The sequence below is a fragment of the Methylibium sp. Root1272 genome, from assembly GCF_001425905.1.
Classification (GTDB): domain Bacteria; phylum Pseudomonadota; class Gammaproteobacteria; order Burkholderiales; family Burkholderiaceae_C; genus Methylibium.
In genome coordinates, this window is sequence record NZ_LMDY01000012.1 from 56,050 (window position 1) to 166,650 (window position 110,601).

Below are 110,601 nucleotides of genomic sequence, written 5' to 3' on the forward strand. Positions count from 1 at the left end.
ATTTCTGGCTGTTCCAGATGGACATCGCCGAGCGCTGGGTGGCCGCGAACGACCTGGCCTTCCTCGAGCAGCTGTGGCGCGACTGGTCCCCGGGCCACGAACCGGCGGCGGAGATGGCGCACGTGAAGGCCTGCCTGCGCGACCCGGCCCACCTGCACGCCGCCCTGGGCTACTACCGCGACTTCTTCGCGCCGCAGCGCTTCGGCACGCCGGCCTGGGCCGACGAGCACGCCGCGGTGCTGGGCCGGCCGGTGCCGCAGCCCACGCTCTACCTGCACGGCAACGACGACGGCTGCATCGCGCTCGACGCGGCGGCGGCCGAGGCCATGCTCAGCCAACTGGGCCCGGGCTCCGAGGTGGACCGGATCGACGGCGTGGGCCACTTCTTCTGGGTCGAGCGGCCCGACGCGATCAATGAGCGCGTGCTGCGATTCCTGCAGACCCATTGACGGACTCGGCCACCGCGAACTCCATGATCCCGTCACCCGCTTTCCATGCCGGACCGACGCCCGATGCCGCCGAGGAGGTGCTGCGCTTCTGGTTCGGTCCCGAAGACGTCGACCGTCCCGAGTGGTTCCGCAAGAGCGCCGCCTTCGACGCCGAGGTTGACCTCCGCTTCGGCCTGGAGGTCGAGGCCGCGCTGCGCGGCCGGCTGGACGCCTGGCGCCGTACGCTCGACGGCAGCCTGGCGCTGGTGATCCTGCTCGACCAGTTCACCCGCAACATCCGTCGCGGCACACCCGAGGCCTTTGCCGGCGATGCGCAGGCGCTGGCGATCGCGCGCGAGCTCGTCGGACAGGGGCACGACATCGGCCTGCCACCGCTGCGCCGCAGCTTCCTCTACCTGCCGTTCGAGCACGCCGAGGATCGGGCCGCGCAGGAAGAGAGCGTGCGGCTCTACACGGCGCTGGCCGCCGAGGCCGTCGGGCCGCAGGCCCGAACGCTGGCCGAGACGCTGGACTACGCCGTGCGCCACCGCGAGATCGTCGCGCGCTTCGGTCGTTTCCCGCACCGCAACGAGGTGCTGGGGCGGGCGAGCACGGCCGAGGAGATCGAATTCCTGAAGCAGCCGGGATCGAGGTTCTGACCTATCGTCCCCGATCTGGAGGAGACCGCACATGGCCCCTGCCGCCACCATCGAGCTGCTCAAGCTACTGGGCACGGAGCTGCCGATCATCCAGGCGCCGATGGCCGGCGTGCAGGTCGGCGCGATGACCGTCGCCGTCAGCAATGCCGGCGGGCTGGGTTCGTTGCCGGGCGCGATGCTGGGCCCAGAGGCGCTGCGCAGCGAGCTGGCATCGATCCGCGCGCAGACCTCGTGCCCCTTCAACGTCAACTTCTTCTGCCATGCGCCGCCCGCGCCCAGCAGCGAGCGCGAGGCGGGCTGGCGGGCCACGTTGGCACCGTACTACCGCGAGTTCGGCATCGATGCTTCGACCATCCCGCCGGGTCCGGGGCGTCGCGCCTTCGGTGTCGAGGAGGCGGAACTGCTGGCCGAGTTCGAGCCGCCGGTGGTGAGCTTCCATTTCGGGCTGCCGTCGCCCGAGCTGCTGGCGCGCGTGCGGCGCTGGGGTGCGAAGCTGCTGTCGTCGGCCACCACGGTCGACGAGGCGCGCTGGCTCGAGGACCAGGGGGTCGACGCTGTCATCGCGCAGGGCCTGGAGGCCGGTGGCCACCGCGGCCATTTCCTGTCCGATGACCTGAGCGCCCAGCTTGGGACCTTCGCGCTGCTGCCGCAGGTGGTGAAGGCGGTGCGCGTGCCGGTGATCGCCGCCGGCGGCATTGCCGATGCGCATGGCGTGGCCGCGGCCCTGGCCCTGGGCGCGGCCGGCGTGCAGGTGGGCACGGCCTACCTGCTGTGTCCGGAGGCGACCACCAGCGCGCTGCACCGCGCCGCGCTGCAGAGCGACGCCGCGCGCCACACGGCACTCACGCGCCTGTTCACCGGCCGGCCCGCGCGCGGCATCGTCAACCGCGTGATGCGCGAACTGGGGCCGATGAACCCGGCCGCGCCTGCGTTCCCGCTCGCCACCGCGGCGATTGCGCCGCTTCGCGCGCACGCCGAGAAGCAGGGCAGCGGCGACTTCTCGCCGCTGTGGTCGGGGCAGAACGCGAGCGGTTGCCGCGCGCTGCCGGCGGCCGAGGTGACGCGTTCGCTGGCGGCAGGCCTCCTGTAGCGATGCGCCGCCGCGGGCCGTTCAGCCGGCGGTGCCGGGTCGCGGCGCGGCCTCGGCGCGGTCGGCCGCCAGCAGCGTCTCCAGGCACTGCGCCTCGATGCCGTAGTAGGCCTTCAGCGCGCGCACCTGCTCGCGCAGCGGCTCGGCGGGCTTGGGCTGCTCGCGCTTGACGGCGAGGATCATCTTGTTCTTCTGGGTGTGCTCGAGCGAGGTGAACTCGAACACCTGGGTGTCGTAGCCCTCGGCCTCCAGCAGCAGCGCGCGCAGGCCGTCGGTCAGCATCTCGGCCTCCTGGCCGAGGTGGATGCCGTGGCGCAGCAGCGGCAGCAGCAGCGTGGGGCTGCGCAGCTGCGGGCGCAGCTGCTTGTGGCAGCAGGGCGAGCACATGATGATGCGGGCGCCCGAGCGGATGCCCATGTGCATCGCATGATCGGTGGCGATGTCGCAGGCGTGCAGCGCGATCATGATGTCCACCGGGCGGGCCGCGTAGCTGCGCACGTCGCCCAGTTCGAAGGCCAGGCCGTCCAGGCCGAACTGCTGCGCGGTGGCGTTGCCGAGCGCGACCATGTCGTCCTTCAGGTCGACGCCGGTCACTCGGACTGGCCGGTGCAGCGTGCGGCACAGGTGGTCGTGCACTGCGAAGGTGAGGTAGCCCTTGCCGGCACCGAAGTCCAGCACCTGCAGCGGCCGATCGCCCTGAGCTTGCGCGAGCGACGGGGCCGACGCCAGCGCGTGGGCCAGTACCTCGATGAACTTGTTGATCTGCTTCCACTTGCGCGCCATGGCCGGCACCAGCCGGTGCTGCGCGTCGGTGATGCCCAGGGCCACGAGGAAGGGCTGCTGCGGGTCGACGTAGCGGTGCTTCGCGCGGTCGTGCGAAGGCGGTGCGGCCGCCGGCACGGCGGCTGCGTCGGAGCCGTCGTCCGCCGGGGCAGCGACCTGGTCCGGGTTCTCGATGGCGTCGGTGGACGCGGCAGGCTTGCGGCTGCGCCGCAACGTCGCCTTGCCCTTGCGGCTGATGGCGAGCTGCAGCTCGCCGTCGGTCGTCAGCAGATGCAGGTTGTCGAAGGCGCTGTCGATCAGCGCGGCCACCGTCGCCAGGCCCTCGTCGACCGGCAGGTTCTTCGTCACGTCCTTGGTGCGGTGGTTGTAGGTCAGCGACAGGCAGGCGCGGCCCTTCAGCGTGAGCGGCCGCACCAGCACGCGCTGCAGGTCGGGCCGGGGCCCGCGCGGGCCGGCCAGCACCAGCTTCACGACGCGCTGGTCGGCGAGGGCGGCGCGAGCCTCGTCGAAGAACTGCGTGCGCGGCTCCGTCGCGGGCGGTCGGGCCGCGGCGGCGGGAGGGATCGGGGTCGTGGGCACGGTGGGGCGGCGCGGAGCCAGGTTCGAGGTCGCCTCATTGTCGGCTGGCGGCACGCGAGGGGTCGATAATCCCGTCACCATGAAGCTGCGGTTCACCAAGATGCAAGGCGCGGGCAACGACTTCGTCGTGCTCGACGCCACCCGCGAGCCGCTGGCGCTGAGCCCGGCGCAGTACCGCTATCTGGCCGACCGGCGCTTCGGCGTCGGTGCGGACCAGGTCCTGATCGTCGGCGCCAGCGATGAGCCCGGCATCGACTTCACCTACCGCATCGTCAATGCCGACGGCAGCGAGGTCGAGCAGTGCGGCAACGGTGCGCGCTGCTTCGTGCGCTACGTGCGCGAGGCCGGCCTCACGAAGAAGAGCGCGATCCGCGTGCGCACCGCCGGCGGCGTGATCGAGCCGCGCTGGCTGGTGGACGGCCGCGTCACCGTGGACATGGGCGCGCCGGTGTTCGAGCCCGCCCGGGTGCCGTTCGACGCCGCCGGCCTGCAGCCGCGCGAGCTGAACGGCTTTGCGCTGTGGCCGCTGGACGTGGCAGGCCGCACGGTGGAGGCCGCGGTGGTGTCGATGGGCAACCCGCACGCGGTGATGAACGTGGCGCAGTTCGGCGGAGGCGGTCTCGACGAGGCGCCGGTGGCCGAGCTGGGCCCGCGGATCGAGCGCCACGCGCGCTTCCCGCAGCGCGTGAATGCCGGCTTCCTGCAGGTGCTGAGCGACACCCATGTGAAGCTGCGCGTGTACGAGCGCGGCGCCGGCGAGACGCTGGCCTGCGGCACCGGCGCCTGCGCCGCGGTGGTGGCGGGCATCCGCCTGGGCTGGCTGCGCGCCGGCACGCCGGTCGACGTGGACACGCGCGGCGGCGAACTGACGATCGAATGGGCCGGCCGCGACGATGCGCCGGTGTGGATGACCGGCCCCGCCGAGAGCGTGTTCGTCGGCGAGATCGATTTACCGGAACAGGGAGACTGACCCAGATGAGCACGCAAGGCATTACCGAGGACGACATCGCGAATTTCCTGCAGCAGACGCCCGGCTTCTTCGAGCGCCACGCCGACACGCTGGCCAGCGTGCAGCTCACCAGCCCGCACGGCAACCGCGCCGTCTCGCTGCAGGAGCGCCAGATGGAGATGCTGCGCGAGAAGATCCGCGGCCTCGAGATGCGGCTGGTGGAGATGATCCGCCACGGTCAGGAGAACGTGACGATCGCCGACAAGCTGCACCGCTGGACGCGCTCGATCATGCTCACCACCAGTGCCAGCGACCTGCCGACCGTGCTGGTGGAGCAACTGAAGCACGAGTTCCTGATCCCGCAGGCCGGGATCCGCGTGTGGGGCGCGGCCGATGCCTTCGAGTCGCTGTCCTTCGCCCGTGCGGTGAGCGACGAGGTGAAGAGTTTCGCCACCAGCCTGACGCAGCCCTATTGCGGCGTGAATTCGGGCTTCGAGGCCGCGGGCTGGTTCGACGAGCCGGGCGCGGTGGTGTCGCTCGCGATGGTGCCGCTGCGCAACGGCACGGCCGCGCCGGCCTTCGGCATGCTGGTGCTGGGATCGCCCGACCCGACGCGCTACACCGCCGACATGGGCACCGAGTTCCTGGTGCGCATCGGCGAACTGGCGAGCGCCGGCCTGCACCGGCTGCTGCCGGTGCACTGACGAGGCCCGCCGTGCCGCTGGCGCCCGCGGCCGCCCGACGCCGGAGCGGCGCCGCCGCCGCCCGCCGCGCGCCGCCCGGCGACACGCCGGATGAGCCGACCGCGCCGCCGCCGCTCGACGCCGATGTCGTCGAGCACCTGCAGCACCTGCGCGTCGAGCGCCGGCTGTCGGCCAAGACCCTGCTCAACTACGAGGACGCCTTTCGCCGTCTCGGCGAGGCAGCGCAGCGTGACGGCGTGGCCTTGCGCGCCGCGCAGCCGCACCATGTGCGCCACTGGATGGCGCGGCTGCATGCCGGCGGGCTGGCGCCGCGCAGCATCGCGATCGCGCTGTCGGCCTGGCGCGGGCTGTACCGCTGGCTCGGGCACGAAGGGCGGGTGGCGCTGAACCCGGTCGAAGGGCTGCGTGCGCCGCGCGCGGCCAAGCCGCTGCCGAAGGCGCTGTCGGTCGACCATGCCGTCGCGCTGGCCGATCACCGGCAGGTCGACGGCGATGCACGGCTCGAGGCGCGCGACCGCTGCCTGGTGGAACTGCTCTACGGCTGCGGTCTGCGCGTGGCCGAACTGGTGGGATTGGACGTGACGGCCGCCGGTGGTGCGCTGGGCTGGATCGACCGCGCCGACGCCGAGGCGCACGTGCTCGGCAAGGGCAGCAAGCGGCGCAGCGTGCCGGTCGGCAAGGCGGCGCTGGCGGCGCTGGACGACTGGCTGGCGCAGCGCGGCAGCGTGGCGCCAGCCGACGAGCCGGCGTTGTTCGTGAGCCGCCACGGCCGGCGGCTGACGGCCTCGCAGGTGCGCACGCGGCTGAAGGAGCGGGCCATCCAGGCCGGCCTGCCGACCCATGTGCACCCGCACATGCTGCGGCACAGCTACGCCTCGCACCTGCTGCAGTCCAGCGGCGACCTACGTGCGGTGCAGGAACTGCTGGGGCACGCCAACATCACGACCACGCAGGTCTACACCAAGCTCGACTTCCAGCACTTGGCCAAGGCCTACGACGCGGCCCACCCGCGGGCACGCAAGAAGTCGTGATGCGGCGTTGACGGAGGCGCGGCGCGCAGCGCCACGCGACAATCCGGCCATGAAATCGATCCGTCTGCGCGCCGGCAAGGAGCGCTCGCTGCTGCGCCGCCATCCCTGGGTGTTCGAGGGCAGCATCGCCTCCGGCAAGGCCGATCCGGGCGAGACCGTGCGGATCGATGCCCACGACGGCAGTTTCCTGGCCTGGGGCGCCTACAGCCCGACGTCGCAGATCCGCGTGCGGGCCTGGAGTTTCGACGCGGCCGAGCGCGTCGATGCGAGCCTGTTCGCGCGGCGCATCGAGCGCGCGGTCGCCCTGCGCGCACGGCTGGCGATCGACAGCGACGCGCAGCGCCTGGTGCATGGCGAGGCCGATGGCCTGCCGGGGCTGATCGTCGACCGCTACGGCGACACGCTGAGCGCGCAGTTCCTCGGCGCCGGCGTCGAGCGCTGGAAGCCGGCCATCGCCGATGCCCTGCTGGCGGCCACCGGCTGCGTGCGGCTGTACGAGCGTTCCGACGCCAGCGTGCGCGAGCTGGAGGGCCTGCCGAGCGCGACCGGCTGGCTGCGCCGGCCCGATGCCGATGACGACGGCGCGACCGAAAGAACGATCCGCGAGCACGGCTGGCAACTGAAGGTCGATGTGGCGGAGGGGCACAAGACCGGCTACTACCTCGACCAGCGCGACAACCGGCTGCGTTTCATGCAACTGGTGCGGCAGTTCGGCTGCCAGCGCGTGCTGAACTGCTACAGCTACACCGGCGGCTTCTCGGTCGCCGCGCTGGCCGGCGGCGCGCAGCAGGTCACCAGCGTCGATTCGTCCGGCCCGGCGCTGGCGCGGGCGAGCGAGCACGTGCGGCTGAACGGCTTCGATGCCGCGCGGCACGAGGCGCTGGACGCCGACGTGAACGGCACGCTGCGGCGCCATCTCGAACTCGGCGAGAGCTTCGATGCCATCGTGCTCGACCCGCCGAAGTTCGCGCCGACGGCGGCGCACGCCGAGCGCGCGTCACGCGCCTACAAGGACATCAACCGCCTCGCGCTGAAGCTGCTGGTGCCCGGCGGCCTGCTGTTCACCTTCTCGTGCTCGGGCGGCGTCGACGCCGCCTTGTTCCACAAGATCGTTGCCGGTGCCGGGCTCGACGCCGGGGTCGACGGCTACCTGCTCGAACGGCTGGAAGCGGCGCCCGACCACCCGACGACGGTGAACTTCCCCGAGGGCGAGTACCTGAAGGGGCTGGCGATCCTGAAGCAGTGAGTGTGGCGCGACGGCTTGAGTCCTCTCCCTCTCAGCGCTCGCGCCGCCGCCAGAAACGCTCCATCTCCAGGTACAGGAAGGACGCGGACCAGCCGATCAGCAGCAGACCGTTGAGCGCCTCGACGCCGGCCAGCAGCCGCACCGGGCCGGCCGGCACCACGTCGCCGAAGCCCAGCGAGGTGTAGGTCTCGGCCGAGAAGTAGAGCGCGCTGCCGAGGTCGGGCGTGGCGGTGCCGCCCAGCGAGCCGTGGCCGGCGCTGATGATCAGCAGCCAGTAGCCGGCGCCGTAGAGCAGGATCTCCGCGCCGTGGCCGATGAAGCAGCCGAGCACGGCGACGATGAGCTTGGCCCGGCCCGGCCAGTACAGCCGGTCGAGCAGGCGGGTCAGCAAGTTCAGCACCTCGTAATGCGTCAGCGTCGTGGCGACGATCAGCAGCACGCAGCTGAGGACGACGAGGGCCATGGCCGAGGAGACCGCGCTCAGGCGTAGGGATCGGCGTAGCCGAGTGCGAGCAGCACTTCGGTCTCGCGCGCTTCCATCGCCTGCGCCTCGGCCTCGATCTCGTGGTCGTGGCCCTGGGCGTGCAGGGTGCCGTGCACCAGCAGGTGGGCGTAGTGGGCTTCCAGCGAGCGGCCCTCGTCGCGTGCCTCGCGCTCGACCACCGGGGCACACAGGATCAGGTCGGCCACCACCACCGGCTCGGCCTCGTAGTCGAAGGTCAGCACGTTGGTGGCGTAGTCCTTCTGCCGGTAGTCGCGGTTCAGCGTGCGGCCTTCCTCGGCCCCGACGATGCGCACCGTGATCTCGGCCGGCACGTCCAGCGCGGCACGGACCCAGCGCAGCACCTTGTGTCGCGGCAGCTGGGCACGATGGCTCGCATCGGCGAACTGCAGCGACAGGTTCAGCACCGGGCGGGCCGGGTGTTTCATCCTAGGGCTCCGGCTTCGCCGCGGCCGCCTCGTAGGCCTCGACGATGCGCGCCACCAGCGGGTGGCGAACCACGTCCGCGGAGGTGAAGCGCGTCATCGCGATGCCCTTGACGCGCCGGAGCACGCGCTCGGCCTCGATCAGGCCGCTCTCCACGCCCTTGGGCAGGTCGATCTGGCTCACGTCGCCGGTGACGACGGCCTTGCTGCCGAAGCCGATGCGGGTGAGGAACATCTTCATCTGCTCGGTGGTGGTGTTCTGCGCCTCGTCGAGGATCACGAAGGCGTGGTTCAGCGTGCGCCCGCGCATGAAGGCCAGCGGCGCGATCTCGATCGTGCCCTTCTCGAAGGCCTTGGTGACGCGCTCGAAGCCCATTAGGTCGTAGAGCGCGTCGTACAGCGGGCGCAGGTAGGGGTCGACCTTCTGCGCCAGGTCGCCGGGCAGGAAGCCCAGGCGCTCGCCGGCCTCGACCGCCGGGCGGGTGAGCACGATGCGCTGTACCGCGCTGCGCTCCAGCGCATCGATTGCGCAGGCCACCGCGAGGAAGGTCTTGCCGGTGCCGGCCGGGCCGATGCCGAAGGCGATGTCGTGGTCGAGGATGTGGCGCAGGTACTGGGTCTGGTTGCCGGTGCGGCCGGCCAGGTCGGCATGGCGGGTGCGCAGCGTGATGGCGCCGTCGCCGGGGATCGCGTCGCGAACGCCGCTGCCGCCGCCCTGGGCGGCCTCGACCAGCGCGAGCTGGAAGCTCTCGGGGGCGATGGGCTTCTTGGCGCGGTCGTAGAGCGACTGCAGCAGCGCCGTCGCTCGCTCGGCCTGCACCTTGGCCCCTTCGATGCGGAAGGACTCGTTGCGGCGCGTGATGCCGACGTTGAAGGCCGCCTCGATGGCACGCAGGTGCTCGTCGAGCGTGCCGCACAGGTGCGCGAGGCGGATGTTGTCGAGCGGGATGAAGGCGTGGCGCAGGATCACGGGCAGGGCGGTCGCGTGGGGAGCCTGATTGTGGCGCGGTCGGGCGCCGGCGACAGGCACGCCCCGCGCACCATCCTGCACAATCGCCGCCCATGCTTCGCCACCTCTCCGCGCCCGGGCGCCTGTTTCTGCTGCTGTTGTGGCTGGGCCTGTGCGGCGGCCTGCCGAGCGCCGGTTCGGCGCGAGCCCAGGCGGCCGACGTGCTGACGTTGCGCAGCGCGCAGGTCGCCAGTGTTCCGTCGCTGACGTTGGCGCCCCCGGTCGGCGGGGGCTTCGAGACCCTGGCGCTGCCGGACGACTGGGCGCAGCCGGCGCCGGCCGGCGAACAGGTCCAGTGGTACCGGCTGCGCTTCGACCCGCCGCAACAGGTGGCGGGCGCGCTGCTCGCCGCCTACATCCCTCGCGTGTGCTCCAACGTCGAGATCTACCTCAACGGCCAGTTGCTCTACCGTGGCGGCAGCCTGCGCGAGCCGGTGACGCGCAACTGCTACCAATCGCAGCTGGTCAGCCTGCCCGCCGGTCTGCTGCTGGCCACCGGAAACGAGCTGGAGCTTCAGGTGGTGGGCTACCCGCTGCCACGCGTGGCCGGCCGCCAGCGCGCCGGCGGCCTGTCGGAGGTGCTGATCGGGCCGTATCCGCAACTGCGCGAGCTGCACGAGCGCCAGCGCTTCTGGAACGTGAGCTTCGCGCAGATCGTGGCGGCGACGCTGGTGATGATCGGTGTGGTGATGCTGGCGCTGGGCTGGGTGCGGCGCGTGTCGCACCTGAAGTACTTCGGCGTGGTGTCGCTGGGCTGGGCGCTGCTGAGCGCGCGCATCTGGTGGCGCGACATCCCGCTGCCGAACGGCACGCTGGAACTGCTGAGCTGCATCGCCTTCGTTCCGCTGTCGGTGTGCGCGGTGCTGTTCCTGCTGCGCTACTGCGGCATGAAGTGGCGGGCCGTCGACATCGCGCTGTGGACCCAGTGCCTGGTGATGCCGGCGGGCCTGTTGCTGGCCGGGCCGGAGCGGCTGTTCTCCGGGGCGGTGCTGTGCTATTCCGTGCTGGCGCTGGAGGTGTTCGCGGCGATCGGCTTCTGCCTCGCGCACGTGTGGCGCACGCGGCGAGGCGAGTTCTGGCTGCTGGGTTCGATCCTCGCGCTGGTGGTGGTGGTGATCGGCATCGAGGTCGGCGTGCAGGACAGCTTCCTCAAGCTGCCCAACGTGCACGTCATCCATTTCGCGATCCCGCTGCTGTTCTGCGTGCTGGCGTTCCGGCTGGTGCAGACCTTCGCGAACGCGCTGACCGCGGCCGAGACCGCGCGCCAGCAACTCGAGCAGCGCGTCTACGAGATCTCGGCCGAGATCGAGCGCAATTTCTCGCATCTGGCCGAGGTGCGGGTGGAACAGGTGGCCGAGAAGGAGCGCAAGCGCATCGCTGCCGACCTGCACGACGACCTGGGCGCCAAGCTGCTGACCATCGTGCACACCAGCACCGACGAGCGCATCTCGACGCTGGCCCGCGAGGCGCTCGAGGAGATGCGGCTGTCGGTGCGCGGCATCGCTGGCAAGCCGGTGCAGCTGACCGATGCGCTGGCCGACTGGCGTGCCGAGACGGTGTCGCGGCTGGGCGACGCCGGCATCGAGATCGAATGGCACAGCACCGAGCCGACCACGCCGCGCACGCTGGCGGCTCGCTCCTACGTGCAGACGACGCGCGTGCTGCGCGAGGCCACCAGCAATCTGATCAAGCACAGCGGCGCCTCGAGGGCGACTGTCACCTGCCGCATCGGCGACGAGTTCCAGCTGGTGATCCGTGACAACGGGCGCGGCATCCCGCTCGAGCTCGACGGTCGGCTCGACCGCGGCCACGGCATGGCCAGCATGAAGCAGCGCGCCAAGCAGATGCAGGGCCAGTGCCTGATCGAGTCGGGCCCGGGCTACGGAACCGTGATCCGGCTCACGCTTCCGCTGTGAGCGGCGCCCGGGCGCTTGCGGCCCTTGCTGTCAGCGCTCAGACTGTTACCATGAAACGGTGAGTGACATGACCCACATCCTGCTGCTGGAAGATCTGCCCGAGATCCGTGTTTGGCTGAAGGCGCTTGCGTTGCAGGTGTTTCCACAGGCGCAGATCACCGAGGCCGCCCGCGTGCACGACGCGCGCGAGCACATCAGCGCCCAGCGCTTCGACCTGGCGCTGGTCGACCTGGGCCTGCCCGACGGCTCGGGCGTGGAGGTGGTGGCGGCGCTGCGCGAGGCCCAGCCCGAGGCGCAGTCGGTGGTCGTCACGATCCACGACGACGACGATCACCTGTTCCCCGCACTGCAGGCCGGCGCCTTCGGCTACCTGCTGAAAGAACAGTCGCGCGAGCAGCTGGCCGAACAGCTGCGACGCATCAGCGCTGGCGAGCCACCGCTGTCGCCGTCGATCGCGCGCCGCGTGATCCAGTATTTCGCGGCCCAGCAGCGCAGCCAGTTCCGCGAGAAGACGCCGCTGATGCCGGGCGTGACGCTGACCGAGCGTGAGAACGAAGTCCTGCTGCGCGTGGCCAAGGGCTTCACGCTGCCGGAGATCGGCGTGCAGCTGAACCTGTCGCGCCACACCATCGCCGACTACGTGAAGCAGATCTACCGCAAGCTCAACGTGAGCTCGCGCGCCGAGGTGGCGCTGGAGGCCCAGCGGCTCGGGCTGTTCCGGCGTTGAGTCCGGTGACCCTGCGCGCCGCGATCGGGGCGGCGGCCTAGGATGCTCGGTCGCCTCACCGGCCTGCTGGCCGAGAAATCCCCTCCCCAGGTGCTGATCGACGTCGGCGGTGTCGGCTACGAGGTCGACGTGCCGATGAGCAGCTTCTTCAACCTGCCCGCCCTGGGTGAACGGGTCACGCTGCTGACGCACTTCGTCGTGCGCGAGGACGCGCAGGTGCTGTTCGGTTTTCTCACGGCCCCGGAACGCGAGACCTTCCGGATGCTGATCAAGATCTCGGGCGTCGGGCCGCGTACCGCGCTGTCCATCCTGTCCGGCCTGACGGTGGGCGATCTGGCGCAGGCGGTGACGGCGCAGGATGCGAGCCGTCTCGTCAAGGTGCCGGGCATCGGCAAGAAGACTGCCGAACGGCTGCTGCTGGAACTGAAAGGCAAGCTCGGTGCCGACCTGGGCCCAGCGATCGGCGGCAAGCCGGCCAGCGACGCGCAAGCCGACATCCTGCAGGCGCTGATCGCGCTGGGCTACAGCGAGCGTGAGGCCCAGGCGGCGGTCAAGGCGCTGCCGGCCGAGGTGGGCGTCAGCGAGGGCATCAAGCTCGCGCTGAAGGCGCTGGCGCGTTAGTCAGCGCGCCAGCAGCTTCTTCAGCGGCGCCGGCAGCCCGACGGCGTCGAGCGCGTCCAGCGCGACCCAGCGGCCGGGGCCCAGTGCGGCCTCGACCCCCTCCGGGCTTTCCAGCACCGCGCGCCACGGATGCAGCGTCCAGTCGAAGTGGGTCAGCGCGTGCTCGATCACGGGCTGCGGCTCCACCGGCACCGGCCAGCGCTGCATCACCGCATCGAGCGCGGCCTCGTCGTCCAGCAGCGGCAGGCTCCACAGCCCGGCCCACACGCCGGTCGCCGGGCGCCGTTGCAGCCACACTGCGCCGGCGTGCTCCAGCCACAGCCACCAGTGCTCGCGGCTCGTGCGCTTGAGCTTGCGCGTCTTCAGCGGATAGGCCTCGGGCCGGTCCTCGCGTTGCGCCACGCAGTCGCCCTGCAGCGGGCACAGCAGGCAGTTCGGCTTGCGGGCCAGGCAGACGGTGGCGCCCAGGTCCATCAGCCCCTGGGTGTAGGCGGGCATGTCGGCCGACGCCGGCGGCAGCAGCTCGCAGGCTCGCGCCCACAGATCGCGCTCGTGGCGGGCGATGGCCAGATCGGCGCCGAAGCCCAGCACGCGCGTCAGCACGCGCTTGACGTTGCCGTCGAGGATCGCGGCACGCTCGCCGAAGCAGAACGCGGCGATGGCGGCGGCGGTCGAGCGGCCGATGCCGGGCAGCGTGGCGAGCTGCTCGGCGCTGGCCGGGAAGCGGCCGCCGTGTTCCGCCATCACCGCCTGGGCGCAGCGGTGCAGATTGCGCGCGCGGCTGTAGTAGCCCAGGCCTGCCCAGGCGGCCAGCACGTCGTCGAGCGGCGCCCGCGCCAGCGTGGCCACGTCGGGAAAGCGCTCCAGGAAGCGCGCGTAGTAAGACAGCACCGTGCTGACCTGGGTCTGCTGCAGCATGATCTCCGACAGCCACACGCGGTAGGGATCGTGTTCGCGCTGCCAGGGCAGCCCGTGGCGGCCCTGCGTGCGTTGCCACGCAACGACGCGCTCGGAGAGACTCGTCGCGGTGTCATCCGCGGGCGGGGAGGGGTGCGTTCGGCCGCGCCGGGCCGGCGGCCGGGACACGGCGGCGCTCAAGCGCGGGCCGGATCGATCTCGAAGTCGAGCAGCAGGTCGATCGAGTCGTCGAGGGACTCGCCGGTGCTGACGGTGTCTCGCTCGGACAGGTCGCCGCGCGGGTCGGCGTGCAGGCGGGTGCCTTGCGCCAGCTCGGTGACGCGCTGTTGCAACTGCTGCAGGCGCGCGTCCTGGCTCTCGAGTTCGCTCAGGCGCGACTCCAGTTCGCCAGCAGCGGCCTGAATGCGCTCGAGCGCCTCGCGCCTGCGCTTGAAACCCCGCCGGCGGTCGCGCAACTGGGTGTCGATCTGCGCGGATGCGGTCTTGTTCCACAACTCGAGCTCGCCGCTGGCGCTCTCGAAGACGACGCGCAGCCGCGACACCAGCATGCGGCGGAACTGCTCGAGAAAGCGCTCCTGCGTGAGCTTCAGCGCCTGCGTCAGCCCGAGGTACTGCACGTAGTTGCGCTCGATCAGGTCGAGGTCGCCGACGAAGCGGCCGAGCTCGGGCGTCGGCGCGACCAGCAGGCTGAAGCCGAACTCGGTGTTCAGCATCTCGAACGAGGCTTCGAGCATCGAATGGATCTCTTCGCTGCGCGACTGCGCGCGCTTCATGCGCTCGCGCAGCTTGCCGCACAGCGTCATGAAGGCCTTCTTCGCGCCGAGCTGCAACAGCGAGCTGCGGATGCCTTCCTGCATCTCGCCCACGTGCTCGCGCAGCCGGTCGCTCGACAGGTCGAGCAGCGCGTCCTTCAGCATGCGCGTGTGCACGACGCGCATCGCCTGCAGGCGCGAGATGCATTGCTCGAACTCCGCCGCCTCGGCGTCGACGCGCGTCAGCATCAGCTTCACCTTGGTGGCGTTCTTACCGCGCAGACCGCGCAGCTCGAGCAGTTGCTCGGCGATCTGACGGCGCCGGTCGGTCAGACGCCGGCCGACCTGTTGCTCGACGATCGCGATGCCTTCGATGCCGATCTGCGCCAGCATCTGCTGGCGTTGCGGCAGCAACCGCTCGCTCAGTGCCTCCTCGAGCGCGGGAAGGCGGCTGGCGGCGAGATCGGCCTCCTCGCCGGCCACGCGCGCTGTCAGGGCCAGCTTGGCCGACAGCGGGAACACGCGCTCGCGCGGCATGTTGAGTGTGTGGGCCACGTCGTTGCACTGGCGTTCGATCTGCGCCTCGGTTTGCTCGGGTGTGCTGAGTGGGTCGACCAGCGTGTCGATCTTGTTGAGCACGACATAGCGGCTCACGCCCTGCACGCCGAGGTGGTCGCGCCAGATGGCCAGATCGGACTTGGTAACGCCAGTGTCGGCACTCAGTACGAAGACCGTGGCGTGCGCCGACGGCAGCAGGCCGACGGTGAGTTCGGGCTCGGCACCGATGGCGTTGAGGCCCGGCGTGTCCAGCACGACCAAGCCGCGCTTGAGCAGCGGATGCGGCAGGTTGATGAGCGCATGGCGCCAGGCGGGGACTTCGACACAGCCCTGCTCGTCGAGCGGCGGGTTGTCGTCAGGCGTGTCATCGTTCCAGAACCCGAGATCGCGCGCCATCGCGACGCTGACCGGCTTGGTCTGCGTCACCTGGGTCAGCGCCTGCGCGAGGCCTTCGGTGTCGTCCAGGTCCAGCGGCGTCAGCTGCCAGACGCGGGGCTGGCGGCGCAGGTCGGCGAGCGACGGGCTCTGCAGGCGGGTGTCGATCGGCAGCAGCGCGAGGCCGGGCGGCTCGTCGGCTTCGTAGCCGATCTCGACCGGGCACATCGTGGTGCGGCCAGGTGTGGCCGGCAGGATGCGGCGGCCGGTGTCGGCGAAGAAGATGGCGTTGATCAGCTCGGACTTGCCGCGCGAGAACTCGGCGACGAAGGCCACGATGAGCTTTTCGCCCGCGAGCCGCTGACGCAGGGACTCGAGCAGGTCGGAGGCCGGCTCGTCGAGCAGCTCGTGCTCGCGCAGGAAACGGGCAAGCTCTCGCACCCTGGATTCCAGCGCGCTGCGCCAGTGACCAAGGGCGTCGACACTGTGGGCGAACGAGACGGACGGGTGGCTTTCCAACGCGGGCTCTCTGTGCCGATGATGGTAGCTCAGCCCCCCTCGCGGCGGCATGCCGCCGTCGTCAGCACGTCACGTCCTCGCGTCCCAAGACGTGTGCATTTGTGACAGCAGGCGCGCCCCCAGCGGCTCGTCAGCGGCGCTGGCAATGCGGGCAGAAGTAGGTCGAGCGCTGACCCTGGACGATGCGGCGTACCACGCCGCCGCAGGCCGTGCAGGGCTCGCCCTCGCGGTCGTAGACCCGGGCCTCGTTCTGGAAGGCGCCGCCCATGCCGTGGGCGTCGCGGAAGTCGCGCAGCGTCGAGCCGCCCAGCGCTACTGCGCGGGACAACACCGTGCGCACGGCATCGACGAGGCGAACGCAGCGCGCCAGGCTGATGCGATCGCCCGGCGTGCGCGGATCGATGCCCGCCAGGAACAGCGCCTCGGAGGCGTAGATGTTGCCGACGCCGACCACGATGTCGCCCGCCAGCAGCGCCTGCTTGACGGCGACGCGCCGGCCGCGCAGGCCCGCATGCAGCAGCGAGGCGGTGAACCCGGCCTCGAGAGGTTCGACGCCCAGGCCCGCCAGCAGCTTGCCGGCCGCGCCGCCGTCGCGCGAGGGAGACCACACCGCCGCACCGAAGCGGCGCGGATCGGTCAGGCGCAGCAGGCCGCGGGTGGTCGTCAGGTCGAAGTGATCCCAGGGACCGGGTGGCGAGGCCTGCGCCGACAGGTTCAGCGAGCCCGACATGCCGAGGTGCAGCAGCAACCCACCACCGTCGGCGACGATACCGGGCCGGTCGCCCAGCGCGAACCACAGGTACTTGCCGCGGCGGGTCACGTCGAGCAGGCGCCGTCCGACCAGCGACGACGGTTCGCAGCCGAGCGGCCAGCGCAGCGGCTTGCCCAGCCGCACGTCACCGATCTCGGCGCCGCGCAGTCGATCGACCAGGCTCAGGCGCGTGACTTCCACTTCGGGCAACTCGGGCATAGGGCCATTATCTGGGGGTGCATAGAATGAAATTCGACTTTGGAGTGCCTATGGCCGCTTTCCGCTTCGCTGTCCTGGCCTTCGCGGCCTCCAGCGTTCTTGCCGCGACGGCGTGGGCGCAGCCCGCGCCCGTGGAAGCGTCGGCGTCCGCGCCGGGCGCTGCGGTGCCCGTGGAGAACTCGGCTCTCGATGCGCCGCTGTTCTACCAGTTGCTGATCGGCGAGATGGAGCTGGGCCAGGGCGATGCCGGTACCAGCTATCAGGTTCTCCTGGACGCGGCCCGCAAGACCCGCGACGAGCGTCTGTTCCGGCGCGCCACCGAGGTCGCGTTGCAGGCCCAGGCCGGTGAGCAGGCGCTGGATGCGGCGCGTGCCTGGCGCCAGGCCGTGCCGGGGTCGATCGATGCCCACCGCTTCGAGGTTCAACTGCTGGTCGCGTTGAATCGCACCGCCGAAACCGTGGCGCCGCTGCGTGCCACGCTGGCGCTGGTGCCGCCGGCACAGCGGCCTGCGGCGATCGCATCGTTGCCCGGCTATTTCTCGCGCACGACCGATCGCAAGGCGACCACCGCGGTGCTCGAACAGGTGCTGCTGCCGTATGCCGAGCAGCGCTCCGCCGGCGAGCCGCAGGCCACTGCGGTGTCCGCCTGGGTGGCGCTGGGCCGCAGCCGACTGGCCGCTGGCGACTCGGCGCGCGCGCTGGATGCCGCGCGTCGCGGCCAGGCGCTGGGCCCGCAGTCCGAGGCCGTGGCGCTGCTCGCCATCGAGCTGATGCCGACCGAGAAGCAGGCCGAGTCGCTGGTCACGGCCTTCCTCGAGGCCCAGCCACCGGCGCCGGCCGCCACCCGCAGCGCCGTGCGGCTGGTGTACGCCCGCACGCTGGCCGTCGCCCAGCGCTATGCAGACGCCGCACCGCAACTCGAAGCCGTGACCCGCGACGCGCCGCAGTTCGTCGACGCCTGGCTGACGCTGGGCGCCTTGCGGCTGGAACTGAAGCAGCCGGTCGAGGCCGAAGCCGCCTTGCGCGAGTACCTGGCGCGTGTGGAGGCCAGTACCGATGCGGCCGCCAACGACCCGGCCGACACCCCACAGGACGAGGACGCCGCCACGCCCACGCAGCGCCTGACGCAGGCCTACCTGCTGCTCGCCCAGGCCGCCGAGCAGCGGCGCGACTTCAAGGCGGCCGAGGCCTGGCTCGCCAAGGTCGACAGCTCCCAGGCACTGACGGTGCAGTCGCGGCGCGCGTCGCTGCTGGCGCAGCAGGGCAAGCTCGCCGAGGCGCGCAGCCTGATCCGCACGCTGCCGGAGCGGCAACCGGAGGACGCGCGCGCCAAGCTGCTGGTCGAGGCGCAGCTGCTGCGCGACCAGAAGCAGTGGTCGGAGGCGCTCGGAGTGTTGGCCGAGGCCAACGATCGCTACCGCGACGACACCGACCTGCTGTACGAGCAGGCCATGATGGCCGAGAAGCTCGACCGCATGGCCGACATGGAGCAGTTGCTGCGTCGGGTGATCGCGCTGAAGCCGCAGCAGCCGCAGGCCTACAACGCGCTGGGCTACTCGCTGGCCGATCGCAACCAGCGGCTGCCCGAAGCCCGCCAGCTGATCGCCAAGGCGCTGGAGCTGTCGCCCGGCGACCCGTTCCTGGTCGACAGTCTCGGCTGGGTCGAGTACCGGCTCGGCAACCACGACGAGGCGATCCGCTGGCTGCGGCAGGCCCACGGCGCACGGCCCGACACCGAGATCGCCGCGCACCTGGGCGAGGTGCTGTGGGTCAGCGGCCGGCGCGACGAGGCGCGCCGGATCTGGGCCGAGGCCCGTGCCCGCGACGCCACGAACGACGTGCTGAAGGAAACCCTGGCGCGGCTCAAGGTCGACCTGTGAGGTGTGGCCGCCGCGCGCTGCTCGTTGCCGCGGCCTGCGCCGCGGCCGTGTGGCTGGCGGGATGCGCGGGCATCGGTCCGTCGGCGCTCCAGGGCGAGCGGCTTTCGGGACGGTTGTCGGTGCGTGTCGAGGGCGATGCGGCGCGGAACTTCAACGCCGCCTTCGAACTGGAAGGTTCGTCCGAATCGGGCCAGCTTTCGTTGACGACGCCGCTCGGCATCCAGCTCGCCCGTGCCGACTGGTCGCCGCGGCAGGTGCGGCTGCGCTCCAGCGACGGCGAGCGCCTCTACCCCGATCTGGAGAGTCTGGCGGCCGACGCGCTGGGCGAGCGCGTGCCGCTCGCCGCGCTGTTCGATTGGCTGCATGCGCGGCCCTGGCCGGGCGCACCGAGCGTTGGCCAGCCGCTGGGATTTTCTCAGCTCGGCTGGGTGATCGACGTGTCGCGCCGGGCCGAAGGCTGGGTCGAGGCACGCCGCGCCGCACTCCCCGTGGTGAGCGTGCGCGCCAAGCTCGACGACGCTCCCTGAGAAGCCCGCCGATGAGCCTGCAAGCCCTCTACGACGTTCCCGCGCCGGCCAAGCTGAATCTGTTCCTGCATGTGACGGGCCGGCGCGACGACGGCTACCACCTGCTGCAGTCGGTGTTCGCGTTGATCGACTGGGCCGACACCCTGCATTTCGAGCGCCGCCCGGACGGCCGGCTGGTCCGCCACGACCTGGCCGTCACGCTGCCCGAGGACGACCTGTGCCTGCGTGCTGCGCGCCTGCTGCAGCGAGAGAGCGCCTGCCCGTTCGGTGTCGACATCTCGATCGACAAGCAGGTGCCTTGGGGCGCCGGCCTCGGTGGCGGCAGCTCCGACGCCGCCAGCACCCTGCTGGCGCTGAACCGCCTGTGGGACCTGCACTGGCCACGCGAGCGGCTGCTGTCGCTGGGGCTGCAACTCGGCGCCGACGTGCCCTTCTTCCTGGGCGGCCGCAACGCCTGGGTCGAGGGCATCGGCGAGCGGCTGACGCCCATCGAGCTGACGCCGTGCTGGTGGGCCGTGCTGAAGCCCGCCGTAGCGGTGCCCACCGCGGTGATCTTCGGCAGTCCGCTGTTGGTGAGAAACACCGCTGCTGCTACAATCTCGGACTTCTCTGCAAACGCAGTCGAGTTCGGCCACAACGACCTGCAAACGCCTGCAACGGCGTACAGCGACGAGGTGGCTCAGGCTCTGGCGCTGCTGCAATCCCGCTACGGCGCAAGCCGCATGTCGGGGTCCGGCAGTGCGGTGTTTGCGGAGGCCGGCACCGGCGAGACACCGACGGTTGCGATGATGGAAGCGGCGTCGCTTCCTCCGTCGTGGGTGGGGCGCATGTGCCGCGGCTTGACAGTGCATCCGCTGGCGCTCTGGGCCGGCTGATCATCGTCAGGCGACGGTTTCGGGCGTGGCTCGGGCGCAAGCCGGAGCGGTGTCCTGTGTAGGGGAGTCGCCAAGTTGGTTAAGGCATCGGATTTTGATTCCGACATGCGAAGGTTCGAATCCTTCTTCCCCTGCCAAAGCTTTACCCAGGAAGCATGGCGCCCGCGTTCCGGGCGCCATGTTTTTTGATCGGACAGGTTTTTTCCAACGAACGACCGCCTCGGAGGCGTGATGCTCTCCTCCAACACCGTGATCTTCACCGGCAATGCGAATCCGGCGCTGGCGCAGGAGATCGCCACCTCGCTCGGCATCGAACTGGGCCGCGCGGCCGTCGGGCGCTTCTCGGACAGCGAGGTCACGGTCGAGATTCAGCAGAACGTGCGTGCGCGCGACATCTTCGTCGTGCAGCCCACCTGCACGCCGACGAACGAGCACCTGATGGAGCTCTTCATCATGGTCGACGCGCTCAAGCGCGCCTCGGCCGGGCGCATCACCGCGGTGATCCCGTACTACGGCTATGCGCGCCAGGACCGCCGCCCGCGCTCGACGCGCGTGCCGATCAGCGCCAAGGTGGTGGCCAACATGCTCGAAGCCGTGGGCGTGAACCGCGTGCTCACGATGGACCTGCACGCCGATCAGATCCAGGGCTTCTTCGACATCCCGGTCGACAACATCTACGCCTCGCCGGTGCTGCTTTCGGACCTGAAGAGCCGCCGCTACGACGACCTGATCGTGGTCTCGCCCGACGTCGGCGGCGTGGTGCGCGCCCGCGCGCTGGCCAAGCAGCTCAACTGCGACCTCGCCATCATCGACAAGCGCCGCCCCGCGGCCAATGTGTCGGAAGTCATGCACGTGATCGGCGAGATCGACGGCCGCAACTGCGTGATCATGGACGACATGATCGACACCGCCGGCACCCTGGTGAAGGCTGCCGAGGTGCTGAAGGAACGCGGCGCGAAGAGCGTGTTCGCGTACTGCACGCATCCCGTGTTCTCCGGCCCGGCGATCGAGCGCATCAAGAACTCGCAGATCGACGAGGTGGTGATCACCAACACCATCCCGCTCAACGCCGCCGCCAAGGCCACCACCAAGATCCGCCAGCTGTCGGTGGCCTTCCTGTTTGCCGAGACCATCCGCCGCATCTCGGACGGCGAGTCGGTCACTTCCCTCTTCTCGGAGCAGAACAACAACTTCTGAGCCGGGTTCTGCCCGCGCGCATGGGGCGCACGGGTTCACACAGGGTGCCTGGTCGCGGGCACCTTCCTTTTGGAGAAAATTCATGAAATTCGTCGCTTATCCGCGCGAACTGCAGGGGACCGGAGCGAGCCGCCGCCTGCGTATTTCCGGCAAGGTGCCGGGCATCGTCTACGGCGCCGGCGAGCCGCTGAAGATCGAACTCGATCACAACGCGCTGTTCCACGCGCTCAAGAAGGAAGCCTTCCACGCCTCGTTGCTCGACATGGAGTTCGACGGCAAGAGCCAGCAGGTGCTGCTGCGCGACGTGCAGATGCACGCCTACCGCCCGCAGGTGCTGCACGTCGACTTCCAGCGCGTCGACGCCACCACGCGCGTCACGAAGAAGGTGCCGCTGCACTTCGTCAACGAAGAGAACGCTCCGGGCGTCAAGCTCGACAAGGGCCTGATCTCGCACGTGGTCACGGAGCTCGAAGTGGAGTGCCTGGCCTCGCAGCTGCCCGAGTACCTGACGGTCGACCTGGGCGAGCTGGCCAAGGGTCAATCGCTGCACGTGAATGACCTGAAGCTGCCCCCGAGCGTGAAGGTGGTGCTGCGCGGCAAGAAGAACCCGGTGATCGCCACCGTGGTGATGCAGGCCGCCGAGGAAGCCCCGGCCGAGGTCGCGGCCCCGACCGCCGCCGCCGCGCCCGCCGCCAAGGGCAAGAAGAGCGAGAAGCAGAACAAGAAGTAAGTCTCGGGCGCAAGCCCTTGCTTCGAGCCCCGCCGCGGCGGGGCTTTTTCTTGCCTGCGTCGCGATAATCCGTTCCATGATTCGACTGATGGTGGGCCTCGGCAACCCGGGGCCGGAGTACGAGGCCACTCGCCACAACGCCGGCTTCTGGTGGGTGGACGCCGTCGCGCGTCAGCTGAAGGCCACGCTGCACGCGGAACGCGCGTACCACGGGCTGTTGGCTCGCGTGAACACGTCCGCCGGCCCGGTGTGGCTGCTCGAGCCGCAGACCTACATGAACGTGTCGGGCAAGTCGGTGGCGGCGCTGGCGCGTTTCTACAAGATCGCGCCGGAGGAGATCCTGGTCGCCCATGACGAGCTCGACCTGCCGCCGGGCGAGATGAAGCTCAAGCAGGGCGGTGGCCACGCCGGCCACAACGGCCTGCGCGACATCCATGCGCAGCTCGGCTCCACCGATTACTGGCGCTTGCGGCTGGGCATTGGCCATCCCGGTGTCAAGGCCGAGGTGGCCGACTATGTGCTGGGCAAGCCGATGCGCGAGCACCGTGAGGCCATCGAAGCCTGCATCGTGCGCTCGCTGACCGCCGTCGATGCCCTGCTGGCCGGTGACATGAGCAAGGCCACGCTGCGTCTGCATACCAGCAAGCCGCCCCGGCCGAAGCCGCCCCGGCCGGTGCCGGACGTGGGGTCTGCTGCTGGTGATGCTTCAAGGGCACCCGATGTCGCCAGCGGTCCGCCGCCCACCACCTCCGGTGAGACTCCGTGAAGCACGGGGTGTTGCCGCTGCTGGTGCTGGGCTCGTTTGCCGCCGCAGCACCGCAGGCCGCCAGCGCCCAGGGCGCCGCGATCTACCGCTGCGGCGCTGACGGGCGCAGTTATTCGCAGCAGCCTTGTGCGGATGGGCGTCCACTCCGCGTCGATGATGACGCGCGCACGCCGGCCCAGCGCCAGCAGGCCGTGGAATCGGCGCGGCGCGATGCCCGTCTGGCCGATGGGCTCGCGCACGAGCGCCGCCAAGTCGAGGCGGTGAGCGTGAGGGCGGCTTCGTTGAGCGCGCCACCGCCGAAGGATGCAGCGGCGCGCGCGAGCGCCGGCAAGCCGAACCAGAAGAAGCGGCGGCACGCCAAGAGCCAAGCCAGCCACGGAGACGATGGCTCCGGGGAGTTCAAGGCGACGGCGCCTGCGCCGCCACGTGCCAAGAAGAAATCTCGCGCCGGAACGGCAGCCCCGTCAACTCGTTGAACACCGAACGGCGGCTCAGCCCGCAGCGGTGGTGGAAGGCGGCGGGGACGACGCGTCCTTCGACGCTGGTTCACCACCGACCAGGACCTTGAACTTGGCCCACAACTGCGGCGCACTCTCGACGTGCGCCGGATTCACCGGGATGCAGGCGACCGGGCAGACCTGCACGCACTGCGGCTCGTCGAAGTGCCCGACGCACTCGGTGCACTTGGCGGGGTCGATGACGTAGATCTCGGGCCCGAGCGAGATGGCCTGGTTGGGGCACTCTGGCTCGCACACGTCGCAGTTGATGCAGTCGTCCGTGATCATCAGGGCCATGGCGCGCTCCGTCGCTTCAGCGTCAAGCCGCCGACGCCGCTGCGATTGCCGCGGCTGACGCTGTCGATAGAGACGAACACCCGGTGTGTCATGTGGCCTGGCTGACGCGCTGTTTCAGACGATCGAGCACGGAGGGTGCCACGAACTTCGAAACATCACCGCCAAGGGTGGCAATTTCGCGCACGAAAGTGCCGCTGATGAACTGGTACTGGTCGCTCGGCGTCAGGAACACGGTTTCCACGTTCGGCATCAGCTGGCGGTTCATGCCGGCCATCTGGAACTCGTACTCGAAGTCGCTCACGGCGCGCAGCCCTCGCACCACCACCTTGCCGCCGTGCTCGACGACGAAGTCGCGCAGCAGCCCGCGAAACGCGATGACTTCGACATTGCGATGCGAGGCCAGCAGTTCCTGCGCGATCTCCAGCCGTTCGGCGATGGTGAACATGGTGCGCTTGTGGTGGCCTGCGGCCACCGCGACGATCAGACGGGGGAACAGCGCGCTGGCGCGACGCACCAGATCCTGGTGCCCGAGCGTCATCGGGTCGAAGGTGCCTGGGTAGACGGCGCTCAGGCCGGGGTTGAAGGGCACGGTGTTTCCTTCGCGGAGCGGGCAGGGTGGCGAAGTTTATGCCTCAGCGTCGCGGGCCGCGGGGCTGAGCAGGTGCGCATGCACCTGTCCGGCGCGGGTGTGCCGGACGAGCGCGAAGCCGAGCGGGCCCAATGTCGCGGTGTCGAACGCCCGGTCGGCTTCGAGGTAGACGCGACCGGTGGGCGCCAGCACGCACTGCGCGGAGCGCAGCGCCGGCTCGAACAGGCCGCTGTCGAAGGGCGGATCCAGCAGCACCAGGTCGAACGGCTCGCCGGCGTAACGCGTCATCCACGCCAGCGCGTCGGCGGTTTCGATGCACACCGCGCGGGCATCCAACCGCGCCTGCACCGCGCGGAGTCCGCGCACCAGGGCGGTGTCGCGCTCGAGCAGCACCACATCGCTGGCGCCGCGCGAGGCCGCCTCGAAGCCGAGTGCACCGCTGCCGGCGAAGGCGTCGAGGCAGCGCCAGCCGCTCAGATCCTGACCGAGCCAGTTGAACAGCGTCTCACGCACGCGGTCGGGCGTGGGGCGCAGCCCCGGGGCCACGGGCACCGGCAGCTTGCTGCGTTTCCATTGCCCGCCGATCAGTCGGACCTCGCCTGGTTTGGCCAGCGTGGTGGCGGGGCGGGCGGCAGCGGGGGCGCGGGGCATCGGTCGATTCTAGGCAGCCGCTTCTCTGGGACGCCGGCGCGGACCGCGAACTCGCCGGACTCCCTCTGGTGTGTGTGAAGCTGCATTCCAGGAGGGCCACAGCAGCCTGTCCCTAGAATCTCGCCTACATGTTCAGTTTCTTCAAGAAGAAGGCGCCGGTCGTGGCGTCACCGCCGACCGGCCCCGAGGCACCAGCGGCGTCCACGCCGTCCCCCGAGCCCGCGGCTGAAGTCGACGTTGCTGCTTCGGCGCCTGGCGAACAGCGCCGCCCCTGGCTCGACCGGCTCAAGAGCGGTCTGCGGCGCACCGGATCCGGCATCACGCAGGTGTTCACCGGCACGCGCATCGACGAGGCGCTGTACGAGGAACTCGAGGCGGCGCTGCTGATGGCCGACGCCGGCATGCCCGCCACGCAGCACCTGCTCGCCGACCTGAAGCGGCGCGTCAAGGAGCACAAGGCCTCTGATCCGGCCGCGGTAAAGGCGCTGCTGGTCGACGCGCTGGCCGAACTGCTCGCGCCCTTGCAGCGGCCGCTGGTGCTGGGCGAAACGCGGCCGACGGTGATCATGGTCGCGGGCGTCAACGGCGCCGGCAAGACCACCAGCATCGGCAAGCTCACGCGCCACCTCGCCGACGGCGGCCTGAAGGTGCTGCTGGCGGCGGCCGACACCTTCCGCGCAGCAGCGAAGGAGCAGCTGGCCGTGTGGGCGGACCGCAACCGCGTCGAGATCGTCAGCCAGGAGGGCGGCGACCCGGCCGCAGTGAGTTTCGATGCGGTGAAGGCCGGCCAGGCGCGCGGCTGCGACGTCGTCATCGCCGATACCGCCGGCCGCCTGCCGACGCAGGCGCATCTGATGGAAGAGCTGCGCAAGATCAAGCGAACCATCGGCAAGGCCATGGACGGTGCGCCGCACGAGGTGCTGCTGGTGGTGGATGGCAACACCGGGCAGAACGCGCTCGCCCAGGTCAAGGCCTTCGATGCGGTGCTGGGCTTGACCGGGCTGGTCGTCACCAAGCTCGACGGCACCGCCAAGGGCGGCGTGCTGGCGGCGATCGCGCTGTGGTCACGCGAGCGCGATGGCGCCTTGCCGGTGCCGGTCTACTTCATCGGTGTCGGCGAGAAGCTCGAGGATCTGGAGACCTTCGACGCGCGCGAGTTCTCGCAGGCGCTGCTGACCTGAGCGGAACGCACCGGGGTCAGCGGGTCGGTGCGTCGAGCGGCATCGACGCGGAGGACAGATCGTCGAACCAGGTCGACTGGGCGGGCTCCGCCAGCGTGGCGCCGTCGGCCGCCTCGCGGTCCAGATCCTCCAGCACGTCCTGCAAGGTCACCACCGTCGGCCGCACGGCCGGGGCGGCGCTGCCGGCCACCTCGGTCACGAGCACGCCCGGCATGACCGCCGCCGGGCGGGTCCGCACGCGGCCGCCGCCGTCCCCGGTGCGCAGGGCTTGCGACGTGTTCACCACCTGGTCGCGCACCAGCGAGACGTTTGGCAGCGCGTCCTCGTTCCAGACGATCACGCGGATGCCGGCCTGCTGCAGTACGCGGTCCATGCGCTCGTGGCGGCGCACGGTGCGTTCACCGTCCTTGCCATGTGGGCGGCGCACCTCGACGACGGCGATCACCTGCGAGACGGTGTCGCAGACCACCAGGTCGGCGCAGATCTGGCCCACGCGGCGCATCCACTCATGGTATGAATTGCGGGTCGGCACACGGATGAAGCGGGCCAGCGGCACCTGCGCCAGCACGGTGTATTCGGGTAGCGCCTGCTGCAGCACCAGCTGCGCCTTGCGCTCCTTGAGCGTCAGCACGCGAGTGGCTTCAGGCGGCCACGCGGCCACGGTGTCTAGCGCCTCGACGCGCTTGTCGCGCTGCTTGTCACGGCCCGGATTTTCCGGCCGTTCACGGCCACCGCGGCGCCGTGCCAGCGCCACCAGCATCAGGCCCGCCAGCAGCACCGCCAGCGCCTGCAGAACGATCGGTTCGCCCATCTTCGTCACCCTCCGAAACCCCGGGGATGAACGTAAGTGGGGGCCCGAAGAGCGTCAAGAGAACAACGCACGCTTTCGGACTAGCGAACAAATCCTTTCATTCCACCACCGCCCATGCGCTTCATCATCTTCATCATGCCGCCGCCCTTCATCTTCTTCATCATCCCCTGCATCTGCTCGAACTGGTTCAGCAGGCGGTTGACCTCCTGCACCTGAACCCCAGCGCCGGCGGCGATGCGGCGCTTGCGGCTGGCCTTGAGCAGCTCGGGCTTGCGCCGCTCCAGCGGCGTCATCGAGCGGATGATCCCTTCCATGCGGCGCACGTCGCGCTCGGCGCGGTCCATGTCGGCGGCGCCGAGCTGCGGTGTCTTGCCGCCGGTCATCTGTGCGGGCAGCTTGTCGATCAGGCCCGACAGGCCGCCCATGTTCTTCATCTGCGAGATCTGCGAGAGGAAGTCCTCGAGATCGAATCCCGAGCCCGACTTCACCTTGTCGGCGAGCTTCTGCGCCGCCTGCAGGTCCACGCCCTGCTGCACCTGCTCGACCAGCGCCAGGATGTCGCCCATGCCGAGCACCCGCCCGGCGTGGCGCTCGGCATCGAACAACTCCAGGCCGTCGATCTTCTCGGACACGCCCGCGAACTTGATCGGCGCGCCGGTGACCTGGCGTACGCTCAGCGCAGCGCCGCCGCGCGAGTCGCCGTCCAGCTTGGTCAGCACGATGCCGGTCAGCGGCAGCGCCTCCTTGAAGGCCTTGGCGACGTTGATCGCATCCTGGCCCTGCATCGCGTCGACGACGAACAGCGTCTCGATCGGGTTCAGCGCCGCGTGCAGCGCACGGATCTCGTCCATCATGGCCTCGTCGATCGCCAGGCGACCGGCGGTGTCGACCAGCAGCACGTCGAAGTAGTGCTTCTTCGCGTAGTCCACTGCGGCCAGCGCGATGTCCACCGGCTTGTCGCTGGCCTGCGACGGAAACCACTCCGCACCCGCCTGCCGGGTCACGGTCTTCAACTGCTCGATCGCGGCCGGCCGGTAGACGTCACCCGAGACCGTGAGCACCTTCTTCTTGCGCCCGATCAGGTGCTTGGCGAGCTTGGCCGTCGTCGTGGTCTTGCCGGCACCCTGCAGGCCGGCCATCAGGATCACCGCCGGCGGTTGTGTCGCGAGGTTCAGCTCGGCCACGCCGCTGGCGCCCATGGTCGCGGCCAGCTCCTTGTGCACCACGCCCACCAGCGCCTGCCCCGGCGACAGCGAGCCGACGACCTCCTGGCCCAGCGCCTTTTCCTTTACGCGGGCGATGAAGTCGCGCACCACCGGCAGCGCGACGTCGGCCTCCAGCAGCGCCATGCGCACCTCGCGCAGCATGTCCTGCACGTTGTCTTCGGTGATGCGGGCCTGGCCGCGCATGGTCTTGACCAGGCGGCTCAGGCGTTCGGAAAGGGCGGATGCCATGGGAGGAGGTCTCGGGTTGGTGCTGGGCTGGGGCGCAGCGCGCAGCGGAGCCGGCCGTTCGGCGCGCAGCCCCGTGTAGCCAGGGCGCGAACGTACACTGCGCAGCATGATTTTATCGCCCGGCCTCTCCGCTGCGAGCCTGCTGCCGCTGGCCGCGACGAGCATCGTGGCGCTGCTAGCCTACCTTGTCGCTGCTTTCCGGCGCGAAGCCAGGTGGCTGGGTGTTGCGCTGGCGGTCGGCTGGATCGGTCATGGCCTGGCCATTGGTCTCCACGCGGCCGGCATCGGCGAGGCGCAGCCTGGCGCTCGCTTCGGTTTCGCGCCCGCGCTGTCGGTGACGCTGTGGCTGGTGCTGGCGGTGTATGCGATCGAAAGCCGCTTCGTGCCGCTGGCCGGCGTGCGGCGAACGCTCGCCTTGCTGGGGGCTGCCGCCGTCGTGCTGACCCTCGTGTTTCCCGGCGAACTGCGACCGCACGCCGGTTCGCCGTGGGCGCCCCTGCACTGGATCCTCGGCATTGCGTCGTATGGCCTGTTCGGCACCGCGTTGCTGCACGCCGCCCTGCTGCGACGTGCGGAGCAGCGCCTGCGCAGCAAGCCGACGGCAGGGGAGGCTCCGCGCGCGTCACCGCCCGGGCTGCCGCTGCTGCGGCTGGAGAAACTGACCTTCCGCTTCGTGGCGGCCGGCTTCGTGGTGCTGTCGGCCACGCTGCTGCTCGGCTGGTGGTTCTCCTCGCCCTGGCGCTGGGATCACAAGAGCGTGTTCTCCGTGCTGGCCTGGGGCGTGTTCGCGGCCCTGCTGGCCGGGCGCCGTGCCTTCGGGTGGCGGGGTCGGCTGGCGACGCGCTGGCTCTATGTCGGGGCCGGGTTGCTGCTGCTCGCCTACGTCGGTTCGCGCTTCGTGCTGGAGGTCGTCCTCCACCGGACGGCCTGATGGCGGCGGACCACGGCATTTTCCGGTCCTCCTCGGTATCGACGCGCACATGAAGTACCTGGTCCTGCTGCTGGTGATCGTGGCCGTGCTGTGGCTGGCGCGTTCACGGCCGCGCGCGGCACGCCCCGACCCGGCAGCCGGACCGGATCGCAACGCGCCGCAGGCCATGATCGAGTGCGCCCATTGCGGTGTGCACCTGCCGCGTGCCGAGGCCGTGACCGGTCTGCAGGGCCTCTACTGCAGCGACGCCCACCGGCTCGCCCACGGCGACTCGCACTGATGGCGGGCACGACCGGATCGGGCCGCCGCCGAGCCCCTGCGGATGGCGGGGCGTCGTGGTTCGGATCGATCGAGCTCGGCCTGCCCGGCGACGACGATGCCGCGCAGTCGCGCTTCGACCGCGGCGAGTGGCGCGAGACCGACGCCGCCGATTCGCGTTTCCTGTCGCGCCAGGCGCGGCGCATCGCCGGATCGGGGCAGAGCGCGGTGTACCGGCTCTACCGTGCTTTCGTCGCCTCTCGGGCGGTGCTCGGGCTCGCGTTGCTCGCCACCGAGGTGGCCATCACGTGGCTGAGTCCACGGCCGCAGCGCGAACTGGTGCTCTCGCTGTGCTCGCTGTACGCGATGGTCGCGCTCTTGTTGTGGGTGCTGCCCAACCTGATGGGTCCGATGCAGCCGGCGCTGCAATCGCGCCTGCGACGCCGCCACTGGATGGCGACGATCGGCGTCGACATGCTGAGCTTCGGCGCTCTGCATCTGCTGGCCGGCGGCGGCGCACTGAACTACTCGGCCCTGCTCGTGCTGCCGGTGCTGATGGCCGGCGTGCTGACGCCCCGTCTGCAGGCGCTCGGCGTGGCCGCCGGGTGCACCTTGATCTTGCTCGCCGCCGCGGGGCTCAACGTGGACGTGACCGGCGAGGCGACGCTGCAGCTCACGCAGGCCGGCCTCGCCGGCGTTGGCCTGTTCGTGGTCGGCCTGATGGCGGGCGAGCTGTCGGGCCGGCTGGCGCGCGAGGAGCTGACGGCGCGCGGCAGCCTCGAGCTGGCGCGGCAGCAGGCGCAACTCAACCGCCTGGTGCTCGAGGAGATGCAGGATGGCGTGATGGTCGTCGACCGCCGCGGCCGGGTGCGTGCCGCCAACCCGGCCGCGCGCCACCTGCTCGACGAGCCACTGATCAGTGCGGCCGACAGCTTCTCGCTGACCGGCGTGCCGGCCTGGCAGCCGTTGGTGAGAGCGGTGGACCGGGCCTTCGGCGAAGGCCACTGGCCCGAGGGGGGGCGCGACGTGGTGTTGCCCCGGGTGGCCTCCAGCGACACGGGCCCGCGCCAGCTGCGCCTGCGCGTGCGCTTCACACGGCGTCGCGAGACCGGGGCACCGGAGGACTACTGCGTGCTCTTCCTCGAGGACCTGCGCACGGTGCAGGCTCGCGTCCGCCAGGAAAAGCTGGCGGCGATGGGTCGCGTATCGGCCGGGATCGCGCACGAGATCCGCAACCCGCTGGCGGCGATCATGCAGGCCAACGCGCTGCTGGCCGAAGACGCCAGCACTGCGCAACAGGTGCAGCTCACGCGCATGGTGGGCGAGAACGCCGAACGCCTCAAGCGCATCGTCGACGACGTGATGGAGGTCGCGCCGGGCCTGCTGCCCGAGCCGGTGCCGCTCGACGCGAGCCTGCAGGTCGCCACCATCTGCGGCGAATGGGCGCGCACCGCGGGCCTGGCGATCGGGGCCGACAGCGTGCTGCGGGTCGACCTGCCGAGCGAGCCGCTCGGCGTGGTGTTCGATGGCGAGCACCTGCGCCGCGTGCTGGTGAACCTGCTCGACAACGCGCTGCGGCACGGGAGCCGCACGGCCGGGGCGGTGCTGCTGCGTCTGGCCGTGACGAGCGACAGCCGGGTCCTTCTCACGGTGGCGAGCGACGGCGAGCAGATCGCGCCGGAGGTCGAGCGCTACCTGTTCGAGCCCTTCTTCTCGACGCGCAGCCGCGGCACCGGACTGGGACTGTATATTTGTCGCGAGCTGTGCGAGCGCTACGGCGCCAGCATCGAGTACGGCTCGCGCGGCGCGCCGGAGCGCCACCGCAACGTGTTCTCCGTCGCCATGCGGCGCACGCTGCTTCCGGACAGCGACTCCCGGCTTCACTTCAGCGCATGAGACCTTCAGTGCCCAGCGATTCCAGCCCTTCGGCGGGATGTGACCGGCCGGTGCGGCGGTGCCCCGCAGCAAGAGTGAAACCATGAGTCCGGCCTCCCATTTCAGCCTGCTGGTGGTCGACGATGAGCCGGACCTGCGCACGCTCTACGAGCTGACGCTGCTGCGCGAGGGCTACGAGATCGAGACCGCGGCCTGTGTCGAGGACGCCTGGGCCCAGCTCGCCGACCGCACGTTCAGCGCGGTGATCACCGACATGCGCCTGCCCGACGGCAGCGGCCTCGACCTGCTGCACCGGCTGGAGGAAGCCGGGCGTCGCGAGAAGACCATCGTCATCACCGCTTACGGCTCGGCGGAAAGCGCCGTCCAGGCCCTCAAGGCCGGCGCCTACGACTACCTGACCAAGCCGGTCGACCTGAAGCTGTTCCGCAGTGTCGTGGCGTCCGCCCTCGGTCGGGCCGCGGCCAGCGGTCCGACCGTGCAACCCGATCAGTTGCCGTCGGAGACGGGTGCAGCGCGGCCGTCGCGCGCCGGCGTCGCGGTTCGCCCGGTGCCGACGATCGTGATCGGCCCGGTCGCCGCGGCAGCGCCGCCGGCCGGCGCACTGGCGCGGATGGCCGGCAATTCGGCCCCGATGCAGCAGGTGCGTTCGTTGATCGAGAAGGTCTCGCGCAGCATGGCTCCGGTGCTGGTGCATGGCGAGTCCGGCACCGGCAAGGAACTGGTCGCACGGGCGATCCACGACAGCGGCGTGCGCCGGGGCCAGGCCTTCATCGCGGTGAACTGCGGGGCGATCCCCGAACAGTTGCTGGAGGCCGAGTTCTTCGGCTACCGCCGCGGCGCCTTCACGGGTGCGAACGAGGACCGCGACGGGTTCTTCCAGGCCGCGCGCGGCGGCACGCTGTTCCTCGACGAGATCGGCGATCTGCCGCTGTCGATGCAGAGCAAGCTGCTGCGCTCGATCCAGGAGCGCTCCGTGCGGCCGGTGGGCGCGACGACGGAGACGCCGCTGGACGTGCGCATCGTCAGCGCGACGCACAAGAACCTGGCGGCCGACGTGCAGGCGGGCCGCTTCCGCCAGGACCTGTACTACCGGCTCAACGTCATCCAGATCCGCGTGCCGCCGCTGCGCGAGCGGCTGGAGGACCTCCCCGCAATCTGCGAGCGCGTGCTCGAGCGCATCGCCGCCGATGCCGGGGTCAGTCCGCCGCCGCGGCTCACGCGCGACGCACTGGCCTACCTGCTGCGCTACCCGTTCGGCGGCAATGTGCGCGAACTCGAGAACCTGCTGCACCGTGCCGTCGCGCTGTGCGATGGTGACGTGATCGACGTCGGCGACCTCGACCTGCCCGAGGCAGCGTTCAGCGACAGCGGCCGCGCCGAACTGGCGGCGCTGCAAGCGGACGCGCTGCCGCAGAGCGCTGCTGCCGAGGTGCCGGCAAGCGCGCTGCCGGCGCCGTTGCCGGACGATCTCGCGGCCTATCTCGACGGCGTCGAGCGCGACATCCTCGTGCGCGCGCTCGAGCGCTACCGTTTCAATCGCACCGCGGCGGGCGCAAGCCTCGGCCTCTCGCTGCGACAGATGCGCTATCGCATGGCGCGGCTGGGGGTCATGGTGGCCGAGCACGGTGTGGCGATCGGGCCGGGAGCCGACGACCCGGACGACGAGCTGCCGCCTGCCGGGTCGGGGCGGGCGTGAGCCTGCAGGCGGCACACTGGCAGGACGGTTGGTGGTCGGCCGCGCGCCGCGTCGATTCCCCCAACCACGGGCCGCGACCGGAGGGCACCGAGGTCACGCTGGCGCTGATCCATTCGATCAGCCTGCCGCCGGGCAGCTATGGCGGCGACGCGATCGAGCGGCTGTTCACCAACACGCTCGACTGGGACGCGCACCCCTACTTCCAGCAGATCCGTGGCCTCGAGGTCTCATCGCATTTCGTCGTGCGGCGCGACGGCGAACTGCTGCAGTTCGTGCCGACCGCGCGGCGCGCCTGGCACGCCGGCCGCTCGGCGTGGCGCGGCCGCGAGAACTGCAACGACTATTCGATCGGCATCGAGCTCGAAGGCCTGGAAGGCGAGCGCTTCGAGCCGCCGCAGTACGAGCGCCTGGCCGAACTGCTGCGTGCGCTCGCGCAGCAGCACCCGCTGCGCGACGTGGCCGGGCACGAGCATGTCGCGCCCGGACGCAAGCTCGATCCTGGCGCCGGCTTCGAGTGGGCGCGACTGCAGTCGCTGACGGCATGGCCGGATCGGTACTTTCCCAAGGGTGTGCTGGCCGCGCGCTGAGCAGGTTCAGGCATCTCGCCGGGCGAAGGCAGATTCCATGCGGCCTCGCAGCCGCTTTTCATGGTGAAGGCACGTCGCGCGCGGCCCCGGTCGCGGCGCGCGAGCGCTGATGCGGCCTGCCTCGGAGATGCCTGGACGGACCATCACGTTTCAAGTCGTGACACGCTAGATATAGTGCTTGTAGAGGCGGCAAGCGCTAGATATAGTGTGCTGATGCCTTCCCGTCTTGCCTGAGCCGAGCACGTCCGGGGTCGCTTTCGCGTGAACATCGACCTCGTCGCCGCCCCGTCCGGGTGGCGTTGCACAGCCCGGCGCTGCGTCTGCTCCGATCGTCCCGCTGTCACGACGGCGATCGGCAGTTCATGGCGCACCGTGTCCCGTACACGTTGGCACCTCGAAGGCTGAACCCAGGCGATCACCCGCAGTCGAACCCCTTGCGCCGGCCCGTCGCAAACACCGTCATCTCATAAGAACCGAAAGGGACCTCATGCAATCCATCAGCTCCAGCGTTCCGGCCGCCGCTCTTGCCGGCGGTGCGCTCGCCGCCACCGCAGTTTCGCGGGCGGCTCCCGGCAGCTCGGCCTATGCCGGCTACCAGATCATCCGGCGCAACGGAGCGGTGGTGGCGTTCGAGCCGAACAAGATCGCCGTGGCCTTGATGAAGGCCTTCCTGGCCGTGCACGGCACCCAGGGCGCGGCCTCGGCCAGCGTGCGCGAGATGGTCGATGGCCTGACCGAATCGGTGGTGCGCGCGCTGCTGCGTTCGCGCCCGGGCGGCGGCACCTTCCACATCGAGGACATCCAGGACGCGGTGGAACTCGGGCTGATGCGCGGCGGGCACCACGAGATCGCCCGCGCCTATGTGCTGTACCGCGAGCGCCGCGCTCAGGAGCGTGCGAAGCAGGGCGCCGCGCCTACAGCGCCGGCCGTCGCGCTGCACGTGATCGATCGCGGCCAGCGCGTGCCGCTCGACACCGGTCGACTGCAGGCCCTGGTGGAATCGGCCTGCGCCAACCTCGGCAGCGAGGTGCAGGCTGCGCCGATCCTCGCCGAGACCCAGCGCAACCTGTACGACGGCGTGCCGATCGACGAGGTCTACAAGGCCGCGATCCTGGCCGCCCGCACGCTGATCGAGAAGGACCCGGCCTACACGCGGGCGACCGCGCGGTTGCTGCTACACACCATCCGCCGCGAGATCCTCGGCGGCGAGGTGCTGCACGAGGAGATGCAGCAGCGCTATGCCGACTACTTCCCGGGCTTCATCAAGCAGGGCGTCGAGGCTGAACTGCTCGACGAGCGGCTGATGCAGTACGACCTGCGCCGTCTGGGTGAGGCGCTCAAGGCCGACCGCGATCTGCAGTTCGACTACCTCGGCCTGCAGACGCTGTACGACCGCTACTTCCTGCACGTTCGCAAGGCGCGCATCGAGCTGCCGCAGGCCTTCTTCATGCGCGTGGCCATGGGCCTGGCGCTGAACGAGGTGGACCGCGAGGCGCGGGCGATCGAGTTCTACGAGGTGCTGTCGAGCTTCGACTTCATGTCGAGCACGCCGACGCTGTTCAACAGCGGCACGCGCCGCTCGCAGCTGTCGAGCTGCTACCTCACGACCGTGGCCGACGACCTGGACGGCATCTACGAGGCGATCAAGGAGAACGCGCTGCTCTCCAAGTTCGCCGGCGGCCTCGGCAACGACTGGACGCCGGTGCGTGCGCTCGGTAGCCACATCAAGGGCACCAACGGCGAGTCGCAGGGTGTCGTGCCTTTCCTGAAGGTGGTCAACGACACTGCGGTGGCGGTCAACCAGGGCGGCAAGCGCAAGGGGGCGGTCTGCGCCTACCTGGAAACCTGGCACCTCGACATCGAGGAGTTCCTGGAACTGCGCAAGAACACCGGCGACGACCGTCGTCGCACGCACGACATGAACACCGCGAACTGGATTCCCGATCTGTTCATGCGGCGCGTCATTGAAGGCGGCGACTGGACGCTGTTCTCGCCGTCCACCTGCCCGGACCTGCACGACAAGTTCGGCATCGCCTTCGAGCAGGCCTACACCGCCTACGAACAGAAGGCCGATCGGGGCGAGCTCAAGCTCTACAAGCGCGTGCAGGCCAGGGACCTGTGGCGCAAGATGCTGTCGATGCTGTTCGAGACCGGGCATCCCTGGATCACGTTCAAGGATGCCTGCAACGTCCGCTCGCCACAGCAGCACGTCGGCGTGGTGCACTCGTCCAACCTGTGCACCGAGATCACGCTCAACACCAACGGCAGCGAGATCGCGGTCTGCAACCTCGGCTCGGTCAACCTCGCCCAGCATCTGGTGCACGGCGCCGATGGCCTGGAGATCGACCACGCCAAGCTGAGGAAGACGGTGTCGACGGCGATGCGCATGCTCGACAACGTGATCGACATCAACTACTACGCGGTCAAGAAGGCGCGCGACTCCAACCTGCGCCACCGTCCGGTCGGCCTGGGCGTGATGGGCTTCCAGGACAGCCTCTACCAGCTGCGCATTGCCTACGCTTCGCAGCAGGCGGTCGAGTACGCTGACCGTTCGATGGAGGCGGTCTGCTTCCACGCCTACTGGGCTTCGACCGAGCTGGCCGAGGAGCGCGGTCGCTACTCCAGCTACAAGGGTTCGCTGTGGGATCGCGGCATCCTTCCGATCGACAGCCTGGATCTGCTGGCCGAGCAACGTGGTGGTTACGTCGACGTCGACCGTTCCACTTCGCTCGACTGGGACGCGCTGCGCGCGCGCATGCAGCAGCACGGCATGCGCAACTCCAACTGCGTGGCGATCGCACCGACCGCGACCATCTCCAACATCATCGGCGTGGACGCATCGATCGAGCCGTCGTTCAGCAACCTGTCGGTCAAGTCCAACCTGTCGGGCGAGTTCACCGTCATCAACGAATACCTGGTGCGCGACCTGAAGAAGCTCGGCCTGTGGGACGACGTGATGGTGATGGACCTCAAGCACTTCGACGGTTCGCTGCGTCGCATCGACCGCGTGCCCGAGGAACTGAAGTCGCTCTACGCCACGGCCTTCGAGGTCGAACCGACCTGGCTGGTCGAGGCGGCGGCGCGCCGCCAGAAGTGGATCGACCAGGCGCAGAGCCTCAACATCTACATGGCAGGCGCATCCGGCAAGAAGCTCGACGACACCTACAAGCTCGCGTGGCAGCGTGGCCTGAAGACCACCTACTACCTGCGCACGGTGGGTGCGACGCACGCCGAGAAATCGACGGTGAAGGCGGGTCACATGAACGCCGTGTCGAGCGGCAGCAGCGGTGTCGATGCTGTTGCGGCCGCTGCACAAGCGCAGTTCGATGCCGCGAGCAACGTGCCCGCCACCGACATGAAGTTCTGCGCGATCGACGACCCGACGTGCGAGGCCTGTCAGTGATTCGCTAGTGCGTGTCGTGCGGTCGTGGTCGCTCGCAAGCGATGCACGACCGCAACAACTTCAGCGCTTCGATGTCAACAAGTGCTTGGTGTTTGAACACAACACTCCGATAATTCAGTTCATAGGAAGTACACCATGCTGGTTTGGGAAGACGACGCTCGTTCCGCCTCCACTGCGACGCATCACACCCCGCCCTCATCGCTGCGCGATGCACGGGCCACAGACTCGTCATCCCCGATTTCCTCATCATCTGCTTCGCAAACGGCTGCGTTGTTCGACGCGCCACCGGCCGCGGTCGATGCAGTGAAGCCCGCGGCAGCTGGTACGCGCCGCGTCAACGTGGCCGACAAGCGCATCATCAACGGCCAGACCGACGTCAACCAACTGGTGCCGTTCAAGTACAAGTGGGCGTGGGAGAAGTACCTCGCCACCTGCGCGAACCACTGGATGCCGCAAGAGGTCAACATGTCGCGCGACATCGCGACCTGGAAGGATCCGAACGGCTTGTCGGAAGACGAGCGCCGCATCATCAAGCGCAATCTCGGCTTCTTCGTGACCGCCGATTCGCTGGCCGCCAACAACATCGTGCTGGGCACCTACCGGCACATCACCGCGCCCGAGTGCCGGCAGTTCCTGTTGCGTCAGGCCTTCGAAGAGGCGATCCACACGCACGCCTACCAGTACATCGTGGAGTCGCTGGGCCTGGACGAGAGCGAGATCTTCAACGCCTACAACGAGGTGAAGTCGATCCGCGACAAGGACGAGTTCCTGATCCCCTTCATCGGCGCGATCATGGACCCGAACTTCCACACCGGTACGCTCGAGAACGATCGCACGTTGCTGAAGTCGCTGATCGTCTTCGCCTGCCTGATGGAAGGCCTGTTCTTCTACGTCGGCTTCACGCAGATCCTTGCGCTCGGCCGGCAGAACAAGATGACGGGCGCCGCCGAGCAGTACCAGTACATCCTGCGCGACGAGTCGATGCACTGCAACTTCGGCATCGACCTGATCAACCAGATCAAGCTCGAGAACCCGCAGCTGTGGACCGCCGAGTTCAAGGCCGAGATCAAGGCCCTGTTCATGAAGGCCGTCGAGCTGGAGTACCGCTACGCCGAAGACACCATGCCGCGCGGCGTGCTGGGTCTCAACGCGTCCATGTTCAAGGGCTATCTGCGTTACATCGCGAACCGGCGCGCGACGCAGATCGGCCTGGAGGAGCTCTTCCCGAACGAGGAAAACCCGTTCCCGTGGATGAGTGAAATGATCGACCTGAAGAAGGAGCGCAATTTCTTCGAGACCCGCGTCATCGAATACCAGTCCGGTGGCGCGCTCTCCTGGGATTGAAGCACCTCGTGCGCACCGCGCTCGGGCCCTGAAGAAGAAGGAAGACAACGAATCAAGATCTGTGGGTGAGACGTTAGCGACGCAGAAGCGCAACGCATTGCCCACGACCCCATTCACTGCACCGGAGCGTCTCTCCAAGGCAGCCCCATGGGCAGTGAATCGCTGTGCCGTATCGAGCGGCACAGTGCTCTTTGCAACTTGATCAAGGAGAATCGTGATGGCAACTGCGAAGAAACCGGCCGCTAAGAAGGCCCCTGCGAAGAAGGCTGCGGCCAAGAAGGCCCCGGCGAAGAAGGTCGCGGCCAAGAAGGCCCCGGCGAAGAAGGCTGCAGTCAAGAAGGCTCCGGCCAAGAAGGCGGCAGCGAAGAAGGCTCCGGCCAAGAAGGCGGCGGCGAAGAAGGCTCCGGCCAAGAAGGCGGCGGCGAAGAAGGCTCCGGCCAAGAAGGCAGCGGCGAAGAAGGCCCCTGCGAAGAAGGCCGCGGCAAAGAAGCCTGCCGCGAAGAAGGCCGCCAAGAAGCCGGCTGCGAAGAAAGCCGCGAAAAAGCCGGCTGCGAAGAAGGCCCCTGCTGCCCCTGCTGCGCCTGCAGCCCCGGCAGCGAAGACCACGCTCAGCCCGCAAGCGGCCTGGCCTTTCCCGACGGGCACCAAGCCCTGACAGATCGGCTCGACAACTTGAAAGCCCGGCTTCGGCCGGGCTTTTTCATGGGCGGCCGCACCAGCGGCAGCGCGCGAGCGACCTACAGGGGTTGGGTGTCTGCGAACCCGTTGGCAGGCAGTGCCGTCACGAGTCGGCCGCGGTCCAGGTTCGCTGCAAGTTCCTGCTTGCGAGCGGCGGCGTCGGCGGCCTTGTCGCGGGCTTCACGCTGAACTGCGCTCAGCGCCGGGCGTTCCGCCAGTTCCTTCTGCAACTGCGCGATCTGGCGCTTGGCCTGGGTGGCGTTCTGGCCCGCCACGGCGCGTGCCTTCTCGAGGCGTTGCAGCACGGCGCCCAACTGGCGTCGGTACCACCAGGCGCACATCAGCCACGAAAGCGCGGCCAGCGCGAGCGCAGCGCCAATCAGCAGCAGCCAGTTCGTGAGAGTCATCGCACACTCCTTCTGCAGCCGCACGTTCGCCGGCCACTCAGCATGATGCGAAAGATAGCCCCTCGGCCGCCACTGCGTCCGTGAATCCATCTCGCGCACTGCCGCCTCGGAAGTGCGCGGCCGCGTCGGGACCGTGCACTACGACACGCTCGACGCCGATTCAGAGTTCGAGCGCGGCCCGATCGATGCGGTGGTTCTGCGGGCCGGCACTGGCGATCTTCAGCGCACCGACGCGGTTTCCCAGTTCGGCGCAGCGCGCCAGCGACCAGCCGCGCTCGAGGCCGTAGAGCAGTGCGCCGCGGAAGGCGTCGCCGCAACCGGTCGGATCGACGACCGCTGTGGCGGCCACGCCGGGAACGCGTTGCACCTGCCCCTGCTCCCACACTTCGCAGCCGTCGGCACCCAAGGTGACGAACAGGCCGCGCAAGTGGGAGCGCGACAGCTGCTCGAGGCTCAGGCCGGTGCGATCGCACAGCATCCTGGCCTCGTAGTCGTTCACCGCGACCCAACTCGCCTGCTCGACGAAGCGGCGCAGTTCGGGGCCGTCGAACATCGGCAGGCCCTGACCCGGATCGAAGATGAACGGGACGCCGGCATCGTGCAGTTGCTGGGCGTGCTCGATCATCGCTTCGCGGCCGTCCGGCGCCACGATGGCGAGGGCGAGATCGCCGCGCGGAGGCACCGCCGTACGCTGCGCGAACTGCATCGCGCCGGGGTGGAACGCGGTGATCTGATTGTTGTCCTGGTCGGTGATGATGATCGCTTGCGCGGTGTAGCTTTCGTCGATGCGCTTGACCAGCGTGGTGCTCACACCCCAATCGCGCAGACGCTGCAGGTAGTCGTCACCGTCGGCGCCGAGCGTCGCCATCACCACCGGCGTGCCGCCCAGTTGCTGATGGGTGTAGGCGATGTTGCCGGCGCAACCGCCGAATTCGCGCTTCAGCGTGGGGACCAGGAAGGACACGTTGAGGATGTGAATCTGCTCCGGGAGGATCTGCTGCGCGAAGCGGCCGGGGAACGTGGTGATGGTGTCGAACGCGAGCGAACCGCAGATCAAGGCCGGCATGGCAACTCCGAGAAGAGAAAGAAGAAGGAAGGCGGTCGGGCGGCCAGCGGTGGACAAGCGGCTCAGGGATAGAACAGCTCGACCGTGTAGCCGCTGATGCGCGCGCCGCGCGCCGTCATCAGCGCTTGCAACTGGCTTTCCGATCCAGGAGCGAGTGCCACGCCGGGCACCGCTCCGCCCGTGGCGGTGCGGAAATCGGCCGGCGCCAGCGCCCGCCGCGAGATCAGGGTGCCGCTGTTGTCGGTGACGGTGAGGTCGATCGACGGCAGAGCGATATCCACCTGGCCCCGGTTGTGCAGCGTCAGGCTCAACCGATAGGCGTCGCTGCCCTCGACCTGCGTCAGTCCACTCGATTCGACGGTGATGGCCGCAAGGCGCCGCAACGGTTCGATGCGGCAGTCCAACACCTCGCACAGCGTCTCCAGCGTCGGACGAGCCTGCGGCCACTGTGCCGCAAAAGCGTCGCGGTACTGCACCGCGATCTGCGTGAGCAGCGTGCCGACCAACATCGCCGTGGCCACGACGAGCGAGGCGCGCACCCGTGGGCGACGCCAGCGGGCTGCATCCTCGGCTTGGCGGAGGAAGCCGGGTGTGCCGGCGATCGCGGGCGCTGCGGGCGGAGGAGGCGTCGCCGCTTCGTCGCCGATCGGAGCCTCCAGCAGCGAGCTCATCGCAGCCGCCTGCCGCGCAGCACGGCTGTCGCGCCAGCGTTGCAGCAACGGTGCGGACGGCTTTGCGCTCTTCGTGTCGGCAGGCGGTGGCGGCGACACGTCGGTGTCGCCCTCTGCCGCTTCCTGGTCCGGTGCCGCAGCGTCGTTCGGGAATTCGCTCGGAAAGCGGGCGTCGGCGAAATCAGGGTACTCGTCCGAACGGCTGTCGACGGCTTGCGGCGCGAAGAAGCGCGACTCGATCGCATCGTGCTCCTGGGTGGCCGGGACGGCCGCCAGCGCACCGTGCTCGCTGCTGCCCGGGTGATGGCTCGCGACGAATTCAGCCATGCCTTCGACGACCGACTGCGTGGCGCTGGCCTTCGGCGTGCGCTGTGGCGGGGCCTCGCGCTCCAGATCGAACAGGCCCTCGAGCGCGTTGAAGGTTTCTTCGCAGCGCCCGCAGCGCACCCAGCCTTCGGAGACCTTGAGCTGGTCCTGCACGACACGGAAGATCGTGCCGCAGGCGGTGCAGCGGGTGGCCAGGCTCATGCTGCGAATGATGCCATCGCGCAGGCCCCTCTCAGGCGGCGCGGCGGGCCGTCATCAGGATCCAGCCGTCTTCACCATCGCTGACCTCGAGCTGCAGCCACGGCGCATAGGCCGCCTGCAACTCTGCGGCCTGGCGCTCCAGGATGCCGGCCAGCACGAGGTGGCCGCTCGCAGAGACATGGGCGCTGAGCAGCGGCGCCAGCAGCTTCAGCGGCGTGGCGAGGATGTTGGCCAGCACCAGCGGATAGGCCGCCGCCGGGCTGCCGGCCCTTTCGGGCAATCCGGCGTCGAGCGTCACACCATTGGCCCGTGCGTTGTCCCGGGTCGACTGGATCGCCGCAGGGTCGATATCGACCGCGTCGATCGGCGTCGCTCCGAACAGCGCGGCACCGATGGCGAGGATGCCCGAGCCGCAGCCGTAGTCGAGCACGCGTCGGCCGCGCACCGCAGCCTCGTGCGTGGCGATCCAACGCAGGCACATGCGCGTCGTCGGGTGCGTGCCGGTCCCGAAGGCGAGACCGGGATCGAGCCGGATCACCTGCGTCGCCGCGGCCGGCGCCTCGTGCCACGACGGCACGATCCAGAAGCTCGGCGTGATCTCGACCGGCGCGAACTGCGACTGCGTCAGCCGTACCCAGTCCTGCTGGGGCACCGGCTGCAGCGAGTGCACCTGCAGATCGGCGACCCACTCCTGGGCCATCAGCAGCGTCGCGGCTTCGGTCGCGGTCGACTCGTCCGGGAACAGGGCACGCAGTGTGGAGCGCTGCCAACCGGCTTTCGGTGCCGGCATGTCGGGTTCACCGAACAAGGCCTGCTCGGCCGGCGTGTCGGCGTCCGCGTCTTCGACCGAGACGCTCAGCGCCTCCAGTTCCATCAGTGCGTCCGACACCGACTCGACCTGCTCCTCGCGGGCGAGCAGCACCAGCTCGAACATGCTCGTGTCCGCCACGTCAGCGCTTGCGCTGGGCCATCCAGCCTTCGAGGTAGTGGATGCAGGTGCCGCCCTCGACGAACTTCGCGTCCACCACCAGTTCGCGGTGCAGCGGCGTGTTGGTCTGGATGCCCTCGATCACCGTCTCCAGCAGCGCCGTGCGCATGCGCGCCAGCGCCTGCTCGCGGGTGTCGCCGTGGGTGATGATCTTGCCGATCATCGAGTCGTAGTTCGGCGGCACGAAGTAGTTGGTGTAGGCATGCGAATCGACCCGCACACCGGGGCCGCCCGGCGGATGCCACATCGTGATGCGGCCCGGTGACGGCGTGAACTTGTACGGATCCTCGGCGTTGATGCGGCACTCGATCGCGTGGCCCCGCATCTCGATCTGGCGTTGCGTGAACGGCAGCTTCTCGCCGGCGGCGATCTTGATCTGCATCTGCACGATATCGATGCCGGTCACGAGTTCGGTCACCGGGTGCTCGACCTGCACGCGGGTGTTCATCTCGATGAAATAGAACTCGCCGTTCTCGTACAGGAACTCGAAGGTGCCGGCGCCGCGGTAGCCGATCTTCTTGCAGGCGGCCACGCAACGCTCGCCGATGCGCTCGATCACGCGTCGCGGGATGCCGGGCGCGGGGGCTTCCTCGATGATCTTCTGGTGGCGTCGCTGCATCGAGCAGTCGCGTTCGCCCAGCCACACCGCGTTGCGGTGGCTATCGGCCAGCACCTGGATCTCGATGTGGCGCGGGTTCTCGAGGAACTTCTCCATGTAGACGGTCGGGTTGCCGAAGGCCGCGCCGGCCTCGGCCCGCGTCGTCTGCACCGCATGGATCAGCGCCGCCTCGGTGTGCACCACCCGCATGCCGCGTCCGCCGCCGCCGCCGGCCGCCTTGATGATGACCGGATAGCCGACCGCGCGCGCCTGGCGGATGATCTCCTTCGGGTCGTCCGGCAGCGCGCCTTCGGCGCCCGGCACCGTGGGCACGCCCGACTTGATCATGGCCTGCTTGGCGGCCACCTTGTCGCCCATCACGCGGATCGACTCCGGCGTCGGCCCGATGAAGGTGAAGCCGCTCTGCTGCACGCGCTCGGCGAAGTCGGCGTTCTCGCTGAGGAAACCGTAGCCGGGGTGGATGGCCTCGGCGTCCGTCACCTCGGCGGCGGCGATGATGGCCGGCATGTTCAGGTAGCTCTGCGCCGAGGCCGGCGGGCCGATGCAGACCGCCTCGTCGGCGAGCTTCACGTACTTGGCGTCGCGGTCGGCCTCCGAATAGACGATCACGGCGCGGACGCCGAGTTCGCGGCAGGCTCTCTGGATGCGGAGGGCGATCTCGCCTCGGTTGGCGATGAGAATCTTCTTAAACATGGTGCTCGGCTCGCTCGCAGCGCGCTGCGCACGCAGTGCAATCTGGTTCCAGCATCACGTGCGTTGCACGCCCATGAGCCTCCACCGCAACGCCTGCGGCGTCGTCGCCCCGGTTCGCGATCAGTATCTTCTTGAACATCGAGTGCTCTGCCTCACTCGATGATGAACAGCGGCTGCCCGAACTCGACCGCCTGGCCGTTCTCGCAGAGGATCTTCGTGACCGTGCCCGACTTGTCGGCCTCGATCTCGTTCATGATCTTCATCGCCTCGATGATGCAGATCGGCTCACCTTCCTTGATCTCCTGGCCGACCTCGACGAAGGCCTTGGACCCCGGGCTCGACGAGCGGTAGAAGGTGCCGACCATCGGCGACTTCACGGGGTGTCCCACCGGTGCGGCGGGCTCCGGTGCAGCCACCGCCGGTGCCGGCGCGGCGGCGACGGCCGCGACCGGTTGAGCGGCGACGGGCGCTGCGACCGGCGCGGCCACCACGGCGGCCACCGGCGCGCTCTTGACGATGCGCACCTTGCCGTCGGCCTCGGTGATTTCCAGTTCGGAGACGTTGGACTCCGACACCAGGTCGATCAGCGTCTTCAGTTTGCGCAGGTCCATGGGCTTCTCTCTCCAACGAATGTCGTTATGGTTTCAAACTGGGCCTGCGCGGCGAGCGCCGCTGCAGGGCCGTCGCTCAGCCGCGCGGGCTGCTGCCGAGCCGTTCGAGCGCGAATTCCAGCGCCAGGCGGTAGCCGCTGGCGCCCAGGCCGACGATCACGCCTTCGGCCAGTTCCGAGAAATAGGAATGGTGGCGGAAGGCCTCGCGGCGGTGCACGTTCGACAGGTGCACCTCGACGAAGGGAAGGGCCACCGCGGCGAGCGCGTCGCGCAGTGCGACGCTGGTGTGCGTGAAGGCAGCCGGGTTGATCAGGATGAAGCGCGTGCCGTCGTCGCGTGCCGCCTGCACCCGATCGACCAGCGCCCCCTCGTGGTTGCTCTGGAAGCTCGCCAGCCCGAACCCTGCCTCGCCCGCACGGCGCAGCAGGGCCGCGTCGATCTCGGCCAGCGTCGTGGCGCCGTAGACCGCCGTTTCGCGGCTGCCGAGCAGGTTGAGGTTGGGTCCGTGAAGGACGAGTATTTCCATCAGATGCGAGTTCGATGCCGGCAGATTCCCCGGCGAAGCCGCGACTTTACGCGCAAACCGAGGTCGGGTCGATCGCGATGCGAGACAGATCAGCCCAGTGCTCGGGCCCAGGCGGCCAGGTCTTCGTAACTCGTCTCACCCAGCTTGCGCTGCACCGGCCGGCCGCTCGCATCGAAGGCCACGGAAAAGGGCAGACCACCCTGCTCGTTGCCGAGCTGCCGCGACAGCTCACTGCCCTCGAAGCCCGCCAGCCCGATCGGAAAACCGAGCGTCATCCTGGCAAGGAACTCGCGGACCGGCGTAGGCCCGTCGACGGCCAATCCGACAACTTGCCAGCCTTTTGGCAGGAAATCGCGATGAAAGCGATCTATTTGCGGCAATTCTCGAACGCAGGGGGCACACCAGGTCGCCCAGAAGTTGATCAGTAGCGGCTTGCCGCGCAGGCTTTGCATCACCAGCGTGCCGCCTTCGGGCCGCTCGAAGCTCGATGACCACAGTGCCGCGACGGCCGGATCAAGCGGCGGCGGTTCGTGCCGCAGCGCCAGCCAGGCGCCGGCGGCCACGCCGGCCCCCGCGCCGAGGCCGAAGACCAGGTGGCGGCGGCGTGTCGAAGCCGGAGCGGGCGGATTCATCAGGCGTCCTTCATCATCAATTGGCGTAGTGCCGCGGCGTCGCCGCGGGCGCTGCGGCCCTGGGCGTCGCGCTTCAGCGCGCCGCGGAGATCGTCGTGGTCCAGGATGCTGAGGTGCACCGTGATCGATTCGTTCAGCCCGGCGCAGGGCTGGGCAAGGCTCAGCACGTCGACGGTGCGTCCATTCGCGCTTCGGGTGCTGCCGACGTCGTAGCCGATGCCGGCATTCAGCAAGGCGATCTCGGCCGCCTTCGAATCGTCGCAGTAGAGCTGCAGGTGAACATCGTTCAGCCGGGTGGCGGTTCCGCGCCAGACAGCGCCGGTCAGATGCGGGCGGAACTCCGCCAGCCGCTCCATCCACAGCAGTGCCACCTCGCGGAGCGCCGCCAGTTCGACCGGCTGGGTGTCGGCACAGAACAGATCGAGGTAAGCGCGGACTTCGGATTCCAGCAGGTCGTTGTCTGGAAGATCACGTGCTGGCAGGCCACGTTTGCCCAGCAGTTTCAGTGCCCGCTGCTTGGCCGGACCGTACTCGAGGCCTTCCTCGACGACGAGGCGGGCCGCGGTCGCGGCGATCTCGGTGCTGATGGCGGAAGGGGTGGAAGACGACATGGCGCTTGGATCCGCGACGCGGGGCGCCGGTTCAGGGCAACTCGACCGAGCCCATGCGGCTCACGATGGTCGCGGCGCGGCCGCTGACGTAGGCGGAGCCCGGGCGCTTCTCGAAGCGCTTGGGCGCCGGCAGCATCACCGCCAGGCGGGCGGCCTGCATCGCGCCCAGCTGGTCGGCGTCGACGCGAAAATAGTGGCGCGCCGCAGCCTGCGCGCCGAACACGCCTTCGCCCCATTCGACGTTGTTCAGGTAGATCGCCAGGATGCGCTCCTTGTCGAGCAGCGCTTCGAGCATGAAGGTGATCGCGAACTCCTGCCCCTTGCGGGCCAGGCTGCGCTCGCCCGACAGGAACAGGTTCTTCGCGAGCTGCTGGCTGATGGTGGAGCCGCCGACGATCTTGGCCACCGGGGCCGCACGGGGCGGGGCCGGCCGGGCGCTGGCCGCCCGTCGCTGCTGCTGGGTCTCGAGCTGCGCCTGCAGCTTCTCGGCCCGCGCCTCGGCGCGCTGGTTGCGTTCCCAAGCCTTCTCGATCGCTTCCCAGTCGACGCCGCCGTGGTCGGTGAAGCTGGCGTCCTCCGACGCGATCACCGCGCGCTTGAGGGTCGCAGCGATGCGGTCATAGGACCGCCAGCGCTGCGACCAGAGCACCTCGTGGCGCTCGGTCGCCAGGCGCCAGAACTCGCTGCGCTGGAAGGTGGTGGATTCGGGATCGACGAAACGCATCAACCCGATCCGCAGCACGAACACCCCTTGCAAGGCGATGGCGCTGAGCACCAGCAGCACCAGCCAGCGGCCCAGACGCCTCATGTGCTTTCTCCGGCAACGGCGGCACGCAACTCGGCCAGCACCGCGTCCGTCGGCGGGCGCATGCCGCGCCAGAACCGGAACGACTCGGCCGCCTGCTCGACCAGCATGCCCAGACCGTCGCGGCCGTGCGCGCCATGCGCCGCGGCCCAATGCAGGAAGCCCTGCGCCGCGGGCCCGTACATCATGTCCAGCGCCAGTGCGCCAGGGTGCAGCACGCGGCCGCTGACCGGCACCGCAGCACCGGCGAGGCTGGCCGCGGTGGCGTTGACGACGATGTCGAAACCGTCGCCGCAGGCGTCCAACGGCGCTGCATGGAGCGCCACGCCGTGCTGCGCCGCCAGCGCTGCATGGCGATCGACCAGCGTGCGGGCCTTGTCGGGCGATCGGTTGGCCAGCACCAGCCGTTGCGGCCCGGCCTCGAGGAGCGGCCCCAGCACACCGGACGCCGCGCCGCCTGCGCCGACCAGCAGCAGCCTGGCGCCCTGCAGCGCGACGCCGGCGTGGACCGTGATGTCGCGCACCAGCCCGGCGCCGTCGGTGTTGTCGGCCTGCCAGCCCTCGGCATCGAAACGCAAGGTGTTGGCCGCCTGGGCCAGCGCGGCGCGCGGGGTCAGGCCCGCGGCCAGCGTCACCGCCTCGAACTTGAAGGGGACCGTGACATTGCAGCCGCGCGCCGGCCCGAGCCCGGCGCCAGTCGATGCGGCGAAAGCGCGCACGGTCGCCGCGAAACCATCGAGCGGGCAGGGCAGCCGGCCGTAGTCGACCGGCTCGCCGGTCAGGGCGGCGAAGCGCGCGTGGATGGAGGGCGAGCGGCTGTGCTCGACCGGGTGGCCGGCGACCGCGTAGCGATCGCGGGCCGGTGCATCCGCGCGGTCCTTCATTGCGGCGACGACTGCAGCAGCCGCGTCTCGAAACCCTCGTCGCGCGTGAAGCGGAAGCGCGACACGACGACGATCTGGTCGGCCTGCTTGCGCATCGCGTCGGTGAAGGGGCCGAACGGCGATGCGGCTCGCACGATGGCCTGGGCCCGGCGGTCGAGCGCACGCTGGCCCGAGCTCTGCACGATCTCGGTGTCGAGCACCTGGCCCAGCGCGTCGACGGTGACGATCATCGTCAGCTCGCCGTAGAGCTTGCGGCCCTTGTCCTCGGGGAAGTTCTGGGTGCCACGTTCCTCGATCTTGCGGCGCAGCACGTCGTAGTAGACGGCATACACCGCCTCGCTGGTCGACGGGCTCACGTAGCGCTTCTTCGGACGCGCATTGGCCTCGTTGATGCGCTTCTCGATCTCGGCCAGCATCTGCAGCATCTGCTGGCGCTGCTCGGCCTGGGCGCGCGCGTCGGGGCTGCCCTCGTCCCGTTGCGGGTCGGGCGGCGGCAGGCGCGCAAGCTCGCGGCGGATCTGCGCCAGCAACTGCATCTGCTGCTCCTGCAGCGTCTGGATCTGCTGGCGCGCGTCTTCCAGGGAATCGCCGACCTCCGTCAGTGCCGATGGCGGCAGCGGCGATGTGGCGCGACCGGCCTGGGCCTCGCCGCCGCCGGCCAGCGCGGCCTGCGCGATCGCCTGGGCCTTCAGCGGCGGTTCGCTGGAACGCGCGTTGACGAGGATCACCTCCAGCGGCGTGTCCTTGAACACGCGGTTGAAGCCTTCCGGGTCGACGAAACGGACCGTCAGCAGGACGGCGTGCACGCCGAAGGAAATGAGCAGTGCGACGTGCAGTGCGGTGAGTCGCCGGAGGCGCTCTGCCCAGCGTTGCGGAATCAGCTTCATGCGTCGGGCATCTCAGGCGGCGCCGGAGGGGGCCGGCTCGGCGGCATTGTCGCCATCCTGCAGGTCGATCGCCAGCGCGAGCGGGGCGGCGGCCTCGGCCGCTTCGTCGGCCTCCTCGGCATCGACCGGCGCATCGTCGGCCGGCGTTGCCGGATCGTCGAGCCGAGCGACGAGGCTGGCGTGCAGGTCCAGCGTGAGCAGGTCAGCCCCGGTGATGCGCACCCGCACCCGGGCTCCGCGCGGCAGCGACTCGCAGCCGAGGGCCCGGAACACCAACGGCAGCGTGTCGGCGCGGACCAGCCCGTCCTTCATCACCGCAGCGTCCAGCTCGGTCAGGCCTGCCTGCTCGAGGTGGCGCATCGTCCAGTAGCGCTCCAGCCCGTTCTGGAACTGGTTGTAGGCCGTGTACGCGGCGTCGAAGCCCGAGATGACCGAGAACAGCTCGGCGTCCTTGGGCTTGAACGGTGCGGCCAGCGCCGCGGTGCGTCCGTGTCGCGCGCAGGCGATGATCTGCCACTGGTTGACCAGGTCCACGTAGCGCCGCAGCGGCGAGGTGGCCCAGGTGTACTGCTTGACGCCCATGCCGGCGTGCGGCGCCGGCTTGGTGCCCATGCGCACCTTGATGCCCGGTGCCATGCTGGCCTGGCTGCGGTAGATGCCGGGCACGCCGCACTCGGCGATCCAGCCACCCCAGTGGCTGTTGGCGAGGATCATCGCCTCGGCGACGATCAGGTCCAGCGGCGAGCCGCGCTTGCGCTCGGTGATGACGACGGTCTCGCTGCCGTCGGGCTCGCTTGCGGCGTCGGCCCTGTCGAGCTTGAAGTTGTAGTCCGGCCGGTTGAAGTTCTCGGGCTTGCCGCGCACCACCTCGCGCTGGGCCTTCAGGTGCCTCGCCAACCGGAAGGCGAAGGCGAGCTCGGGCGCGAACGCGTAGTCGGCCGGCGCGTCGCCGGTCAGCGTGGGTTCGGTGACCACGGCGTCGAGCTGGTCGTGGCGCAGGTTGGCGGCGATCGTCACCTGCTCCAGTTTCGTTTCCACCGCCTTCACGGCCAGCGACGCCGCGTCGAGGCTGAAGTACACCGACACCGCAGGGCAGTCACGCCCCTCGAGCAGCGTGTAGCTCTGCACCACCTCGTCGGGCAGCATGGTCAGCTTGTGGCCCGGCATGTAGACGGTGGACCAGCGCGTGCGCGCCACCTGGTCGACGGCCGAACCGGGCTGGACGGCCAGGCCGGGTGCGGCGATGTGCACGCCGAACACGATGGTGTCGCTGCCCAGTCCCTGCACCGACAGTGCGTCGTCGATCTCGGTCGTGCTCGAGTCGTCGATCGAGAAGGCCTGCACCGTGGCCAGCGGCAGGTCGTTCTTGACCGGCGGCGCCTGCAGCGGCGGGAAGGCCGTGCCCTTGGGGAAGAACTCGAACAGGAAGCGCTTCCAGTGGAACTGGTAAGGGCTGGTGATGGCGCCGGCGTCCTTCAACAGGTCGAGCGGCGCCTTGTGCGAACGCTTCGCGGCCTCGACGACGGCCTTGTACTCGGGGCCGTTCTTGTCGGGCTTGAACAGGATGCGGTAGAGCTGTTCGGCGATCGGCGCCGGGCAATGGCCACCGGCCAGCTCGATCGCCCAGGCCTCGATCTGCGCGGCCTGCTGTGCCTTGCGCTCGATCGCCACCAGCGCCTGCTTCAGGATGTCTTCCGGTGCCTTGCGGAAGCGCCCCTTGCCGCGGCGGTGGAAGTAATGCGGTGCGTCGAACAGCCGCAGCAGCGTGGCCGCGCGCTGCGGCGCGTCGGGATGGGCGTTGAAGTACTCGCGAGCGATGTCGTCGAAGCCGAACTCCTCGTCCGGCGCGACCTCCCAGATCAGGTCGAGGTCGATCTCGCCCGACAGGCTGTGTGCCTGCGCCAGCAGCTCGGCCGGCGCCGGCTTTGCGAAACGCAGCAGCGCGTTGGCGCTCTTGACCTTGACGCGCTTGCCGGAATCGAGCTCCACCTGCAGCGAGCTCTCGGCCTCGGACATCACACGACCGGCGAGGAACTTGCCGGCTTCTTCGAACAGGGCGTAGGTATCGGACATATCGGAGCGGATTGTCCCATCCGCCACGACGCGTTCAGCCCAGGTCGAGAAAGCGCAGCAGATCCGGGAGGTGGTCGTCGAAGTCGCTCAGCGCGTGGTCGCCGCCTTCCAGAAGCTTGATGCGGGCGCCGGCGTAGCGGGCCGTCATTGCGCGCCAGTCGAGCACCTCGTCGCCCTTCGCGATGACGGCGAGGTAACGCGACGGATCGCGCAGGCGTTCCGGCCGCATCGCCCGAAGTTCCTCGACGTGGGCTGCGGTGAACTCGAAGCGCAGCGCCGGGTCGTGCCAGGCGGTCTGCTCGCCGATCTGCCCGGCCAGCGTGTCGGCCGGGTCGACGGCGGGATTGAGCACGACCGCGCGGCAACCGCGTTGTTCGGCCAGCACCGTGGCGTAGAAGCCACCCAGGGAACTGCCGATCACCGCCATGCGCTCGGACGGCCAGTCATGAGTCAGCGAATCGATCAGCGCCTGGGCACCGGCCGGCGATGGCGGGAGTTGGGGGCAGCACCACACCAGGGCGTGGCCCGCGTCCTGCAGCCGGGCCACCTCGGCCGCCACGCGCTGCGCCTTGGCCGAACCGGGGGAGGAGCGGAAGCCGTGCAGGTAGAGCAGGTGCGAGGGCGGCTTCATCGCGCCAGCGCGGCGAGCAGCTTGTCGTGGATGCCGCCGAAGCTGCCGTTGCTCATGCACAGCACATGGTCGCCGCTGCGCGCCGCCTGAGCCACGCGCCTGACCAGCGCATCGATCGAATCGCCGACGACCGCGCGGTCGCCCAGCGGCGCCAGCGCCTCGCCGGCGTTCCAGCCCAGGCCGCCGCTGTGGCAGAAGGCCAGATCGGCCTCCTCCAGTGCCCACGGCAGCTGGGCCTTCATCGCACCGAGCTTCATCGTGTTGGACCGCGGCTCGAACACAGCCAGGATGCGCTGCTCGCCGATCCGGCGGCGCAGGCCGTCGATGGTGGTGCGCATGGCGGTCGGGTGGTGGGCGAAATCGTCGTAGACCTTGATGCCGCGGACTTCACCGCGCAGCTCGAGCCGGCGCTTCACGTTCGCGAAGCCGGCCAGTGCGCGGGCCGCGTCGGCCGGCGCGACGCCGACGTGCTCCGCTGCGGCGATCGCGGCCAGCGCGTTGAGCTGGTTGTGCTCACCCAGCAGCGCCCACTCCACGCGACCGACCTGCACGCCGGACTTCAGCACGTCGAAGCTGTGCGGCTCGCCGCGGGCCCGGAAGCCGGGCACGTCGCCGCGCACGCCGAAGCGCTGAACGTCGCTCCAGCAACCGCGCTCGAGCACGCGCGCCAGGCTCTCCTCGCGGGCGTTGACGATCACGCGACCGCCGGCCGGCACGGTGCGCAGCAGATGGTGAAACTGGGTCTCGATGGCCGCCAGGTCCGCAAAGATGTCGGCGTGGTCGAACTCCAGGTTGTTCAGCACCGCGGTGCGTGGCCGGTAGTGCACGAACTTGCTGCGCTTGTCGAAGAAGGCGGTGTCGTACTCGTCGGCCTCGATCACGAAGGGCTGGCCCTCGCCCAACCGCGCGCTGACCTCGAAGTTCTGCGGCACGCCGCCGACCAGGAAGCCGGGCCGGCGCGCGTTGGCCTCCAGGATCCAGGCCAGCATCGAGGTCGTGGTGGTCTTGCCGTGCGTGCCGGCGACCGCCAGCACGTGACGGCCCTGCAGCACGTGCTCGGCCAGCCACTGCGGCCCGCTGGTGTAGGGCAGGCCGGCGTCGAGGATCGCCTCCATCAGCGCATTGCCGCGCGAGACCACGTTGCCGATCACGTACAGGTCGGGCTTCAGCGCGAGCTGCTGCACGTCCCAGCCCTCGATCAGCTCGATGCCCAGCGCGCGGAGCTGGTCGCTCATCGGCGGGTAGACGTTGGCATCGCAGCCGGTGACCCGGTGCCCGGCCTCGCGAGCCAGTGCGGCCAGGCCGCCCATGAAGGTGCCGCAGATGCCGAGGATGTGAATGTGCATGGCCAAGCATTCTAGGGACGCGGGTTGCCGCGGCGACCGCCGAGGCTGCTACCTTCTGCAATATGGAAGCACAAGCCGTTCCACTCGGGCTGCCGGCCTGGACCTGGCTGGCTCAGCATCCCTGGTTGTACCCGGCGCTCGAGGCCGTGCACGTGTGCGGCATCGCGCTGCTGCTCGGCAGCCTGGTGCTGGTCGAGCTGCGCGTATGGGGCGCGGCGCCGACCCTGAGCGTGCCGGCGCTGGCGCGGCTCGCGCTGCCGGTCACGCTGGCGGGCTTCGGCGTGGCGGCCGCGTCGGGCGTGCTGATGTTCAGCAGCCAGCCCGGCGACCTGCTGGCGAACCGCTACTTCGCGCTGAAGATGGCGCTGCTGCTCGCCGCCGGCAGCAACGCCGCGATCTTCCACGCCCGCGGCGGCCTGCGCCGGCTCGACGCCTGGGCGCGCGCGCAGACCGCGCTGTCGCTGGGGCTATGGATCGCCGTCATCATCTGCGGTCGCTGGATCGCCTACGCCTGAGGCCGGAAAGGAGAAGCCGATGAAACGTCGCCATCTGATGCTCGCCGCGTGTGCCGGAGCGGTGCTGCCGCTGCGGGGGCAGGCCCATCACGGCTGGAGCAGCTTCGACCAGGGGCGCCCGATCTATCTCGAGGGGCGCGCGGTCCGGGTCGCCTGGCGCAACCCGCACGTGGAACTCGACCTGGAGGTGGCGTCCGATCTGCGCCTGCCTGCCGACCTGGCGAAGCGCCCGCTGCCCGCGCAGAGTGCCCAGGTCGACGGAGCCGGGTTGCTGGCCGCGGCGGTGCTGCCGACGCGCAAGGACCGGCTGTGGCACGTGGAACTCGCACCGCTGACGCGCATGGACGCCTGGAAGGTCGCTGAAATCCGGCCCGGCACGTCGCTGGCCCTGCTGGGCTTCACCTTCGGTGGCGAACAGGGCGAGGCGGTGCTGCGGGCCGAGTACCTGTTCGTGGCCGGGCAGGCCTACGGCCTGCGCTCTTCGCCGGCCTGAGCGCGGGCCGACTCAGGCCTGCAGGGTCTGTCGCGCGAACCACTCCTGGCCCGCAGCCAGCAGCACCGGGCGGCCGATGCAGCCGGTCTCGATGCACAGCATCTGCAGCCAGTCCTCGTCGGGCAGGTCGGCCAGCGCCGCCGCCTTCTCGGCGCCGGGGTTCCAGAGCACGCGGTCCGGGAAGCCTTCCGCGCTGACCACCACGCGCTGCTGCGGCGCCTGCAGCACCACCGGAGACGCGACGTTCCAGTAGATGCGATCGATCTCGCCGACGATCGCCTGCGGCTCGATCTCCTGGCGGTGTGTCGTGCCGCGCAGGCTGTCCTCGAAGTCACTGCCCAGCAGCCCTGAGACGCGCGCCTCGCGCACATCGTCGCAGCGCAGGTAGGTATGCAGCGCGGCCGTGAACTCGAAGGTCCGTTCGCCGGTGTTCAGCACCGCCAGTTCCATCTCGAGCGTGCGGCCTGACAGGCTGACGGTGAGCTCGGCCTCGAACGCATGGGGCCACACCGCGCGGGTGGCTTCGGTATCGGTCAGGCGCAGCACGGCCTGGGCGTGCTGGCGGTGCGGGCCGTGCTCGACCAGCGTCCAGGCACGATCGCGCGCGAACCCATGCCGCGGCAACGGTCCGCGGCGTTCGAACTGCGGAAAGATCACCGGGATGCCGCCGCGCACCGCCTTGCCCGGGCCGGCCTGCGCTCGCGGCGACAGGTAGAGCTGCTCCGACTGCCCCGCGGGCTGCCACGACACCACGTGGGCGCCGTGCAGCAGCACCGTGGCCTGGGCGCCGTCCGGGGTTCGCAGGACGACGGCCGGTTGGCCGAGCACCTCGGTCATCGCCATGCGGGTCCGGTCGCGATCACGCCGCGGCCAGCGTGGCTTGGGCTGCGGCGAGCGTCGCCTCGATGTCGGCCCGCGTGTGGGCGGCGCTGACGAAGCCGGCTTCGTAGAGCGCCGGCGCCAGGTACACGCCGCGGTCGAGCATGCCGTGGAAGTAGCGGTTGAAGCGCTCGCCGTCGGTGGCCATCACCTCGACGTAGTTCTGCGGCAGAGCGGCTTGCGCCGTCTTCGGGAAGAAGAAGCCGAACATGCCGCCCTCGCAGTCGCCGACCATCGGCACGCCGGCCGCGGCGGCCGCGCTCAGCAGTCCGTCGAGCAGACCGCGCGTGCTCGCTGCCAGCGCCTCGAAGAAGCCCGGCTTCTGGATCTCGCGCAGCGTGGCCAGGCCGCAGGCGGTGGCGACCGGGTTACCACTGAGCGTGCCGGCCTGGTAGACCGGCCCGAGCGGCGCGAGCTGTTCCATGATCGCTCGCGGCCCCGCGAAAGCCGCGAGCGGCATGCCGCCGCCGATGACCTTGCCGAACACGCTGAGGTCGGGCTTGAAGCCCGGGATCGCCTGCGCATACAGGCTCTGGGCGCCGCCGAGCGCAACGCGAAACCCCGTCATCACCTCGTCGAACACCAGCAGCGCCCCGTGCTGCGTGCACAGCTCGCGCAGCCGCTTCATGAACGGCAGGCTGGCCCGCACGAAATTCATGTTGCCGGCGATCGGCTCGATCATCACGCAGGCAATCTCGGCGCCGTGCGCATCGAACGCCGCCTCGAGTCCGATGACGTCGTTGTAGGTCAGCACCAGCGTGTGCTGGACCACCTCGGGGGGCACGCCGGCCGAGGTGGGGTGGCCGAAGGTCGCGAGGCCGGAGCCGGCCTTGACCAGCAGGGCGTCGGCATGGCCGTGGTAGCAGCCCTCGAACTTGACGATCTTCGAGCGGCCGGTCGCACCGCGCGCCAGCCGCAGCGCGCTCATCGCCGCCTCGGTGCCCGAGCTCACCAGGCGCACCTGCTCGGCGCTGGGCACCAACTTCAGGATCTCTTCGGCCAGTTCGACCTCGCGCTCGGTCGGGGCGCCGAAGCTGAAGCCCTCGGTCGCGGCCCTCTGCACGGCCTCGAGCACGGCAGGGTGGCCGTGGCCCAGGATCATCGGCCCCCAGGAGCCGATGTAGTCGATGTAGCGCTTGCCGTCGGCGTCCCACAGGTAGGCGCCGTCGGCCCGTGCGATGAAACGCGGCGTGCCGCCGACCGCGCGGAAGGCGCGGACCGGCGAATTCACGCCGCCGGGGATGCTGCGGCGGGCCCGTTCGAACAGGCTGGCATTGCGCGAGTCGGCCATCATGGAATCGAATCGGTCAGTGAATGCGGCGTGGGCCGCGATCGGCGGATGGCAGGTCGTCGGTGGCGGGCTCGCCCATCAGACCGTCTTCTTCGGCGCCGGGCTCCGCTTCCGGCAGCGCCCAGAAGAATCGATCGGGGACCACATTGCCCATGCCCGGGCGGAAACCGGCGTCCAGTGCCTGGTCGAGGAAGCTGAGCGCCTCCGAGACCGCGAGATGGAGGTCCTGCCCGCTCGCCAGCAGCGATGCCAACGCGGCGGCGAGTGTTTCGCCCGCACCGAGGAAGGTGGCATCGAAGCGCTCGAACTTCTCGCCGGTGATCGCGCCTTGCGGCGACGCCAGCACGTTATCGACCTGGGCCTCGGCGCCGCGGCTGGCGGGCAGCGCGATGCCCGTCACCAGCACATACTTGGCGCCCAGTTCGCCCGCGGCGACCGCCAGTTCGCGGGCCGAGGGCGGACGCTCGGCCTCCCATTCGGGCAGCAGGAAATCGACCAGGGTCTGCTGGTTGCCGACCAGGACCTCGGTGGCCGGCAGGATCAATTCGCGGTAGGCATCCTGGTAGGCCTGCTGATCGTCCTCTTCCAGCCACGACACGCTGGTCAGGTAGGCGACCAGGGGCACGTCGGGGTAGTCGCTCAGCACCTCGGCGACGCCGGCCACGCCCTCGGCACTGCCGAGAAAGCCGACTTTCCACGCCGAGATCGTCACGTCCTCGAGGATGCTGCGGGCCTGCTCGACGATGGTGTCGGCCTCGATCTCGTGCGATTCGAAGACCTCGGCGGTGTCGCGCATCACGATGGCGGTGACAACGGGCAAGGCATGTGCGCCCATCGCGGCGATGGTGGAGATGTCGCCGGCCAGACCGCCGGCACCGCTCGGGTCGCTGGCGTTGAAGCTCATCACGCACGCCGGCGGCGCGTCGCTCGCAGTGGGCTCGGTGGGTTCGGTAGCGCTGGACGCGATCGTGTTCATCGGAGGGTTCGATCAGGGCTTGGAGCCGTGGCCGCGCACGCAGTCACGGAGTTCCAGAAAATGATGAGGAATGTTGCGTATGTGCCCACTAACCCTTGATTTTTTGCCAAAGGCGATCGCTACAATCTTTTGTCATTGTAGTGAGCAGCCAAGACACCGTGAGCGAATCGAAAACCTGGATGTGCCTCATCTGCGGATGGATCTACGACGAGGCCGCCGGGGATCCGGAGCACGGTCTCGCTGCGGGTACCGCCTGGGCCGACGTCCCGATGAACTGGACCTGTCCCGAATGCGGCGCACGCAAGGAGGACTTCGAGATGGTGCAGATCTAGCAACCCGCCGCTGAGGAGCACATCCTGTGAATCAGGCGCTGACGCAAGAAGGGCAGGAACGCGGGGAGGCCGCAGCGGCCGAAGCCATCCGCGTGCTCGTCATCGACGACAGCAACACCATCCGGCGCAGCGCCGAGATCTTCCTGAAGCAGGGCGGCTACATGGTCGTGCTGGCCGAGGATGGCTTCGATGCACTGGCCAAAGTCAATGACCACCAGCCGCACCTCATCTTTTGCGACATCCTGATGCCGCGGCTCGACGGCTACCAGACCTGCGCCATCATCAAGCGCAACCCCAAGTTCTCCGGCGTGCCGGTGATCATGCTGTCTTCGAAGGACGGCCTGTTCGACAAGGCACGGGGCCGCATGGTCGGCTCCGAGGACTACCTGACCAAGCCTTTCACCAAAGACCAGTTGCTGCGAGCGGTGGAACAGCACCGCCGCGTTGCGTGACCGTGCCGGGTCGCGCCCGGCTTGGCGCAGCAGACGCGGCGCCCCGATTGCCCGCGCAAGTTTGAGGACACCACCATGACGATCGCGAAGATCCTGCTCGTCGACGATTCCAAGACCGAACTGCATTTCCTGTCCGAACTGCTCGTCAAGCGCGGCTATCAGGTGCGCACCGCCGAGAACGGCGAGGAGGCCATGCGTCGGCTCGGCGAGGAGAAGCCCGACCTGATCTTGATGGATGTCGTGATGCCGGGGCAGAACGGGTTTCAGCTCACTCGTGCCATCACCCGAGACGCGCGCTTCACCGATGTACCGGTGATCATGTGCACCAGCAAGAATCAGGAGACCGACAAGGTCTGGGGCATGCGCCAGGGCGCACGCGACTACGTGGTCAAGCCGGTCGACGCCGACGAGCTGATCGCCAAGATCCGCGCGTTCGACTGAGCCGCCGGTCAATCTCCACCGCAACCGAGTCGCCACGGCATGGCCAAGAAGGAAGCGCTGCGTGAACTGCAGACCCGGCTCGCCGAGCGGCTGCAGGCCGCGCGACTGCAGAAGTCCGAGACGGCCACTTGGCTGGCCGTCGAGTGCGGCGGGCAAGGCGTATTGCTGCCGCTGGGGCAGGCGGGCGAGATCTTTCCGCTGACGGCGCTGATGCCGGTGCCGCACACCAGGGCCTGGTTTCTCGGTGTGGCCAACCTGCGCGGGCGCCTTCACGGCGTGGTCGACCTGGCGGTCTTCCTCGGCCTGCGCGTGGCGCCGCTCCAGGAACTCGGAGCCCAGTCGCGACTGATCGCGTTCAATCCGGCGCTGGAAGTCAACTGCGCCTTGCTGGTCGATCGACTCGCCGGCCTGCGCTCGGCCGACCAGCTGCGGGTCGTGCCTGACGAGGCGGCCCATCCGGCCTTCGCCGGCACCAGCTATGCCGACGCCGGCGGCCGGCGCTGGCAGGAGATCGTGCTGGCGGAACTGGCCGGCGAAGAGGCATTCCTGAGGATCGCCCGGTGAACGCTGACTGCAGCGCACCGGTGCACCGCGACCGAATCACCGAGGTGAGCGAGAGGCGTTTATGAGCTTTCTGAACAAGTTCAAGAATCTGGGCCAGCGCAAGTCGCAGGACGATCCGGCCGACGACCTGCCGTTCGACGACGCCTATCCGATGGCCGAGGACCTCGTGGTCGGGAGTCACGATGGCAGTGCCGCGCTCGACACGACGGCCATGCCGCCGCCGGTCGCGCACGACGACTCTTCGATCATCTCCGAATCGGCGCCGTCCGAGCTGAGCGATGGCTTCAGCGAGACGCGTGTCGAGAACAGTGGCGGCGCCGCTGCCGTGGGCGCCGCGCTGCCTTTGATCGGTGGCCTCTCGGTCGGCAGCCAGCAGCGGGTGCTGGGCGGCATGTTGTTCGTGGGTCTGCTCGGTTTGGTGGTGGTCACCGTGGCCGCGCTGACCTCGGCCGACCGCAGCGCCGGTCAGGTGGCCGCGACCGGCGACGTGCTGATGCAGTCGCAACGGCTTGCGAAGTCGGTTTCGCAAGCTCTGATCGGCAACGCCTCGGCCTTCCCCGAGGTGAAGGAGAGCGCCGGCGTCCTGGCCATGGCGTCGCGCGGATTACAGGGCGGCAACGAGATGGTCAGCGCGGCCCCGGTCGGCGTGCAACCGCTGATCGAGCCGCTGATGCCGCTGATCGACAAGGCCGAGAAGAACACCAACACCGTGCTGGCGCAGCAGCTGACGCTGACGCAGGTGGGGCAGGCGCTGCGCGGCATCAACCGCCAGTCGTCCGACCTGCTGGAGATCGCCGAGACGGTGTCGTCGCTGAAACTACAACAGGACGCCTCGCCGTCCGAACTGTCGGCCGTGGGACAACTTGTGATGCTCACGCAGCGCATCGGCAAGTCGGCCAACGAGTTCCTCACCGTCGAGGGTGTGTCGCCCGAAGCGGTGTTCCTGCTCGGCAAGGATCTGAACTCCTTCAAGGAGATCGCCCAGGGGCTGCTCGACGGCAATGCCGATCTGCGGCTGCCGGGAACCCGCGACGCCGCGACACGCGAACGCCTGCAGGCGCTGCTGAAGCAGTTCGAGGAGACCCGCACGCTGGCGGGCTCCATCCTGGGCAATCTGCAGGGTCTGGTTGCAGCGCGCGAGGCGCAGTCGTCGATCCTGGCCGACAGCGAGCCGCTGCGGGTCGGGTTCCAGGCCGTTCAAGCCCAGTTGCAAGGTCGCACCGGGTTGGGGGCCTTCAACCTGCTGGTGATCGTGGCATCGGTGCTGCTGGCGCTGGCCGGTATCGCCGGTCTGCTTTACGTCTACCTGCAGGATCAGCGCCAGCGTGCCTCGGTCGCCAACCTGCAACGCGAGGAAGCGGAACGGCAGGAGCAGGAAGCCAAGCGCGTCAACGACGCCAACCAGGCGGCGATTCTGCGGCTGATGAATGAACTGCAGACGGTCGCAGAAGGTGACCTGACGCAGCAGGCCACGGTGACAGAGGACATCACCGGCGCGATCGCCGATTCGGTGAACTACACCGTCGAAGAACTGCGCACCCTGGTGTCGCAGGTGCAGGGCTCGGTGTCGCGGATGACGGAGACCACGACGCAGGTCGAGGCGACGTCCACCGAACTGCTGGCGGCCTCCGACGAACAGCTGCGCGAGATCCGCGAGACCGGCGAATCGGTGTTGCAGATGGCCGGTCGCATCAATGACGTGTCGGCGCAGGCCACGCAGTCGGCCCAGGTCGCGCGGCAGTCGCTGATGGCCGCCGAGTCCGGCCTGCAGGCGGTGCAGAACGCGATCGGCGGCATGAACACGCTGCGCGACCAGATCCAGGACACGTCCAAGCGCATCAAGCGGCTTGGCGAAAGCTCGCAGGAGATCGGCGAAATCACCGAGCTGATCTCCGACATTACCGAGCAGACCAACGTGCTGGCGCTGAACGCCGCTATCCAGGCGGCCTCGGCCGGTGAAGCGGGCCGCGGCTTCTCGGTCGTGGCCGAGGAAGTGCAGCGACTGGCCGAACGCTCGGGCGACGCGACCAAGCAGATTGCCGCGCTGGTGAAGACCATTCAGACCGACACCCAGGACGCGGTGGCGGCCATGGAGCGATCGACGCAGGGTGTGGTCGAGGGAGCCAAGCTGTCCGACAACGCAGGCACCGCGCTGGGCGAGATCGACCGCGTGTCGCGCCAGCTCGCCGAGCTGATCGAGGCGATCTCGGCCGAAGCCTCGCGCGAGGCGCAGTCCGCCAACATCGTGGCGGCCAACATCCAGCACATCTTCGCGGTGACCGAGCAGACCGGGGACGGCACCCGCTCGACCGCGCAGCTGGTGCGGGAACTGTCGCGCACGGCCGAGGAGCTGAAGGCTTCGGTCGCGCGATTCAAGATCGACTGAAGCCGCGCGGCAGCTTCTTCGGCGCACAGCGCAGACCCGTCACCGGACCGAGCAGCGGATGGACAGCCCACACGACACCCTCGACGACGTCAGTGCCCTGGCCTGGGTTCAGGAGGAGCTGCGCAAGTCACTCGACGCTGCGCACAAGGCGCTGCGCCGCACGCTGAAGGAAACCGAATCCACCTTCGGCTCCGACCTCGACGACGTCGAGCCGGCCCAGTTGCGCGCGGCGCGGCAGCAGATCCACCAGGGCGTCGGCGTGCTCGAACTGGTCGGCCTGCCGGCCGGTGCCGCGCTGCTGCGCGGCAGCGAGGCCGCGGTCCAGCGCTACATCTCCAAGCCCCACAAGCTCGACCTGGCCGCGGTCGAGACGATCGAGCGGGCCTCGTTCGCGCTGCACGATTTCCTGGCGCGGCGACTCGCCGGCAAGCCGGTGTCGTCGGTAGCGCTGTTCCCGCAGTACCGCGCGGTCCAGGAGTTGGCCGGCGCCGAGCGCATCCACCCGGCCGACCTGTGGCCGCAGGACTGGCAGTGGCATGTGGTGCCGGGCGAGCCCGGCGTCGCGCCGCGCGGTGCCGACGCGGCGATCGTCGCCGAGTTCGAATCTCAGGTCCTCACGCTGATGCGCAAGCCGGGCGTCGACGTGACGCAGCGCCTGAGCGACCTGAGCGCGGGGCTCGCTGTCGGTTCGGAGCAGTCGCAGACGAAGACCCTGTGGCAGCTCGCGGCCGCCTTCTTCGAGGCCCAGTCCGTCGGCTTGCTGGTGCCCGACGTTTATGCCAAGCGCATGACATCGCGCTTGCTCGCGCAGCTGCGCAGCCAGCAGCGTGGCGATCTGGCGGCCGGCGAACGGCTCGCGCGCGATCTGCACTTCTTCTGCACGCAGGCCGCGGCCCCCGCCGTCGGGGAGGCGCCGCGCCTGCAGGCGGTGCGCAGCACCTACCCGGCCACACGCGAGGCCGTCCCGGCCGATTACAACGCCGTCCAGCTCGGCCGCTACGACCCGGCGTGGATCACGCAGGCCCGCAAGCGCGTCGCCACAGCCAAAGACTCTTGGTCGGCGGTGGCCGGCGGTGAAATGCACCGGCTGCCGGGCCTGAACGAGCAGTTCGCGCTGGTGGCCGATTCGCTCAAGCGGCTGGTGCCCAGTGGCGACCAGCTCGGTGATGCACTGTCTCGCGCGGTGGGCGCGTCCGTGCAGGCCGGTGCGGTGCCGCCGCCGGCGCTGGCCATGGAGACAGCCACCAGCGTGCTCTATCTCGAGGCCGCGCTCGAGGACGGCGCGTTCGACCAACCTGAGCAGGCCGAGCGCGTGCAGCGCCTGGCGCAGCGCGTCGACGCGGTGCTCGGGGGAGCAGCGCCCGAGCCGCTCGAGACCTGGATGGAGGAGCTCTACCGTCGGGTGTCCGATCGCCAGACGATGGGCAGCGTGGTGCAGGAGCTGCGCGCGTCGCTGTCCGAATCCGAGAAGCTGATCGACCAGTTCTTCCGCGCACCGTCCGACCCGGCGGTGCTGATGCCGGTGCCGGCGCAGTTGCAGGCGATGCGCGGCGTGATGTCGGTGCTCGGCCTTGACCAGGCGACCCACGCCGTGCTGCGCATGCGCGACGACGTCGACACCCTGGTCTCGGCAGGCGACCAGGCGCGGCACGAGCAACCGCTCTTCGAGCGTCTCGCCGGCAACCTCAGCGCGCTGAGCTTCATGATCGACCTGCTGGGCGTGCAGCCCCAGGTGGCCAAGTCGCTGTTCCGCTTCGACGCCGCCAGCGGCCTGCTGAGCTCGCAGCTGGGCCGTCACAGCACGCCCCTCGAGGAGGCTGCCGCACCACGGCTCGAGCCGTCGCTGATTGCGCAGGCGCAGACGCTGTCGACCGCGGCCACTGAGGCGATGCCACTGGCCGAGGTCTCGCGCGAGCTCGAACGCCTCGTGCTGCAGCCGGGCGTGGCGGCCCAGCCGGATCTGGTGGCCAGCCTGTCGAGCGCGCAGGCTGCGCTCGATCGCGCCGAGGCGCCGTTCGCCCAGCGCGAGACCGAGGCGCGCGTGCGCGAGCAGGTGGTCGGTGCCCTGGCCGAGTTCGTCTCGACAGCTTCCGACCCGATCGGCCTCGATGCCGCGCCGGTGTCGAGCCGCATGCCGCTGATGTCGCTGACGCCGGCAGCGCCGGTCCAGCAGACCGGGCTCGAGGGCGACGACGAGATGCGCGAGATCTTCCTCGAGGAAGCGCGCGAGGTTCTGGACACCGCGCGCACGGCGCTCGTCGCCTTGAGCGACAGTCCCGGCGACGTGGAGCAGCTCACCACGGTGCGGCGGTCCTTCCACACCTTCAAGGGCAGTTCGCGGATGGTCGGGCTGCGCGAGTTCGGCGAAGCATCCTGGGCCTGTGAACAGCTCTACAACGACCTGCTGGCCAGCCAGCGGCCCGCCAGCGACGACCTGCTGCAGACGACCGGCGATGCCCTGGATCACCTGGGCCACTGGGTCGAGGCCATCGCCCGCGGTGACGCCGCAGGCTGGTACAGCGCGCCGCTGCGCCAGTCTGCCGACGCCATGCGGCTCGAGGGGCGTTACCAGCGCCTCGTGGCCTCCAGCGCACCGCTGGTCCCGATTGCGCCGTTGCCCGTGCCGCTGAGTTTTGCGCTGCCGCCGGCCAGCGACCTCGACCTGCCTGCTCCCGCGGCTCCGGCAGCCGAAATGGCCGAAGAGTCCGCGCCGGTCCCAGGCCTCGAATTCACCTTCGACCTGGGCGATGCCTTGCCCGCAGCGGAGTCACCTGCCATTGCCGCGTCGGCGTTGCCGACGATCGAGGGCCTGGACGCGCTCGACCCCGCGCCGGCCTTCGAGCACGCCGCGACCGAGCCACTGCCACTCGAGGAGTTGCCGTCGGCGGTGCCGATCCTGGAGTCGATCACTACCTTCGATCTCGAGGTGCCGGAGCTGGCCGAGGGCGTCGTGGCCGATCCGGGCAACGAAACGCCGGCGCTGATCGAACCGCTGCTGCCCAGCGCCGAGGTGGTGCAGGCCCTCGAGCCGTCGCCGATCGCGGTGGCCCGGGAGGACGGTACGCCGGCCGTTCCATTCGACGACGCCGCGGACTCCGACACCACGCCTTTCGAACCGGGTGACATCGTGGTCGCCCTGGAGCCCTCGCGCGCGGGCGAGCTACCGCCCCCGGTCGACGGCGCAGAGGAGCGCGATGTGTCGACCGAAGCGGCTGCCGTCGGCGAGCCGCCCAGCGAGCAAGTCAAGATCGTCGGGCCGCTGCAAATCGGCATTCCGCTGTTCAACATCTATCTGAACGAAGCCGACGAGCTGTCGCGTCGACTCGGGACCGAATTGTCCGAATGGGCGCACGAGCTGCACCGCCCCGTCGGCGAGTCGGCCATCTCGCTGGCTCACTCGCTGGCAGGCAGTTCCGCCACGGTCGGCTTCGGCGACCTGTCGTTGCTGGCGCGGCAGCTCGAGCACGCGCTGGTGCATTCGCAGGCGCTGGGCCGTGGAACCAGCGCCGACGCGCAGTTGTACGTGGATGTCGCCGACGAAGTGCGCCGCCTGCTGCACCAGTTCGCCGCCGGCTTCCTCAAGGCGCCCAGCCCGGAGCTTCTTGATCGCTTGGCCGCGCACGAGCTCGACCTCGTGCGGCGCGTCGAGGCGCAGGCCAGTGCGCCGCAGGACACCGCGTCCGGCGCCGCGATCGAGGTGCCCGAATCCGCGGCGATGGATATCGAGCCCGTCGCCGACGTGCCGGCGGCTTCAGCGGCCGTCGTCGACCTGGGGCAGGCCGAATTCAAGCCGTTGGCGCCGCTGCCTGTCGAACCGCAGCGCGCGGCCCGCATGGCGGCGCTTGACAGCGACGAGGACATCGACGCCGTCGACGCGGTCGACCCCGACCTGTTCCCGTTCTTCGAGGAAGAGGCGCAGGAACTGCTGCCCGAGCTTGCGGCCCACCTGCGAGCCTGGACGCAGCAGCCGCACGAGGTGTCGCATGCCGCAGCGGGCATGCGGACTCTGCATACGCTCAAGGGCGGCGCTCGCCTGGCCGGCGCGATGCGCCTGGGCGAACTGGCGCACCGCCTCGAGACCGCGATTGAACACCTGCTGGCGCGCGAGGCGGCGACCGAGCACGAGGTCGAGCAACTGCTCGGCCGTGCAGATGGCCTCAATGCCACGTTCGAGGCTCTGTGCCAGCGAGATGCGCAGGCCTATGCCGCCGCGCAGGAGGCGGTGCAGCCGCTGATCGATACGCCGGAAGCGCCGGTGGTGACCACCGCCTGGCCGCCGCTCGACGAGACTGCCGCGCTCGACGCGGCCGCGATCGAGCTGCCGCCGGGTCTGGCCGAGGAGTTGCTCACGACGCCGGAGCCTGCCCCGGAAGCAACGGCGGTCCCTCCGGGGCCGGCGATCGACTGGGCACGCTTTGCACAGGGGGCAGACGTGCCGATGGCGGTGGTGGCCGAGAAGGCCATCCCGCTGGCGTCGGTTGCCGCGGTGCGGGTGCGCACCCAGCTGCTCGATCGCATGGTCAACGAGGCAGGCGAAGTGAGCATCGCCCGAGCGCGTCTGGAGTCGCAGGTCGGGCAGATCAAGAATTCTCTCGGCGACCTGACCGACAACCTCGAGCGCCTGCGCGGCCAGCTCCGCGACATCGAGCTGCAGGCGGAAACCCAGATGAGCACGCGCATGGAGGCGGCCAAGGCCGCTGCGCAGTCCTTCGACCCGCTGGAGTTCGACCGCTTCACACGCTTCCAGGAGCTGACGCGGATGATGGCCGAGTCGGTCAACGACGTGGCCACCGTGCAGCGCACCTTGCAGCGTACGCTGGAAACGGCGGAAGACGAGCTGGCAGCCCAGGCGCGCCTGACCCGCGACCTGCAGGACGACCTGCTGCGCACGCGCATGGTCGAGTTCGAGGGCCTGTCAGACCGCCTCTACCGCGTCGTGCGCCAGGCTGCCAAGGAAACCGGCAAGCAGGTGCGGCTCGACATCATCGGCGGGTCAATCGAAGTCGACCGCGGCGTGCTGGACCGCATGACCGGTGCGTTCGAGCATCTGCTGCGCAATTGCATCACGCATGGCATCGAGTCGCCCGAGCTGCGCACGGCGGCCGGCAAGGACCCGATCGGGACCATCGTCGTGTCGCTGCACCAGGAGGGCAATGAAGTCAGCGTGGAGTTCCGCGACGACGGCGCCGGCCTGAACCTGCCGCGGATCCGCGACAAGGCCGCGTCCATGGGCTTGATCGATCCCCATGCGTCGCACAGCGATGCTGAGCTCGCGAACCTGATCTTCATGCCCGGCTTCACCACGGCCGAGAAGGTGACCGAGCTGTCCGGTCGCGGTGTCGGTATGGACGTGGTGCGTGCCGAGGTCAACGCCGTCGGTGGCCGGATCGAGACGGCCAGCGCTGCGGGCCAGGGCGCCAGCTTCAGGCTGATCCTGCCGCTCACCACGGCCGTGACCCAGGTCGTGATGCTGCGCAGCGGCAATGCGACGGTGGCGATTCCGGCCACGCTGGTCGAGCTGGTCCGACGCTCCAACACCGACGAGCTGGCAGCGGCCTATGCGTCCGGCAGCTACCCGTATGCGGGTCACTCGTTGCCGTTCTTCTGGCTCGGTGCGCTGCTGCAGCTCAGTCGGCGCGGCACCGAACTGGTGGGGCGCTCGCTGCCGGTCGTCGTCGTGCGCTCGGCGCAGCAGCGCGTTGCGCTGCATGTCGACGAGGTGCTGGGCAATCAGGAAGTCGTGGTCAAGAACCTCGGTCCGCAACTGTCGCGCCTGCCGGGGCTGGCGGGCATGACGCTGCTGGCGTCGGGCGTGGTATCACTGATCTACAACCCTGTGGCGTTGGCCACGGTGTACGGTGACGTGGCGCGCCAGGCAATGGCGTCTCACGAGGCGAGCGACGTTCCGGACCTGATCGAGGCCACCGCGCCGGCCGCGAAGGCTGCGCCGCTGGTGCTGGTGGTCGACGACTCGCTCACGGTGCGGCGCGTCACGCAGCGCCTGCTGGTGCGCGAGGGCTACCGTGTGCTGCTGGCGAAGGACGGCCTCGAAGCGCTGGAGCGCCTGGCGGAAGAGCGCCCGTCGGTGGTGCTGTCCGACATCGAGATGCCGCGCATGGACGGCTTCGACCTCGTGCGCAACATCCGCGCCGATGCCCAGCTCGCGGCGCTGCCGGTCATCATGATCACCTCGCGCATCGCTCAGAAGCACCGCGACTACGCGTCGCAGCTCGGCGTGAACCACTACCTCGGCAAGCCCTACAGCGAGGAAGAGCTGCTGGCGCTGATCGGCCGCTATTGCGCAATGCCGCTGGCCGCGGCCTGATGCGCTAACGGGGGGGTGGCGCCCCGGCGGCGCCGGCGTAGTCCTGCTGACGCCAGGCTTCGAACACCGCCACCGCGACCGCGTTCGACAGGTTGAGGCTGCGCTGGCCGGCGCGCATCGGCAGCCTCACGCGTTGCGCGGCCGGGAAGCTTTCGCGAAGCGCGGAATCGAGCCCGCGGGTCTCGCAGCCGAACACCAGCCAGTCGCCGGCCTGCCACGGCACCTCGGTCAGTGGTCGGCTGCCCCGGGTCGTGAAGGCGAACAGCCGCTGAGGATCGGGCCGTTCCGTCGCCAGCAGGGCCCCCCAGCTCGCGTGGCGTCGCACCGTGGCATGCTCGTGGTAGTCGAGTCCGGCACGCTGCAGCAGCTTGTCGTCCATCGAGAAGCCCAGCGGCTCCACCAGGTGCAGCGTGCAGCCGGTGTTGGCCGCGAGCCGGATCACGTTGCCGGTGTTCGGCGGGATCTCGGGTTCGACGAGGACAATGTGGAACATGGCGGATGGGGCGGGGGTGGCTGCATTGTCGGCGCTGCGCGCGGCTCAGCCCGGTGTGCGCGCCACGACCCAGACCTGCACCGAGGCCGCACCGGCCGCGTGCAGCACGCGCGCGAGTTCTCCGGCTGTCGCGCCGGTGGTCATCACGTCGTCGACCAGTGCGACGTGGCGATCGCGCAGCGCCGCCAGGGCCAGTGGTTCGACGGAAAACGCGCCACGCAGGTTGGTGAGGCGCGCCGCGCGGGGGAGCGCTGTCTGGTGCGGCGTGTCGCTCGTGCGCAGCAGCCACCGCGGCTCGGTGTGGAGGCCCAGTTGTTGCGCCAGCTGCCGGCCCAGCAACGCCGCCTGGTTGTAACCGCGCTCGCGCAAGCGCGCCGCGGCCAGCGGGACCGGCAACAGCAGATCGACCGGCGGCGATGATGTGCGCCGCCGCAAGGCGAGCGCCAGACGCTGCGCCAGCGGCGCGGCCAGGTCGATCGCGTCATGGAATTTGAGCGCGTTCAACAAGCCATCCCACGGGTAGGCGTAATCGCAGGCCGCGACCGCCTGCGACCAGGGTGGCGGGTCTCGCAGGCAACTGCCGCACACGGCCACACCTTCGGGCCGCTGCAAGGCGCAGCGTTCGCAGCGGGGCACGGCCGGCGCGAAGCGCGCCAGGCAGTCATCGCAGACGCGCGCCGCTGCACCGCGCGTTCCCGCATGGCAGACCGCGCAGCGGTTGGGCCAGCGGTCGAACAGCGCGCGACCGGCGCGGATCAACCTTCGTGAAGCGACGCCGGAGAGCATGGTCGGCTCAATATACTGCCGCGTCGCATGGACCCAACTCCCCAGCCTGCCACTCCGACGCCCGGCCCTCAGCCGGCCGCGGTGCAGGCCTATCTGCGGCGCGCGGCGCGCATGCCCACCGCGCCCTGGCTGCATGGCGAAATTGCGCGGCGCATGGCCGAGCGGTTGTCCATCGTGAAGGCGACTCCGGCCGTGGTGATCGACTGGTGGTCGGCGCAGGGAGGCGGCGCGTCCGCCTTGCGTGCGCAGTACCCGCAGGCGCGCATCGAGGCGGTGGAGCCGAACGAAGGACTGGCGCAGCGCAGTGCGCGCGACGCGCGCCGGCCGTGGTGGTCGCCGAGACGCTGGACGCAGCCCGCGATGCCGTTCTGGGCCGAGGCTGCAGCGCCAGGCGACGCACGGGCCCAGCTTCTATGGTCCAACATGATGCTGCACTGGTCGGCCGACCCCGCGCGGCTGTTCGCGCAGTGGCGCGAGGCCGTGGCCGTCGACGGCTTCGTGATGTTCTCGTGTTTCGGCCCGGACACCCTGCGCGAACTGCGCGGCCTGTATCGGCGGCTGGGCTGGCCCGTCCCCGGCCATGCCTTCATCGACATGCACGATTTGGGCGATGCGATGGTGCATGCCGGCTTCGCCGATCCGGTGATGGACATGGAGCCGCTGACCCTGACCTGGGCCGATGCCTCGGCGGCGCTGGCGGAACTGCGCACGCTCGGCGGCAATGCCGCGGCACAGCGCCATCCCGGCCTGCGCACGCCGCGTTGGCGGACCCGGCTGTTGGCGGAACTCGAATCGGCCCTCGCCGGACCGGATGGGCGACTGCAGCTGAGTTTCGAGATTGTCTACGGCCACGCATTCCGGCCGTTGCCGCGTGTTCGGGTCGCCGCGGAGACGCGTCTCTCGGTCGAGGCCTTGCGCAGTCTCGCGCGCGCCGGCGGCAAATCGGCAAGTGATGCTTGAGGCGGTGTCGGGCGCTGGGATAAACTGCGCGCCGGTGCGAAGCGAGGGAGTATGGTCTCCTTAACTTCTCACACGGTAGGTGATCAGGATCGGTAGCAGCATGTCAGCGCCTTTCGCACCGGACCGGCCCGAGGCACACCTGAAATTCGGTCAGGTCCATGCTGCTCCGGCCGAATCCCGCGGCGGTGCCGCGGTGTCGGTGGAATGGAGCCTCAAGCGGAATTGCTCCTTCTCGCCCGCGCAGTTGCTGGCGGTTTATGCATCGCTGTGCGTGATCTCGTTGGGAATCGCGACATGCTTCTGGTTGGGCGGCGCCACGCTGGTGATGCCGTTCGCATGGGTGGAGTTGTTGCTGGTCGGTCTGGCCTTGCTGGTGTACGCCAAGCATGCCGCTGACCGGGAACTCATCACCTTGTTGCCGGGGCGTCTGGTCGTGGAGCATCTCAACGGGGGGCGCATCGAGCGTGCCGAGTTCGTTCCGGACTGGGTGCGGGTGGAACCGCGGGACGACGACCGGTCTTTGATCGAGTTGTCGGGACAGGGCCGGGTGATCGCGGTGGGGCGCTATGTGCGGCCCGAACTGCGGCGGGCGCTGGCCGAAGAATTTCGCACGGCCCTGCGGCAGACGCCGCGGGGATGGTGGCCGGCGGGCGTCGCGAGCGACGCTGCCTGAGATGGATTTGTTTGGAAGTGAGCACGATGAAGACGATCAACGCCCTTAGCAACGCCGCGAGCGCCCTCCGACGGCAGGCCATGGCGACCGGTCTTGGACTGGCGGCCTCGCTGTACACGACGGCGGTGCTGGCCGTCAACGATCTGCCGGGCGGTCCGGCCGTGAATCAGCTCGACCTGCATCCGCCGGTGACGCGGATCGCCGCCGAGCAGCACTGGCTGCACTACTTCATGCTGGTGATCTGCCTGGTGATCTTCATCGCCGTGTTCGGCGTGATGTTCTATTCGATCTTCAAGCACCGCCGCTCCAAGGGTGCCAAACCGGCCAACTTCCACGAATCGACCACGGTCGAGATCATCTGGACCGTCGTGCCGTTCTTCATCGTGATCCTGATGGCGTTGCCCGCCACCAAGGTCGTGGTCGCCATGAAGGACACCACCAATGCCGACCTGACCATCAAGGCCACCGGCTACCAGTGGAAGTGGGGCTACGACTACATCAAGGGCGAGGGCGAGGGCATTGCCTTCGTGTCCACACTCGACACGGCGCAGCGCATGATGTCGGACAGCGGCAAGCCCGAGCCGACCGATGACTACCTGCTCAAGGTCGACAACCCGCTGGTGGTGCCGGTCGACAAGAAGGTGCGCATCATCACCACCGCCAACGACGTGATCCACGCCTTCATGGTGCCGGCCTTCGGCATCAAGCAGGATGCGATCCCCGGCTTCGTGCGCGACACCTGGTTCCGTGCCGAGAAGACCGGCGACTTCTACGGCCAGTGCGCCGAGCTGTGCGGCAAGGAACACGCCTACATGCCGATTCATGTGAAGGTGGTGTCGCAGGCCGACTACGCCGTGTGGGTCGAGGGCGAGAAGAAGAAGCTGGCCGCCAAGGCCGACGATCCAGCCAAGGTCTGGGAGCTGCCCGACCTCGTGGCCCGCGGCGAGAAGGTCTACGCGGCCAACTGCGCGGCCTGCCATCAGGCCAGCGGCAAGGGCGCCGGCGCGATCAAACCGATCGACGGCGCCGCCGTGGTGCTGGATGCCGACAAGACCAAGCAGATCGCGGTCCTGCTCAATGGCCAGAATAACGGCGCGATGCCGGCGTGGAAGCACCTCTCGGACACCGAGATCGCCGCCGTCATCACCTACACCAAGAACCACTGGTCGAACGCGACCGGTCAGATCGTGCAGCCGGCCGACGTGGTCGCCGCTCGCAAGTAAGCCCCGGTTTCAGAAAGAGGATAGCCCCCATGAGTGCAGTTCTGGACCATCACGGTGACCACGCGCACGACCACGCGCACGACCACCCCCACGGCTGGCGGCGCTGGCTGTTCGCCACCAACCACAAGGACATCGGCACGCTGTATCTGCTGTTCTCTCTGACCATGCTGATGGTGGGCGGCGTGCTGGCGCTCGGCATCCGTGCCGAGCTGTTCCAGCCCGGACTGCAACTGGTGAACCCGGAGCTGTTCAACCAACTCACCACGATGCACGGCCTGATCATGGTGTTCGGCGCCATCATGCCGGCCTTCGTGGGCTTCGCGAACTGGATGATCCCGCTGCAGGTCGGCGCTGCCGACATGGCGTTCGCGCGCATGAATAACTTCAGCTTCTGGCTGCTGATTCCGGCCGCGCTGATGCTCGTGGGCTCGTTCTTCATGCCCGGTGGCGCTCCGGCCGCCGGCTGGACGCTCTACGCGCCACTGACCCTGCAGATGGGCCCGTCGATGGATGCCGGCATCTTCGCGATGCACATCATGGGCGCGAGTTCGATCATGGGCTCGATCAACATCATCGTCACCATCCTCAACATGCGCGCGCCCGGCATGACGCTGATGAAGATGCCGCTTTTCTGCTGGACCTGGCTGATCACCGCCTACCTGCTGATCGCGGTGATGCCGGTGCTGGCCGGCGCGATCACGATGACGCTGACCGATCGCCACTTCGGCACCAGCTTCTTCAATCCCGCTGGCGGCGGTGACCCGGTGATGTACCAGCACATCTTCTGGTTCTTCGGTCACCCCGAGGTCTACATCATGATCCTGCCGGCCTTCGGGATCGTCAGCGCCATCATCCCGGCGTTCGCCCGCAAGCGCCTGTTCGGCTACACCTCGATGGTGTACGCCACCTCGTCGATCGCGATCCTGTCGTTCATCGTCTGGGCGCACCACATGTTCACCACCGGCATGCCGGTGACGGGCCAGTTGTTCTTCATGTACGCGACGATGCTGATCGCCATCCCCACCGGGGTGAAGGTGTTCAACTGGATCGCCACCATGTGGCGCGGTTCGATGACCTTCGAGACGCCGATGCTGTTTGCGGTCGGCTTCATCTTCGTGTTCACGATGGGCGGCTTCACCGGATTGATCCTGGCGGTGGCGCCGGTCGACATCCAGCTGCAGGACACCTACTACGTCGTGGCGCACTTCCACTACGTGCTGGTGGCCGGCTCGCTGTACGCGATGTTCGCCGGCTACTACTACTGGAGCCCCAAGTGGACCGGGGTGATGTACTCGGAGACGCGCGGCAAGATCCATTTCTGGGGCTCGCTGATCTTCTTCAACGTCACCTTCTTCCCGATGCACTTCCTCGGGCTGGCGGGCATGCCGCGTCGCTACGCCGACTACCCGATGCAGTTCGCCGACTTCAACGCGCTCGCCACCGTCGGCGCCTTCGGCTTCGGGTTGATGCAGGTCTACTTCCTGTTCTTCGTCGTCATCCCGGCGATGAGGGGCCAGGGCGAGAAGGCACCGCAGAAGCCCTGGGAGGCCGCCGAGGGCCTGGAGTGGGAAGTGCCGTCGCCGGCGCCCTTCCACACCTTCGAGACGCCGCCCAAGCTCAACGCGTCGGCCACCAAGATCATCGGCTGACGACAGGGCGGGAGCACGCGATGGCGATCACCCCCGAGCAACGCAAGCGCAACCTGCGCCTCGCGCTGATCCTGGCGTCGGTCGCGTTCGCGTTCCTGGCGGGTTTCGTCGTCAAGATCACGCTCTTGAACCACTGAGCATCGGCATGGCGACCTCCGATCGCGACGCTGCCCTTAGCGCGCGCCGCCTGGGCGGCGACAACCGGCACATGCTGTTCAAGCTGTCGGTCGTCGTGTTGCTGATGTTCGGCTTCGGCTACGGCCTCGTGCCGATCTACAAGCACATCTGCGAGGCGCTGGGCATCAACGTGCTGTCACTGTCGGAGCGCACAGTCAACGGCACGGGCGCGGGCAAGATCGGCAACACGCAGGTGGACCTCAGCCGCACCATCACCGTCGAGTTCGATGCCAATGCGCGCGGACCCTGGGACTTCAAGCCGGCGGTGCGCTCGCTGGAGGTTCATCCGGGTGAGTTGACGACGGTGATGTACGAGTTCCGCAACGTCCAGAACCGTGCCATGGCGGCCCAAGCGATCCCGAGCTATGCGCCCAAGCAGGCGATGTCGCACTTCAACAAGCTGGAGTGCTTCTGCTTCAACGAGTACCAGCTGCAGCCGGGTGAGGCCAAGCAGTGGCCGGTCGTGTTCTACATCGACCCGAAACTGCCGAAGGACGTGCGCACGATCACGCTGAGCTACACCTTCTTCGAGGTGGGCGGCAAGACTCCCGCGGCACCGGCCGGCCCGCTGGCGGCCGTGAAGGCGGGGGCGGCGCTGTGAGCGGTCCGCAGGACGATTCGGGGGCGACGCTGCGGCAGGCATCGCGGCGCAAAGGATCGTTCGCGCGCACGGCGCAGGCGGTGGCGTGGTCGTTCTTCGGCGTGCGCAAGTCGGTCGAGTACGAGCGTGACGTGAACGAGATCAATCCGGTGCACGTCGTGATCGCCGGGGTCGCCGGAGTGCTGCTGTTCATCGGCGCGCTGCTCGTGCTGGTGCGCTGGGTCATCGGCAGCGGTGTCGCGGCCTGAACGAGCGGGTCATGCAGACGAACAGGGGACTGAACGACACAGCCCGCCGGCAGGCGGCCCGGGTCGAGGCAGACAAGGAAGACAGGCAAGAGTTCTGAGGAGAAGACATGTCGGCAGCTACCCACGGGCAAACGCCCTATTACTTCGTGCCGGGGCCCTCGCGGCACCCGATCATGGCCGCCATCGGCCTGTTGTTCGTGATCTTCGGCGCTGGCCAATGGGTCAACGGCCATGGCTGGGGCGCCTACCTGCTGCTGTTCGGGCTGCTGTGGTGGGCCTTCGTGCTGCAACAGTGGTTCCGCCAGGCCATCGGCGAGAGCGAAGGCGGGCAGTACAGCGACCGCATCGACGTCTCCTTCCGCTGGAGCATGAGCTGGTTCATCTTTTCGGAGGTGATGTTCTTCGGCGCGTTCTTCGGTGCCCTGTACTGGACGCGAGTGCACTCCGTCCCCAACCTCGGCGATCTCGAGAACGCGCTGCTCTGGCCTGACTTCAAGGCGGTGTGGCCGAGCGTGGCCGCAGGCGCGACGGCGTCGCCGGCCGGCATCGTCGAGCCCTTCACGACGATGGGTCCGTTCTGGCTGCCGACGATCAACACCGCGCTGCTGCTGAGCTCGGGGGTGACGCTCACCATTGCCCACCATGCACTGCGCGAGAACCACCGCGGCAAGACCATCGCTTTCATGTGGCTCACCGTGCTGCTGGGCGTGACCTTCCTGTTCGTGCAGGGCTACGAGTACCACCACGCCTACACCGAACTGAACCTCAAGCTCAGCAGCGGTATCTACGGCTCGACCTTCTTCATGCTGACCGGCTTCCACGGCTTCCACGTGTTCGTCGGCATGCTGATGCTGCTGTTCATCACGATCCGCCTGATGAAGGGCCACTTCACGCCGGAGCGCCACTTCGGCTTCGAAGGGGCCGCGTGGTACTGGCACTTCGTCGACGTGGTGTGGCTGGGTCTGTACATCGTCGTCTACTGGATGTGATCGACCGAGAGGCGCCGCCCCGTCGTGCCCGAGGTCGGGCGGGGGCGCGGGGCGACGACGAGGAAAGAGCGCCTGCGGCGCTCTTTTCCTTTTACAGGCTCAGCGTGGTGACAGCGGCAGGCCTGTGGGCTGAATCCAGCCGAGCAAGTAGGCAACGAGGATGAACACGAACAAGGCCACCGACAGCCCGATCCGCCAGGCGAGCGCATGCAGCATGCGATCGGTCTTGGGGGCGCCGTCGCGGCCGTCCTTGAGCAGCGCACGGCCGGCGGCGGCCAAGGCGACGAGGATGGCGACGAAGGCCAGCACGACGATCCATTTCATCCGGACACTGTATGGCATCCGGTCCGGGGCGGTGCGGTGAGCCCGGTGGCGCGCCGCTGGATCGTGCTGCTGGCCACCGCCGTCGGCGTGGCGGTGACGGGACGCCTCGGCGCGTGGCAGCTGTCGCGTGCCGCCCAGAAGGAAGCGCTGCAGACCAGCCTCGACACGCAGGGCGCGCTGCCGCCGCTGCCGGCCGCGGCGTTGGCGCGCGACGCGGAGACCGCCGTCGGGCAATGGCACCGGCACATCGCGCTGTCAGGACGATGGCTGCCGCAGCACAGCGTCTTCCTCGACAACCGCCAGATGAACGGTCGTCCGGGCTTCTTCCTGCTGACTCCGCTGGAGCTTGCGTCCGGTGATGCGGTGCTGGTACAGAGAGGCTGGGCGCCGCGCGACGTGCGCGACCGCGCGCTACTGCCCGAGGTGCCGACGGCCGGCGGTCGGGTTGAGTTGGTGGGGCAGGTCGCCCCGGCCCCTTCGCGGCTGTATGCCTTTGCCGAGGAGGAGTCGGGCCGGCTCCGGCAAAATATCGATATCGAGGCCTATGCCCGCGAAACGGGTGTCGGGTTGCGTCCGCTCTCCATCGTCCAGACGGAGGGCTCCGCGCCCGACGATGGCCTGCTGCGGCAATGGCCGCGACCGGCCGTCGACGTGCACAAGCACTACGGCTATGCCTTCCAGTGGTTCGCCCTGGCCACCTTGTTGAGCGGTTTGTATGTCTGGTTCCAACTCCTCCAACCCTGGCTCCGGCGGCAGCGCGCGCCGCGCTGAGGCTGCTACCTCAGAGCCGCTGAGCTTCGCGGTCCACAGCCTCCCGGCGCCGACGCTGCCGAGCGCCGCGGTTCGCCACGGGCGCCTGAAGATGCTGCTGGTGCTGCTGGTGTGCGCCGCGCCGGTGATCGCGTCCTACTTCACCTACTACATCATCCGGCCCCAGGGCCGCACCAACCATGGCGTGCTGATCCAGCCGCAGCGGCCGCTGCCCACGCCGGCCGAGCTGCCCTTGAGCGATCTGGAGGGCGCGGGCGTGGCGCCGGCGAACCTCAAGGGCCAGTGGCTGCTGATCGCCGTGGCCGGTGGGGCCTGCGACGCGCTGTGCGAGCGCCAGCTCTACCTGCAGCGGCAACTGCGCGAATCGCTCGGCAAGCACAAGGACCGACTCGACCGCGTGTGGCTGATCGGCGATGGCGCGGCGCCCCGGCCCGAGCTGCTGCCCGCGCTGCAGGGCGCAACGGTGCTGCGGGCTCCGGCGCAGGCGCTCGACCGCTGGTTGGCCGCCGGCGACGCTCGGGAGCTCGCAGCGCACTTCTACCTGGTCGATCCGCTCGGCAACTACATGATGCGTTTTCCGGCGCCCAGCGAGCCTGATCGCATCAAGCGCGACCTCGAGAAGCTGATGCGCGCGGCGGCCAGCTGGGACGAGCCGGGGCGCTGAAGGCGGCAGATGGACCACGGCGCTCTCGTCAACCTCGAGCCGCTCGCGCGCATGGCGCTGCTGGGCGGCCTGATCGCGCTCGGCCCGCTGGCCTGGGTGTGGGCGCGTACGCGGTCGGGCGACGGCCGCAATCGGCTGCGGGCGCTGACCTTGCTGACGCTCTTTCTCACCTTCGATCTGGTGCTGTTCGGTGCCTTCACGCGGCTCACCGATTCCGGACTCGGCTGCCCCGACTGGCCGGGCTGCTATGGCAGCGCCAGCCCGCTGGGCGCGCGCGACGAGATCCAGGCCGCGCAGAGCGCGTTGCCGACCGGACCGGTCACGCATGGCAAGGCCTGGGTCGAGATGGTGCACCGCTATCTCGCGACGGCGGTCGGTGTGTTGATCACGGTGATGACGCTGTTGAGCTGGCAACAGTGGCGACGCGACACCCGGGATCGCGCCGAACCGGCGGCACGGATCTCACCTTGGTGGGCCACTGCCACGCTGCTGTGGGTCTGCGTTCAGGGCGCCTTCGGCGCCTTCACGGTGACCTTAAAGCTCTACCCGGCCATCGTCACGGCTCACCTGCTCGGCGGGCTCGCTCTGCTGGCGCTGCTGGCAGCCCAGGCCTGGCGTCCGAGCGCCGAGCGGGTCGTGAGGGTGAGTGCCGCGTTGCGCCGCGGTGTGTTCGTGGTGTCGCTGCTGGCCGTGCTGCAGATCGCGCTGGGCGCCTGGGTCAGCACCAACTATGCGGTGCTGGCCTGCAGCGACTTCCCGACCTGTCAGGGGCACTGGTGGCCGACGATGGACTTCGAGCACGGCTTCTCGATCCTGCGCCCGCTGGGCGTGGGCAAGGACAGCGACTGGCTGCCGTTCGCGGCGCTGACGGCGATCCACATGACGCATCGCCTGGGCGCGCTGCTGCTGCTCACCGGGCTGACCTGGCTGGTGTGGCGGCTGGCGCGGGAGCCGGCGCTGCGCCGCTTTGCCGCGGGTCTGGTGGGCGTGGCGGCCTGGCAGGTCGTCACCGGCGTCAGCAACGCCGTGCTCGACTGGCCGCTGCTGGCGGCCGTGGCCCATACCGGCGGCGCGGCCGCGCTGGTGCTGTTGTTGACGGCGCTGGTATTGCGCACCGCGTCGGCCGACGGTGTCGCCTCGCCGTCCCGGGCCGCTGCGCCGCTCGCGGCGCAGCGCGCTTCCTAGAATCGCTTCCTGCTGCAGACATGTCCGAGACCCTCGCCACCCCTCCTGCCGCGCTGCACACCTGGTTGTCGCGCTGGCGCCAGTTCAGCGCGCTGACCAAGCCGCGCGTGGTGCAGTTGATCGTGTTCTGCGCCGTCATCGGCATGCTGCTGGCCGTGCCTGGCTGGCCGTCATTGGCCGCGTGGGGTGTGGCTCTGGCCGCCACCATCGGCATCTGGCTGGTCGCCAGCGCCGCTGCGGCCTTCAACTGCCTGGTCGAGCAGACCATCGATTCGAAGATGAAGCGCACTGCCTGGCGCCCCACGGCCAAGGGCGAACTGAGCAACACGCAGACCCTCAGTTTCGCGGTGGTCCTGTGCGCCGCCGGCATGGCCGTGCTGTGGACGTGGGTCAATGTGCTGACGATGTGGCTGACCTTCGCCACCTTCGTCGGCTACGCGGTGATCTACACCGTGCTGCTGAAGCCGGCGACGCCGCAGAACATCGTGATCGGCGGCGCCTCGGGTGCGATGCCGCCGGTACTCGGCTGGGCCGCGATGCGCGGCGAACTTGGTGCCGAGCCCTGGATCCTGTGTCTGATCATCTTTCTGTGGACACCACCGCACTTCTGGGCGCTGGCGCTGTACCGCGCAGAGGACTATGCGCGCGCCGGCCTGCCGATGCTGCCGGTGACGCACGGCAACGATTTCACGCGCCTGCAGATCCTGCTCTATACCTTCGTGCTGTTCGCCGCGACGCTGCTGCCGTTCGTCTACGGCATGAGCGGCTGGATCTATCTGGCGGCGGCCTGCGCGCTGGGCATTGGCTTCTGCGTCCACGCCTTCAAGCTGTGGCGCAGCTACAGCGAGTCGCTGGCGCGGCGCACCTTCCGTTTCTCGATCTGGCACCTGTCGCTGCTGTTCGCGGCCTTGCTGCTCGATCACTACCTGGGCCCGCTGCTGCGGGGCACGCCATGATGCGCCGATTTGCGGTTCTCTCCGTCTGCGCGGCGCTCTCGCTGCTGGCCGCTTGCGACCCGGCCTCGAAGCCGGTCGAGCCCTTCAAGGGCATCGACATCACCGGTGCCGACTACGCGCGCGATTTCGCGCTCAGCGACGTGGAAGGGCGGTCCCGTACGCTGGCCGACTTCAAGGGCAAGGCGACCGTCGTGTTCTTCGGCTACACGCAGTGTCCCGATGTCTGCCCCACCACGATGGCGGAACTGGCCGCGGTGAAGAAGCAGCTCGGCGCAGACGGCGACAAGCTGCAGGCGGTCTTCATCACCATCGATCCGGAGCGCGACACGCCGGAGATCCTGAAGGCCTACATGAGCAGCTTCGATCCGAGTTTCGTCGCCCTGCGCAGCACACCCGAGCAGACTCAGGCGGTCGCGAAGTCCTTCAAGGCCTTCTTCCGCAAGGTTCCCGGCAAGGCCGAGGACAGTTACACGATGGACCACACGGCCGGCGCCTACGTCTACGACCCGCAGGGCCGGCTCAGGCTGTTCGTGCGCTATGGGCAACCGGTCGAGGCCTGGGTGGCCGACCTGAAGCAGCTGCTGGCCTGAAGAGGTCGACGCCACCATGGACAATGCGGCCCGCGGGCCGCATTGTCGTTGCTCCGAGGCGCTTGCGGGAACTCAGGCGTAGGCGGCCAGCGCCTTGCGCATCTTCTTCATGGCGGCCACCTCGATCTGGCGGATGCGCTCGGCGCTGACGCCGTACTCGGTCGCCAGTTCGTGCAGCGTCATGCCGCCCGAGCCGTTGTCGTTGACCTTGAGCCAGCGCTCCTCGACGATGCGGCGGCTGCGCGCGTCCAGCACGTCCAGCGCCTGGCCGATGCCATCGCCGGCCAGCGCGTCGCGGCGCTGGGCGTCGAGCACGCGGGTCGGTTCGTGGCTTTCGTCGGCCAGGTAGGTGATCGGCGCGTAGCTTTCCTCGCCGTCGTCGGTCTGCGGCTCCAGCGCGACGTCGCCGCCCGACAGACGCGTTTCCATCTCGATCACTTCCTCGCGCTTGACCTTGAGTTCGCTGGCGACGATGTCGATCTCGGCATCGGTCAGCGTGCTGCGGTGCAGGTCGCTGTCGGCGGCATCGCCCTTGAAGCCCTGCTTCATCGAGCGCAGGTTGAAGAACAGCTTGCGCTGCGCCTTCGTGGTCGCCAGCTTGACCATGCGCCAGTTGCGCAGGACGTACTCGTGGATCTCGGCCTTGATCCAGTGCAACGCATAGCTGACCAGTCGCACGCCCTGGCCGGGGTCGAAGCGCTTGACCGCCTTCATCAGGCCGACATTGCCTTCCTGGATCAGGTCGCCGTGAGGCAGGCCGTAGCCCAGGTACTGGCGCGACACCGACACGACCAGCCGCAAGTGCGACAAGACCAGACGGCCGGCGGCCTCGAGGTCGTGCGCGTCACGCAGCCGCTGGCCGAGCGACTGCTCTTCTTCGAGCGTCAGCATCGGCAGGCGGTTGACGGCCGAGATGTAGGCGTTGAGGTCACCGAGCGACGGCACCAGGGCCCACGGATCTCGCACCGTCAGTGCCTGCGAGCCGGCGGACGTATTCATCGACAGTGTGGTGTTCATGGCATCGAAAGACATCCAGAACCTCCTTTCGTTCGTTCGATATTAGCACTCGCTCAAAACGAGTGCTAAAACCCAGACACTGAAGGGCGACAGACTGCTCGATCTGCATCGATCTCGAATGCTCAGTCTTGTTTGGTTAGAGAGTGAATACAAGCTAACAAACAAGTTGCCGCATTCGAGGTTCGAGGCCATGCATCCCGTTCGCAGCCCGATCGCTAGACTCCAATCCTCATCCGGAGATCGCCATGGCCGCTAGCTTCCACTGGGAAGACCCCCTGCTGCTCGACAGCCAGTTGAGCGACGACGAGCGCGCCGTGCGCGACGCCGCCCAGGCCTATTGCCAGGACCGCCTGGCGCCCCGCGTGCTGGAGGCCTTCCGCCACGAGAAGACCGACCCGGCCATCTTCCGCGAGATGGGCGAACTCGGCCTGCTCGGTGCCACGATCCCCGAAGCCTATGGCGGCGCCGGCCTCAACTACATCTGCTACGGCCTGGTGGCCCGCGAAGTCGAGCGCGTCGACTCCGGCTACCGCTCCATGATGAGCGTGCAGAGCTCCCTCGTCATGGTGCCCATTCACGCTTTCGGCACCGAAGCCCAGAAGCAGAAATACCTGCCCAAGCTCGCCCGCGGCGAATGGATCGGCTGCTTCGGCCTCACCGAACCCAACCACGGCTCCGACCCCGGCAGCCTGGCCACCCGCGCGCGCGCCGTGAAGGGCGGCTACGTCCTCAGCGGCGCCAAGATGTGGATCACCAACAGCCCCATCGCCGACGTCTTCGTCGTCTGGGCCAAGGACGACGGCGGGCAGATCCGCGGCTTCATCCTGGACAAGGGCATGAAAGGCCTGGACGCCCCGGCGGTGCACGGCAAGGTCGGCCTGCGGGCCTCCCTCACCGGCGAGATCGTCATGGACGAGGTGTTCTGCCCCGAGGAGAACGCCTTCCCCGAGGTGCGCGGTCTCAAGGGCCCCTTCACCTGTCTCAACAGCGCCCGCTACGGCATCGCCTGGGGAGCGCTGGGGGCGGCGGAGGACTGCTTCCACCGCGCCCGGCAGTACGTGCTCGACCGCCCGCAGTTCGGCCGCCCGCTGGCGGCCAACCAGCTGATCCAGAAGAAGCTGGCCGACATGCAGACCGAGATCACGCTGGGCCTGCAAGGCTGCCTGCGGCTGGGGCGCATGAAGGACGAGGGCACGGCTGCGGTCGAGATCACCAGCATCATGAAGCGCAACTCCTGCGGCAAGAGCCTGGAGATCGCGCGGATGGCGCGCGACATGATGGGCGGCAACGGCATCTCCGACGAGTTCGGCGTGGCCCGCCACCTGGTCAACCTCGAGGTGGTCAACACCTACGAGGGCACGCACGACGTGCATGCGCTGATCCTCGGGCGGGCCATCACCGGGATCCAGGCGTTCTGCTGAGTCCGTGCCGGTCGGAGGCGGGGTTCCGCGCGAGCGGGGCGCGTCCCTTCAGGCTGACGTCAGCGCGATGTCAGTGGTCGGAAGAACGCAGCGGGGACCATGCAGGTCGATGAGGAAGCGGCCCTGCGCGCTACAGTGCGCAGCATGGTCATCGCTTCCACGTCGAACATGATTCACCGTTCCAAGGCACTCGCGCAAGACCCTCCCTCCATGCACATCCTGCTGGCTGAAGACGACCCGGCACTGGCCGAGTCGACGGCGCGCGCGCTGCGCTCGCAAGGCTGGGTGGTCGACCACACCCCCCGCGGCGAACCGGTCCCGGCCTCGGTCAAGACCGATCCCTACGACCTCCTGATCCTCGACATCGGCCTGATCGGCATCGATGGCTTCGAGACGCTTCGGCGCGTGCGCGAGCAGGGTTCGACCCTGCCGGTCCTGATGCTGACTGCGCGCGATGCCATCGAGGACCGCGTGCACGGCCTCGAGATGGGCGCCGACGACTACCTCGTCAAGCCGTTTGCTCTGGCCGAACTGATCGCGCGCGTGCGGGTGCTGACGCGCCGTCACCAGGCTCGCCAGGGCAGCGTGCTCTCGATGGGCGGGCTGCGCATGGACCTGGAGGCCAACCGCGCCTGGATCGGCGAGCAGCCGCTCGACCTGTCGGCGCGCGAATGGGCCGTGCTCGAGTACCTGCTCAGCCGGGTCGGTCACGTCGTCGGCAAGGAGCAGATCCTGCAGGCCATCAGCGGCTGGGACGACGCGCTGTCGGAGAACGCGGTCGAGGTCTATGTCTCCCGCCTGCGGCCCAAGATCGAGCCGGCCGGTCTGCGCATCCGCGCCGTGCGCGGCTTCGGCTATTTGGTCGAAGAAGTCGCCGGAGTGCCTCCCGCCGTGCAGTGATGCTCAACAGCCTGAAGGCCACCCTCCTGCTGTGGGTGGTGCTGCTGACGGTCCTGATCGCGCCGGTGCGCTTGTTCTTCGACCTGCGGGGGCAGCTGCAGCGCACCAGCGATGCCTACGACGTCGGCCTGAGCGACTGGGCCCTGGCATTGGGCAATCTGGTGCACGTGGTCGACGGGCAGGTGCAGTTCGAGTTGAACGAACAGACCGAGCAGTCGCTGCGCACGAGTGCAACGGACAGCACCTACTACATCGTGCTCGACGCCGACGGCCGGCGACTCGCCGGCGACGCGCCGCTCGCCAAGCCGTCGATCGCCCTGGCGCGTGGCGAGCGCCGCATGTTCAACACGCGGATCGACGACCGCCCGGTGCGGATGGCGGTGCACGCCGTCGAGTGCGGTGCCCGGCTGTGCCAGGTCCGCGTCGCTGAAACCCTGGGCAAGCGGGACAAGGCGCGCAGCGAATCCTTGGTGCTGACGCTGATGCTCGCGCTGGTGTTCGCGCTGGTGTTCGCGGTGGCAATCTGGTGGGTGGTGCGGCACGCGATGCAGCCGCTGGAGTCGGTCAACGAGCAGCTGGCGCAGCGCTCGCTCGACGACCTGCGTCCGCTGCGTCGCGGCCGCATGCCCAGCGAAGTGCAGCCGCTGCTCAATGCGATCGATCAGCTGCTGCAGCGCGTGGCGGCCGATGCGACGCGGCAGCGCCATTTCATCGCCGATGCGGCCCACCAGCTGCGCACCCCGCTGACCTCGCTGCGGACCGAGTCCGAACTGGCGCTGCTCGAAGCCCACCCGCCCGCCGTCCATGCGACGCTGGAACGCGTGCATCGTTCGACGCAGCGCGTGGCCCGGGCCGCGGATCAGTTGCTGGCACTGGCGCGCAGCGAGGCCAGCATCAACGAGCCTGGCGATCCGGTCGACCTGAAGGCCGTGGCCCAGGACGCCGCGCAGGACTGGGTGCCGCGGGCGCTGGAGCGCGGGGCCGATCTCGGATTTCAGCTCGATTCGGCGCCGGTGCGAGGCCACCGCCACCTGCTCGGTGAACTGCTCGCCAACCTGATCCACAACGCCCTGGAGTACGCAACCGGCACCGTCCAGCGGCCGGCGCGCATCACCGTGCGCACCGGCGTGCTGACGCAACCCGGCAGCGGGCCGAGGCCCATGATCGAGGTCGAGGACAACGGGCCGGGCATTGCGCCCGAGGAGCGTCCCAAGGTGTTCGAGCGCTTCTACCGCGCGCCGGGCTCTGCGGGCGCCGGCAGCGGCCTGGGTCTGGCCATCGTGCGCGACATCGCCCGCGCGCACAACGCGGGGGTCGAACTGCTCGAGGGTGAAGAGGGTTGCGGCCTGCGCGTGCGCGTCGTGTTCCCGCCCGGCCGATGAGCCGCGGCGGCTAGCCGAAGCGGGTCGTCAGCTGCGACAGCAGCTCGTCCAGGACGCCCAGCACTTCGTCGATGGCGACCGGCTTGGTCAGATAGCGGATCGCGCCGGCCTGCAGCGCGGCCGAGATCTGCGCCGGCAGGGCGTCGGCGGAGACGGCGATGACCGGGATCTCGGCGGTCTGCTCGTCGGACTTCAGGTGCTGGAGGAGCACCATGCCGTCGATGTCGGGCAGGTGCATGTCGAGCAGGATCAGGTCGGGCGCCGAGGTGCGCACGGACGCCAGGCCGTCCAGCCCGGTGGTCGCTACTGCCAGCCGCACCTGCGGGCGCAGGCCGAAGATGCCGCGCATCACCTCGACATTGGTGTCGTTGTCCTCGATGTAGAGCACGTGGCGACGGTTGTAGGCGGCGTTGGCCTCTTCGTCGGCGTCCTGGTTTGCGGTCATCGGCCGCGCTTCGGAGTCCAGCGGTAGGCGCAGCGTGAAGGTCGAGCCGATGCCGGGCTCGCTGCGCACCTTCAGCGAGCCGCCCTGGCGCTCGGCCAACAGCTTGGCGATCACCAGGCCGATGCCGGTGCCTTCGGTCGCGCCACGCTCGCGCCCCAACCGATTGAAGGGCTGAAATAGCTGGGTCAGCAGCTGCGGCTCGATGCCCAGGCCGGTGTCGCAGACGTCGAGTTCCAGCATCGGTGTGCCGTCGCTCTCCTCGGTGCGCCGGGTCGATACGCGCACCTCGCCCGCCTCGCGGTTGTACTTGACGGCGTTGCTCAGCAGATTGGTGAGGATCTGCTTGACGCGCGTCGCGTCGCCCAGCACCTGCAAGGGCGCGTGCTCAGCCATCGTGCGCACGAGCGTGAGGCCGCGGCCGCGCGCCTGCGGCTCCACCAGCGCCATCGATGCGGCGATCAGCGGTTCCAGCGACAGCGATTCGACCTGCAGGCTCAGCGTGCCGGACTCGATGCGCGACAGGTCCAGCACGTCGTTGATCATCTCCAGCAGGTGCCAGCCGGCCTGCTGGATCTGCGTCACCCACATCCGGTGGCGCTCGTGCAGTGGCTCGCCGCGGTCGAGGTCGAGCAACTGCGCGAACCCGAGCATCGCGTTGAGCGGCGTGCGCAGCTCATGGCTCATGCGTGACAGGAATTCGTTCTTGGCGCGGTTGGCGGTCTCCGCGGATTCGCGCGCGTGCTCCGCCTCCTCGAGGCGCAGGTGCTCGCTGATGTCCTCGACCAGGCCCACCAGCCGGTGCGGCTGGCCGTGCTCGTCGCGCAGCAGGCTGACTGTCGCACTGACCCACAGCACCGGCCCGTTCTTGGTGATGTAACGCTTGCGCCGCCGGTACAGCGGCAGCCGGCCGTCCACCAGGTCCTGCTGGATCGCCAGATCGGCGGCGCGGTCCTCGGGATGGGTCAAGCTGGCGAGCGACAGGCTCAGCAGCTCTTCCTCGCTGTAGCCGGTCATGGTGCAGTAGGCGGCGTTGGGCTGCTTGATGCGGCCCTGCAGGTCGGTATAGACCACGCCGATCGGCACCGAGTTGAAGATGCTGCGGAAGCGCTGCTCGCTCTCGCGCAAAGCCTGTTCGGTCGCCAGGCGCTCTGTGATCTCGTGCTCCAGCTGCTCGGTGCGTTCCGCGACAGCCGTCTCGGTCTGCCGCGTGCGCCCGGTGACGAGCAGCAGCAGCGCACCCATCATGCCGGTGCCGAGCAGGCCGGTCAGCGAGAACAGCCAGGCCGTCGCGCTCTCGCCCGACAGCGGCCCGGCGGCAGGCCCGTTGGGCACGCCGTTCGGCGCCTGCACCCGCAGCTCCCAGGCTCGGCCGGCGAACGGGACCGTGGCGTTGTGGCTCCACAGCGGATTGGCGGCGGCACGCGCGCAGTCGGGCGGGCCGGCCAGCAGCCGGCTCTCGGGCGGTGCGTCGGCGTCGAGCAGGCAGACCTGCAGGTAGCGTGGAGCCCCGGCGACCAGACGGGCCAGGGCGTCTTCCATGCGCAGCGTGAGGAAGACCATGCCCTGCAGGCTGCGTGACGGTTCGTCGCCCCGGTACACGGCGCGGTAGACGACGACGCCAGTCTGCTGAGCGGTCTCCTGCGTGAGCCGGAAGCCAGGGGTGACGGTGGCGCCGTCGCTCAGGCGGGCACGCGCAATGGCCTCGCGGGCCGCGCGGATCGACAGCGCATTGACACCAAGCGCCGTGTCGTTGCCTGCGCGCGGCTCGATGTAGCGCATCACCATCAGTTCGGCGTCGTTCGCGCTGAGGGCGGCATCGCGCTCGAACACGCGATAGTCCGGCTGCCCGAGCGAACGCAGGCTCGCCTCGAAGGCCGGCAGGTCCTGCCGCGCAACGCGCTCGTGCCAGCCGATTGCCTGCACGCTCGGCAGCTTGCGCAACCAGCCGGCGCTGGCCCGTTCGAACTCGCGGCTGTCGACGTTCGTCGATGCGACATAGATGCTGTGCATCGCGTCCAACGCGTCGAGGTGGGCGTTGAGCCGCAGCTCGACCGTGCGGCTCACGCTGATCGCGTCGCGCTCGAAGCGGGCCGAATCGCGCTGCCCGTCCCATCGGGCCACTTGCGAGATCGCCAATGCCAGCAACAGGGTGGCGATCACCAGCGGCAAGGCCACGGTGTTGCGGCGCGGCCGCCAAGCGGTCCGGGGCCGGCCGATCAGCGTCAGCACCACCGGCGTGGCGATCATCACGCCCAAGGCATCGCCGCCCCACCAGGTCCACCAGGTGTCGAACAACAGCGCGGTCGGCAGCAGTCCGGCCAACCACAGCGCCAGGACGCTCAGGCTCGCCCCGACCGTGCAGGCAGCCAACGCACCGAAACCGAACAGGCGCAGGATCGATGCCGGCCCGTCCAGCGTCAGCGGCTCCTTCAGGCTGCGTCGCACCAGCCAGGCGCCGAGCGCCGTCTGCATCGTCGCACCGCAGGCGATCGCGAGTCCGGTGAGCGCATCGCGGAAGACATGTTGCTGATCGCCGTTGAAGTACACGAGCATCTGCACGCTCAGACTCCCGAGCGTCACCGCCGGCAGCACCCGCCAGCCGTAGACCAGGGCGGCGGCCAGCGCGATGCCGGCTGGCGGGAACAGCGGCGAGGCGTAGCCCGGCGGGATCGCGAGTTGCAGCGAGGCCGCGCCCGTCAGCACGTAGGTCAGCGCGACCAGCACCAGAGTCACCAGCGATGTGGCGACGAAGGGAGGGGCGGTGGCTGCCGGGCTGGAGTGAGCGAATGTATCGGCCATGAGAGCGGGGGCGATCGGCTGCGAGACTACCACCGGCCATGGGCGCGGCCGGCCCCGCGCAGCCTACGTCGCAGGCCCTGCCGTGGCCGCCTTCACGCCGGGCCCGCGCATGCGTCGGCGGGGTCTCTTCACGGACTGACGCTCAGACGTTGAACAGGAAGTTCAGTACGTCACCGTCCTTGACGACGTAGTCCTTGCCTTCGGCGCGCATCTTGCCGGCCTCCTTGGCGCCCTGCTCGCCCTTGAACGCGATGAAATCGTCGAAGGCAATGGTCTGAGCCCGGATGAACCCGCGCTCGAAATCGGTGTGGATCACGCCAGCGGCCTGCGGCGCGGTGTCGCCGATATGGATGGTCCAGGCCCGCACTTCCTTCACGCCGGCGGTGAAGTAGGTCTGCAGGCCCAGCAGCTTGAAGGCCGCGCGGATCAGGCGGTTCAGGCCGGGCTCGTCCTGCCCCATCTCCTGCAGGAACATCAGCCGGTCCTCGTCGGACATGTCGGCGAGCTCGGCCTCGGTCTTCGCGCAGATGGCCACGACCGGCGCCTGCTGGCCCTCGGCATAGGCGCGCAGCTTGTCGAGATACGGGTTGTCCTGGAAACCACCTTCGTCGACGTTGCCCACGAACATCGCCGGTTTGGCGGTGATGAGGCACAGCGGCTTGAGGATCGCCAGTTCTTCCTTGCTGAAGGCGATGCTGCGTACCGGACGGGCCTCGTTCAGCGAAGCCTGGCATTTCTGCAGCACGTCGACCAGCTTGGCGGCTTCCTTGTCATTGCCCGACTTCGCGGCCTTGATCGAGCGCTGCAGCGTCTTCTCGACCGTCGCGAGATCGGCCAGGCAGAGCTCGGTCTGAATGACCTCGATGTCGGCGATCGGATCGACCTTGCCGGCGACATGGATCACGTTCTCGTCGTCGAAGCAGCGGACCACGTTCACGATCGCGTCGGTCTCGCGGATGTGGGCGAGAAACTGGTTGCCCAGGCCCTCGCCCTGGCTCGCGCCGGCCACGAGGCCGGCGATGTCGACGAACTCGACGATGGCCGGCACCAGCTTCTCCGGCGTGACGATGGCGGCCAGCGCGTGCAACCGCGGATCGGGCAATTCGACGATCCCGACATTCGGCTCGATCGTGCAGAACGGATAGTTCTCCGCAGCGATACCGGCTTTGGTGAGCGCATTGAAGAGAGTGGATTTGCCGACATTGGGCAAACCCACGATGCCGCATTTGAGGCTCATGGCGGGCGAGACTTTCAGTGAGAGTTGAAGCAGCCTGCGGCTGCGGCGCCACGACGCTGGGCGACTTTCGGCGATTTTACCGGCGCGGGCTTATGCTCTCATTGACTTCGATAAACACAAAGGACATCGGAATGGCGAAATCATTGGCCCAGATTCAAAAGGAAATCGCGACACTGCAGCGTCAGGCGGAAACCCTGAAGAAGCGCGAAGTGAAGGACGTGATCGAACGCATTCGCGAGGCGATCGCGTTCTACGGCTTGAGCGCCGCCGATCTCGGGCTCGGTGCGGCGGGTCGCAAGCAACGCAAGGTCGGGGCGAAAAAGAAGAAGCAGACCAAGACCATCGGCAAGGTGAAGTACCGCGATGACGCCGGCCACAGCTGGTCGGGCCACGGACGGCGCCCGCAGTGGTTCCTGGATGCGATTGCCGGCGGCAAGACGCCGGAAGACCTCGCTGCTTGATTTGCGCGAACTGCCGCCGTCACAGGCTGCAGTTCATTGCCGACGCGCTGTCAGGTCGACAGCGTGCGTCCCAGCTTTTGCTGCACCGAGTCGAGCTTCGACTGCAGGCGCCCACCCGGGCCCGCGCGGTAATCGATCTTGATATTGGTTCCCACCCGGTCGCAGTCGGCGCTCATCGCCTCGAAGCAGGCGGTGACGACTGCCATCACCTCGTGCCATTCGCCTTCGAGGATCGTGCCCATCGGCGTGAGTTGGTAGGGCACGCCGCTCTTGTCGATGATGTCGAGCGAGCGGGCGACGAAGGGGCTGACGCTCTCGCCCTTGGTGAGCGGTGCCATGGCGAATTCGAGCAGGACCATCGGTAAGTCTCCTGTGGTTGAGGTGCGCGCGTCTTTCGGTCGGCGCGCCGGATGAACTCAACAGGGCAAGCTTTGTGCCCGTCATCAAGGCCGCGTTTCCGAGGCGCGGGCATGCCTCGGACGCAGGCGGCGCAGTCTGGCGCGTTGCCCCGGTGCGACGGGTGTCACTGCTGCGCAGGCGACAGTTGTCGCTCTGAGGAGGGTCGACCGCTGCCGATCACTCCCCCCAACGCCGGGCAGCAGCCTCCACCACGGCCGGCAGCGGCAGCATCGCCGCGCGCTGCGCTCGCAGCCAGCGAGCATCGTTGCCCTCGAACAGCGAGTCGCGCAGCAACTGCGTCGCATCGAGCGCCTCCAGGTCGAGCGCGTGCTCGTCCAGCCGCGTCAAGGTGCGCAGGATGTCGTCGCGCAGGCGCGAGCGCTGCTTGGTCCTCGGGTCGACGATCTCGCCGTCGAGCCCGAAGCGGCAGGCCTGGAAGCGATTGAAGGTGTAGACGAGGTAGTCGTCCTCGCTGGGCTCGAAGGGCTTCTCCTCGCGCAGCTGCCGGCAGATGCATTGCAGGTAGCACGCCAGCGCCGCGGCCTTGTCAACGCTCAGCGGCGTGTCGCAGACGCGCAGCTCGATCGTGCCGAACTCGGGCTTGGGACGGATATCCCAGTAGAAGTCCTTCATCGACTGCACGACGCCGGTCGCGGTCATCTTGTCGAAGAAGCCGCCGAACTCCTCCCAGCTGCGCACGAACGGCGCGCGGCCCGACAGCGGGAAGGCGAATACCGAATTGAGCCGCGCCGAATCGAAGCCGGTGTCCTGTCCCTGGACATAGGGCGACGAGGCCGACAGCGCGATGAAGTGCGGCACGTAGCGCGACAGGGCGTGCAGCAGCCACAGCGCTTGGTCGCCGTCGGGGCAGCCGACGTGCACGTGCTGGCCGAACACGGTGAACTGCTTGGCAAGGTAGCCGTACAGCTCGCTGATGTACCGAAAGCGCTCGGCCGGAAAGATCTGTTGCTCGCTCCACTGCTGGTAGGCGTGGGTGCCGCCGCCCGCGATGGCGATGTTGAGCTTGCGCGCCGCCCGCGACAGCTGGTTGCGCATGTCGCGCAGCTCCTCCCGCAGCGGGCCGTGACGGCGCTGGATGGAGCTGCCGATCTCGATCATGCTGCGCGTGATCTCGGGCTTGATGTCCCACGCACCGCTGTGCTTCGCGGTCTCGCGCAGCAGGTCCTCGGCCTGTGGCGCGAGGTCGAAGTCATGGGTGCTGAGCAGCTGCAGCTCGAGCTCGACGCCGAGGGTCAGCGCTTCGGAAGAGGTGAAATCTTGCAAGGGCATGGTCAGCTCCGTTCCGGGACTTCGCGGGCGAGGTGGCGCAGGCCCAGCACCGACCACACCGGTCCGCTGAGCTGCATCAGCGTGACGGCGATCACCAGCGCCTGCAACACGGCGGCGTCGACGATCGGCGCGTCGGCCGGCCAGCCGTAGGTGGCCGCGCCCAGCAGCAGGGCCGACTGCGCCATCGGTTGCAGTGCCACCGTGAGGGCCAGCGACTGCTTCAGGCTCAGGCCGCTGGGCCGCGCGAGCGCAGCGACCGCAAGTCCCTTGCCGAGCGCGCGCGCGACGATGATCGCCAGCACCCAGGGCCAGAGGCTCCAGAAGCTCTCGACCGAGCTCACCAACCCCAGGCTCACGAACAGCAGCACGGTCAGTGCGGCGCCGGCGGTGCCGAGTTGCGGCTCGATGGTCAGGCCGTGGCCCATACGTGCACGCGCCACGACGCCGGCCACCAGCAGCGCAAGCAGCGGTGACAGCGTCCACTGCGTGGCCAGCAGCGCGCCGAGCACCAGCAGGCCGATCTGCAGCACCGCGCTGGCCATCGTGCGGCGCATCGGACGCGACATCCACGTCAGCAGCAGGCCGAGCAATGCGCCGAGCAGGAAGGAGCCGCACAGCACATAGACTGCATTGGCCAGCGCCGGCAGCCACTCGGAGCTCAGCGGTGCGTCGGCGGTCGCGATCACGCGCCAGATCTTCAGCGCGAGCACGGCGAGCACGCTGTTGAGCGCGGTCATCATCAGCAGCCGCTCGGTGACCTGGCCGCGCGGCTGGGTCTCGTGTACGGCGGCCATCGTGATGACCGGGGAGGTGGCCATCGCTACCGCGCCGACCAGCGCGGCCGACATCGCTGGTGCGCCGAGCATCACCAGGCCCACGGTCACGGCGGCCGCCGCGAGCAGCGATTCGGCCACGCACTGCAGCGCCAGGGTCGGGTTGTCGAACAGCCAGCGCGGGCGGATCCGGGCACCGAGTTCGAACACGAGCACGCCGACCGCCAGATCGAGCAGCGGCTTCCACGGATCGAGATCGGTGCGCTCCAGCAGCCGCAGTGCCAGCGGACTGGCGATCACGCCGACCAGCATGTGGCCGCAGGTGCGCGGCAGCCGCGTCCAGCGACGCACCGCCTCGCCGGTGACGACGGCAATGATGATCAGCAAGGCGATGCCCAGCACGGGGTCGGCACCGCGCAGGCCTTCCAGGGTCCACAGTGGCGCGGTGGACAGGGCGAGAGCTGACGTCTCCATGGCGTTGTTGTTCTCCTCGGGGCTGTCGCATGCCTCTTCGCTGGCGAGGAGGGCACGCGGTGGGCAGGGCCGCGCTGCGGCCTGCGGGTCCGGGGCCTCGTGGTCTTGAAAGACCGGCGAGTGGCCCCACAATCCTCGGCGCACATCCGGCGCTCGCGCCCGTGCACCCTGTCAACGATCTTCAGGCCGCCATGAACAAGCAGACCTTGTCATTCCAAGCCGAGGTGCAGCAGCTGCTGCACCTCGTGACCCACTCTTTGTACTCTAACAAGGAGATCTTCCTCCGCGAGCTGATCTCCAATGCCTCGGACGCCTGCGACAAGTTGCGTTTCGAGGCCTTGAACGACGCCTCACTGTACGAGGACGCTTCGACCCTGGAAGTGCGCGTGAGTTTCGACAAGGAGGCACGCACGATCACGATCGCCGACAACGGCATCGGCATGAGCGCCGACGAGGCGATCGCCAACCTGGGCACGATCGCCAAGAGCGGCACGCGCGAGTTCGTCGGCAAGCTGTCGGGCGAGCAGGCCAAGGATGCGCAACTGATCGGCCAGTTCGGTGTGGGTTTCTACAGCGGCTACATCGTCGCCGACCGCATCACGGTCGAGTCGCGTCGGGCCGGGATGAAGGTGGAAGACGGCGTCCGCTGGAGCAGTGCCGGCACCGGCGATTTCGAGGTCGAGAACCTCGTTCGCGAGCAGCGCGGCACGTCGGTGACGCTGCATCTTCGCGACGGTGAGGACGAGTTCCTGAGTACCTGGAAGCTCAAGTCCGTCATCGGTCGTTACTCCGATCACATTTCCTTGCCGATCCTGATGCGCGAGCAGGTCTGGGACGCGGAGAAGAGCGAGTACGTGACCCAGGACGCGTGGGAGACCGTCAACAAGGCGGCCGCGCTGTGGGCCCGCCCCAAGAGCGAGATCACCGACGCGGAATACAAGAGTTTCTACGAACAGTTCAGCCACGACAGCACGCCACCGCTCGCCTACACGCACAACCGCGTCGAGGGCCGCAGCGAGTACATCCAGCTGTTGTATCTGCCGGCGAAGGCGCCGCACGATCTGTGGAACCGCGACCGCCAGGGCGGCATCAAGCTCTACGTGAAGCGCGTCTTCATCATGGACGACGCGCAGGCGCTGATGCCGAGCTACTTGCGCTTCGTCAAGGGCGTGATCGATTCGAGCGATCTGCCGCTGAACGTCTCGCGCGAATTGCTGCAGGAAAGCCGCGACGTGAAGGCCATCCGCGAAGGCTCGACCAAGCGCGTGCTGGGCATGCTGGAAGAGATGGCGGGCAGCGAAGACGCCGCGCGGCGCGACCAGTACGCCGCCTTCTGGCGCGAGTTCGGCGCGGTGCTGAAAGAGGGCGTGGGTGAGGACCATGCGAACCGGGAGCGCCTGGCGAAGCTGCTGCGCTTCGCGTCGACACAAGCCGACGAGGGGGTGTCGCTGGCCGACTACCTGGCGCGCATGAAGGACGGCCAGGAGGCGATCTACTACATCACCGCCGATACCACGGCGGCGGCGCGTCACAGCCCGCAGCTCGAGGTGTTCCGCAAGAAGGGCATCGAGGTGCTGCTGCTCACCGACCGCGTCGACGAGTGGATGCTTTCGCATTTGTTCGAGTTCGAGGGCAAGCCGCTGCAGAGCGTCGCCAAGGGCGCGGTGGACCTGGGCAAGCTGCAGGACGAGGGCGAGAAGCAACAGGCCGAAGCGGCGGCCGAGGCTTTCAAGCCGGTGCTGGAGAAGCTGAAGGACACGCTGAAGGAGCGCGCCAAGGACGTGCGAGTGACGACGCGGCTGGTCGATTCACCGGCCTGCCTGGTGGTGGAAGACGGCGACATCAGCGGGCACCTCGCGCGTCTGCTGAAGCAGGCCGGGCAGAGCGCGCCGACCAGCCTGCCGATCCTGGAGGTCAACACGGAGCATGCGCTCGTCAAGCGCTTGGACGGCAGCGAGCGCTTCGACGATCTGGCGCAGGTGCTGTTCGACCAGGCTGTGCTGGCCGAAGGCGGCCAGCTCGACGACCCCGCCGCCTATGTGCAGCGCGTGAACCGGCTGCTGGTCTGAGCCGCTCCGGCGCACGATGACCGACGCTAGGCGTCGGTCATCAGGTCGATCTGGACCATCAGGTGCTCGATCTGCTGGGACCAGTAGCTCGGCGCGCCGAACCACGGGAACGCGGCCGGGAAGGCCGGATCGTTCCAGCGCTGTGCGAGCCAGGCGCTGTGATGGATCATTCGCAGGGTGCGCAACGCTTCGATCAGCGCAAGCTCGCGGCGATCGAAGTCGCAGAAGGTTTCGTAGCCCTCCAGCAGCGCCGCCAGTTGCTGTCGGGCGACGTCCGGGTCGCCCGACAGCAGCATCCACAGATCCTGTACGGCGGGGCCCATCGCCGCGTCGTCGAGATCGACGAAGTGCGGGCCCTGAGGCGTCCACAGCAGGTTGCCCGGATGGAAGTCGCCGTGCAGGCGCAACGAACGCAGCGGGGCGGCCGCGGCGAAATGCTGCGCGACGAGCGCCAGCGCCCGCTCTGACACGTCGGACCAGCGCGGGCGCTCGGCGGCGGTGACGATGTCGGTACCGAGCAGCCAGTCCCGCGGCGCGTGGCCGAGGGTGTCGACGTCGAGCGTGCGCCGGTGCTGGAACGGCCTCTGTCGCCCTACGGCATGCAGGCGGCCGATGAAGCGGCCGATCCATTCCAGCACCTCAGGATCGTCCAGTTCCGGCGCCCGGCCGGCGCGGCGCGGCGCGACAGCGAAGCGCATGCTGCCGAGCACGGCCAGCGTGGGGGGCTCGCCGAGGGCGCGCAACTCACCGCGCGCCTGCCGGGGATCCAGCACGAGCGGGGCGACGGCCGGCACTTCGGCGGCGGTGAGTTCGAGCGCGTAGGCGTGCTCTTCGAGGATCTGCTCGTCGCTCCAGCGGGCTGGACGGTAGAACTTCGCAACGACGGTGCTGCCGTCTTCCAGCGCCACCTGGAAGACGCGATTCTCATAGGAATTCAGCTGCAGCAGCCGACCATCGCCATACAGGCCGATGTCGGCCATCGCGTCGAGCACCGCATGCGGCGTCAGATCGGCAAAGGGCTGGGGAGGCGTGGCGTGGTCCATGCGCGATGCTCGCACGCGGACGGTCGCCCCTCCGGAAGCACTGACGGATCGGGCCGGAGACGCGAATCGTTAGGGACGAGCAAGCGCTCAGCGCAACGAACCCGAGAGCGAGTCGGGCACCGAGGCCGCCAGCGGCGCAAACTCGCTGCTCGGGCCGTCGAGCCGGCTGTCCGGCGCAAAGAAGGAATCCTGCGGGAAACCGGAGTCTGCCCAGCGGGCCGAGCGCTCGGCCCGGCGTGTGCGGACCGTATCGGACAGTGTGCTGCGCGCCTGCTGAAAGTTCTTTGGTGGCGTGGCGGCGAGCGGCGCCTGGCGCGGCACTGCGCCCTGGGGGCGAAGCAGCAACTGCAATTCGCTCATCGGTGGCAGGTTCTCGGCCTTGCACGAGAGGTAACGGATGCGGCAGGCATCGAGCACCGACTGCTTGATCTTGCTGGCGCGTCGCGACACGCCGCGCTCCGGCTCTAGGTCGATGACGGCGATGACGCGGCCGTTGGGGCTGCAGACGGCGAAACTCACGTGCAGGCTGCCCAGAAGGTCGAACCAGTAGCGCACCCGCCGCGGGTCGCGCGGCTGGCAAAGACGGACCAGAGGCAGTTTCGCCAGCACGATGTACTGCGGCAGTCCCTCGCGCAGCATGCGCATCGTGCGGCGCTCGTCGGAATTGAGCACCGGCCGCGCCATCAGCAGCCACTGCCGTGGCAGCGAACGGTGTTGTCGTCGGGCGAGCGAGTAGCGCCCGACAGCAAATGCGCCGACCAGGGCCATGCCCGCGAGCAGCGCATACAGCCAGAGGGGCATCGTCATGAGGGATACGGTGGCGTGACGGACTTCGCCGCGGTACGGCGCGGACAGTCCGGCATGCTAGTCACCGCCGGGCCTGGCCGGCATCCCCTCAGGTGAGTGCTTGTCGCCCTGCTGCGACGGCGTTGCGCTACTCCGAAGCGACAACCAGACCCTTGGCGAACCGGGCGCGGACCTCGTTCACGGCGTCGAACCAGTGTTCCAGCTGCAGCGCGTGGCGCTTCAGGCGGTGATTGACCTCGGCGGCATAGGTTTCCACCATCTCCTCGACCTGACTGCCCAGCGTGTCAGGCGGCAGTTTCAGCCACGCCTCCGACTCGCTGCCGTCACGCACCACCCTGGCGCCGGCGTTGCGTGCGATCTTCAGCATGGCGGTGTTCTCGCTGAGCGCGTGGATGAACAGGGTCTCCGTACCGCGGTTGCGAGCGTGCATGACCGCGTGATCGAACAGGCGCGCACCGTAGCCGCGTCCACGCGCCTGCGGCAGCACCGACACGCCGAACTCCACCATCGCCGGATGGCTGTCCACCTGCGGCGCGCGCTCGTAGGCGAGGTGCGCCATCGCCACCAGTTTTAGCCGGCGGTTGAAGATGCCGAAGACCTCGTCGCGCTTGAACTCGATGCTGTCCACGTAATGCGCGATCTGTTCGTCGCTCGCGGCATGGCCGAAACGCAGATAGCGGTCGCGCGGAGGGAGTGCCACCAGATGAGCGACGATCCGTTCCCGGTGGCGCCGGGCGAGCGAACGGATCGGCACCCACTGAAAGGCGCGGGCAGGAGCGCGCCGCACCCCAGCTCCAGGCTGACCCAGGTGGTCAGACGATGGGCTTGAGTTGGTGGAAGGATTCGGTTCGATGTTCATTTGGGGTTTACCCTAGTATTGTAGCGACGGCGTTGAGTTGCCGCTCGATCTGCAGGGGGGGGCCTCCCCGCCGCCTGCGTCGGTCCTTCTCGGCTTGGCTGTCGGCTCCCCTGGGCTTCGCATATACTGATGGGCTTTCCCGCTTTCTGGCTCCGGGAAAGGCGGCCGCGTCATGTGGCCGATGTTTCGCCTAAGAGGCCCTGCGCTGGTTCGACGGCATGTCCGAGGGACCGCATCACAAGGGGCGCCGACCGCGAAAGCGATTCGAGCCGGGATTTCCACTCCGTTTCAAAGTCATGAAAACCTTCAGCGCCAAACCGGCCGAAGTGACGCACGAGTGGTTTGTGATTGACGCGACCGACAAGGTCCTCGGAAGGGTTGCCAGCGAAGTGGCCCTCCGTCTGCGTGGCAAGCACAAGCCAATCTACACGCCTCACGTCGATACCGGCGACTTCATCGTCATCGTCAATGCCGAAAAGCTCCGTGTTACGGGCAACAAGGCCACCGACAAGGTGTACTACCGTCACTCGGGTTTCCCGGGCGGGATCTACGCGACCAAGTTCAAGGACATGCAGGCCAAGCATCCCGGCCGTGCCCTGGAAAAGGCCGTCAAGGGCATGTTGCCCAAGGGTCCGCTGGGCTACGCGATGATCAAGAAGCTGAAGGTTTATGCCGGTGCCACGCACCCGCACACCGCCCAGAGCCCCAAGGCTCTGGAAGTCTAAGGAGCGGCGATGATTGGCAATTGGAATTACGGGACCGGCCGCCGCAAGTCTTCGGTGGCGCGCGTGTTCATCAAGAAGGGCAGTGGTCAGATCACGGTCAACGGCAAGCCGGTCGAGCAGTACTTCGGCCGCCAGACCTCGATCATGATCGTCAAGCAGCCGCTGTTCCTGACCAACAACGTCGAAGCCTTCGACATCAAGGTCAACGTCCACGGTGGCGGCGAATCGGGTCAGGCCGGCGCTGTGCGCCATGGCGTGACGCGTGCGCTGATCGATTACGACGCGGCGCTCAAGCCCGAACTGAGCCGTGCCGGCTTCGTGACGCGCGACGCGCGCGAGGTCGAGCGCAAGAAGGTCGGTCTGCACGGCGCACGTCGCCGCAAGCAGTTCAGCAAGCGCTGATCTTTCTGCGCAGACTGCGACAAAAGGCCGCCTTCGGGCGGCTTTTTCATTTGTGCTGCAAGTTCATCGTCCGGTTGCACATTGGGCGCTGGTGGCCACGGGGCGGCTGCCTAGAATGGAGTTTTGGGCTTTCCGGAACTCCATGCGTTGGAAGCTGCTGCGCCGCCGCTTGTCGATCAGCGCCCCGCGCATGATCGTGCGCAGCCATCTGTCCTGGCCGTTGCGCTGGGCCGTGCTGGCTCTGGCGTTCGGGTTTTCGGCCGCACTGGCCCTCTGGGCGTTCGAGTTCGGCAAGGACATCGCCGGCCTCGACCGTCTCGATCGGGCCCCGGCGGTTGTGCGACCGGACGGACCCGACGTGGTCGACCTCGAGCAGTTGCGCAGCGAGCGGGACAAGGCGCAAAGCATCGCCAACACAGCAGAGAGCCTGCTCAAGACCGAGCGCACGACGCAGGAGCGCCTCATGAGCCAGATCAAGGCCCTTGAGGCCGAGAACATGGCGCTCAAGGGTGACCTCGGTTTTTTCGAGCGCCTGCTGCCGACCAGCGGCAAGTCGGAGTTGGTGGTGCGCGGGCTGCAGGCCGAGGTCGTCGGCAACGGCCAGTTGCGCTATCAGTTGCTGGTGATGCAGCAAGGCAAGTCGCCGGCCGAGTTCAAGGGGCGCTACGAGCTGACGTTGAAGGGTCAGCTCGAGGGTCAGGCGTGGACGCAATCACCATCCGGTGCGCCACGCTCATTGCAGTTCCGGCAGTATCAGCGCGTGGATGGCACGCTGAATTTCCCATCACTGGCTGTGGTCGATGGCCTGCAGGTCCGGGTGCTGGACGCCCAGGGCGGCGTGCGTGCCAGCCAGGATGTGAGCCTCTAGCGTGCTGTAGAGCGCGCCTTTCGTTGGAGAGAAGACATGTTCGGAATGCGCAAGCAACCCCCCATCCGCACGCTCGTCGGCGAGGGTACGGTCATCGAGGGCGAGATCCGCTTCAGCGAGGGGTTGCGCATCGACGGACGGGTGCTGGGCAACGTGCTGGCGCTCGGCGACGAACGCAACCTGCTCGTGATCGGCGAGAAAGCCAGCATTGCCGGCAGGGTCAAGGCCGGACACGTGATCGTCAATGGCGAGGTGCGCGGCCCGCTGGAATCCGATGAGCTGCTGGAGTTGCAGCCAAAGGCCCGTATCGAGGGCAATGTGCGTTACGAGCGTCTGGAAATGCACCAGGGCGCGCAGGTGCACGGTGAACTGAGACCCCTGAATGCGGAGGACAAGCCCGCACTCCGACTGGCGGCCAATGCGGTCTTGAGCGCAGTCGGTCACAATACGAGAGCGGTCACGGACCGCGAGTCACAGGAGTCTCCATGAGCGCCGTTGCAGAACACATTGCCACCGAAATGCCCGCCCCGATCGTCTTCACCGACAGTGCGGCCGGCAAGGTCAAGGAACTGGTCGAGGAAGAAGGCAACCCCGAGCTGAAGCTGCGCGTCTTCGTGCAGGGCGGCGGCTGTTCCGGCTTCCAGTACGGCTTCACCTTCGACGAGGTCGTCAACGACGACGACACGAAGATGGAGAAGAACGGCGTGATGCTGCTCATCGACGCGATGAGCCTGCAGTACCTGGTGGGCGCCGAGATCGACTACAAGGAAGACTTGGAAGGCGCGCAGTTCGTCATCAAGAACCCGAACGCCACGACCACCTGCGGCTGCGGTTCGAGCTTCTCGACCTGAGCCGCGCTCAGATGCGGCACCCCGGTCGATGCTGGCCTTGCCGCGCGGGCTGAACGATCGAAGCCGCCCTAGGGCGGCTTTTTCGCTTTGCGGGCAGGTTCAGGCGGGGTAGAGCGCTCCCAGCACGCGCGGACCGGCGGCGCCGGTCACTTCTTTCAGCGACCCGGTCCGTCCATGCAGATGCGCACGGCCCAGCCAGGCAAACGCGGCTGCCTCGACCTGCAACGGCGGCAATCCACGGTCCCCACTGGACTGCACCGGCATCTGGGGCAGCGCGGCCTGCACTCGACGCATCAACTCCTGATTCAAGGCTCCGCCGCCGCAAACCAGCAAGACGCTCGCGGCCGGCAGGTGACGGGTCAGGTCCTGGGCGATCACACGAGCCGTCAGTTCGCACAACGTCGCCTGCACGTCCTGTGCGTCGACGCCCGGAGTCGTCGCCAGAAGGCCATCGAGCCATGCAGCATGGAAGTCGTCGCGCCCGGTGCTTTTCGGCGGCGGCAGGGCGAAGTACGGATCGCGCAGGGCGGCGGCGAGCAGATCGGGCCGGACGGCGCCACTGGCGGCCCACCGCCCCAAATCGTCGTACGGCAGGCCGCGGTGGCGCAGGCACCACAGGTCCATCAGAGCGTTGCCCGGGCCGCAGTCGAAGCCCCGAACGGGGGAATCGTCGCGGGGCAACAGCGTCAGGTTGCTGATGCCGCCGATGTTGACCACGGCCACCGCCTCGCCGTCCCGGCCGAAGCAGGCTCGGTGAAAGGCCGGGACCAGTGGTGCGCCCTGGCCGCCAGCGGCGACATCGCGGCTGCGCAGGTCGGCCACGACCGCGATGCCGGTCAGCTCGGCGAGCAGGGCGGGCGCATTGATCTGCAGCGTGTAGCCGATGCCGTCGAACTGGCCCGGCCGGTGCCGCACGGTCTGGCCATGGGCCGCGATGGCTCGCACCGTGCCGGGCACGCGCTGGCGAAGATCCGTCACGACCTGCGCATACACCCGGGCCAGGGCGTTCGCCGCCAGGGCAGCGCGGTGCAGTTCGTCGTCGCCCGGGGTGTTCAGTGCCAGCAGTTCGGTGCGCAGCGCCGGATCGAATACACGGTGTGCGTGCGCCAGCACCTGCATCCGTTCGCCTTCGAACTCGATCAGCACGCCATCGGCGCCGTCGATCGAGGTGCCCGACATCAGCCCGATGTAGATCTCACCCATCACGCCATCCTAAGGGCGGCGCCGCGCGCGCACGAAAAAGCCCGCCGTGGGGCGGGCTCCTTCTCCGGGGCGGGCGAGCTCACTCGAAGCGTGCCACCGGGTTCACCGCCGACGCGACGGTCAGTTGCGAGCGGGCCGCGGCCGCTACCTCGTTGAACTGCGCCCGCGCAGCAGGCGACAGGGTAAAGGCCTCGGAAGCGCGTGCGATCTTCAGCGGGTCCTGGACCTGTCCACGCTCACGAAATTCGAAATGGAGATGGGGTCCGGTGGCCCAGCCGGTGGCACCCACCGCACCGACCAACTGGCCTTGGTCGATGCGCTGGCCGCGCTTCACGTCCAGCCGGCTCAAATGCGCATAGCGGGTCTCGCGATCGCCGGCGTGGCGGATGATGGCGATGTTGCCGTATCCGTTCTGCCAGCCGGCGAACTCGACGACGCCGTCGCCGACCGCGCGCACCGGCGTGCCGGTCGGTGCACCGTAGTCGACCCCCAGGTGGGCGCGCCAGGTCTGCAGGATCGGATGCAGGCGCATCGAGAAACCCGAGGTCACGCGCGAGAACGCCATCGGCGAGGCGAGGAACATGCGGTTCTTGCTGCGGCCGTCAAGCCCGAAGTAGCCGCCCTTGGGCTTGCCGTTCACGGCAGCGTCCTGGAACCAAACGGCATCGTGCGAGCGGCCGTCGTTGATGAACTGCGCGGCCAGCAGGCGACCTGACGCCTGATTCCACGTCACCGGCTCGCCGTCCGCCGTCAGGGCCTCGTACAGCACGGTGAAGGTGTCGCCGCGCTTGAGTTCGCGGCGGAAATCGATATCGGTGCCGAACAGCTCGGCCAGCTGGACGGTCACCGCGTCGGGCAGTCGCGAGTCGTCCGCGGCCGCGAACAGCGAGGTCTGGATGGTGCCGGAGCCGAGCTTGACTTCACTCGACAGCGCCGCCTGTTCGGTGCGCGCCCGCAGGCCGATCGCGTCGCGCTCGATGGTGAGCCGCGTGAAATGTGTCGAGAGCTGGGCGGCGCTTTCGGCGGGCGAGCGAGCGATGAGCTGGCTCAGCCGGCCGTTGGTGGCGAGCGCCTGCACCATCTTGCCGGACCGGCCTTCGAGCAGGGCGCGGGCGGTGCTGTCGCGACGCAGGAAGGCGGCGGCCTCTGCATCGTCGATGCCGAGACGCTGGAGCAGTGTGTCGGCGGTGTCGCTGCTGCGGCTGAGTTCACTGCGGTAGAGCGCGACCGAGTGTGTTTCAAGTGCTTGCAACTGCGCCTCGAGCGCAAGCGATGTGACGCTTTCCGTTAGCACGCGGCGCGGCAGGTCGGCTGCGTCGGGGGCCATGGGCGCCACACCGAAGGCGGTGACGGCCGAACCGAGGAGCAGCGTCACGACGGCCGCGGTGAGCCGGCGAGGGTGGCGCTGCAGCAGCGCGTCGGTGCGCTCGACAAGGCGGAGCAAGGAAGCAGAAGTGTTCAATCCCAACGATCCCAAAAAATCGAGCTGCCTATCGCGGTCCCGCTGGTGGCGACCGAATGCGGCAGGGTTGGCGTGGGCAGTCGACGATGCCGGGGGTGTGCGCCCCTCTAGAATCCCGTCACTCTGCAAACGCAAAGATTGTATCGATCGGCCCCCCTGCGGCCCCGTGTAAAGACGAAATCCTGCTCATGTCCTACCCTGCTGATCAGGTTAACGCCTCAACGAATTCCGAACTGTCGACTTCTGTCGCCAAGTACCCGGTAACAGACGCCGTTCAGGCCGCCCTTGCCGTCAGTTTGAGGGGCTGTGATGAACTGCTGCCGCAGGACGACTGGCTTCAGAAGCTGGCCCGGTCGAATGCAACCGGCGTGCCACTGCGCATCAAGCTGGGGCTCGACCCGACCGCGCCCGACATCCATCTCGGCCACACGGTGGTGCTGAACAAGATGCGCCAGCTGCAGGACCTGGGGCACCAAGTGATCTTCCTGATCGGCGACTTCACCTCGATGATCGGAGACCCATCCGGCCGCAACGCCACCCGGCCGCCGCTGACGCGCGAGCAGATCGAGTCGAATGCGCAGACCTACTATCGGCAGGCCAGCCTGGTTCTGGATCCGTCGAAGACCGAGATCCGCTACAACTCCGAATGGAGCGACCCGCTGGGCGCGCGCGGCATGATCCAGCTGGCGTCGCGCTACACGATCGCGCGGATGATGGAGCGCGACGACTTCACCAAGCGCTTCAAGGCCGGCATGCCGATCTCGGTGCATGAGTTCCTCTACCCGCTGATGCAGGGCTACGACTCGGTGGCGCTGAAGTCGGATCTGGAGCTCGGGGGCACCGACCAGAAGTTCAACCTGCTGGTCGGCCGCCAACTGCAGGCCGAGTACGGCCAGGAGCCGCAGTGCATCCTGACCATGCCCTTGCTCGAAGGGCTGGACGGCGTCGAGAAGATGTCGAAGAGCAAGAACAACTACATCGGCATCACCGAGCCCGCCAACAGCATGTTCGCCAAGCTGCTGTCGATCAGTGACGGGCTGATGTGGAAGTATTTCACCCTGCTCAGCTTCCGCTCCGAGGCCGAGATCGCCGCGCTGAAGGCCGAGGTCGAGGGCGGGCGCAACCCGAAGGACGCGAAGGTGCTGCTGGCCAAGGAGATCACGACGCGCTTCCACGACGCGGTGGCGGCCGACGCCGCCGAGGCCGATTTCCAGAACCGCGCCAAGGGCGGCGTGCCCGACGAGATTCCCGAGGTGGCGCTCGCGGGGGCGCCGCTGGGCATCGGCGCCTTGCTAAAGCAGGCCAACCTGGTGGCTTCGGGCAGCGAGGGGCTGCGGATGGTGGAGCAGGGCGGCGTGCGCATCGACGGCGCCAGCATCAGCGACAAGGGACTGAAGCTCGATGCCGGGACCTACGTCGTGCAGGTCGGCAAGCGCAAGTTCGCGCGGGTGACGCTCCGCTGATCTCCGGCGCGAAGGCCCCGCCTCAAGGGCTGAAACGCAGCGTGGCCTCGAAGCCCCGCCCGCTGGCGATTGGCGACTTCAGCTCGAGCCGCGCCCCCGACTGCCGGGCGATGGTCTCGACCATCGCCAGCCCCAGGCCGCTGCCCTCGGCTGCCGACGCGCCACGCTCGAAGGGGCGCACCAGTCGAGTCAGGCTGTCGGGCGGCACGCCCGGCCCGTCGTCCCGCACGCTGATCGTTCCCGGCCCGGACTGCACCGTGACCTGGGCCGCCGGGCCGCCGTGCTTGAGCGCGTTGTCGATCAGGTTGCGCAGCGCGATCCCCAGCGCGTCGGTATCTGCCGCGACGATGACCGCCTGCCCGGCATCGACCCGTAGGCGCCCGCCGGGCCGCGCTTCGGTGAACTCGTCGGCCACCAGCGTGGCCAGCTGAGCCAGATCGACCGGCTCACGCTTCAGCGCCACGCCCGACTCGACGCGGGCGATCTGCAGCAGCCGGCTGGCCAACGAAGAAAGCCGGTCGAGTTGCCGCACCAGTGCATCGGCGCGCTCGGCCAGGCCGGCGTCGCGCGCCTCCTGCGCCAGGCGTTGTGCCTGCGCGCGTGCCGCCGCCAGCGGTGTGCGCAACTCGTGCGCGCCGGCAGCCGCGAACTGGCGCTCGGCCTGCAGCAGCGCGCTCACCCGGGCCAGCAGGGCGTTCAAGGTGTCGACCAGCGGTCTCAACTCGCCCGGCAGGCCGTCGAGCGGCAGCGGCGACAGGTCCGCGCCCTCGCGCCGGGCCAGGCCGGCGCGCAGCGGCTCCAGACGCCGGAAGCCGTGCCGCAGCACCAGGTGCACCAGCAGCGCGGCGAGCGGCAGCAAGGCGAGCAAGGGCGTCAGCAGCCACAGCGCGGCCTGGCCCAGCGCCTCGTGGCGCAGTTCCAGCGGCTCGGCGGCCACCGCCTGCCGGCTGCCATCGTCGCGTCGCTGCACCGAAACGCGCCATCCGCTCTCGCTGCGCGTGCCCTTGCGACGCAGGTTGGCCAGCGGGTTGAGCGGCGCCTCCGCCGAGCGCCAGAGCAGCCGGCCCTCGCCGTCGAAGATCTGCAGGCGCGCGTGTTCGTCGTCATCGTCGCCCCCCATCGCTTCGGGTGCCGCGTCGGTGCGCAGCGGCAGGCTCAGCGCGCGCTCCGCGGTGTCTTCCAGCGCGTCGTCGAGCACGTCGTGCAGCTCGTGCTGCTGGCCGACCAGCGCCGTGATCGCACCGACCAGCCACAGCACCGCGAGCGCCAGCAGCAACTGGCGCCGCAGGCGCTGCTCCAGGCGCCATGCGAGCGGGGAGGCGACCGGTTCAGGCTTCAAGCCGGTATCCCAGGCCGCGGTGCGTGCTGATCAGCGAGGCCCCCAGCTTGCGCCGCAGCCGGCTCACGATGACCTCGAGCGAGTTGCTCTCGACCTCGTCACGGCCGGCCTGCACGTGCAGGGCCTGTTCCAGTTCGGCTCGGCTCCAGATGCGTCCGGGCCGGCTCGCCAGTCGTCCCAGTAGGGCCCACTCCATCGCGGTCAGCGTGACTGGATCGCCATTGCGCAGCGCGCGCTTGGCGTCGAAGTCGAGCGATGCCGCCTGGGCGCGCACCGCCTGAGGATCGGTCACGCCACTGCGGCGGGCGACAGCGTCGATGCGCGCCAGCATCTCGTCGAGATCGAAGGGCTTCACCAGGTAGTCGTCGGCACCGGCCTGAAGGCCGCGGATGCGGTCGCTGACCTGGTCGCGGGCCGTCAGCACGATCGCCGGACGGCGTTCGCCGTCCGCCCGCAGGCGGCGCAGCAGGTCGAGCGCTTCGCCGTCGGGCAGTTGCAGGTCGAGCAGCATCAGTTCGATCGCGGGGTTGCCGCGCAGCGCCGCCTCGGTCTGGGCGCACAGCTTCATCCACGTGACGGCGTGGCCCTGGGCTTCGAGGTGGTCGACCACGGCCTGGCCGAGGTCGATGTCGTCTTCGAGGAGCAGCAGTTGCATGGCGTTGAACATGGATTCTGCAGCCTGCCGGCATCGCCTGAACCGGGGCTGAACGGGCGCCTTGTGGCGTTCAGCTTCGGTTCACGGGGGCCGCGCAGCATGCCTTTCATCGGGTCGCGCTGGCGGCCTGCCCATTCTCCAACCTCTCGAAAGGAGCTTCGATGAACAGACTCTCCCTGTCGCTTGCCGCCGTGGCGGCCGCCGCCCTGCTGGCCAGCGCACCGGCGCAAGCCGGCCACAAGGATCTTTGCAATGCCGGGCCGCGCGACCAGTGGCGGCCGATGGCCGAGCTCGAGCAACAGCTCAACGGCCAGGGCTGGCGCATCGAGAAGATCGAGGTCGACGACGGCTGCTATGAAGTCGAAGCGCTTGACAAGGACGGCTGGAAGGTCGAGGCCTATTTCCATCCGAAGACGCTGCAGCGCCTGCAGCCCGGCCGCCATGGCCATTGATGCGAGCGCGGAGGCTGCCGCGACATCCGCCGCGAGCGGGGGGCGAGGGCGCCTCGGTGGAGCCGTGCTGCTGCACGGCGCGCTCGGAGCGGTTCTGGGTCTGGCCTGGCTGGGGGTCGAGGCGCACCCCGGTTCGCACGCCTGGCTGGGGCTGATGGCTGCCGGCGTCTTCGGCCTGTGGTTGGTGACCGCCGGCGCGCTGGGTCTGAGGCGCGCCGCGCGTCCTTTCCCTCGGCCGGTCTGGCAGACAGTGCGCATGGCCTTGCGGTGGGCGATGGCGGTGGCGGTCTTGCTGATCGCCGCCAGCGGCCTGCTGCTGGGTAACGCGACCTGGGGCGACCGCAGCATCGTCGGCGACGTGCACGAGGCGGTGGCCGCCGTCCTGCCCTGGATGCTGGCCGCGCACGCCGTCGGCGAACTGGGGGTGCGCTGGCGCGAACGGCAGCCGTAGCGACGGCGGCTGGCAGAACGGCCGACGACAATCGAGGCATGTCGGTCAGCACCTACCTCAAGCTCTCGATCGCCGTCGCGCTGGCCACCATCGCGCTGAAGGCCGGCGCCTGGTGGTTCACCGATTCGGTGAGCCTGTTGTCGGACGCGCTGGAGTCGCTGGTCAACCTGGCGGGCGCGATGTTCGCGCTGCTGATGGTCACGGTGGCCAGCCGGCCGGCCGACGAGGGCCATCCGTATGGCCATCACAAGGCGGAGTACTTCTCCAGCGGCTTCGAGGGGGTGCTGATCTTCGCCGCGGCGCTGGGCATCATCTGGGCCGCGGTGCACCGCTTCCTGGATCCCCAGCCGATCGACGCCATCGGCCTCGGCATCGCGCTGTCGGTGGTGGGATCGGCGTTGAACGGTGCACTCGCCTGGGCCATGTTCCGCAAGGCCCGCGAACACCGCTCAGTGGCGCTGGAGGCCGATGCGCGTCACCTGGTCACCGATGTCTGGACGTCGGCCGGCGTGGTGGTCGCTCTGGTGGCGGTGCAATGGACCGGCTGGCTGTGGCTCGACCCGGCGATGGCCATCCTGGTGGCGCTCAACATCCTGCGCGAAGGGACATCGCTGGTGCGCCGCTCGGCCGACGGCCTGATGGACCAGGCGCTCGAGCCCGAGGTGCTGCATGACATCGACGGGGTGCTCGACAGCTTCCGGCATCCCACCATCCGGTTCGATCATGTGTCCAGCCGGAGGGCCGGTCAGCGGCGCTTCGTCGACCTGCACATGCACATGCCGGCGAGCTGGACGCTGGGCCGGGCCGCTGCGCTGCGCACCTCGGTCGAACAGGCGCTGATGAGCGCGGTGCCGGGCCTGCGCGCCACGATCCAGCTGCTGCCCACCGACGTCGAGGCGCATTTCGACGACGAACGGGACCTGCTGTGATCGCGCTGCTGCAGCGTGTCAGCCAGGCGCGGGTCGAGGTCGGTGGCCGCTGCGTCGGCGAGATCGGCCCGGGCTTGCTGGTGCTGGTGTGCGCGGAGCCGTCGGATACCGAAGCCGTGGCCGACAAGCTGGTCGAGCGCCTGCTCAAGCTGCGTGTGTTTTCCGACGACGCGGGCAAGATGAACCGCAGCGTGGTCGAGGCGGGTGGTGGTTTGCTCTTCGTCAGCCAGTTCACGCTGGCGGCCGATTGCTCGGGAGGCAACCGCCCCAGCTTCGGTGGCGCCGCGCCGGCGGCCCTGGGCCGGGCGCTCTACGAACGGGTGCTGGCGGTGGCGCGTTCGCGGCACACCCCGGTCGAATGTGGCGAGTTTGGCGCCGACATGCAGGTGCACCTGGTCAACGACGGGCCGGTGACGATCCCGCTCGTCGTCGGGCATGACAAACTGAGGTCATGAAACACCGCATGCGCTCCCCTTGGCGTCACCGCGACGCCAGCGACCGGCCGACGACGCGAGCCTTTTCGAGGGGGGCCGCGTGAGCGCTCTGCGCCGTCTGCTCAACAGCATCGATCGCCGGCTCGATCGCAACAGCCAGCACGAGCCCCTGACCCGCAGCGAGCGCCCGCCCGGCGGCGGCGTGCCGTGCCTGGTCTCGCACGCGCTGGAACAGGCCGTGAAGACGGCCCACCAGTTCGATACGGATGCACGGCTGAAGCACGTGCTGGCGCCCCAGGGCGTGGCCCGGGATGGCGCGGCGCGGCGCTGGGAGTTCGTGTTCGATCTGCCGCAGCGGCGTGCCAAGCTGCTGAGCCAGTGGTATCTCGACGGCGACCCGAAGTTCGGGCGCTTCGGACGCGAGTGCTTCGACGCGTCGCTGCGGCCCTTCCCCGCGCCGGAGAGTCCGCTGGCGCAGGCGGTGTCGCAGGGCCGGATGCCGTATTCGCAATGCGCCGTGGCCTGGCGCGAGGAACGGCGGCGCACGCCCGACCTGCCGCTCGGATTGCGCGACTCCGATGCCGTGATGGCCGACCTGCTGCGCCTGGGCTTGCAGGCCGATGCCGGCGGCTGGGTGCTGCGCAACGCGCTGTTGCAGCCGGGCGGGCATGTGTGGCTGGCGCAGGTCGGCGACACGAGCCTGCATTGCCGGTTCAGCTGAGCGTCGACATCAAAGAAAAGCCACTCCGAGGAGTGGCTGCAATGGCTCGGGCCTCGCGGCCGAAGGCGGTGCCTCAGTCGGCGTACTGGCCTGCGGCCTTGATGACGGGCCCCCACTTGTCGATCTCCGACGAGACCCACTTCTTGTGATCGGCCGGATTGGTGCGGGCGTCGCTCACGACCACCGCGCCCAGCGCTTCTTCGCGCTTCAGGAAATCGGCGTCCTTCAGCGCGGTCTTCAGTGCGGCGTTGACCTTGTCGAGCACCGCCTTCGGGGTGCCCTTCGGCGCGTAGAGGCCATGCCAGATGCTGACGTTGAAGCCCTTCATGCCCGACTCGTCGAGCGTGGGCAGCTTGGCCAGCGCCGGCGTCGTCAGGCGCTTGGGCGTGGTGACGGCGTAGGCCTTCACCTTGCCGCCCTCGATCTGCGCGGTGGTGTTGGTGGTCTGGTCGCACATGATGTCGACCTGTCCGCCGATCAGGTCGGTCATCGCCGGGCCGGTGCCCTTGTAGGGCACGGTGGTCATGTCGGCCTTGAGCGTGCTCTGGAACAGCAGCCCACACAGGTGGGAGGCCGCACCCAGGCCCGCATTGGCAAGATTGACCTTGCCCTTGTTCGCGTCGAGCCACTTCAGCAGTTCGGCGTAGTTGGCGGCCGGCAGCGTCGGCTTGCCGATCAACGTCATCGGCACCTCGTTGATCAGGCCGAGATACTCGAAATCGTCGAGGGTCTTGTATTGCAGGTTGCGGTACAGCGCCGGCGAGGTGGCCATGCCGATGTGGTGCAACAGCAGCGTGTAGCCGTCGGGTGCGGCCTTGGCGACCTTGGCGGCGCCCAGCGTTCCGCCCGCACCGCCGACGTTCTCGATCACGATGGTCGCGCCGCCCAGCGGCTTGCGCACGGCTTCGGCGAAGTCGCGCGCCACCTTGTCGGTCGGGCCGCCGGCGGAGAACGGCACGACGATGGTGATCGGCTTCTCCGGGTACTCGGCCAGGGCGCCGGTGACGGCGAGGGCGGCGGCAGCGGTCAGCAGGATGCGTTTCATGCAGGACTCCTTCGGGGGAAACTTCAAACGGTGAGGGATGCTAGAGGCTCCCGCCGATCGAGCCATGCCGGAAACTACGTAAGCGCCGCGCCGCGGCGGCGCGCTCCTGCGGGACGACGCGACGGTCGGGGGAAAACCCCGAGCCGTTGCGGCTCAATCGTCGCGATCGGCCCAGTGTGCGAGCTGCCGCTGTAGCGCGTCGCCGAAGCGACGCACGTCGGCGCTGCTCCGGAGTCGCGTCTCGTCCCATTGCGGCGACATTGCCAGCTTGCGCACGGTGCGCGCGTGGATCGCA

Annotated in this window: 110 protein-coding genes, 1 tRNA gene and 1 pseudogene (2 of these 112 cut by a window edge); 64 read left to right on the forward strand and 48 right to left on the reverse strand. The window is 68.9% G+C overall.

The window, feature by feature from the left end; genetic code table 11:
* The 3 genes in view from ASC67_RS06050 to ASC67_RS06060 are tightly spaced (at most 31 nt apart) and all read left to right on the forward strand, a layout consistent with a single transcriptional unit that may run on beyond the window.
* Positions 1 to 449, forward strand: partial view of an alpha/beta fold hydrolase gene (locus ASC67_RS06050; RefSeq protein ID WP_056316500.1) — the 3' portion only. 454 nt of this gene lie to the left of the window's left edge; only the last 449 of its 903 coding nucleotides appear in the window; its start codon lies beyond the left edge, outside the window; the stop codon is at positions 447 to 449.
* A 23-nt stretch (positions 450 to 472) separates the two neighbouring features.
* The gene (locus tag ASC67_RS06055) at positions 473 to 1,087 is read left to right on the forward strand and encodes a DUF924 family protein (protein ID WP_056318166.1); all 615 of its coding nucleotides are present in this window, start codon (positions 473 to 475) and stop codon (positions 1,085 to 1,087) included.
* Positions 1,088 to 1,118: 31 nt separating this feature from the next.
* Complete coding sequence (locus ASC67_RS06060) at positions 1,119 to 2,177, forward strand: nitronate monooxygenase family protein (RefSeq protein WP_056316503.1); 1,059 nt, start codon at positions 1,119 to 1,121, stop codon at positions 2,175 to 2,177.
* 21 nt (positions 2,178 to 2,198) lie between these two features.
* Here the strand turns inward: ASC67_RS06060 and ASC67_RS06065 are convergent, their stop codons facing one another.
* A complete protein-coding gene (locus ASC67_RS06065) occupies positions 2,199 to 3,539 on the reverse strand; it encodes an SAM-dependent methyltransferase (RefSeq protein WP_056318170.1) in 1,341 nt (446 codons plus the stop codon).
* Between the two features lie 79 nt (positions 3,540 to 3,618).
* On the opposite strand from ASC67_RS06065, the gene dapF reads away from it, so the two are divergent.
* The 4 genes from dapF to ASC67_RS06085 are packed head-to-tail and all read left to right on the forward strand — an operon-like array spanning position 3,619 to position 7,469.
* Complete coding sequence (gene dapF, locus ASC67_RS06070; protein WP_056316507.1) at positions 3,619 to 4,509, forward strand: diaminopimelate epimerase; 891 nt, start codon at positions 3,619 to 3,621, stop codon at positions 4,507 to 4,509.
* 5 nt (positions 4,510 to 4,514) lie between these two features.
* Positions 4,515 to 5,192 (forward strand): DUF484 family protein, encoded by a 678-nt coding sequence (locus ASC67_RS06075; RefSeq protein ID WP_056316510.1) that lies wholly within the window; start codon positions 4,515 to 4,517, stop codon positions 5,190 to 5,192.
* Between the two features lie 11 nt (positions 5,193 to 5,203).
* The gene (locus tag ASC67_RS06080; RefSeq protein WP_082535855.1) at positions 5,204 to 6,223 is read left to right on the forward strand and encodes a tyrosine recombinase XerC; all 1,020 of its coding nucleotides are present in this window, start codon (positions 5,204 to 5,206) and stop codon (positions 6,221 to 6,223) included.
* Between the two features lie 49 nt (positions 6,224 to 6,272).
* Entirely contained in the window at positions 6,273 to 7,469 is a 1,197-nt protein-coding gene (locus ASC67_RS06085) for a class I SAM-dependent rRNA methyltransferase (RefSeq protein WP_056316512.1), read from the forward strand.
* A 31-nt stretch (positions 7,470 to 7,500) separates the two neighbouring features.
* On the opposite strand, the gene ASC67_RS06090 is transcribed toward ASC67_RS06085, so the two are convergent.
* From ASC67_RS06090 to ASC67_RS06100, 3 genes are read right to left on the reverse strand one after another with little or no spacing between them, the layout of a single operon-like run.
* Positions 7,501 to 7,932 (reverse strand): potassium channel family protein, encoded by a 432-nt coding sequence (locus ASC67_RS06090; protein WP_056316515.1) that lies wholly within the window; start codon positions 7,930 to 7,932, stop codon positions 7,501 to 7,503.
* A gap of 17 nt (positions 7,933 to 7,949) precedes the next feature.
* Entirely contained in the window at positions 7,950 to 8,399 is a 450-nt protein-coding gene (ybeY, locus tag ASC67_RS06095; RefSeq protein WP_056316518.1) for an rRNA maturation RNase YbeY, read from the reverse strand.
* A gap of 1 nt (position 8,400) precedes the next feature.
* The gene (locus tag ASC67_RS06100; protein WP_056316521.1) at positions 8,401 to 9,366 is read right to left on the reverse strand and encodes a PhoH family protein; all 966 of its coding nucleotides are present in this window, start codon (positions 9,364 to 9,366) and stop codon (positions 8,401 to 8,403) included.
* A gap of 92 nt (positions 9,367 to 9,458) precedes the next feature.
* On the opposite strand from ASC67_RS06100, the gene ASC67_RS06105 reads away from it, so the two are divergent.
* From ASC67_RS06105 to ruvA, 3 genes are all read left to right on the forward strand, one after another.
* Positions 9,459 to 11,321, forward strand: coding sequence for a sensor histidine kinase (locus ASC67_RS06105; protein ID WP_056316524.1), 1,863 nt, complete (start codon positions 9,459 to 9,461; stop codon positions 11,319 to 11,321).
* A gap of 67 nt (positions 11,322 to 11,388) precedes the next feature.
* On the forward strand, positions 11,389 to 12,048 hold the full coding sequence (locus tag ASC67_RS06110) for a response regulator transcription factor (RefSeq protein WP_056316527.1): 660 nt from the start codon (positions 11,389 to 11,391) through the stop codon (positions 12,046 to 12,048).
* Positions 12,049 to 12,090: 42 nt separating this feature from the next.
* Positions 12,091 to 12,669: a Holliday junction branch migration protein RuvA gene (ruvA, locus tag ASC67_RS06115; RefSeq protein ID WP_056316530.1), complete on the forward strand. Its 579-nt coding sequence runs from the start codon at positions 12,091 to 12,093 to the stop codon at positions 12,667 to 12,669.
* On the opposite strand, the gene mutY is transcribed toward ruvA, so the two are convergent.
* The 3 genes from mutY to mutM all read right to left on the reverse strand — a co-directional run bounded on the left by mutY (position 12,670) and on the right by mutM (position 16,761).
* The gene (mutY, locus tag ASC67_RS06120; RefSeq protein ID WP_404932835.1) at positions 12,670 to 13,755 is read right to left on the reverse strand and encodes an A/G-specific adenine glycosylase; all 1,086 of its coding nucleotides are present in this window, start codon (positions 13,753 to 13,755) and stop codon (positions 12,670 to 12,672) included. It abuts the gene before it with no gap.
* Positions 13,756 to 13,763: 8 nt separating this feature from the next.
* Positions 13,764 to 15,713, reverse strand: coding sequence for a dynamin family protein (locus ASC67_RS06125; protein ID WP_235566239.1), 1,950 nt, complete (start codon positions 15,711 to 15,713; stop codon positions 13,764 to 13,766).
* 208 nt (positions 15,714 to 15,921) lie between these two features.
* Positions 15,922 to 16,761 carry a bifunctional DNA-formamidopyrimidine glycosylase/DNA-(apurinic or apyrimidinic site) lyase gene (gene mutM, locus ASC67_RS06130; RefSeq protein ID WP_056316540.1) on the reverse strand — a complete coding sequence of 280 codons (840 nt, stop codon included), beginning with the start codon at positions 16,759 to 16,761 and terminating at the stop codon, positions 15,922 to 15,924.
* A 50-nt stretch (positions 16,762 to 16,811) separates the two neighbouring features.
* On the opposite strand from mutM, the gene ASC67_RS06135 reads away from it, so the two are divergent.
* From ASC67_RS06135 to ASC67_RS06170, 8 genes are all read left to right on the forward strand, one after another.
* A complete protein-coding gene (locus tag ASC67_RS06135; RefSeq protein WP_056316544.1) occupies positions 16,812 to 18,641 on the forward strand; it encodes a tetratricopeptide repeat protein in 1,830 nt (609 codons plus the stop codon).
* A complete protein-coding gene (locus tag ASC67_RS06140; RefSeq protein ID WP_056316547.1) occupies positions 18,638 to 19,168 on the forward strand; it encodes an outer membrane lipoprotein LolB in 531 nt (176 codons plus the stop codon). The genes ASC67_RS06135 and ASC67_RS06140 overlap by 4 nt, the downstream gene beginning before the upstream one ends.
* A gap of 11 nt (positions 19,169 to 19,179) precedes the next feature.
* Positions 19,180 to 20,043 carry a 4-(cytidine 5'-diphospho)-2-C-methyl-D-erythritol kinase gene (gene ispE / locus ASC67_RS06145; RefSeq protein ID WP_056316550.1) on the forward strand — a complete coding sequence of 288 codons (864 nt, stop codon included), beginning with the start codon at positions 19,180 to 19,182 and terminating at the stop codon, positions 20,041 to 20,043.
* A 60-nt stretch (positions 20,044 to 20,103) separates the two neighbouring features.
* Positions 20,104 to 20,180, forward strand: a tRNA-Gln gene (locus tag ASC67_RS06150).
* Between the two features lie 94 nt (positions 20,181 to 20,274).
* A complete protein-coding gene (locus ASC67_RS06155) occupies positions 20,275 to 21,240 on the forward strand; it encodes a ribose-phosphate pyrophosphokinase (protein ID WP_011830805.1) in 966 nt (321 codons plus the stop codon).
* Positions 21,241 to 21,322: 82 nt separating this feature from the next.
* Positions 21,323 to 21,970: a 50S ribosomal protein L25/general stress protein Ctc gene (locus ASC67_RS06160; protein WP_056316554.1), complete on the forward strand. Its 648-nt coding sequence runs from the start codon at positions 21,323 to 21,325 to the stop codon at positions 21,968 to 21,970.
* Between the two features lie 76 nt (positions 21,971 to 22,046).
* Positions 22,047 to 22,736, forward strand: coding sequence for an aminoacyl-tRNA hydrolase (gene pth, locus ASC67_RS06165; protein ID WP_056316557.1), 690 nt, complete (start codon positions 22,047 to 22,049; stop codon positions 22,734 to 22,736).
* Between the two features lie 8 nt (positions 22,737 to 22,744).
* Entirely contained in the window at positions 22,745 to 23,212 is a 468-nt protein-coding gene (locus ASC67_RS06170) for a hypothetical protein (RefSeq protein WP_056316561.1), read from the forward strand.
* A 15-nt stretch (positions 23,213 to 23,227) separates the two neighbouring features.
* On the opposite strand, the pseudogene ASC67_RS06175 reads toward ASC67_RS06170, so the two are convergent.
* The 3 genes and pseudogenes from ASC67_RS06175 to rsmD all read right to left on the reverse strand — a co-directional run.
* Positions 23,228 to 23,575, reverse strand: a pseudogene (locus tag ASC67_RS06175) (YfhL family 4Fe-4S dicluster ferredoxin); the annotation flags it as partial.
* A gap of 43 nt (positions 23,576 to 23,618) precedes the next feature.
* Positions 23,619 to 24,119: a pantetheine-phosphate adenylyltransferase gene (gene coaD / locus ASC67_RS06180; RefSeq protein WP_082535856.1), complete on the reverse strand. Its 501-nt coding sequence runs from the start codon at positions 24,117 to 24,119 to the stop codon at positions 23,619 to 23,621.
* Between the two features lie 36 nt (positions 24,120 to 24,155).
* Entirely contained in the window at positions 24,156 to 24,770 is a 615-nt protein-coding gene (rsmD, locus tag ASC67_RS06185) for a 16S rRNA (guanine(966)-N(2))-methyltransferase RsmD (RefSeq protein ID WP_056316567.1), read from the reverse strand.
* Positions 24,771 to 24,898: 128 nt separating this feature from the next.
* On the opposite strand from rsmD, the gene ftsY reads away from it, so the two are divergent.
* Positions 24,899 to 25,951, forward strand: a complete 1,053-nt coding sequence (gene ftsY / locus ASC67_RS06190) for a signal recognition particle-docking protein FtsY (protein ID WP_056316569.1) — start codon at positions 24,899 to 24,901, stop codon at positions 25,949 to 25,951.
* Between the two features lie 16 nt (positions 25,952 to 25,967).
* On the opposite strand, the gene ASC67_RS06195 is transcribed toward ftsY, so the two are convergent.
* Together ASC67_RS06195 and ffh are read right to left on the reverse strand one after the other, a co-directional pair.
* On the reverse strand, positions 25,968 to 26,762 hold the full coding sequence (locus ASC67_RS06195; RefSeq protein ID WP_056316573.1) for a DUF2726 domain-containing protein: 795 nt from the start codon (positions 26,760 to 26,762) through the stop codon (positions 25,968 to 25,970).
* Between the two features lie 80 nt (positions 26,763 to 26,842).
* A complete protein-coding gene (gene ffh / locus ASC67_RS06200) occupies positions 26,843 to 28,216 on the reverse strand; it encodes a signal recognition particle protein (RefSeq protein WP_056316576.1) in 1,374 nt (457 codons plus the stop codon).
* Between the two features lie 106 nt (positions 28,217 to 28,322).
* On the opposite strand from ffh, the gene ASC67_RS06205 reads away from it, so the two are divergent.
* The 8 genes from ASC67_RS06205 (at position 28,323) to ASC67_RS06240 (ending at position 38,986) form a co-directional block, all read left to right on the forward strand.
* Entirely contained in the window at positions 28,323 to 29,147 is an 825-nt protein-coding gene (locus ASC67_RS06205; RefSeq protein ID WP_056316579.1) for an inner membrane protein YpjD, read from the forward strand.
* A 49-nt stretch (positions 29,148 to 29,196) separates the two neighbouring features.
* On the forward strand, positions 29,197 to 29,427 hold the full coding sequence (locus ASC67_RS06210) for a PP0621 family protein (RefSeq protein WP_056316582.1): 231 nt from the start codon (positions 29,197 to 29,199) through the stop codon (positions 29,425 to 29,427).
* Positions 29,427 to 31,301, forward strand: coding sequence for a PAS domain-containing sensor histidine kinase (locus tag ASC67_RS06215; protein ID WP_056316585.1), 1,875 nt, complete (start codon positions 29,427 to 29,429; stop codon positions 31,299 to 31,301). Before ASC67_RS06210 ends, ASC67_RS06215 begins: the two co-directional genes overlap by 1 nt.
* Positions 31,302 to 31,383: 82 nt before the next feature.
* On the forward strand, positions 31,384 to 32,997 hold the full coding sequence (locus ASC67_RS06220) for a sigma-54 dependent transcriptional regulator (protein WP_056316588.1): 1,614 nt from the start codon (positions 31,384 to 31,386) through the stop codon (positions 32,995 to 32,997).
* Complete coding sequence (ampD, locus tag ASC67_RS06225; RefSeq protein ID WP_056316591.1) at positions 32,994 to 33,584, forward strand: 1,6-anhydro-N-acetylmuramyl-L-alanine amidase AmpD; 591 nt, start codon at positions 32,994 to 32,996, stop codon at positions 33,582 to 33,584. Before ASC67_RS06220 ends, ampD begins: the two co-directional genes overlap by 4 nt.
* Before the next feature lie 487 nt (positions 33,585 to 34,071).
* On the forward strand, positions 34,072 to 36,987 hold the full coding sequence (locus ASC67_RS06230) for a ribonucleoside-diphosphate reductase subunit alpha (RefSeq protein WP_056316593.1): 2,916 nt from the start codon (positions 34,072 to 34,074) through the stop codon (positions 36,985 to 36,987).
* Between the two features lie 135 nt (positions 36,988 to 37,122).
* The gene (locus ASC67_RS06235; RefSeq protein ID WP_082535857.1) at positions 37,123 to 38,331 is read left to right on the forward strand and encodes a ribonucleotide-diphosphate reductase subunit beta; all 1,209 of its coding nucleotides are present in this window, start codon (positions 37,123 to 37,125) and stop codon (positions 38,329 to 38,331) included.
* A 217-nt stretch (positions 38,332 to 38,548) separates the two neighbouring features.
* Complete coding sequence (locus ASC67_RS06240; protein WP_011830788.1) at positions 38,549 to 38,986, forward strand: histone H1-like DNA-binding protein; 438 nt, start codon at positions 38,549 to 38,551, stop codon at positions 38,984 to 38,986.
* 82 nt (positions 38,987 to 39,068) lie between these two features.
* Here ASC67_RS06240 and ASC67_RS06245 read toward each other — a convergent pair whose 3' ends face one another.
* The 15 genes from ASC67_RS06245 to mpl form a co-directional block, all read right to left on the reverse strand.
* Complete coding sequence (locus ASC67_RS06245) at positions 39,069 to 39,416, reverse strand: hypothetical protein (protein WP_056316596.1); 348 nt, start codon at positions 39,414 to 39,416, stop codon at positions 39,069 to 39,071.
* 160 nt (positions 39,417 to 39,576) lie between these two features.
* The gene (locus ASC67_RS06250) at positions 39,577 to 40,482 is read right to left on the reverse strand and encodes a carbohydrate kinase family protein (RefSeq protein WP_056316599.1); all 906 of its coding nucleotides are present in this window, start codon (positions 40,480 to 40,482) and stop codon (positions 39,577 to 39,579) included.
* A gap of 62 nt (positions 40,483 to 40,544) precedes the next feature.
* Positions 40,545 to 41,681, reverse strand: coding sequence for a zinc-ribbon and DUF3426 domain-containing protein (locus ASC67_RS06255; RefSeq protein ID WP_056316602.1), 1,137 nt, complete (start codon positions 41,679 to 41,681; stop codon positions 40,545 to 40,547).
* Positions 41,682 to 41,712: 31 nt separating this feature from the next.
* The gene (gene prmA, locus ASC67_RS06260; protein WP_056318182.1) at positions 41,713 to 42,615 is read right to left on the reverse strand and encodes a 50S ribosomal protein L11 methyltransferase; all 903 of its coding nucleotides are present in this window, start codon (positions 42,613 to 42,615) and stop codon (positions 41,713 to 41,715) included.
* A 16-nt stretch (positions 42,616 to 42,631) separates the two neighbouring features.
* Positions 42,632 to 43,981: an acetyl-CoA carboxylase biotin carboxylase subunit gene (gene accC, locus ASC67_RS06265; RefSeq protein WP_056316605.1), complete on the reverse strand. Its 1,350-nt coding sequence runs from the start codon at positions 43,979 to 43,981 to the stop codon at positions 42,632 to 42,634.
* A gap of 152 nt (positions 43,982 to 44,133) precedes the next feature.
* Complete coding sequence (gene accB, locus ASC67_RS06270) at positions 44,134 to 44,592, reverse strand: acetyl-CoA carboxylase biotin carboxyl carrier protein (protein WP_056316608.1); 459 nt, start codon at positions 44,590 to 44,592, stop codon at positions 44,134 to 44,136.
* A 76-nt stretch (positions 44,593 to 44,668) separates the two neighbouring features.
* Complete coding sequence (gene aroQ / locus ASC67_RS06275) at positions 44,669 to 45,121, reverse strand: type II 3-dehydroquinate dehydratase (protein ID WP_162245622.1); 453 nt, start codon at positions 45,119 to 45,121, stop codon at positions 44,669 to 44,671.
* An 86-nt stretch (positions 45,122 to 45,207) separates the two neighbouring features.
* A complete protein-coding gene (locus tag ASC67_RS06280) occupies positions 45,208 to 45,750 on the reverse strand; it encodes a TlpA disulfide reductase family protein (protein ID WP_056316616.1) in 543 nt (180 codons plus the stop codon).
* Positions 45,750 to 46,361, reverse strand: coding sequence for a hypothetical protein (locus ASC67_RS06285; RefSeq protein WP_056316619.1), 612 nt, complete (start codon positions 46,359 to 46,361; stop codon positions 45,750 to 45,752). Before ASC67_RS06285 ends, ASC67_RS06280 begins: the two co-directional genes overlap by 1 nt.
* Before the next feature lie 31 nt (positions 46,362 to 46,392).
* On the reverse strand, positions 46,393 to 47,169 hold the full coding sequence (locus ASC67_RS06290; RefSeq protein ID WP_056316622.1) for a transglycosylase domain-containing protein: 777 nt from the start codon (positions 47,167 to 47,169) through the stop codon (positions 46,393 to 46,395).
* Positions 47,166 to 48,050 (reverse strand): shikimate dehydrogenase, encoded by an 885-nt coding sequence (gene aroE, locus ASC67_RS06295; RefSeq protein ID WP_056316625.1) that lies wholly within the window; start codon positions 48,048 to 48,050, stop codon positions 47,166 to 47,168. The genes ASC67_RS06290 and aroE overlap by 4 nt, the downstream gene beginning before the upstream one ends.
* Positions 48,047 to 48,937, reverse strand: coding sequence for an energy transducer TonB (locus ASC67_RS06300; protein ID WP_056316628.1), 891 nt, complete (start codon positions 48,935 to 48,937; stop codon positions 48,047 to 48,049). Before ASC67_RS06300 ends, aroE begins: the two co-directional genes overlap by 4 nt.
* A 12-nt stretch (positions 48,938 to 48,949) precedes the next feature.
* Positions 48,950 to 51,010 (reverse strand): ribonuclease catalytic domain-containing protein, encoded by a 2,061-nt coding sequence (locus ASC67_RS06305; protein ID WP_056316630.1) that lies wholly within the window; start codon positions 51,008 to 51,010, stop codon positions 48,950 to 48,952.
* Between the two features lie 34 nt (positions 51,011 to 51,044).
* Entirely contained in the window at positions 51,045 to 51,641 is a 597-nt protein-coding gene (locus ASC67_RS06310) for a YqiA/YcfP family alpha/beta fold hydrolase (protein WP_056316632.1), read from the reverse strand.
* Complete coding sequence (mpl, locus tag ASC67_RS06315; protein ID WP_056316636.1) at positions 51,638 to 52,987, reverse strand: UDP-N-acetylmuramate:L-alanyl-gamma-D-glutamyl-meso-diaminopimelate ligase; 1,350 nt, start codon at positions 52,985 to 52,987, stop codon at positions 51,638 to 51,640. The genes ASC67_RS06310 and mpl overlap by 4 nt, the downstream gene beginning before the upstream one ends.
* 62 nt (positions 52,988 to 53,049) lie before the next feature.
* Here mpl and ASC67_RS06320 point away from each other — a divergent pair, with 62 nt between their 5' ends.
* On the forward strand, positions 53,050 to 53,502 hold the full coding sequence (locus ASC67_RS06320) for a hypothetical protein (protein ID WP_056316639.1): 453 nt from the start codon (positions 53,050 to 53,052) through the stop codon (positions 53,500 to 53,502).
* Between the two features lie 19 nt (positions 53,503 to 53,521).
* Entirely contained in the window at positions 53,522 to 53,995 is a 474-nt protein-coding gene (locus ASC67_RS06325; protein WP_056316643.1) for a DUF6152 family protein, read from the forward strand.
* 12 nt (positions 53,996 to 54,007) lie between these two features.
* Here the strand turns inward: ASC67_RS06325 and ASC67_RS06330 are convergent, their stop codons facing one another.
* Genes ASC67_RS06330 through ASC67_RS06340 form a run of 3 tightly spaced genes read right to left on the reverse strand, consistent with a single transcriptional unit; the run spans position 54,008 to position 57,141 of the window.
* Positions 54,008 to 54,838 carry a D-hexose-6-phosphate mutarotase gene (locus ASC67_RS06330; protein WP_056316645.1) on the reverse strand — a complete coding sequence of 277 codons (831 nt, stop codon included), beginning with the start codon at positions 54,836 to 54,838 and terminating at the stop codon, positions 54,008 to 54,010.
* 16 nt (positions 54,839 to 54,854) lie between these two features.
* Entirely contained in the window at positions 54,855 to 56,165 is a 1,311-nt protein-coding gene (hemL, locus tag ASC67_RS06335; protein ID WP_056318186.1) for a glutamate-1-semialdehyde 2,1-aminomutase, read from the reverse strand.
* 16 nt (positions 56,166 to 56,181) lie between these two features.
* Positions 56,182 to 57,141, reverse strand: coding sequence for a bifunctional hydroxymethylpyrimidine kinase/phosphomethylpyrimidine kinase (locus tag ASC67_RS06340; protein ID WP_056316648.1), 960 nt, complete (start codon positions 57,139 to 57,141; stop codon positions 56,182 to 56,184).
* Positions 57,142 to 57,320: 179 nt separating this feature from the next.
* On the opposite strand from ASC67_RS06340, the gene ASC67_RS06345 reads away from it, so the two are divergent.
* From ASC67_RS06345 to ASC67_RS06370, 6 genes are all read left to right on the forward strand, one after another.
* The gene (locus ASC67_RS06345) at positions 57,321 to 57,473 is read left to right on the forward strand and encodes a rubredoxin (RefSeq protein WP_011830767.1); all 153 of its coding nucleotides are present in this window, start codon (positions 57,321 to 57,323) and stop codon (positions 57,471 to 57,473) included.
* Positions 57,474 to 57,511: 38 nt separating this feature from the next.
* On the forward strand, positions 57,512 to 57,925 hold the full coding sequence (locus ASC67_RS06350; RefSeq protein WP_200946857.1) for a PleD family two-component system response regulator: 414 nt from the start codon (positions 57,512 to 57,514) through the stop codon (positions 57,923 to 57,925).
* Positions 57,926 to 58,000: 75 nt separating this feature from the next.
* Positions 58,001 to 58,366: a PleD family two-component system response regulator gene (locus ASC67_RS06355; protein WP_056318193.1), complete on the forward strand. Its 366-nt coding sequence runs from the start codon at positions 58,001 to 58,003 to the stop codon at positions 58,364 to 58,366.
* 39 nt (positions 58,367 to 58,405) lie between these two features.
* On the forward strand, positions 58,406 to 58,930 hold the full coding sequence (locus tag ASC67_RS06360) for a chemotaxis protein CheW (RefSeq protein ID WP_056316652.1): 525 nt from the start codon (positions 58,406 to 58,408) through the stop codon (positions 58,928 to 58,930).
* Between the two features lie 61 nt (positions 58,931 to 58,991).
* On the forward strand, positions 58,992 to 61,316 hold the full coding sequence (locus ASC67_RS06365; protein ID WP_056316654.1) for a methyl-accepting chemotaxis protein: 2,325 nt from the start codon (positions 58,992 to 58,994) through the stop codon (positions 61,314 to 61,316).
* Positions 61,317 to 61,374: 58 nt separating this feature from the next.
* Complete coding sequence (locus ASC67_RS06370; protein WP_056316658.1) at positions 61,375 to 67,641, forward strand: Hpt domain-containing protein; 6,267 nt, start codon at positions 61,375 to 61,377, stop codon at positions 67,639 to 67,641.
* A gap of 4 nt (positions 67,642 to 67,645) precedes the next feature.
* Here ASC67_RS06370 and ASC67_RS06375 read toward each other — a convergent pair whose 3' ends face one another.
* Together ASC67_RS06375 and ASC67_RS06380 are read right to left on the reverse strand one after the other, a co-directional pair.
* Entirely contained in the window at positions 67,646 to 68,134 is a 489-nt protein-coding gene (locus ASC67_RS06375) for a tRNA (cytidine(34)-2'-O)-methyltransferase (protein WP_056316661.1), read from the reverse strand.
* Between the two features lie 45 nt (positions 68,135 to 68,179).
* A complete protein-coding gene (locus ASC67_RS06380; RefSeq protein WP_056316664.1) occupies positions 68,180 to 68,920 on the reverse strand; it encodes a ComF family protein in 741 nt (246 codons plus the stop codon).
* A gap of 27 nt (positions 68,921 to 68,947) precedes the next feature.
* Between ASC67_RS06380 and ASC67_RS06385 the strand changes: the two genes are divergently transcribed.
* The 8 genes from ASC67_RS06385 (at position 68,948) to ASC67_RS06415 (ending at position 75,440) form a co-directional block, all read left to right on the forward strand.
* Entirely contained in the window at positions 68,948 to 69,880 is a 933-nt protein-coding gene (locus ASC67_RS06385; protein ID WP_056316665.1) for a methyltransferase domain-containing protein, read from the forward strand.
* A 100-nt stretch (positions 69,881 to 69,980) separates the two neighbouring features.
* The gene (locus ASC67_RS06390; RefSeq protein WP_235566240.1) at positions 69,981 to 70,553 is read left to right on the forward strand and encodes a DUF2244 domain-containing protein; all 573 of its coding nucleotides are present in this window, start codon (positions 69,981 to 69,983) and stop codon (positions 70,551 to 70,553) included.
* An 80-nt stretch (positions 70,554 to 70,633) separates the two neighbouring features.
* A complete protein-coding gene (gene coxB, locus ASC67_RS06395) occupies positions 70,634 to 71,776 on the forward strand; it encodes a cytochrome c oxidase subunit II (protein ID WP_056318198.1) in 1,143 nt (380 codons plus the stop codon).
* 29 nt (positions 71,777 to 71,805) lie between these two features.
* A complete protein-coding gene (gene ctaD / locus ASC67_RS06400) occupies positions 71,806 to 73,425 on the forward strand; it encodes a cytochrome c oxidase subunit I (RefSeq protein WP_056316668.1) in 1,620 nt (539 codons plus the stop codon).
* Between the two features lie 20 nt (positions 73,426 to 73,445).
* The gene (locus ASC67_RS20970; RefSeq protein WP_404932837.1) at positions 73,446 to 73,562 is read left to right on the forward strand and encodes a cytochrome oxidase small assembly protein; all 117 of its coding nucleotides are present in this window, start codon (positions 73,446 to 73,448) and stop codon (positions 73,560 to 73,562) included.
* A 71-nt stretch (positions 73,563 to 73,633) separates the two neighbouring features.
* Positions 73,634 to 74,203, forward strand: a complete 570-nt coding sequence (locus ASC67_RS06405; RefSeq protein WP_404932861.1) for a cytochrome c oxidase assembly protein — start codon at positions 73,634 to 73,636, stop codon at positions 74,201 to 74,203.
* Positions 74,200 to 74,451: a DUF2970 domain-containing protein gene (locus tag ASC67_RS06410; protein WP_082535858.1), complete on the forward strand. Its 252-nt coding sequence runs from the start codon at positions 74,200 to 74,202 to the stop codon at positions 74,449 to 74,451. The genes ASC67_RS06405 and ASC67_RS06410 overlap by 4 nt, the downstream gene beginning before the upstream one ends.
* 107 nt (positions 74,452 to 74,558) lie before the next feature.
* Positions 74,559 to 75,440, forward strand: a complete 882-nt coding sequence (locus ASC67_RS06415) for a cytochrome c oxidase subunit 3 (protein WP_056316674.1) — start codon at positions 74,559 to 74,561, stop codon at positions 75,438 to 75,440.
* A 99-nt stretch (positions 75,441 to 75,539) separates the two neighbouring features.
* Here the strand turns inward: ASC67_RS06415 and ASC67_RS06420 are convergent, their stop codons facing one another.
* The gene (locus ASC67_RS06420; protein ID WP_056316678.1) at positions 75,540 to 75,764 is read right to left on the reverse strand and encodes a twin transmembrane helix small protein; all 225 of its coding nucleotides are present in this window, start codon (positions 75,762 to 75,764) and stop codon (positions 75,540 to 75,542) included.
* Between the two features lie 36 nt (positions 75,765 to 75,800).
* On the opposite strand from ASC67_RS06420, the gene ASC67_RS06425 reads away from it, so the two are divergent.
* The 5 genes from ASC67_RS06425 to ASC67_RS06445 are packed head-to-tail and all read left to right on the forward strand — an operon-like array spanning position 75,801 to position 79,930.
* Positions 75,801 to 76,535 (forward strand): SURF1 family protein, encoded by a 735-nt coding sequence (locus ASC67_RS06425; protein WP_056316681.1) that lies wholly within the window; start codon positions 75,801 to 75,803, stop codon positions 76,533 to 76,535.
* Positions 76,480 to 77,199: a hypothetical protein gene (locus ASC67_RS06430; protein ID WP_056316684.1), complete on the forward strand. Its 720-nt coding sequence runs from the start codon at positions 76,480 to 76,482 to the stop codon at positions 77,197 to 77,199. The genes ASC67_RS06425 and ASC67_RS06430 overlap by 56 nt, the downstream gene beginning before the upstream one ends.
* Before the next feature lie 9 nt (positions 77,200 to 77,208).
* A complete protein-coding gene (locus ASC67_RS06435) occupies positions 77,209 to 78,384 on the forward strand; it encodes a heme A synthase (protein WP_056316688.1) in 1,176 nt (391 codons plus the stop codon).
* A 20-nt stretch (positions 78,385 to 78,404) separates the two neighbouring features.
* Positions 78,405 to 79,340, forward strand: a complete 936-nt coding sequence (cyoE, locus tag ASC67_RS06440) for a heme o synthase (protein ID WP_056316691.1) — start codon at positions 78,405 to 78,407, stop codon at positions 79,338 to 79,340.
* Complete coding sequence (locus ASC67_RS06445) at positions 79,337 to 79,930, forward strand: SCO family protein (protein ID WP_056316692.1); 594 nt, start codon at positions 79,337 to 79,339, stop codon at positions 79,928 to 79,930. Before cyoE ends, ASC67_RS06445 begins: the two co-directional genes overlap by 4 nt.
* 72 nt (positions 79,931 to 80,002) lie before the next feature.
* Here ASC67_RS06445 and rpoH read toward each other — a convergent pair whose 3' ends face one another.
* Positions 80,003 to 80,929 (reverse strand): RNA polymerase sigma factor RpoH, encoded by a 927-nt coding sequence (gene rpoH, locus ASC67_RS06450; protein WP_200946859.1) that lies wholly within the window; start codon positions 80,927 to 80,929, stop codon positions 80,003 to 80,005.
* Positions 80,930 to 81,192: 263 nt separating this feature from the next.
* On the opposite strand from rpoH, the gene ASC67_RS06455 reads away from it, so the two are divergent.
* The 3 genes from ASC67_RS06455 to ASC67_RS06465 all read left to right on the forward strand — a co-directional run bounded on the left by ASC67_RS06455 (position 81,193) and on the right by ASC67_RS06465 (position 84,650).
* Positions 81,193 to 82,368: an acyl-CoA dehydrogenase gene (locus ASC67_RS06455; RefSeq protein WP_056316695.1), complete on the forward strand. Its 1,176-nt coding sequence runs from the start codon at positions 81,193 to 81,195 to the stop codon at positions 82,366 to 82,368.
* Positions 82,369 to 82,578: 210 nt separating this feature from the next.
* Positions 82,579 to 83,268 carry a response regulator transcription factor gene (locus ASC67_RS06460; protein WP_056318205.1) on the forward strand — a complete coding sequence of 230 codons (690 nt, stop codon included), beginning with the start codon at positions 82,579 to 82,581 and terminating at the stop codon, positions 83,266 to 83,268.
* Entirely contained in the window at positions 83,268 to 84,650 is a 1,383-nt protein-coding gene (locus ASC67_RS06465) for a sensor histidine kinase (protein WP_056316698.1), read from the forward strand. Before ASC67_RS06460 ends, ASC67_RS06465 begins: the two co-directional genes overlap by 1 nt.
* A gap of 10 nt (positions 84,651 to 84,660) precedes the next feature.
* Here the strand turns inward: ASC67_RS06465 and ASC67_RS06470 are convergent, their stop codons facing one another.
* Both ASC67_RS06470 and ychF read right to left on the reverse strand, forming a co-directional pair.
* On the reverse strand, positions 84,661 to 87,894 hold the full coding sequence (locus tag ASC67_RS06470; RefSeq protein WP_082535859.1) for a CHASE domain-containing protein: 3,234 nt from the start codon (positions 87,892 to 87,894) through the stop codon (positions 84,661 to 84,663).
* Between the two features lie 142 nt (positions 87,895 to 88,036).
* Positions 88,037 to 89,131 (reverse strand): redox-regulated ATPase YchF, encoded by a 1,095-nt coding sequence (gene ychF, locus ASC67_RS06475; protein ID WP_056316705.1) that lies wholly within the window; start codon positions 89,129 to 89,131, stop codon positions 88,037 to 88,039.
* Between the two features lie 17 nt (positions 89,132 to 89,148).
* Between ychF and ASC67_RS06480 the strand changes: the two genes are divergently transcribed.
* A complete protein-coding gene (locus ASC67_RS06480) occupies positions 89,149 to 89,592 on the forward strand; it encodes an H-NS family nucleoid-associated regulatory protein (RefSeq protein ID WP_235566242.1) in 444 nt (147 codons plus the stop codon).
* Positions 89,593 to 89,642: 50 nt separating this feature from the next.
* On the opposite strand, the gene ASC67_RS06485 is transcribed toward ASC67_RS06480, so the two are convergent.
* The 3 genes from ASC67_RS06485 to ASC67_RS06495 form a co-directional block, all read right to left on the reverse strand.
* Entirely contained in the window at positions 89,643 to 89,951 is a 309-nt protein-coding gene (locus tag ASC67_RS06485) for an MTH1187 family thiamine-binding protein (protein WP_056316710.1), read from the reverse strand.
* A 217-nt stretch (positions 89,952 to 90,168) separates the two neighbouring features.
* On the reverse strand, positions 90,169 to 91,281 hold the full coding sequence (locus ASC67_RS06490) for a YbdK family carboxylate-amine ligase (protein ID WP_056316713.1): 1,113 nt from the start codon (positions 91,279 to 91,281) through the stop codon (positions 90,169 to 90,171).
* 2 nt (positions 91,282 to 91,283) lie between these two features.
* Entirely contained in the window at positions 91,284 to 92,528 is a 1,245-nt protein-coding gene (locus tag ASC67_RS06495) for a cation:proton antiporter (protein ID WP_056316716.1), read from the reverse strand.
* Positions 92,529 to 92,719: 191 nt separating this feature from the next.
* Here ASC67_RS06495 and htpG point away from each other — a divergent pair, with 191 nt between their 5' ends.
* Positions 92,720 to 94,597, forward strand: coding sequence for a molecular chaperone HtpG (htpG, locus tag ASC67_RS06500; protein WP_056316719.1), 1,878 nt, complete (start codon positions 92,720 to 92,722; stop codon positions 94,595 to 94,597).
* A 26-nt stretch (positions 94,598 to 94,623) separates the two neighbouring features.
* On the opposite strand, the gene ASC67_RS06505 is transcribed toward htpG, so the two are convergent.
* The 3 genes from ASC67_RS06505 to ASC67_RS06515 form a co-directional block, all read right to left on the reverse strand.
* Positions 94,624 to 95,640: a serine/threonine protein kinase gene (locus ASC67_RS06505; RefSeq protein ID WP_056316722.1), complete on the reverse strand. Its 1,017-nt coding sequence runs from the start codon at positions 95,638 to 95,640 to the stop codon at positions 94,624 to 94,626.
* Positions 95,641 to 95,727: 87 nt separating this feature from the next.
* Positions 95,728 to 96,447, reverse strand: coding sequence for a DUF2726 domain-containing protein (locus tag ASC67_RS06510; protein ID WP_056316724.1), 720 nt, complete (start codon positions 96,445 to 96,447; stop codon positions 95,728 to 95,730).
* Positions 96,448 to 96,574: 127 nt separating this feature from the next.
* Entirely contained in the window at positions 96,575 to 97,306 is a 732-nt protein-coding gene (locus ASC67_RS06515) for a GNAT family N-acetyltransferase (protein ID WP_056316728.1), read from the reverse strand.
* A 296-nt stretch (positions 97,307 to 97,602) separates the two neighbouring features.
* Here ASC67_RS06515 and rplM point away from each other — a divergent pair, with 296 nt between their 5' ends.
* From rplM to erpA, 5 genes are all read left to right on the forward strand, one after another.
* Positions 97,603 to 98,031 carry a 50S ribosomal protein L13 gene (rplM, locus tag ASC67_RS06520; protein ID WP_011830733.1) on the forward strand — a complete coding sequence of 143 codons (429 nt, stop codon included), beginning with the start codon at positions 97,603 to 97,605 and terminating at the stop codon, positions 98,029 to 98,031.
* A gap of 9 nt (positions 98,032 to 98,040) precedes the next feature.
* The gene (rpsI, locus tag ASC67_RS06525; protein ID WP_056316731.1) at positions 98,041 to 98,433 is read left to right on the forward strand and encodes a 30S ribosomal protein S9; all 393 of its coding nucleotides are present in this window, start codon (positions 98,041 to 98,043) and stop codon (positions 98,431 to 98,433) included.
* 190 nt (positions 98,434 to 98,623) lie between these two features.
* Positions 98,624 to 99,301 carry a DUF6776 family protein gene (locus tag ASC67_RS06530; RefSeq protein WP_310731970.1) on the forward strand — a complete coding sequence of 226 codons (678 nt, stop codon included), beginning with the start codon at positions 98,624 to 98,626 and terminating at the stop codon, positions 99,299 to 99,301.
* 36 nt (positions 99,302 to 99,337) lie between these two features.
* Positions 99,338 to 99,790 (forward strand): polymer-forming cytoskeletal protein, encoded by a 453-nt coding sequence (locus tag ASC67_RS06535; RefSeq protein ID WP_056316738.1) that lies wholly within the window; start codon positions 99,338 to 99,340, stop codon positions 99,788 to 99,790.
* Complete coding sequence (erpA, locus tag ASC67_RS06540; protein WP_056316741.1) at positions 99,787 to 100,152, forward strand: iron-sulfur cluster insertion protein ErpA; 366 nt, start codon at positions 99,787 to 99,789, stop codon at positions 100,150 to 100,152. Before ASC67_RS06535 ends, erpA begins: the two co-directional genes overlap by 4 nt.
* 99 nt (positions 100,153 to 100,251) lie before the next feature.
* On the opposite strand, the gene ASC67_RS06545 is transcribed toward erpA, so the two are convergent.
* Positions 100,252 to 101,358: an anhydro-N-acetylmuramic acid kinase gene (locus ASC67_RS06545; RefSeq protein ID WP_200946832.1), complete on the reverse strand. Its 1,107-nt coding sequence runs from the start codon at positions 101,356 to 101,358 to the stop codon at positions 100,252 to 100,254.
* A gap of 76 nt (positions 101,359 to 101,434) precedes the next feature.
* Complete coding sequence (locus ASC67_RS06550) at positions 101,435 to 102,817, reverse strand: M23 family metallopeptidase (protein WP_056316748.1); 1,383 nt, start codon at positions 102,815 to 102,817, stop codon at positions 101,435 to 101,437.
* A 188-nt stretch (positions 102,818 to 103,005) separates the two neighbouring features.
* Here ASC67_RS06550 and tyrS point away from each other — a divergent pair, with 188 nt between their 5' ends.
* Positions 103,006 to 104,280 (forward strand): tyrosine--tRNA ligase, encoded by a 1,275-nt coding sequence (tyrS, locus tag ASC67_RS06555; RefSeq protein ID WP_056316751.1) that lies wholly within the window; start codon positions 103,006 to 103,008, stop codon positions 104,278 to 104,280.
* 22 nt (positions 104,281 to 104,302) lie between these two features.
* Here tyrS and ASC67_RS06560 read toward each other — a convergent pair whose 3' ends face one another.
* Positions 104,303 to 105,619, reverse strand: coding sequence for a HAMP domain-containing sensor histidine kinase (locus ASC67_RS06560; RefSeq protein WP_056316753.1), 1,317 nt, complete (start codon positions 105,617 to 105,619; stop codon positions 104,303 to 104,305).
* Positions 105,609 to 106,274: a response regulator transcription factor gene (locus ASC67_RS06565; RefSeq protein WP_056318210.1), complete on the reverse strand. Its 666-nt coding sequence runs from the start codon at positions 106,272 to 106,274 to the stop codon at positions 105,609 to 105,611. The genes ASC67_RS06560 and ASC67_RS06565 overlap by 11 nt, the downstream gene beginning before the upstream one ends.
* Before the next feature lie 161 nt (positions 106,275 to 106,435).
* On the opposite strand from ASC67_RS06565, the gene ASC67_RS06570 reads away from it, so the two are divergent.
* From ASC67_RS06570 to ASC67_RS06590, 5 genes are all read left to right on the forward strand, one after another.
* Complete coding sequence (locus ASC67_RS06570) at positions 106,436 to 106,726, forward strand: PepSY domain-containing protein (protein ID WP_056316756.1); 291 nt, start codon at positions 106,436 to 106,438, stop codon at positions 106,724 to 106,726.
* 64 nt (positions 106,727 to 106,790) lie between these two features.
* On the forward strand, positions 106,791 to 107,177 hold the full coding sequence (locus ASC67_RS06575) for a hypothetical protein (RefSeq protein ID WP_056316758.1): 387 nt from the start codon (positions 106,791 to 106,793) through the stop codon (positions 107,175 to 107,177).
* 38 nt (positions 107,178 to 107,215) lie between these two features.
* Entirely contained in the window at positions 107,216 to 108,106 is an 891-nt protein-coding gene (locus ASC67_RS06580; protein ID WP_056316761.1) for a cation diffusion facilitator family transporter, read from the forward strand.
* Positions 108,103 to 108,561: a D-aminoacyl-tRNA deacylase gene (gene dtd, locus ASC67_RS06585; RefSeq protein ID WP_056316766.1), complete on the forward strand. Its 459-nt coding sequence runs from the start codon at positions 108,103 to 108,105 to the stop codon at positions 108,559 to 108,561. Before ASC67_RS06580 ends, dtd begins: the two co-directional genes overlap by 4 nt.
* A 79-nt stretch (positions 108,562 to 108,640) precedes the next feature.
* The gene (locus ASC67_RS06590) at positions 108,641 to 109,261 is read left to right on the forward strand and encodes a hypothetical protein (RefSeq protein ID WP_056316769.1); all 621 of its coding nucleotides are present in this window, start codon (positions 108,641 to 108,643) and stop codon (positions 109,259 to 109,261) included.
* 73 nt (positions 109,262 to 109,334) lie between these two features.
* Here ASC67_RS06590 and ASC67_RS06595 read toward each other — a convergent pair whose 3' ends face one another.
* Entirely contained in the window at positions 109,335 to 110,306 is a 972-nt protein-coding gene (locus ASC67_RS06595; RefSeq protein ID WP_056316773.1) for a tripartite tricarboxylate transporter substrate-binding protein, read from the reverse strand.
* 153 nt (positions 110,307 to 110,459) lie between these two features.
* A protein-coding gene (locus ASC67_RS06600; protein ID WP_056316775.1) for a hypothetical protein crosses the window boundary here: on the reverse strand, positions 110,460 to 110,601 show its 3' portion. 152 nt of this gene lie beyond the right edge of the window; only the last 142 of its 294 coding nucleotides appear in the window; its start codon lies off the right edge, out of view — the gene reads right to left on this strand; its stop codon occupies positions 110,460 to 110,462.

Bases quoted from the DNA above. Each gene is read 5' to 3' on its own strand.
- ftsY (WP_056316569.1), top strand. From the start codon at position 24,899: ATGTTCAGTTTCTTCAAGAAGAAGGCGCCGGTCGTGGCGTCACCGCCG.
- ASC67_RS06345 (WP_011830767.1), top strand. From the start codon at position 57,321: ATGTGCCTCATCTGCGGATGGATCTACGACGAGGCCGCCGGGGATCCG.
- ASC67_RS06300 (WP_056316628.1), bottom strand. From the start codon at position 48,937: ATGAAGCTGATTCCGCAACGCTGGGCAGAGCGCCTCCGGCGACTCACC.
- prmA (WP_056318182.1), bottom strand. From the start codon at position 42,615: ATGTTCGAGCTGGTGCTGCTCGCCCGCGAGGAGCAGGTCGAGTCGGTG.
- ASC67_RS06505 (WP_056316722.1), bottom strand. From the start codon at position 95,640: ATGGACCACGCCACGCCTCCCCAGCCCTTTGCCGATCTGACGCCGCAT.
- cyoE (WP_056316691.1), top strand. From the start codon at position 78,405: ATGTCCGAGACCCTCGCCACCCCTCCTGCCGCGCTGCACACCTGGTTG.
- ASC67_RS06455 (WP_056316695.1), top strand. From the start codon at position 81,193: ATGGCCGCTAGCTTCCACTGGGAAGACCCCCTGCTGCTCGACAGCCAG.
- ASC67_RS06230 (WP_056316593.1), top strand. From the start codon at position 34,072: ATGCAATCCATCAGCTCCAGCGTTCCGGCCGCCGCTCTTGCCGGCGGT.
- ASC67_RS06460 (WP_056318205.1), top strand. From the start codon at position 82,579: ATGCACATCCTGCTGGCTGAAGACGACCCGGCACTGGCCGAGTCGACG.
- ASC67_RS06330 (WP_056316645.1), bottom strand. From the start codon at position 54,838: ATGGCGATGACCGAGGTGCTCGGCCAACCGGCCGTCGTCCTGCGAACC.
- ASC67_RS06415 (WP_056316674.1), top strand. From the start codon at position 74,559: ATGTCGGCAGCTACCCACGGGCAAACGCCCTATTACTTCGTGCCGGGG.
- rpoH (WP_200946859.1), bottom strand. From the start codon at position 80,929: ATGAATACGTCCGCCGGCTCGCAGGCACTGACGGTGCGAGATCCGTGG.
- ASC67_RS06445 (WP_056316692.1), top strand. From the start codon at position 79,337: ATGATGCGCCGATTTGCGGTTCTCTCCGTCTGCGCGGCGCTCTCGCTG.
- ASC67_RS06360 (WP_056316652.1), top strand. From the start codon at position 58,406: ATGGCCAAGAAGGAAGCGCTGCGTGAACTGCAGACCCGGCTCGCCGAG.
- ASC67_RS06430 (WP_056316684.1), top strand. From the start codon at position 76,480: ATGTCTGGTTCCAACTCCTCCAACCCTGGCTCCGGCGGCAGCGCGCGC.
- ASC67_RS06370 (WP_056316658.1), top strand. From the start codon at position 61,375: ATGGACAGCCCACACGACACCCTCGACGACGTCAGTGCCCTGGCCTGG.
- mpl (WP_056316636.1), bottom strand. From the start codon at position 52,987: ATGCACATTCACATCCTCGGCATCTGCGGCACCTTCATGGGCGGCCTG.
- ASC67_RS06510 (WP_056316724.1), bottom strand. From the start codon at position 96,447: ATGACGATGCCCCTCTGGCTGTATGCGCTGCTCGCGGGCATGGCCCTG.
- rplM (WP_011830733.1), top strand. From the start codon at position 97,603: ATGAAAACCTTCAGCGCCAAACCGGCCGAAGTGACGCACGAGTGGTTT.
- ASC67_RS06220 (WP_056316588.1), top strand. From the start codon at position 31,384: ATGAGTCCGGCCTCCCATTTCAGCCTGCTGGTGGTCGACGATGAGCCG.
- ASC67_RS06215 (WP_056316585.1), top strand. From the start codon at position 29,427: ATGGCGGGCACGACCGGATCGGGCCGCCGCCGAGCCCCTGCGGATGGC.
- coxB (WP_056318198.1), top strand. From the start codon at position 70,634: ATGGCGACCGGTCTTGGACTGGCGGCCTCGCTGTACACGACGGCGGTG.
- ASC67_RS06580 (WP_056316761.1), top strand. From the start codon at position 107,216: ATGTCGGTCAGCACCTACCTCAAGCTCTCGATCGCCGTCGCGCTGGCC.
- ASC67_RS06320 (WP_056316639.1), top strand. From the start codon at position 53,050: ATGGAAGCACAAGCCGTTCCACTCGGGCTGCCGGCCTGGACCTGGCTG.
- ASC67_RS06465 (WP_056316698.1), top strand. From the start codon at position 83,268: ATGCTCAACAGCCTGAAGGCCACCCTCCTGCTGTGGGTGGTGCTGCTG.
- htpG (WP_056316719.1), top strand. From the start codon at position 92,720: ATGAACAAGCAGACCTTGTCATTCCAAGCCGAGGTGCAGCAGCTGCTG.
- hemL (WP_056318186.1), bottom strand. From the start codon at position 56,165: ATGGCCGACTCGCGCAATGCCAGCCTGTTCGAACGGGCCCGCCGCAGC.
- ASC67_RS06255 (WP_056316602.1), bottom strand. From the start codon at position 41,681: ATGAGCCTGGCCACCCGCTGCACCGCCTGCGGCACGATCTTCCGTGTC.
- accB (WP_056316608.1), bottom strand. From the start codon at position 44,592: ATGGACCTGCGCAAACTGAAGACGCTGATCGACCTGGTGTCGGAGTCC.
- ASC67_RS06085 (WP_056316512.1), top strand. From the start codon at position 6,273: ATGAAATCGATCCGTCTGCGCGCCGGCAAGGAGCGCTCGCTGCTGCGC.
- ASC67_RS06490 (WP_056316713.1), bottom strand. From the start codon at position 91,281: ATGCCCTTGCAAGATTTCACCTCTTCCGAAGCGCTGACCCTCGGCGTC.
- ASC67_RS06240 (WP_011830788.1), top strand. From the start codon at position 38,549: ATGGCAACTGCGAAGAAACCGGCCGCTAAGAAGGCCCCTGCGAAGAAG.
- ASC67_RS06380 (WP_056316664.1), bottom strand. From the start codon at position 68,920: ATGCTCTCCGGCGTCGCTTCACGAAGGTTGATCCGCGCCGGTCGCGCG.
- ASC67_RS06195 (WP_056316573.1), bottom strand. From the start codon at position 26,762: ATGGGCGAACCGATCGTTCTGCAGGCGCTGGCGGTGCTGCTGGCGGGC.
- ASC67_RS06325 (WP_056316643.1), top strand. From the start codon at position 53,522: ATGAAACGTCGCCATCTGATGCTCGCCGCGTGTGCCGGAGCGGTGCTG.
- ASC67_RS06595 (WP_056316773.1), bottom strand. From the start codon at position 110,306: ATGAAACGCATCCTGCTGACCGCTGCCGCCGCCCTCGCCGTCACCGGC.
- ASC67_RS06155 (WP_011830805.1), top strand. From the start codon at position 20,275: ATGCTCTCCTCCAACACCGTGATCTTCACCGGCAATGCGAATCCGGCG.
- ASC67_RS06310 (WP_056316632.1), bottom strand. From the start codon at position 51,641: ATGAAGCCGCCCTCGCACCTGCTCTACCTGCACGGCTTCCGCTCCTCC.
- ASC67_RS06135 (WP_056316544.1), top strand. From the start codon at position 16,812: ATGGCCGCTTTCCGCTTCGCTGTCCTGGCCTTCGCGGCCTCCAGCGTT.
- ASC67_RS06205 (WP_056316579.1), top strand. From the start codon at position 28,323: ATGATTTTATCGCCCGGCCTCTCCGCTGCGAGCCTGCTGCCGCTGGCC.
- ASC67_RS06060 (WP_056316503.1), top strand. From the start codon at position 1,119: ATGGCCCCTGCCGCCACCATCGAGCTGCTCAAGCTACTGGGCACGGAG.
- ASC67_RS06570 (WP_056316756.1), top strand. From the start codon at position 106,436: ATGAACAGACTCTCCCTGTCGCTTGCCGCCGTGGCGGCCGCCGCCCTG.
- ASC67_RS06075 (WP_056316510.1), top strand. From the start codon at position 4,515: ATGAGCACGCAAGGCATTACCGAGGACGACATCGCGAATTTCCTGCAG.
- ASC67_RS06515 (WP_056316728.1), bottom strand. From the start codon at position 97,306: ATGAACATCGAACCGAATCCTTCCACCAACTCAAGCCCATCGTCTGAC.
- ASC67_RS06365 (WP_056316654.1), top strand. From the start codon at position 58,992: ATGAGCTTTCTGAACAAGTTCAAGAATCTGGGCCAGCGCAAGTCGCAG.
- ASC67_RS06245 (WP_056316596.1), bottom strand. From the start codon at position 39,416: ATGACTCTCACGAACTGGCTGCTGCTGATTGGCGCTGCGCTCGCGCTG.
- mutM (WP_056316540.1), bottom strand. From the start codon at position 16,761: ATGCCCGAGTTGCCCGAAGTGGAAGTCACGCGCCTGAGCCTGGTCGAT.
- ASC67_RS06375 (WP_056316661.1), bottom strand. From the start codon at position 68,134: ATGTTCCACATTGTCCTCGTCGAACCCGAGATCCCGCCGAACACCGGC.
- ASC67_RS06160 (WP_056316554.1), top strand. From the start codon at position 21,323: ATGAAATTCGTCGCTTATCCGCGCGAACTGCAGGGGACCGGAGCGAGC.
- aroE (WP_056316625.1), bottom strand. From the start codon at position 48,050: ATGAAGGACCGCGCGGATGCACCGGCCCGCGATCGCTACGCGGTCGCC.
- ybeY (WP_056316518.1), bottom strand. From the start codon at position 8,399: ATGAAACACCCGGCCCGCCCGGTGCTGAACCTGTCGCTGCAGTTCGCC.
- ASC67_RS06355 (WP_056318193.1), top strand. From the start codon at position 58,001: ATGACGATCGCGAAGATCCTGCTCGTCGACGATTCCAAGACCGAACTG.
- ASC67_RS06420 (WP_056316678.1), bottom strand. From the start codon at position 75,764: ATGAAATGGATCGTCGTGCTGGCCTTCGTCGCCATCCTCGTCGCCTTG.
- ASC67_RS06105 (WP_056316524.1), top strand. From the start codon at position 9,459: ATGCTTCGCCACCTCTCCGCGCCCGGGCGCCTGTTTCTGCTGCTGTTG.
- ASC67_RS06340 (WP_056316648.1), bottom strand. From the start codon at position 57,141: ATGAACACGATCGCGTCCAGCGCTACCGAACCCACCGAGCCCACTGCG.
- ASC67_RS06280 (WP_056316616.1), bottom strand. From the start codon at position 45,750: ATGAATCCGCCCGCTCCGGCTTCGACACGCCGCCGCCACCTGGTCTTC.
- ASC67_RS06285 (WP_056316619.1), bottom strand. From the start codon at position 46,361: ATGTCGTCTTCCACCCCTTCCGCCATCAGCACCGAGATCGCCGCGACC.
- ASC67_RS06390 (WP_235566240.1), top strand. From the start codon at position 69,981: ATGTCAGCGCCTTTCGCACCGGACCGGCCCGAGGCACACCTGAAATTC.
- ASC67_RS06055 (WP_056318166.1), top strand. From the start codon at position 473: ATGATCCCGTCACCCGCTTTCCATGCCGGACCGACGCCCGATGCCGCC.
- rpsI (WP_056316731.1), top strand. From the start codon at position 98,041: ATGATTGGCAATTGGAATTACGGGACCGGCCGCCGCAAGTCTTCGGTG.
- ASC67_RS06250 (WP_056316599.1), bottom strand. From the start codon at position 40,482: ATGCCGGCCTTGATCTGCGGTTCGCTCGCGTTCGACACCATCACCACG.
- ASC67_RS06385 (WP_056316665.1), top strand. From the start codon at position 68,948: ATGGACCCAACTCCCCAGCCTGCCACTCCGACGCCCGGCCCTCAGCCG.
- ASC67_RS06565 (WP_056318210.1), bottom strand. From the start codon at position 106,274: ATGCAACTGCTGCTCCTCGAAGACGACATCGACCTCGGCCAGGCCGTG.
- ASC67_RS06495 (WP_056316716.1), bottom strand. From the start codon at position 92,528: ATGGAGACGTCAGCTCTCGCCCTGTCCACCGCGCCACTGTGGACCCTG.
- ctaD (WP_056316668.1), top strand. From the start codon at position 71,806: ATGAGTGCAGTTCTGGACCATCACGGTGACCACGCGCACGACCACGCG.
- ASC67_RS06530 (WP_310731970.1), top strand. From the start codon at position 98,624: ATGATCGTGCGCAGCCATCTGTCCTGGCCGTTGCGCTGGGCCGTGCTG.
- ASC67_RS06305 (WP_056316630.1), bottom strand. From the start codon at position 51,010: ATGTCCGATACCTACGCCCTGTTCGAAGAAGCCGGCAAGTTCCTCGCC.
- ASC67_RS06435 (WP_056316688.1), top strand. From the start codon at position 77,209: ATGGACCACGGCGCTCTCGTCAACCTCGAGCCGCTCGCGCGCATGGCG.
- ASC67_RS06090 (WP_056316515.1), bottom strand. From the start codon at position 7,932: ATGGCCCTCGTCGTCCTCAGCTGCGTGCTGCTGATCGTCGCCACGACG.
- ASC67_RS06485 (WP_056316710.1), bottom strand. From the start codon at position 89,951: ATGGTCCTGCTCGAATTCGCCATGGCACCGCTCACCAAGGGCGAGAGC.
- ASC67_RS06405 (WP_404932861.1), top strand. From the start codon at position 73,634: ATGCTGTTCAAGCTGTCGGTCGTCGTGTTGCTGATGTTCGGCTTCGGC.
- ASC67_RS20970 (WP_404932837.1), top strand. From the start codon at position 73,446: ATGGCGATCACCCCCGAGCAACGCAAGCGCAACCTGCGCCTCGCGCTG.
- ASC67_RS06470 (WP_082535859.1), bottom strand. From the start codon at position 87,894: ATGGCCGATACATTCGCTCACTCCAGCCCGGCAGCCACCGCCCCTCCC.
- ASC67_RS06535 (WP_056316738.1), top strand. From the start codon at position 99,338: ATGTTCGGAATGCGCAAGCAACCCCCCATCCGCACGCTCGTCGGCGAG.
- ychF (WP_056316705.1), bottom strand. From the start codon at position 89,131: ATGAGCCTCAAATGCGGCATCGTGGGTTTGCCCAATGTCGGCAAATCC.
- ffh (WP_056316576.1), bottom strand. From the start codon at position 28,216: ATGGCATCCGCCCTTTCCGAACGCCTGAGCCGCCTGGTCAAGACCATG.
- pth (WP_056316557.1), top strand. From the start codon at position 22,047: ATGATTCGACTGATGGTGGGCCTCGGCAACCCGGGGCCGGAGTACGAG.
- ASC67_RS06235 (WP_082535857.1), top strand. From the start codon at position 37,123: ATGCTGGTTTGGGAAGACGACGCTCGTTCCGCCTCCACTGCGACGCAT.
- ASC67_RS06110 (WP_056316527.1), top strand. From the start codon at position 11,389: ATGACCCACATCCTGCTGCTGGAAGATCTGCCCGAGATCCGTGTTTGG.
- ASC67_RS06210 (WP_056316582.1), top strand. From the start codon at position 29,197: ATGAAGTACCTGGTCCTGCTGCTGGTGATCGTGGCCGTGCTGTGGCTG.
- rsmD (WP_056316567.1), bottom strand. From the start codon at position 24,770: ATGCCCCGCGCCCCCGCTGCCGCCCGCCCCGCCACCACGCTGGCCAAA.
- dapF (WP_056316507.1), top strand. From the start codon at position 3,619: ATGAAGCTGCGGTTCACCAAGATGCAAGGCGCGGGCAACGACTTCGTC.
- ruvA (WP_056316530.1), top strand. From the start codon at position 12,091: ATGCTCGGTCGCCTCACCGGCCTGCTGGCCGAGAAATCCCCTCCCCAG.
- erpA (WP_056316741.1), top strand. From the start codon at position 99,787: ATGAGCGCCGTTGCAGAACACATTGCCACCGAAATGCCCGCCCCGATC.
- ispE (WP_056316550.1), top strand. From the start codon at position 19,180: ATGAGCCTGCAAGCCCTCTACGACGTTCCCGCGCCGGCCAAGCTGAAT.
- tyrS (WP_056316751.1), top strand. From the start codon at position 103,006: ATGTCCTACCCTGCTGATCAGGTTAACGCCTCAACGAATTCCGAACTG.
- ASC67_RS06290 (WP_056316622.1), bottom strand. From the start codon at position 47,169: ATGAGGCGTCTGGGCCGCTGGCTGGTGCTGCTGGTGCTCAGCGCCATC.
- accC (WP_056316605.1), bottom strand. From the start codon at position 43,981: ATGTTTAAGAAGATTCTCATCGCCAACCGAGGCGAGATCGCCCTCCGC.